Source organism: Vibrio lentus (genome assembly GCF_030409755.1).
In the GTDB taxonomy this organism is placed as follows: domain Bacteria; phylum Pseudomonadota; class Gammaproteobacteria; order Enterobacterales; family Vibrionaceae; genus Vibrio; species Vibrio lentus.
In genome coordinates this window covers 1,211,100-1,326,442 of sequence record NZ_JAUFQE010000001.1, presented here as the reverse complement: position 1 = coordinate 1,326,442, position 115,343 = coordinate 1,211,100, and the positions used below count along the sequence as shown (strand labels likewise).

Annotated in this window: 88 protein-coding genes and 1 pseudogene (2 of these 89 cut by a window edge); 48 read left to right on the top strand and 41 right to left on the bottom strand. The window is 45.1% G+C overall.

Features of this window, described 5'->3' with window-relative positions; genetic code table 11:
* The 5 genes from QWZ07_RS05525 to QWZ07_RS05505 form a co-directional block, all read right to left on the bottom strand.
* Positions 1–456, bottom strand: partial view of an ABC transporter ATP-binding protein gene (locus tag QWZ07_RS05525; RefSeq protein ID WP_004732593.1) — the start only. The gene continues 564 nt to the left of window position 1, outside the view; only the first 456 of its 1,020 coding nucleotides appear in the window; its start codon is at positions 454–456; the stop codon falls past the left edge of the window.
* Positions 456–1,241, bottom strand: coding sequence for an ABC transporter permease (locus tag QWZ07_RS05520; RefSeq protein WP_076667485.1), 786 nt, complete (start codon positions 1,239–1,241; stop codon positions 456–458). Before QWZ07_RS05520 ends, QWZ07_RS05525 begins: the two co-directional genes overlap by 1 nt.
* Positions 1,241–2,134 carry an ABC transporter permease gene (locus QWZ07_RS05515; protein ID WP_192852352.1) on the bottom strand — a complete coding sequence of 298 codons (894 nt, stop codon included), beginning with the start codon at positions 2,132–2,134 and terminating at the stop codon, positions 1,241–1,243. The genes QWZ07_RS05520 and QWZ07_RS05515 overlap by 1 nt, the downstream gene beginning before the upstream one ends.
* Positions 2,131–3,018: an alkaline phosphatase family protein gene (locus QWZ07_RS05510; protein WP_192852351.1), complete on the bottom strand. Its 888-nt coding sequence runs from the start codon at positions 3,016–3,018 to the stop codon at positions 2,131–2,133. Before QWZ07_RS05510 ends, QWZ07_RS05515 begins: the two co-directional genes overlap by 4 nt.
* Before the next feature lie 62 nt (positions 3,019–3,080).
* Positions 3,081–4,205, bottom strand: coding sequence for an ABC transporter substrate-binding protein (locus tag QWZ07_RS05505; protein ID WP_192852350.1), 1,125 nt, complete (start codon positions 4,203–4,205; stop codon positions 3,081–3,083).
* Between the two features lie 211 nt (positions 4,206–4,416).
* Between QWZ07_RS05505 and QWZ07_RS05500 the strand changes: the two genes are divergently transcribed.
* Positions 4,417–5,145, top strand: a complete 729-nt coding sequence (locus QWZ07_RS05500) for a UTRA domain-containing protein (protein ID WP_192852349.1) — start codon at positions 4,417–4,419, stop codon at positions 5,143–5,145.
* A gap of 103 nt (positions 5,146–5,248) precedes the next feature.
* Here the strand turns inward: QWZ07_RS05500 and QWZ07_RS05495 are convergent, their stop codons facing one another.
* Positions 5,249–7,657, bottom strand: a complete 2,409-nt coding sequence (locus QWZ07_RS05495; RefSeq protein WP_192852348.1) for a response regulator — start codon at positions 7,655–7,657, stop codon at positions 5,249–5,251.
* An 88-nt stretch (positions 7,658–7,745) separates the two neighbouring features.
* On the opposite strand from QWZ07_RS05495, the gene QWZ07_RS05490 reads away from it, so the two are divergent.
* On the top strand, positions 7,746–8,504 hold the full coding sequence (locus QWZ07_RS05490; protein WP_192852347.1) for a substrate-binding periplasmic protein: 759 nt from the start codon (positions 7,746–7,748) through the stop codon (positions 8,502–8,504).
* A 199-nt stretch (positions 8,505–8,703) separates the two neighbouring features.
* Here QWZ07_RS05490 and ybiA read toward each other — a convergent pair whose 3' ends face one another.
* Both ybiA and QWZ07_RS05480 read right to left on the bottom strand, forming a co-directional pair.
* Positions 8,704–9,264: a riboflavin biosynthesis intermediates N-glycosidase gene (gene ybiA, locus QWZ07_RS05485; protein WP_076667500.1), complete on the bottom strand. Its 561-nt coding sequence runs from the start codon at positions 9,262–9,264 to the stop codon at positions 8,704–8,706.
* 179 nt (positions 9,265–9,443) lie between these two features.
* Complete coding sequence (locus QWZ07_RS05480; protein ID WP_017111270.1) at positions 9,444–9,638, bottom strand: hypothetical protein; 195 nt, start codon at positions 9,636–9,638, stop codon at positions 9,444–9,446.
* Between the two features lie 356 nt (positions 9,639–9,994).
* Here QWZ07_RS05480 and QWZ07_RS05475 point away from each other — a divergent pair, with 356 nt between their 5' ends.
* Genes QWZ07_RS05475 through QWZ07_RS05465 form a run of 3 tightly spaced genes read left to right on the top strand, consistent with a single transcriptional unit; the run spans position 9,995 to position 12,239 of the window.
* On the top strand, positions 9,995–10,819 hold the full coding sequence (locus QWZ07_RS05475; RefSeq protein WP_102266888.1) for an ABC transporter ATP-binding protein: 825 nt from the start codon (positions 9,995–9,997) through the stop codon (positions 10,817–10,819).
* 8 nt (positions 10,820–10,827) lie between these two features.
* Entirely contained in the window at positions 10,828–11,760 is a 933-nt protein-coding gene (locus QWZ07_RS05470; RefSeq protein ID WP_102351955.1) for an ATP-binding cassette domain-containing protein, read from the top strand.
* Positions 11,757–12,239, top strand: coding sequence for a transcriptional regulator (locus tag QWZ07_RS05465; RefSeq protein ID WP_102351956.1), 483 nt, complete (start codon positions 11,757–11,759; stop codon positions 12,237–12,239). Before QWZ07_RS05470 ends, QWZ07_RS05465 begins: the two co-directional genes overlap by 4 nt.
* Before the next feature lie 365 nt (positions 12,240–12,604).
* Here QWZ07_RS05465 and QWZ07_RS05460 read toward each other — a convergent pair whose 3' ends face one another.
* A complete protein-coding gene (locus QWZ07_RS05460) occupies positions 12,605–14,584 on the bottom strand; it encodes a replication initiator protein RctB domain-containing protein (protein ID WP_017111265.1) in 1,980 nt (659 codons plus the stop codon).
* A gap of 1,249 nt (positions 14,585–15,833) precedes the next feature.
* Between QWZ07_RS05460 and QWZ07_RS05455 the strand changes: the two genes are divergently transcribed.
* The 4 genes from QWZ07_RS05455 to QWZ07_RS05440 all read left to right on the top strand — a co-directional run bounded on the left by QWZ07_RS05455 (position 15,834) and on the right by QWZ07_RS05440 (position 22,567).
* On the top strand, positions 15,834–17,051 hold the full coding sequence (locus QWZ07_RS05455; RefSeq protein ID WP_017075623.1) for a ParA family protein: 1,218 nt from the start codon (positions 15,834–15,836) through the stop codon (positions 17,049–17,051).
* 5 nt (positions 17,052–17,056) lie between these two features.
* Positions 17,057–18,031, top strand: coding sequence for a ParB/RepB/Spo0J family partition protein (locus tag QWZ07_RS05450; RefSeq protein ID WP_192852346.1), 975 nt, complete (start codon positions 17,057–17,059; stop codon positions 18,029–18,031).
* A gap of 92 nt (positions 18,032–18,123) precedes the next feature.
* Positions 18,124–20,295: a tRNA(Met) cytidine acetyltransferase TmcA domain-containing protein gene (locus QWZ07_RS05445; RefSeq protein WP_192852345.1), complete on the top strand. Its 2,172-nt coding sequence runs from the start codon at positions 18,124–18,126 to the stop codon at positions 20,293–20,295.
* 601 nt (positions 20,296–20,896) lie between these two features.
* A complete protein-coding gene (locus QWZ07_RS05440; protein WP_192852344.1) occupies positions 20,897–22,567 on the top strand; it encodes a flagellar assembly protein A in 1,671 nt (556 codons plus the stop codon).
* A 150-nt stretch (positions 22,568–22,717) separates the two neighbouring features.
* Here the strand turns inward: QWZ07_RS05440 and QWZ07_RS05435 are convergent, their stop codons facing one another.
* The 7 genes from QWZ07_RS05435 to QWZ07_RS05405 all read right to left on the bottom strand — a co-directional run bounded on the left by QWZ07_RS05435 (position 22,718) and on the right by QWZ07_RS05405 (position 34,226).
* Positions 22,718–24,466 (bottom strand): SgrR family transcriptional regulator, encoded by a 1,749-nt coding sequence (locus QWZ07_RS05435; RefSeq protein WP_192852343.1) that lies wholly within the window; start codon positions 24,464–24,466, stop codon positions 22,718–22,720.
* A 186-nt stretch (positions 24,467–24,652) separates the two neighbouring features.
* Entirely contained in the window at positions 24,653–26,767 is a 2,115-nt protein-coding gene (locus QWZ07_RS05430) for a type I secretion system permease/ATPase (protein WP_065106001.1), read from the bottom strand.
* A 17-nt stretch (positions 26,768–26,784) separates the two neighbouring features.
* Positions 26,785–28,695 (bottom strand): bifunctional diguanylate cyclase/phosphodiesterase, encoded by a 1,911-nt coding sequence (locus QWZ07_RS05425; RefSeq protein WP_192852342.1) that lies wholly within the window; start codon positions 28,693–28,695, stop codon positions 26,785–26,787.
* 5 nt (positions 28,696–28,700) lie between these two features.
* Positions 28,701–29,369 (bottom strand): transglutaminase-like cysteine peptidase, encoded by a 669-nt coding sequence (locus QWZ07_RS05420; protein WP_029223589.1) that lies wholly within the window; start codon positions 29,367–29,369, stop codon positions 28,701–28,703.
* 59 nt (positions 29,370–29,428) lie between these two features.
* Complete coding sequence (locus tag QWZ07_RS05415) at positions 29,429–30,820, bottom strand: HlyD family type I secretion periplasmic adaptor subunit (protein WP_017106060.1); 1,392 nt, start codon at positions 30,818–30,820, stop codon at positions 29,429–29,431.
* Between the two features lie 112 nt (positions 30,821–30,932).
* Entirely contained in the window at positions 30,933–32,228 is a 1,296-nt protein-coding gene (locus QWZ07_RS05410) for a sigma-54-dependent transcriptional regulator (protein WP_192852508.1), read from the bottom strand.
* 66 nt (positions 32,229–32,294) lie between these two features.
* Positions 32,295–34,226: a sensor histidine kinase gene (locus tag QWZ07_RS05405; protein ID WP_192852341.1), complete on the bottom strand. Its 1,932-nt coding sequence runs from the start codon at positions 34,224–34,226 to the stop codon at positions 32,295–32,297.
* A 166-nt stretch (positions 34,227–34,392) separates the two neighbouring features.
* Between QWZ07_RS05405 and pdxH the strand changes: the two genes are divergently transcribed.
* Entirely contained in the window at positions 34,393–35,028 is a 636-nt protein-coding gene (pdxH, locus tag QWZ07_RS05400; protein WP_004732548.1) for a pyridoxamine 5'-phosphate oxidase, read from the top strand.
* 110 nt (positions 35,029–35,138) lie between these two features.
* Here the strand turns inward: pdxH and QWZ07_RS05395 are convergent, their stop codons facing one another.
* The 3 genes from QWZ07_RS05395 to QWZ07_RS05385 all read right to left on the bottom strand — a co-directional run bounded on the left by QWZ07_RS05395 (position 35,139) and on the right by QWZ07_RS05385 (position 39,413).
* Positions 35,139–35,858: a helix-turn-helix transcriptional regulator gene (locus QWZ07_RS05395; protein WP_192852340.1), complete on the bottom strand. Its 720-nt coding sequence runs from the start codon at positions 35,856–35,858 to the stop codon at positions 35,139–35,141.
* A 439-nt stretch (positions 35,859–36,297) separates the two neighbouring features.
* Entirely contained in the window at positions 36,298–38,127 is a 1,830-nt protein-coding gene (locus QWZ07_RS05390) for a formylglycine-generating enzyme family protein (protein ID WP_192852339.1), read from the bottom strand.
* Positions 38,128–38,309: 182 nt separating this feature from the next.
* Positions 38,310–39,413 carry a PEGA domain-containing protein gene (locus QWZ07_RS05385; protein ID WP_065105994.1) on the bottom strand — a complete coding sequence of 368 codons (1,104 nt, stop codon included), beginning with the start codon at positions 39,411–39,413 and terminating at the stop codon, positions 38,310–38,312.
* 498 nt (positions 39,414–39,911) lie between these two features.
* Here QWZ07_RS05385 and QWZ07_RS05380 point away from each other — a divergent pair, with 498 nt between their 5' ends.
* The 4 genes from QWZ07_RS05380 (at position 39,912) to putP (ending at position 46,448) form a co-directional block, all read left to right on the top strand.
* Positions 39,912–40,736, top strand: coding sequence for an AraC family transcriptional regulator (locus QWZ07_RS05380; protein ID WP_017106066.1), 825 nt, complete (start codon positions 39,912–39,914; stop codon positions 40,734–40,736).
* Between the two features lie 181 nt (positions 40,737–40,917).
* Complete coding sequence (gene putA / locus QWZ07_RS05375; RefSeq protein ID WP_192852338.1) at positions 40,918–44,055, top strand: bifunctional proline dehydrogenase/L-glutamate gamma-semialdehyde dehydrogenase PutA; 3,138 nt, start codon at positions 40,918–40,920, stop codon at positions 44,053–44,055.
* 11 nt (positions 44,056–44,066) lie between these two features.
* On the top strand, positions 44,067–44,771 hold the full coding sequence (locus QWZ07_RS05370) for a 1-pyrroline-5-carboxylate dehydrogenase (RefSeq protein ID WP_192852337.1): 705 nt from the start codon (positions 44,067–44,069) through the stop codon (positions 44,769–44,771).
* 150 nt (positions 44,772–44,921) lie between these two features.
* Positions 44,922–46,448, top strand: coding sequence for a sodium/proline symporter PutP (gene putP, locus QWZ07_RS05365; protein WP_017111250.1), 1,527 nt, complete (start codon positions 44,922–44,924; stop codon positions 46,446–46,448).
* Between the two features lie 70 nt (positions 46,449–46,518).
* Here the strand turns inward: putP and QWZ07_RS05360 are convergent, their stop codons facing one another.
* Positions 46,519–47,040, bottom strand: a complete 522-nt coding sequence (locus QWZ07_RS05360) for a MerR family transcriptional regulator (protein ID WP_102344425.1) — start codon at positions 47,038–47,040, stop codon at positions 46,519–46,521.
* 774 nt (positions 47,041–47,814) lie between these two features.
* On the bottom strand, positions 47,815–47,985 hold the full coding sequence (locus QWZ07_RS05350; protein ID WP_017106072.1) for a hypothetical protein: 171 nt from the start codon (positions 47,983–47,985) through the stop codon (positions 47,815–47,817).
* Positions 47,986–48,264: 279 nt separating this feature from the next.
* On the opposite strand from QWZ07_RS05350, the gene QWZ07_RS05345 reads away from it, so the two are divergent.
* The gene (locus QWZ07_RS05345; protein WP_017106073.1) at positions 48,265–48,753 is read left to right on the top strand and encodes an Lrp/AsnC family transcriptional regulator; all 489 of its coding nucleotides are present in this window, start codon (positions 48,265–48,267) and stop codon (positions 48,751–48,753) included.
* Between the two features lie 110 nt (positions 48,754–48,863).
* Here the strand turns inward: QWZ07_RS05345 and QWZ07_RS05340 are convergent, their stop codons facing one another.
* Positions 48,864–49,568: a DUF445 family protein gene (locus QWZ07_RS05340; RefSeq protein WP_017100472.1), complete on the bottom strand. Its 705-nt coding sequence runs from the start codon at positions 49,566–49,568 to the stop codon at positions 48,864–48,866.
* A gap of 298 nt (positions 49,569–49,866) precedes the next feature.
* Positions 49,867–51,717, bottom strand: a complete 1,851-nt coding sequence (locus QWZ07_RS05335; protein WP_102307878.1) for an ABC transporter ATP-binding protein — start codon at positions 51,715–51,717, stop codon at positions 49,867–49,869.
* A gap of 611 nt (positions 51,718–52,328) precedes the next feature.
* On the opposite strand from QWZ07_RS05335, the gene QWZ07_RS05330 reads away from it, so the two are divergent.
* On the top strand, positions 52,329–53,303 hold the full coding sequence (locus QWZ07_RS05330; RefSeq protein WP_102544221.1) for an arginine deiminase-related protein: 975 nt from the start codon (positions 52,329–52,331) through the stop codon (positions 53,301–53,303).
* 195 nt (positions 53,304–53,498) lie between these two features.
* Here the strand turns inward: QWZ07_RS05330 and QWZ07_RS05325 are convergent, their stop codons facing one another.
* The 5 genes and pseudogenes from QWZ07_RS05325 to QWZ07_RS05305 form a co-directional block, all read right to left on the bottom strand.
* On the bottom strand, positions 53,499–54,131 hold the full coding sequence (locus tag QWZ07_RS05325) for an esterase/lipase family protein (RefSeq protein WP_017106241.1): 633 nt from the start codon (positions 54,129–54,131) through the stop codon (positions 53,499–53,501).
* Between the two features lie 83 nt (positions 54,132–54,214).
* Positions 54,215–55,414, bottom strand: a complete 1,200-nt coding sequence (locus QWZ07_RS05320) for an IS4 family transposase (protein WP_132982278.1) — start codon at positions 55,412–55,414, stop codon at positions 54,215–54,217.
* A 109-nt stretch (positions 55,415–55,523) separates the two neighbouring features.
* Positions 55,524–56,066: pseudogene (locus QWZ07_RS05315) on the bottom strand (phosphoethanolamine transferase domain-containing protein); the annotation flags it as partial.
* 234 nt (positions 56,067–56,300) lie between these two features.
* Entirely contained in the window at positions 56,301–56,870 is a 570-nt protein-coding gene (locus tag QWZ07_RS05310; protein ID WP_192853784.1) for a porin family protein, read from the bottom strand.
* Positions 56,871–57,098: 228 nt separating this feature from the next.
* Positions 57,099–57,674, bottom strand: a complete 576-nt coding sequence (locus tag QWZ07_RS05305; protein ID WP_390227312.1) for a porin family protein — start codon at positions 57,672–57,674, stop codon at positions 57,099–57,101.
* Between the two features lie 351 nt (positions 57,675–58,025).
* Here QWZ07_RS05305 and QWZ07_RS05300 point away from each other — a divergent pair, with 351 nt between their 5' ends.
* The gene (locus QWZ07_RS05300) at positions 58,026–58,565 is read left to right on the top strand and encodes a hydrolase (RefSeq protein WP_192853782.1); all 540 of its coding nucleotides are present in this window, start codon (positions 58,026–58,028) and stop codon (positions 58,563–58,565) included.
* Between the two features lie 53 nt (positions 58,566–58,618).
* Positions 58,619–59,161, top strand: coding sequence for an AAA family ATPase (locus QWZ07_RS05295; RefSeq protein WP_192853781.1), 543 nt, complete (start codon positions 58,619–58,621; stop codon positions 59,159–59,161).
* 126 nt (positions 59,162–59,287) lie between these two features.
* On the opposite strand, the gene QWZ07_RS05290 is transcribed toward QWZ07_RS05295, so the two are convergent.
* Together QWZ07_RS05290 and QWZ07_RS05285 are read right to left on the bottom strand one after the other, a co-directional pair.
* The gene (locus tag QWZ07_RS05290) at positions 59,288–60,151 is read right to left on the bottom strand and encodes a MurR/RpiR family transcriptional regulator (RefSeq protein ID WP_012600047.1); all 864 of its coding nucleotides are present in this window, start codon (positions 60,149–60,151) and stop codon (positions 59,288–59,290) included.
* Positions 60,152–60,268: 117 nt separating this feature from the next.
* Positions 60,269–61,543, bottom strand: coding sequence for an amino acid deaminase (locus QWZ07_RS05285; protein ID WP_192853780.1), 1,275 nt, complete (start codon positions 61,541–61,543; stop codon positions 60,269–60,271).
* A 176-nt stretch (positions 61,544–61,719) separates the two neighbouring features.
* Between QWZ07_RS05285 and QWZ07_RS05280 the strand changes: the two genes are divergently transcribed.
* The 6 genes from QWZ07_RS05280 (at position 61,720) to QWZ07_RS05255 (ending at position 69,759) form a co-directional block, all read left to right on the top strand.
* Complete coding sequence (locus QWZ07_RS05280; protein WP_192853779.1) at positions 61,720–63,153, top strand: N-acyl-D-amino-acid deacylase family protein; 1,434 nt, start codon at positions 61,720–61,722, stop codon at positions 63,151–63,153.
* 139 nt (positions 63,154–63,292) lie between these two features.
* Positions 63,293–63,685 carry a RidA family protein gene (locus tag QWZ07_RS05275; protein WP_004732497.1) on the top strand — a complete coding sequence of 131 codons (393 nt, stop codon included), beginning with the start codon at positions 63,293–63,295 and terminating at the stop codon, positions 63,683–63,685.
* A gap of 205 nt (positions 63,686–63,890) precedes the next feature.
* Positions 63,891–65,405, top strand: a complete 1,515-nt coding sequence (locus QWZ07_RS05270) for a sodium:solute symporter family protein (protein ID WP_065111643.1) — start codon at positions 63,891–63,893, stop codon at positions 65,403–65,405.
* A gap of 130 nt (positions 65,406–65,535) precedes the next feature.
* Positions 65,536–66,483, top strand: coding sequence for a sugar kinase (locus QWZ07_RS05265; protein WP_192853778.1), 948 nt, complete (start codon positions 65,536–65,538; stop codon positions 66,481–66,483).
* A gap of 24 nt (positions 66,484–66,507) precedes the next feature.
* Positions 66,508–67,143, top strand: coding sequence for a bifunctional 4-hydroxy-2-oxoglutarate aldolase/2-dehydro-3-deoxy-phosphogluconate aldolase (locus tag QWZ07_RS05260; RefSeq protein ID WP_192853777.1), 636 nt, complete (start codon positions 66,508–66,510; stop codon positions 67,141–67,143).
* Positions 67,144–67,308: 165 nt separating this feature from the next.
* Positions 67,309–69,759: a family 20 glycosylhydrolase gene (locus QWZ07_RS05255; protein ID WP_192853776.1), complete on the top strand. Its 2,451-nt coding sequence runs from the start codon at positions 67,309–67,311 to the stop codon at positions 69,757–69,759.
* Positions 69,760–69,843: 84 nt separating this feature from the next.
* On the opposite strand, the gene QWZ07_RS05250 is transcribed toward QWZ07_RS05255, so the two are convergent.
* Positions 69,844–71,943: an ATP-binding protein gene (locus tag QWZ07_RS05250; protein WP_192853775.1), complete on the bottom strand. Its 2,100-nt coding sequence runs from the start codon at positions 71,941–71,943 to the stop codon at positions 69,844–69,846.
* Positions 71,944–72,172: 229 nt separating this feature from the next.
* Between QWZ07_RS05250 and QWZ07_RS05245 the strand changes: the two genes are divergently transcribed.
* The 4 genes from QWZ07_RS05245 to lhgO all read left to right on the top strand — a co-directional run bounded on the left by QWZ07_RS05245 (position 72,173) and on the right by lhgO (position 78,421).
* Positions 72,173–73,513 carry a sigma-54-dependent transcriptional regulator gene (locus tag QWZ07_RS05245; protein WP_017111226.1) on the top strand — a complete coding sequence of 447 codons (1,341 nt, stop codon included), beginning with the start codon at positions 72,173–72,175 and terminating at the stop codon, positions 73,511–73,513.
* Between the two features lie 320 nt (positions 73,514–73,833).
* Positions 73,834–74,847, top strand: a complete 1,014-nt coding sequence (locus tag QWZ07_RS05240; protein WP_017107135.1) for a TAXI family TRAP transporter solute-binding subunit — start codon at positions 73,834–73,836, stop codon at positions 74,845–74,847.
* A gap of 152 nt (positions 74,848–74,999) precedes the next feature.
* Positions 75,000–77,177 (top strand): TRAP transporter permease, encoded by a 2,178-nt coding sequence (locus QWZ07_RS05235; RefSeq protein ID WP_102512925.1) that lies wholly within the window; start codon positions 75,000–75,002, stop codon positions 77,175–77,177.
* A gap of 26 nt (positions 77,178–77,203) precedes the next feature.
* On the top strand, positions 77,204–78,421 hold the full coding sequence (gene lhgO, locus QWZ07_RS05230) for an L-2-hydroxyglutarate oxidase (RefSeq protein ID WP_102486893.1): 1,218 nt from the start codon (positions 77,204–77,206) through the stop codon (positions 78,419–78,421).
* Between the two features lie 127 nt (positions 78,422–78,548).
* Here lhgO and QWZ07_RS05225 read toward each other — a convergent pair whose 3' ends face one another.
* The 9 genes from QWZ07_RS05225 to QWZ07_RS05185 form a co-directional block, all read right to left on the bottom strand.
* A complete protein-coding gene (locus tag QWZ07_RS05225) occupies positions 78,549–79,322 on the bottom strand; it encodes an ADP-ribosyltransferase (RefSeq protein ID WP_061021044.1) in 774 nt (257 codons plus the stop codon).
* 15 nt (positions 79,323–79,337) lie between these two features.
* Entirely contained in the window at positions 79,338–80,087 is a 750-nt protein-coding gene (locus tag QWZ07_RS05220) for an ADP-ribosyltransferase (protein WP_102280055.1), read from the bottom strand.
* A 12-nt stretch (positions 80,088–80,099) separates the two neighbouring features.
* Positions 80,100–82,697, bottom strand: a complete 2,598-nt coding sequence (locus QWZ07_RS05215; protein WP_192853774.1) for a hypothetical protein — start codon at positions 82,695–82,697, stop codon at positions 80,100–80,102.
* Positions 82,698–82,990: 293 nt separating this feature from the next.
* Positions 82,991–83,350: a methyl-accepting chemotaxis protein gene (locus tag QWZ07_RS05210; protein WP_225998519.1), complete on the bottom strand. Its 360-nt coding sequence runs from the start codon at positions 83,348–83,350 to the stop codon at positions 82,991–82,993.
* A 696-nt stretch (positions 83,351–84,046) separates the two neighbouring features.
* Complete coding sequence (locus QWZ07_RS05205) at positions 84,047–85,603, bottom strand: M28 family metallopeptidase (RefSeq protein WP_192853773.1); 1,557 nt, start codon at positions 85,601–85,603, stop codon at positions 84,047–84,049.
* A gap of 142 nt (positions 85,604–85,745) precedes the next feature.
* The gene (locus tag QWZ07_RS05200; protein WP_102339123.1) at positions 85,746–88,100 is read right to left on the bottom strand and encodes a M4 family metallopeptidase; all 2,355 of its coding nucleotides are present in this window, start codon (positions 88,098–88,100) and stop codon (positions 85,746–85,748) included.
* A 593-nt stretch (positions 88,101–88,693) separates the two neighbouring features.
* The gene (locus QWZ07_RS05195; RefSeq protein WP_017065177.1) at positions 88,694–88,969 is read right to left on the bottom strand and encodes a hypothetical protein; all 276 of its coding nucleotides are present in this window, start codon (positions 88,967–88,969) and stop codon (positions 88,694–88,696) included.
* 135 nt (positions 88,970–89,104) lie between these two features.
* Complete coding sequence (locus QWZ07_RS05190; RefSeq protein ID WP_102314502.1) at positions 89,105–90,424, bottom strand: sensor histidine kinase; 1,320 nt, start codon at positions 90,422–90,424, stop codon at positions 89,105–89,107.
* Positions 90,425–90,460: 36 nt separating this feature from the next.
* Positions 90,461–91,165, bottom strand: coding sequence for a response regulator (locus tag QWZ07_RS05185; protein WP_017105425.1), 705 nt, complete (start codon positions 91,163–91,165; stop codon positions 90,461–90,463).
* Between the two features lie 279 nt (positions 91,166–91,444).
* Between QWZ07_RS05185 and QWZ07_RS05180 the strand changes: the two genes are divergently transcribed.
* Together QWZ07_RS05180 and QWZ07_RS05175 are read left to right on the top strand one after the other, a co-directional pair.
* The gene (locus tag QWZ07_RS05180) at positions 91,445–92,542 is read left to right on the top strand and encodes an alpha/beta hydrolase (protein WP_192853772.1); all 1,098 of its coding nucleotides are present in this window, start codon (positions 91,445–91,447) and stop codon (positions 92,540–92,542) included.
* Between the two features lie 360 nt (positions 92,543–92,902).
* On the top strand, positions 92,903–94,102 hold the full coding sequence (locus tag QWZ07_RS05175; RefSeq protein ID WP_192853771.1) for a diaminopropionate ammonia-lyase: 1,200 nt from the start codon (positions 92,903–92,905) through the stop codon (positions 94,100–94,102).
* 184 nt (positions 94,103–94,286) lie between these two features.
* Here QWZ07_RS05175 and QWZ07_RS05170 read toward each other — a convergent pair whose 3' ends face one another.
* Positions 94,287–94,778, bottom strand: coding sequence for an Lrp/AsnC family transcriptional regulator (locus QWZ07_RS05170; RefSeq protein WP_192853770.1), 492 nt, complete (start codon positions 94,776–94,778; stop codon positions 94,287–94,289).
* A gap of 310 nt (positions 94,779–95,088) precedes the next feature.
* Here QWZ07_RS05170 and QWZ07_RS05165 point away from each other — a divergent pair, with 310 nt between their 5' ends.
* The 18 genes from QWZ07_RS05165 to QWZ07_RS05080 all read left to right on the top strand — a co-directional run.
* Positions 95,089–95,877 carry a maleate cis-trans isomerase family protein gene (locus tag QWZ07_RS05165; RefSeq protein ID WP_225998518.1) on the top strand — a complete coding sequence of 263 codons (789 nt, stop codon included), beginning with the start codon at positions 95,089–95,091 and terminating at the stop codon, positions 95,875–95,877.
* 154 nt (positions 95,878–96,031) lie between these two features.
* Entirely contained in the window at positions 96,032–97,243 is a 1,212-nt protein-coding gene (locus QWZ07_RS05160; RefSeq protein WP_192853769.1) for a M20 aminoacylase family protein, read from the top strand.
* Positions 97,244–97,442: 199 nt separating this feature from the next.
* Complete coding sequence (locus QWZ07_RS05155; RefSeq protein WP_017105430.1) at positions 97,443–98,486, top strand: TRAP transporter substrate-binding protein; 1,044 nt, start codon at positions 97,443–97,445, stop codon at positions 98,484–98,486.
* A 120-nt stretch (positions 98,487–98,606) separates the two neighbouring features.
* Positions 98,607–99,149: a TRAP transporter small permease gene (locus QWZ07_RS05150; RefSeq protein ID WP_192853768.1), complete on the top strand. Its 543-nt coding sequence runs from the start codon at positions 98,607–98,609 to the stop codon at positions 99,147–99,149.
* Positions 99,146–100,489, top strand: coding sequence for a TRAP transporter large permease (locus QWZ07_RS05145; RefSeq protein WP_192853767.1), 1,344 nt, complete (start codon positions 99,146–99,148; stop codon positions 100,487–100,489). Before QWZ07_RS05150 ends, QWZ07_RS05145 begins: the two co-directional genes overlap by 4 nt.
* Before the next feature lie 37 nt (positions 100,490–100,526).
* Positions 100,527–101,711, top strand: a complete 1,185-nt coding sequence (locus QWZ07_RS05140; RefSeq protein WP_192853766.1) for a M24 family metallopeptidase — start codon at positions 100,527–100,529, stop codon at positions 101,709–101,711.
* Between the two features lie 206 nt (positions 101,712–101,917).
* On the top strand, positions 101,918–103,600 hold the full coding sequence (locus QWZ07_RS05135; protein WP_390227328.1) for an LruC domain-containing protein: 1,683 nt from the start codon (positions 101,918–101,920) through the stop codon (positions 103,598–103,600).
* 9 nt (positions 103,601–103,609) lie between these two features.
* Positions 103,610–104,113, top strand: coding sequence for a hypothetical protein (locus QWZ07_RS05130; protein ID WP_192853765.1), 504 nt, complete (start codon positions 103,610–103,612; stop codon positions 104,111–104,113).
* Between the two features lie 426 nt (positions 104,114–104,539).
* Positions 104,540–105,142 (top strand): transcriptional regulator BetI, encoded by a 603-nt coding sequence (gene betI / locus QWZ07_RS05125; protein WP_012600068.1) that lies wholly within the window; start codon positions 104,540–104,542, stop codon positions 105,140–105,142.
* Positions 105,143–105,258: 116 nt separating this feature from the next.
* A complete protein-coding gene (betB, locus tag QWZ07_RS05120) occupies positions 105,259–106,719 on the top strand; it encodes a betaine-aldehyde dehydrogenase (RefSeq protein WP_192853764.1) in 1,461 nt (486 codons plus the stop codon).
* A 72-nt stretch (positions 106,720–106,791) separates the two neighbouring features.
* A complete protein-coding gene (gene betA / locus QWZ07_RS05115) occupies positions 106,792–108,519 on the top strand; it encodes a choline dehydrogenase (protein ID WP_192853763.1) in 1,728 nt (575 codons plus the stop codon).
* A gap of 157 nt (positions 108,520–108,676) precedes the next feature.
* Complete coding sequence (locus tag QWZ07_RS05110; RefSeq protein WP_192853762.1) at positions 108,677–109,648, top strand: choline ABC transporter substrate-binding protein; 972 nt, start codon at positions 108,677–108,679, stop codon at positions 109,646–109,648.
* Positions 109,649–109,755: 107 nt separating this feature from the next.
* Positions 109,756–110,598, top strand: coding sequence for a choline ABC transporter permease subunit (gene choW, locus QWZ07_RS05105; protein ID WP_009845976.1), 843 nt, complete (start codon positions 109,756–109,758; stop codon positions 110,596–110,598).
* Between the two features lie 2 nt (positions 110,599–110,600).
* The gene (gene choV, locus QWZ07_RS05100) at positions 110,601–111,815 is read left to right on the top strand and encodes a choline ABC transporter ATP-binding protein (protein WP_009845975.1); all 1,215 of its coding nucleotides are present in this window, start codon (positions 110,601–110,603) and stop codon (positions 111,813–111,815) included.
* Positions 111,816–112,177: 362 nt separating this feature from the next.
* A complete protein-coding gene (locus QWZ07_RS05095; protein WP_065105893.1) occupies positions 112,178–112,660 on the top strand; it encodes a MarR family winged helix-turn-helix transcriptional regulator in 483 nt (160 codons plus the stop codon).
* A gap of 288 nt (positions 112,661–112,948) precedes the next feature.
* Positions 112,949–114,364 carry a coniferyl aldehyde dehydrogenase gene (locus tag QWZ07_RS05090; RefSeq protein ID WP_192853761.1) on the top strand — a complete coding sequence of 472 codons (1,416 nt, stop codon included), beginning with the start codon at positions 112,949–112,951 and terminating at the stop codon, positions 114,362–114,364.
* Between the two features lie 56 nt (positions 114,365–114,420).
* On the top strand, positions 114,421–114,864 hold the full coding sequence (locus tag QWZ07_RS05085; protein WP_048660463.1) for a hypothetical protein: 444 nt from the start codon (positions 114,421–114,423) through the stop codon (positions 114,862–114,864).
* Positions 114,865–115,042: 178 nt separating this feature from the next.
* Positions 115,043–115,343, top strand: partial view of an iron-containing alcohol dehydrogenase gene (locus QWZ07_RS05080; RefSeq protein WP_192853760.1) — the 5' end (the start) only. 905 nt of this gene lie beyond the right edge of the window; 301 of the gene's 1,206 nt are visible here — the first part of the coding sequence; the start codon lies at positions 115,043–115,045; its stop codon lies beyond the right edge, outside the window.

The following is a 115,343-nucleotide window of genomic DNA, read 5'->3' as shown; positions in this document are numbered from 1 at the left end:
AGGCTTAACCACCAAGGCTCTTGCCAAAGCCACACGCTGACGCTGACCGCCTGATAGCTGATGCGGGTAGAACTTCTCTTTGCCCGTTAAGTCCACCAGCCCAATCACTTTCGCGACTTCGCGTTTAATCTCGTCAGCAGCAAGCTTTTTCATCTTGAGGCCAAACGCAATGTTGCCCTCAACCGTCATATTCGGGAACAGGGCATAAGATTGAAACACCATGCCGATGCCACGCTGTTGCGGCACTTGATGAGTAATCTCCTCACCATTCACCCAGATCTCGCCACCATCGACCGGATTCAAGCCTGCCAAGCTACGCAGAAGAGTTGATTTGCCGCAACCACTTGGGCCAAGCAGCGTGATGAATTCACCCTTCTCGATGGAAAATTCAATGTCTTCAAACACCGTGTTGTCACCAAAGCGCTTGGTGAGGTTTTTCGCATTTACATAGCTCATTATTTGGTTCCCTGGCTGAAACGACTTGCCAACCAAGTCAGTAAGAAAATAAACAGGAAGTACGTCATCACAAGGGCTGATGTGAAGTGACCACTGGTTTGACGCATGTTGTATAGGTAGATTTGCAGCGTCTCGTAACGTGTACCGACCAAGATGTTGGCGAACACGAACTCGCCCAATAGGAACGAGAACGACAAGAACAGCGACGCCATTAAACCTTTCTTAAGGTTTGGCAAAATAATCAATAAAAACGCCTTGGTAGTGCTTGCGCCGAGCAGGTGAGCAGCGTCCATCAAGTCGTGCAAGTTAATCGCTTCAAAGCTGTTGGCAATCGCGCGGTACATGAATGGCAGCGCGATGGTGAAGTAAGTACCTATCAGAATCCATGGCGTGCCTATCAGTGAGATTTCGCTATCGGCATACAGCTGAAGTAAGCCCACCGACGACACCACTGGCGGTACAGCGAACGGCAATAAGATGAGTATATTCATCACCTTGTCGAGTTTCGGGAAATAGTAAAACACCACGAAAATCGCAGGCAGAACCAACACCACACTCAATGACAGTGCCGCCACACAGATAAACAGTGAACGACCAAAGGCTTGTAAGAAGCGAGGATCCGTCAGCAGGTTGATGTACCAATCCAGAGTAAAACCGTCAGGCAGGATCGTCGCGCCCCAACGTGAAGAGATCGAGTAGATGAAGGTCGCCAAGATCGGGAGCATCATGATTCCAACAATCGAATAGACCACCGTTTTATGAAAGCGAGTATTTACGGTGTTCATTACTTTCTCTTCCCTGCGTAGCTTTTACTGATCAGCCATTGGTTAATCACGGTGATGAAGGCCAGCATCGCCATCAGAATCACAGAAATTGCCGCGGCTAGGTTGGGTTCTAGGAACAAATCGCCCGATACCAAACTCGCGATTCGAATCGTAATCACGTTGTAGTTTCCTGAGGTCAACGCATACACGCTCGCATACGCGCCAATCGCATTGGCAATCAAGATGATAAAGGTGCCAAACAAGGCAGGAGACAGCACTGGCAACGCTATTTTGGTCCAGTATTGCCAAGTTTTCGCACCAAGCAGTGCAGAGGCGGCTTGCCAGTCGTCACTCAAGGCATCGAACGCTGGATACAGCAACAACACCGCTAATGGGATCTGGAAATAGATATAAATCGCCAGCAAGCCCCACTTGCCGTACAGGTCAAAATCACCCAGTAATCCATACTGCTTGAGCAATAAGGTGATCGCACCATTGGTGCCCAAGATGATGATGAATGCGAACGATAGAGGCACACCAGAGAAGTTGCTACTCATGTTGGTAAACGCAATCACCGCATCGCGGATTTTAGAATCAACGCGGCGCAATGAAGAGACCAACAGAGTCGCAATCGCTAAACCAACAATGCTCGACCAAATCGACAACCATAAACTGTTGCCAAAAGCCTGCATCATGAAGGCAGAATTGAAGACTTCAGAATAGTTTTCTAGAGAGAGCTCATCGTCATAGAAGAAGCTGTTGATCAGCACCCAAACCATGGGAGCCAGTTGGAACAGATAGAAAAACAGTGCGAAAGGCGCAAGCCACAAAGCGGGCTTGAAGCGTTTGAACCAAGATTTGGTTTGGGGTTTAAGCGCAGAGCCATCGCTCTGCGTGATTACAGAACTGCTCATAAGGCCAACAATTCCTGAGTGTAAGATTTATCGTGTTCAAGGTTGAGTAGCTGACACACGCTGCCGCAGATATCGGTCTGTTTCACTGAACACTCTTGGTGTGTGAACTTATCGCCAATCACAAAGAAAGGCACTTCACGTTCTTCAGGCAGAATGCCACCGTGAGACAAGTCATTGTTCATGCCATGGTCACTGGTAATGATCACCTGATAACCATCATTTACCCATTTCTCAAGGTAGTTCGACAGGTAAATATCCGCGCCACGTGCACTGTTGCGGTACTGGCGTGAATCCAACCCATGCTTGTGTCCAATATCGTCAATGTTCATTGGGTGAATCAACAAGAAGTCCGGCTGATGAGTGACACGCAGGTGCTCGGCATCCAAGAACAAGGCTTCATCTGGGTAGTGGTCCCAGTGGTAAAAACAGCCGTGTTGAATGTTCAAGGTTTCGTCGTTGGTAAAACGGTCACGCACCGCATCAAATGGCGCTCGGTTATACAACTCGCTCACCCAATGATAGGCCGCGGCAGCCGTCACTTTGCCTTGTGATTTAGCCAAGCTAAAGATCGACTCGTGATTCGATAAACGCACGATTTGGTTGTTAACGATGCCGCTCTCGACAGGGCGAGCTCCCGTTAAAATGCACTCATACAGTGGGCGTGACATGGACGGCAGTTCACACTGCATTGGGTAAAGTGTGGCGCGCAGCTTGTTTTTTTGCGTGCTTATGATTTGCGAAGTGCCCTGTTGGCTCAGAGGAACGCTGTGGTTACTGTTTTTCGAGTCACTAAGTTCTAGAAGACCGTTCAGGTAGCCCATGCAATCACGGGCTACCTGATAATTCAGTCCATCTAGAACAACAAGGATAACCTTATTGCTCATGGTCTATTCTCTATTGCTTGTTTCTATAAGCCACCCGTTACAGGTGGCATGTTAAGCGGGGGTTATTGCTGGTGAATCAATACGCTTTCTTGCCATTGACGCGGCAGGCGGCGTGCTGATTTTTCCCATGCTGAGAAGTCAGTTACTGGGTGAACGTTGCTGTATTGCTCGTTCGAGATCAGCTTGTCTTGCACTGATTTAGGCAGCGTAACGTTGCTACGGATTGGACGTGCGTAACCTTCTGCTAGGTTGATTTGGCCTTGATCGCTGAAGATGTATTCACGAGCCAACTTCGCCGCATTCGGGTTTTGTGCGTATTTGTTGATGATGGTGGTGTAACCAGAGATCACTGAGCCATCTTGTGGAATGCTTACAGTAAAGCGCTCACGGTCGATCTTGTCGCGGTAGTTCAGTGCGTTGAAATCCCACATGATCGCTACTTCCACTTCACCTTTTTCAAGGTTCGCAATGCTTGGATCTGTGTAAGATAGACGACGTTGCTTCGCTAGTTCACCAAAGAATTTAATCGCTGGTTTCAGGTTCGACTCGTCACCGCCATTAGCAAATGCTGCCGCTAATATCGCGTTGTTTGCTTGCGCGGCTACACCTACGTCACCGACTGTTACTTTGTAGTCGCCTTCTAGTAGGTCGCTCCAAGATTTGGGTGCATCTTCAACAAGGTTGTTGTTTGAAATGAACGAGATAGTACCTGTGTAAGCCAGAGCCCAGTGACCATCTTTGTCTTTCGCCCAGTCTGGAATGTCATTCCAAGTCGTTGGCTTGTATGGCTGCGTTACGTCTTTTTTCACAGCGACACGTGCAAATGCGAAACCAACATCACCGATATCTGCGGTTGCGTTTCTTTTCTCTGCTTCAAATTTCGAGATCTCTTGTGCCGAGCTCATGTCCGTATCCTGATGCTTCAAACCGTAGTTTGCTTTCAGGTCAGTCCATGTGCCTTTCCAGTTTGCCCAACTGTCTGGCATACCCACACTGTAAACCGCACCCTCTTTTTGAGCGGCTTCAATCAGTGACTTAAGATCAGCATCCTTCGCCATCGCTGGCATTGAAAGTGTTACCGTTATCAGCGTTGCACCTAACAGTTTTGCAGGTGAACCGATTAATTTTTCAGGTAAACCACTCAGTTTGGCTGGCGATACAGTTGAACGGCTAAGCAAAGTTTTCATTGTCTCTATCCCTCTGGACTAGGTCAGTAAGTTCGTTTTGTATGCTATCGCCAGAGTGTGACGCTTTCGCGCAAGTTATTTGACAGTTAGGATGCATTTTCGTGGCAGTTATATTTCATTAATATGACAGTAAGCCATTGTTTACTGTCACATTCCTGTTAACTCCGTGGTTTACCTTATTGAGCACACGAACTTATGGACTAGATCAGCAATGAGAACATTGGGTACAGGGCAATCAGGGACACAACTAGGCAGAATTAAGACAAGCATTAGAGAACAGCTTCAATCAGGCATCTTCACCGAGGGGCAAAAACTGCCATCCGAAAGAGATCTCAGCGAGCTGTTTTCCACCACACGAATCACGCTCAAAGATGCGCTGGTGTCATTAGAAACCGAAGGCTTGATATACCGAGAAGAACGCCGAGGCTGGTATGTGTCGCCCGAACGGATTCGCTACAACCCATTGTCACGTTCTCACTTTCATCAAATGATTCGCGAACAACATCGTATTGCAGAAACAAGGCTGCTGAGCACCCGCACAGAGATGGCAGCGGGCGATTACGCCAAAGCATTAGAGATAGAACAGATAACGCCGATACACGTCATTGAGCGATTACGCTTTATTGATGGCAGAGCGGTACTCTTCGTTGAAAACGTCTTGAAAGCACCGCTGTTTGAAAAGGTACTATCAGAAAACCTCACCATGTCGTTGACGGGTATCTACCGAGAAAAATACGGTTACGAGACCCAACGCTCGCGCTTTGATGTAATTCCCACTTCAGCTCCTGCGCATGTCGCCAAGGCGCTGAATTTGGCAGAGGGCCAGCCAGTTTTGAAGATCTGCCGAGTGAACTACAAGCAAGACGGCGAGTTAATGGACTGCGAACTGGAATACTGGCGACCAGATTCTGTGGTGATCCATATTGATAGTATTGGGTAGCACGTAAGAAATAGATTAGAAAATAGGAAAACAGCACATACAAAAACTCCGACTGATTAGGTCGGAGTTTCGTTTTTAACGGTTACATTTGATGAGGAACTAACTAAACAATCTTTTGTTCATTTTCTTCTTTAGCCGAATCGGTTTCCTTAGATAAAAAGCTCGCGACAATCTCTCGTAACTTCCCTTGATTAACCGGCTTTGGTAAAAACTCATCCATACCCACATCAAAACACAAATGCTTGTCTCTCTGCACAACGTTAGCCGTCAGCGCGACAATTGGAATATGCTTTGAAGAGCCCTCTTCGATCGCTCTGATCTGCTTAGTCGCTTCGAAGCCATCAAGAACCGGCATCTGACAATCCATAAAGATCATCACATAGTCATTGGCCTTAAACTTCTCTACACCAATTTCCCCGTTGTCAGCGATATCCACCTCAAGACCAAGCTTCTTAAGCATCATCTTAGCCACTTGTTGATTCACTCTCGAATCTTCGACTACCAAGACTTTACCGCTAAAAGACGCAGTGATAACCGCGGGTTTTGGTTCTTCTTTTAAAGCAGTTTTCTCAGGCTCTGCTGGTTTAGCAACAGCTGCCGGTTTGGTTACCGGCACAGGCTCGTTGTCTTTGAACGCCACCTCGCCTCGATTTGGGTAGGTAAAGGTCGAAGTATCCGCCGCTCTCGCTAACACCTCACTGATAGTCCACTTAAGCTGGTTATCTTGATATGGGCGAGCAATGTAGGCGACAAAGCCGACTTGCTTGGCTCGGACTTCATCTTGCTTTCTTGGGTCAGCAGAGATCATCACCAACTTCGGACAATCTTTCTCAAAGCGTTCAAGCAAACTTCTGGCTAACTGGAAACCATCAATCGATGGCATCACCTTATCTATCAGTACTAAATCATAAGGCGTCGATTGAGCAATGGAGTCAGCCACCAGCTCTAATGCTCTAGAACCTGTCTCACAGCATTCAGATGTCACTCCAAAGGACTGCAGTTGCGTCGAAGTAATCCGCATGTTGAGTTGGCTATCATCCACCAACAGCACTGAGATCTTGTTAAAGTCGATACGGCTCTCTTCCACTTCCAAACACGGATCAAAGTCAGCTGTGAAATAGAATGTACTGCCCTGCCCTTGCACACTAGTGAGCTCAAGCTTGCTGCCCATTAAGGTAACGATTTTGTCGCATATCGTTAAACCAAGCCCTGTACCGCCATAGATACGAGTAGTGCTGCCGTCGGCTTGTTGGAACTTATCAAACACCGACTGTTGTTTGTCTTCCGCAATGCCAATGCCGCTATCTTTTACTTCAAATCGAACTCTCAGCTTTTGCTCAGGTTCTGTGATTTCTTCCAAGCGAAGTGAAAGCGTGACATGGCCATGCTCAGTAAACTTGATTGCGTTGCCGACTAGATTATTCAGTACCTGTCTTAATTGGGTGCCATCTCCGATCACCATGGTTGGAATCTTAGGATCAATGGCCAGTTGGAATCTGAGCCCTTTTTGTTCGGCTTTCACTCTGAAGGTCGACTCAACATCGGCTGCAATGCCCATCATTTTCATCGGCTCTTGCTGAAGCTCTAAACGACCAGCTTCAATCTTCGAGTAATCGAGAATGTCATTGATCAGATCTAGCAGCGTGAGCGAAGAGGTATTGAGCATGTCGACATACTCTTTTTGCTCTTTCGGCATGTCCATTTCAGAAAGCAGAGACGACAACCCGATGATGCCGTTCATTGGAGTACGGATCTCGTGACTCATATTGGCAAGGAATTCACTCTTGTTGCGGTTAGCTACTTCTGCGGTGTTTTTGGCTTTTTCCAATTCTTGGTATTGTTGACGAATGCGTTCAATAGACTGGTTATAGCTCGACTCTAGCGTCGAAATCTCATCTTGATACGTACATTCTGGCGGGGTGAGAAAACGTGGCTTGTTGTCTTCTACTTGTTGTTGGTTAATTTGAGAAGACATGATCATCAAGCGTTTAACGACTAAACGATAGACGATCGTCAGACACACCAGAGAGAGCAAGAAGATTTTCACGGCTTCGAAGGCGAGTAACAACAGAACCCGTTCTTCGAAATCATCGAGGATAATACTTAAATCAGCTTGCACCGTTAATGTGGCAAGGGGGTAATCTTTACCTCCCATTTGGTGCACCATTTCCCAAGACTGGGAGTACGACTGACCAGAGGTTGCTTGACCCAGTTCTAGAATTTTTTCATCGGGGCTTTCTATGAGTAGATAGCTCACAGAGGGTAAACGGGAGATGCCTTCAGCTTGCACGAACAGTTGAGTTCGGTCTTCCACCCACAAGCTCGCCGTTAAACCGGAGAGGTATCCCGCTTTAACCTGTTCGATCTGAGAACTGATAAAAGAAACTCGACTTTGGTACTCCACATATAATCCCAGACCTGTCACTATAACTGTGAATAAGGTGCTGATTGCGATTATTGTCCCGATCAACTGTCGAGAGAGTCCAATATAGCGTTTTCCTTTTTTCACCATACACAAATTACCATTATTGTTATCCTAGCAAACTACAATTACTCAACTAGTATAATAGTAGTCATTCATCAAATAACTAGGGAAGGTTATGAAAAAACATCTTATCGTTGCATCCATAGTCAGTTTGTTTTCAAGCAGTTATGCTTCTGCAAGCGAACCTCTTCACTACTACATTATTGAGAGCCAAGCGCAACCTTTTCAGATCGAAACTGACGGGTCATCTCACAGAGGAATGGTTTCAGATATTGTGGAAGCGGTATTCGATGACAGCCAATATGAGATCAACTACCACACCTACCCTTTTAATCGAATGATCGACAAGCTTGATGCAAGAGAGAATCCAAACTGGGTAACCTACGGCAGCCCGAGCTGGGGAAATATCCAGTCGGTTAACCTGTCTAAAGATCCGATTTACAATGTAAAACACGTGTTACTCAGCAGCGGTAAAAAGCCGTTTGAGTTTAATACTATCGACGATTTAGACGGAAAAGCCGTGGTATTGCTGGTCGGGTTTGAATATCCGAACCTAGAGCCATACATCCAACAAGGTAAGCTCAACGAAATTCGAGTGAAAGATTACACGGCTGCGTTTCGTGTCCTCAACCGAGCACCTGGTGATACTGTGTTTGTTGAGATGGAATCACGAATCAAATATAACCTAAACGAGCAAAAGCTGAGTATTGATGACTACCAGATGCAAGAGTTTGGTTCTGTAATCAATAACTACCCTATCCATTTGGCGTTTGACCCTGAGATGGACCCTAAACTGCAAACCTTCATTAACCAACGTCTCGATCAAATGAAAGACGATGGACAGCTCAACGACATCGTACAGAGCTACTTATAGCACCAGCGTAACGTAGAGCTTGGCAACGTATTACTTGATAAAACATAGCTTGGTAACGCTCTTTAGCTATCGTTGATGCCTAACTCTCTAAAACCTAAAAGGCCGCCCTGCTTAGTTTAATACTAAATAGCAGGGCGGCCTTTTAAATGTGAAGAACCTAACGCTGGTAGACCCGTTCGAATAACTGATCTCGAACAAACTAGTGCGAAGCAATCAAATGCCGTTGCTGAGTGCGAAGCTGGTGACGCACTGCCATCAGAATCTTACCCAAATGGTTCTCGCCGGTTCCATCCCCGCCATCGCCCCAGAAGTGGTCTTTATGCGAATGTTCTTTGATCACCGAATCTCCGGTATTGGTAAGAAACAACGCAAACTGTGGATTCTGTCTAAACTTCTCCGTCACAATGAACTGCATCACTTCAACACGAATGTCATACCAATCTTCACGTACTTGATCTTCATAATCACGACTCAACGAAAATGCTTCAGCAGGCGAACAGGCTTCCAAAATAGTATTGCGCAGTTCTTGAGAGGCGAACTTCATCGCTTGATAATAGTGTTCGCTGGTAGCCCATACTTGGTCATCGACCTTAATGGGGCAAGCCGCAAAATTTGAAAGGTATCCGTTTGGATCTTCAGGTTCATAAAACAGCACTTCTTTGGCTTGAGCCACAGAATTAGACATAGCCTTCTCCTTACCAACGACATCGCATATTTTTGCTTTAACTTTAAAATTAGTGGCGTTGCATATTGCTGTCAAACAACTTAGTTCAAGAGTAAGCCATCAGCGTGTTTTTAGCAGAAAAGAGAGGTATGAAGCGAGTTTTTATTAATTAAGAAGTGAATGGAATGTGGTTGTTGAAAAATGCTGTTAAAGAAATAAAATCTATATAAATCAAAGGGTGGTATGTGACCACCCTTGAAATACAGTTGGAAATTTTAGTGAATCAAGCCAAGATCTCTCGCTTCTTCCAGACTAAAACCGCTTTCTCTAATTTCTCTTAGAGTCTCGATACGACGACGAGCTTCAGCAGACTTCATTTTCTTTTCTGGTTTGAAAGATACTTCTTCTTCAGCATCCCACTTGTTTGCAATATTTGTCATTTCGTCATGGTTGATAGAATTAATGGACATGTTTTCCTCCGAAAAGCACCATGTAATGGACAGCTAATCTGTAGCAAAAGCTAAATCACTTGTTAAGAAATTCTGTACTGAAATGTGATGATTCCGACGCTTCACAAAGCTAATTAATAAATGCCTCATTTAAACTTTGCCAAAGCCAAATTCTGCAATTACATTTACAAGATTCCCCACTAGAAATGTGGTTTGATCTAACTCTCATTTTCTCCTTTCTCAATCTTACTTTTCCACTGAAATCTCATGAAATAACCCTAGATTAATTTCGAGGCACTTCATTCTTTTTGTGCTCACTGCTTTCACTAAATTCACTTCATGATAATGGTTATCAATATCATAACTGAGTATTTAATATGTCTAGTGAACATTCAGAGACACCGCTTCTCCAAGTGAAGAATTTATGTGTCGATTACATTACCGATAACGGCGATTTTAATGCCGTCAAATCGGTAAGCTTTAACATCAATCAAGGAGAGATTTTCGGTTTGGCCGGCGAATCAGGGTGCGGAAAAAGTACCATCGCGTTTGCCATTAACCGTCTGCACAAGCCGCCAGCTTTCATCTCGGGTGGAAAGATAATATTCAACGGGCAAGATCTGCTCAGTTTATCCGACGACCACTTGAACACCTTGCGTTGGAGCGAAATCGCCATGGTTTTCCAAAGTGCGATGAACTCACTCAATCCCGTTCTTCCTATTCAAGAGCAATTCGCTGATGTTTTGCGTCACCACAAAGGGATGACAGACGAACAAGCCAAAGACCGCGCAGAGAAGCTCCTCGACCTTGTAAACATCCCTCGCAACCGTCTCACCGAATATCCACATCAGTTTAGCGGAGGGATGCGTCAACGCTTAGTGATAGCCATTGCGCTCGCCCTCAATCCCAAGTTGATCATCATGGACGAGCCGACAACGGCGCTGGATGTGGTTGTACAACGCGAGATTCTGCAGCAAATACACCAACTCAGAGAAGAGTTTGGTTTCTCGATACTCTTCATCACCCACGACCTCGCACTAATGAGCCAATTATGTGATCGCATTGCCATCATGCGTCACGGTCAAATAGTTGAAGTTAATCAATCCTATGAGATCCGTAACAACCCACAGCACTCCTACACCAAAAAACTTTGGAGTTCGTTCCCTAATATTCACCAACACGCTCACGCGACGGCGTGCTAGGAGGCTCCATGACACAACCCATTATCCAAGTAAAAAACTTAGTCAAAGAGTTCACCGTGGGCGGTGGCTTTGGTAAAGAAGAAATATTTAGAGCACTGCATGGCGTGAGTTTCGATATCTATGCCGGAAAAACACTGGCTCTCGTTGGTGAATCTGGCTGCGGCAAAAGCACTTGCGCTCGATTGATGACCAAGGTCTACCCTGCTACCGAAGGGGAAATTCTATTCAACGGCAAAGACATCTCAACGCTCAACAGCCGAAAAGATATCTTAGATTACCGCAGTCGTGTACAGATGGTGTTTCAAGACCCATTCGGTTCGCTTAACCCAACTCACACCATAGAGCACCACTTAACGCGCCCACTTAAGATTCATAAACAAGTCGCCAATAAAGCAGCGCTAGAAGAGCGCCTTAAAGAGTTACTCACGCTGGTGGAGCTACCCGTCGAAACTCTCGCGAAATACCCTCACGAGCTCAGTGGCGGCCAAAGACAGCGGGTTAACCTAGCCAGAGCGCTTGCGGTTGGGGCTGAAGTCATTCTTGCCGATGAACCGACCTCAATGTTGGATGTGTCGATAAGGCTTGGGGTGCTTAACCTCATGCAGAGAATGAAGAAAGAACTTGGCATCGGATTTTTGTACATTACTCATGATCTTGCGACTGCCCATTACATCGCCGAAGAGACGGCTGTGATGTACAAAGGCCAGATCGTCGAATGGGGATCAACCCAGTCGATCTTAACCAATCCGCAGCACCCATATACCAAACTGTTGATCTCAGCGGTACCGGATCCTGATCTGCCATTTGGCGAACTTGTCAAAAATGAACCAAACTATTCAGTAAACGCAGATCGTATTCGAGAGCAGAGCAGTGAAATACAGCATGAGATCAAGCAAGTTGCTGATAATCACTTTGTAAAACAGTGGGATAACGTTGCATGAATGAACTAGACACTTGGTTAGAGCGGATCGGAGATTGGTACAAAGACCGAAAGCATGATCAAGTGGAACGGTTAGAACCTTTGATCTTAACGCCTCCAGATGCACTCTGGGGGCCTTTGATCACGGATGAACAAAGCAAAGGCATCGCATGTTGGTTGGATGGGTGCCTGAGAATCTTTACTTTCTATCGAAACTCAATCGAAAACCCGCACCACCCAGAAAAGGCCTATCAATACCTGATGTTTGCTTACGGTAAGCTTCAGGCAGTGTCTTGTGACCCAAAAGCGGAACCCGGCCTACAAGAGTGGTGTACCAAGCGGGTACAACACTTGTGTGTGCTGGCTTTGGAGTTTGCTAACCAACAACAAGAACCACGCTGGCAACAAGAATCGGAAAAGTTGATCGAATCACATGTGCGTTTTATGGCAAGCCAACCACAGAACGATGATCAAGGAAGAGCTAAACACCAACTTCATTGATCAACCCTATCTCGATCAAACATCAAGTCAGAGTCTCCTCAAAGTTAGATCCGTAGAAAGCATGATCTCACCTTGATCATGCTTCGGAGTTTTATTCTGTAAGCTATTGAATTTTAATGATTCGATGAATTTCAGACAAAAAAAAGCGAGTCCCTTAGGAACTCGCGAAAATCTATTCAGTATGATGTAACAAAATATGAGCCAATCTATTAATCATAAGAAAGGACAAAGGTTGTCTATTCGGGATAAATAATAATCAACTAGGTGCTCTATATTGTCATCACATTGTCAGCATTAGGTGCGGTTATTATCAACACCTAATGATGTTCAGATCATCCATCCAGCGGCGATTATAGGACTCACGGCTAGTGGCCAATCGCCATTTCATCGAGCGCTAAGAACACGTTTTCGTCTAAGTGACCTTCGTGAACTTGCTTGCATACCTTGCGGCGTACAGCCAGGCCAGAAATAAGACGCTCAATTGAAAGGTGTCGATTACTGGTACTATCGCGGTCATTGTAGAGTTCAATCAGCTTACTCAATGTTTCGTAAGGAATCACATCCTCACCGACTCTCAACCAATCAAGCTTCTCAATGAGCTCAGAGCACTCTTCTTTGATTGAGGCATGTGAGTGCCCGGTCATTGCTGATAAAGCCGTTATGCTGCGTTCTAGAGCCTCTGAAGAGGTATATTTAGATAGGGTTATCATAATCTCGTCAGCATTGATCTCAACAGAGTGCTTACGTTGTTTAACTCTGCGCCCTAGCTTGCCTCTTGGTGAAGGAGCTTTACGCTGAATAGGCTCAAATTCGCCATCGATGATTTCAGATAACTCTTCCAGCTTTTGCTTAGACACCATTTCATTGCGCAGTGGGTTCGGCAATGTTGGCGCCATGTTTCGCTTACCTGCGTTGGTAGTGCGCGCCCTTGAGTAACGCAGCACTTCTTCAACGTTACATTTGATATCGACCTGATAATCGGTGGTCTTGCCTTTTTCGATCAATGCCGTGATCGTCAAATGGTAACCCCACAGGTTGACGAGGAAGGTATCTTCTTGCTCCCCTACTTCACCCAACTTTCTCAGTTCGCGGATCAGATCCATCGAAAAACGACGCCAATCAATGTTACGCGCCAGTTTTTGATTCAGTTCGCTCAATAGCATGCAATCAGAATGACGACGCGCCATACGGCTTCTGAAGTACGAATACATTTGGAAGACCAAGGTATGCTGCTTCAGGATCTCTGGTGGGAACAGGAAGAAATAATCGCGCGTTAGGAGCTCTTCATAGAACGATGGCTCCCATACCAAGATGTATAGGTTCGGTTTAATGCGAATTTCGCCGTCAGAGCCCTCTGTAGGCGCTTCTTCCGATGCGGTGATGGTTCTGGCTAAGAATCGGAAACGGTCGCTCTTAAAGCCTTCTGGCATGTTCTCACTTAGCCAACGGCCAGTAAGCTCATGTAACTGAAAATCGGTAAACTCAATGCGGTCAATGCTGTCTCGAATAGAGTCACGAGCCGGGCCGCTGTCTTTCTTGCCACGCAATGAAAGAATATCCGTGATGTAGAGCGGCGTTTTGTTCGGTGTGTGCTTAGCATCTAGGTGGTAATCGTCTTGATGATGATCATGGTATTGAACCGTTAACGTGAATAACGCGAATAACGTCATCAGATCATCAACGGTCATAATGTTTTTTGAAGATCGTGTTTCGATCACCGCTCGAGTTCCCGAGATCGAAACCATCGATTTCTGGTAGCTCTTACGTGTTCTAGGTGGCGCTAACGCTTGATCAATAATCCCAGCCCAATTGGTTGGCGAGACAATAAATTGATCCGCTTCATCTTTCATCGTTGGCGGGGTATTAAGACCGTGTTCATTCAACAAACGTTTGTTTACTTTGGTTTGCGCGAGAGCTTTAGAACGCTTTTGCTTTTCGTTTTGTTTCACACTTTCAGTCACTAAGCTGGTGGCACCTAGCACTGATATCAACTGATTGGGATTAACAAAGCGATGTAGCATCGTTTTGCCCGCAAGGCCTTCTTCAAAGCGAACCGGGATTTGTTTGAAAAGTCCGATATTTACAGCCGCTCTGAGCCTTTGCTGTAAGGCAGCACGAGTGACTTGCCCATCGGTTGATTCGATTATTTCAGTGGTTGAAACGTATCCATCTTTGCTGCTAAACCCGCGAAGTGAAATTAGGTTGAGAAGCTCAACGATGCTTTTCGTGACCCCTTTGAAGTGTTGATATTGTTCTATCCATTCAACGGCTGTTTCAGATACCTCAAATAAATGACCATCTTTGTGGCTTCGTGCCTTAATTAACAATTTCTCTTCTGGTTTCATTTTTGATCCGTATCACACTAACCGTAATTTCACTATAGTTCCTGAATGATAAAGAAAGAATGATCATAAATAAAGAGAATTTATTGGCTTTTAAATAACTGATCTTTTTGATTAATATGATCTTAAATGATTAAGTGATCTAATGATCAGGGCGATCATTAGCTTTTAAGTTACTGAATTTAAAGTGTAAAAAAAATATCGCTTGGAAAGCATGATCATAAAGATAACGAAACGATGATCATAAAAGTTTAGAAAGCATGATCACTAAACATCAGAACGATGATCATTAAGTCATTGTAAGCATGATCATTATTGGTTCGAAAGCATGATCATTATACTTATACAGCTTATCCACAGTCCACAATTGATCGACGAGGTTTAAATCATCAATGTGGATATTTTCGTTGGTTATTTTATCGGAACAATGATCAAGTAATGCGACTTTTACATCGTTCCTCCCCTTTTCTGTTTAAAACTTACTCGGTATTGATTACATAATCGATGGTTGGGGACTTTTGGCTCGATACTCAATAAATTAGGAAGCATGATCATGAAATTGTCATGTTTCTGCATTTCCAATCCGTGTCGATTGAATTTCCCATCAATGAGGCCTTATAGAGCTTGAATCCCCATTGCAAAAGCATTTGTCCGTAAGTTAGCTGTCAATTTACATGCTTCCGGAACGATATGTACTTGATCATTTTTCCGGAAGTTGATCATTTCGAACGGGCACTCATGCGGATCAATATTGGCGAGTTTACACCTTGATCATGCTTCATAAATTAGCCTTATTAATTTTCTTACGAGTTCTGTATCCCATGATCATTCTTCCGGTTGAGGCTTCATTCTCTTTTGTTTAGTGATGTCTCATCTTCGCTTTGTTTTTTATTTGCCAAGCGATTTTCTAGTTTTTACTCTTTGTTGGTTGCAAACCTGTCAATTTCGAATGCAAATCACACGAGCCGTAATCTATGCTTGTGTTTCAATCGTTCCGAAGTTTTTTGACTGAAATTCCATTTACATTGTAAATAAGTGATACTGTAACATTTTAAATGTAAGGTAGAAATAGCACTGTTATACATGACAAAAAAGGTCACTTTTGTGTTTGTCTTAGCCGTTGTTTCATCAAACTGTAAAAATACAGTCTATTTTATGTGATTTTACTCATAAATGTATGTTCATGTTTTTGTTGTGTTTGTTGTTAATCGCTGTACAATTTGTACTTAGTTAATCATTACGGAAACTGGCAATGAAAAGAGAACAAACGATTGATAAGCTCTATCAGCTGGCCGAACAAACTCAACAAGTTCAGGCTGACCGAATTGAGATTATTCTGGAAGAGCGAAGTGATGAGCATTTCCCTCCAATGTCTAAAGCTATGATGGAGACGCGTTCAGGCTTAACTCGTCGTAAATTGGATGAGGCTATCAATAAGCTTGAAGCGGATGGTCATCAGTTTACAAAGAACAACGCCAATCATTACTCGATTTCATTGACCGAAGCTCACATGTTGATGGATGCGGCTGAAGTGCCGAAGTTCCACCAACGTAAGCAGCATGTAGACAATAAGCCATGGGTTATTAACGTACAGAACCAGAAGGGTGGTACGGGTAAATCAATGACAGCGGTTCACCTAGCGGCTTGTTTGTCTCTGAATTTAGACAAGCGCTACCGTATCTGTCTGATTGACTTGGATCCACAAGGTTCTTTGCGTCTGTTCTTAAACCCACAAATTAGTGGGGCAGAGCACGACAGTATCTATTCTGCCGTTGATATCATGTTGGACAATGTGCCTGAAGGCCAAGATGTTGACCTTGAATTCTTGCGTAAGAACGTATTATTACCAACACAGTATCCGAATCTAAAGACGATTTCGGCGTTCCCAGAAGATGCGATGTTTAACGCTGAAGCGTGGCAAAGCCTGTCTCAAGATCAGTCACTTGATATCGTTCGTCTTCTTAAAGAGAAGCTTATCGACAAAATCGCCGATGATTTTGATGTGATTATGATCGATACCGGTCCGCACGTTGACCCGCTTGTGTGGAACGCGATGTACGCATCGAATGCACTTCTTATCCCATGTGCTGCGAAGCGTTTGGACTGGGCTTCAACGGTTAACTTCTTCCAACACTTGCCAACTGTGTATGAGATGTTCCCAGAGGATTGGAAAGGGCTTGAATTTGTTCGTCTTATGCCAACGATGTTTGAAGACGATAACAAGAAGCAGGTATCAGTATTAACTGAGATGAACTACTTGTTGAATGACCAAGTCATGATGGCAACGATTCCAAGAAGCCGTGCCTTCGAAACTTGTGCTGATACTTACAGCACGGTTTTCGATCTGACGGTTAGCGACTTTGAGGGCGGTAAGAAAACTCTAGCCGTTGCTCAAGACGCGGTACAAAAAAGTGCTCTAGAATTAGAGCGAGTATTACATAGCAACTGGCCTTCACTTAATCAGGGATAACAAAAATGGCAATTAAAACATCTGACTTAAATGCAAAGCTATTTGGTAAAGCAAACAAACGCCGTGTAGCAACACCTCAAGAAGCGCAAACAGCCGTAAAAGAGCAAGCTCAAGTGATTGAACTTTCGGTTGCGGGTGAAGAGCTGGTTTCATTTGAATTGGTTCGAATTCCTGCAGCTGACGTTGCGACTCGAACGGTTGTATTTGAAGACAATGCTCGTGAGCAATCTTTCTTAAATGAACACGCTCTTTCTGATGTTCTGACTACGTTAAAAGAACGCGGTCAGCAATATCCAGCAGTTGGTCGCAAGAATAAAGACGGCAAGATTGAAGTTCTTGATGGTAGCCGTCGTCGTATGTCATGTATTTTAGCGGACAAAGAGTTCCTAATTTACGTAGCGGAAAACATTAACGGTGAACACGCTAAGTTCTTATCAGACGTTGCAAACGCTCACAAGCCACTTTCTCTTTACGAGAAAGGTAAAGAGATGCAGGCGAAACTGGATAAAGGCGAAGCTGAAGACCAAAAAGCATTAGCTAAAATGTTCCAGTGTAGTGAGGCTTTGGTTAGTGGCGCATTAAAAGCGGCGGCTTTACCACTTGAATTGCTACAAGCTTACCCTAATGTGAGCGACCTTGGTCGCCCAACGATTGTTAAACTGCACAAACAATTTGGCGGTTTAACGGGTGAACAGCAACAAACATTACTGACTAAGTGTGATGCTTCTGAAGGTTTTGTATGGCAGCGCAGTGAAGCGCAAGGTGTAACGCGTTTAACGAAAGACGTGACCGAAACTTTGGAAGGTTGGATTCTTGAACTGGCACCTGCGCCAGCGAAGAAAGTATCTCCAAAAGTTGAGCTTATCAAAGGTCGTGCGTCTTATAGCCGTAAAGGTTCAAACCTAGCTTTGAATCTTAAAAAAGTGGATGACGCGACGATGCAAGAAATTTTGAACTTCGTTCAATCAAAACTCGATTAAGTTTTCAAACTATCGAATGACTCTAAAGCCGCTTTATGCGGCTTTTTATTTGGCTGTGATAAACTGTGTTTAGATGAATCTGGACGCTAATTATGACGAACCCAACAAACACCTTTCTACATACTCTTTCCCAAACCGCCGAGCATAATCAGCATCGTTACGGTGTTGTCTTTTCTGGTGATAGTGATTGGCAAGACGCTACGATTCAGAGCTTTCTTGATGCCTCTTTAGCACAAACAATTTTCCAGATGGGTGGTTCGCCTTTTCAATCGGTAACACATGTTCCCGTTAAAAAGGGGCAACAACTCCTAGGTCGAGAATGCCAACTTCTTGTTTGTGATTTTAGAGAGCAGTTTGATGCCAATAGTTTTAGTGCGGCACTGGGTGCGTTAGTCGGCGGCGGCTTGTTGTTGGTTATCCCGCCCAACCCCGATGAATCTGAAGACGGTTTGAATGCTACTTTTGGTAAACGTTGGTTAGCGTCCAACTTCGCCAAACTGTTTCCTGTTTCACAAAACGATGAACAGCTAACGCAACTCTATACTCGTAATTCTTTGCCTGAAGAATTAACCCAACCGAATTTGTTCGATAGATTTGAGCAACAACAGACGGCAGTAGAGTTAGTTAAGAAAGTCGCCTCTGGACATCGAAAGCGCCCTTTGATTCTCACTGCAGACAGAGGCCGTGGCAAGAGTTCGACATTAGGTATCGCGGCAGCGGAGCTTTTGGTTGAGCGTCACGGGCTCAATATCATTGTCACCGCACCTTCGGTTAAAGCGGTTGAGCCAGTATTTGCTCACGCAAGCCAACGACTAGACCCTTGTGACGTTATCAATGCTACTCACATTAGCCATCAAGGTGGCAGTCTAAGATTCGTCGCACCAGATGAAATACTTCAATCTAAGCCTGATTGTGATTTGTTATTGGTTGATGAAGCGGCAGCCATTCCAATCCCGATGCTTAAATCTATGGTCGGCAGTTATCACCGTATGGTTTTTTCAACCACGGTTCACGGATACGAGGGAAGTGGGCGAGGGTTTGGCATTAAGTTTGAGTCTTGGCTTTCTGAACATCGTCCTGGATGGAAGAGCTATAAGCTTGAGCAACCAATCCGCTGGAATAACAACGACCCTCTAGAACGTTGGTTGTTTGATTGCTTCCTTCTGAGTAGCGACGTTTTATCGAGTGGTTCTGTTGTTCATGAGGCTGGTGATTTTTCTGACGAGGTGCTCAGCCAACTGAACCTGGTCGAGCTATCTAAAACCGAGTGTCTAGCGAACCCTGAAAAGCTTCAGCAATGTTTCTCTCTTTTGGTCGACGCTCATTATCAGACATCGCCCAATGACTTAATGCAGTTCCTCAGTAATCCGGCTATCCACTTATACGCAGCTTGGCAGCAAGATATCTGTTTGGGTTGTATGTTGGTGACGGAAGAGGGCGGTTTAGATAAAGATCTGATTGCTCAGATTCAAATAGGAAAGCGCAGACCTCAAGGACATCTTGTGCCAGTGTTGTTAGCGAATCAGCTCGGCTCTATTGAAGCGGCAACAAACCGTTGTATGCGTGTGATGAGAATTGCGGTTTCAATTGACCATCAAGGTTTAGGCTTAGGGAGTTGGATGCTTGAGCAGTTATCGAAGCAAGTCTCCGATATAGATTATCTGGCAACGAGTTTTGGTGCTACCAGCGAATTGGTTTCTTTCTGGCGACGTAACCAATTTGCTCCCGTGCATATTGGGCATCAAAGAGATCAAGCGAGTGGCTGTCACTCGCTGTTGATGGTGAAGCCACTTATCATTAGTGCTAACAATTGGGTCGCGCAGGTGCAGTCTCAGTTTGAGCAAAGCTTTTGCTTTCTCGTATCTGGTTCTCTAACTTCTCTTGAGGTTGATATGGTTCGTGCTCTATTACAAAGCCAGTCACTGTCAGTTAGTGAGTTAGAAAAGAAGTTGCTTCGCAACTATGTAGAAGGCGGAAACAGTTACGATAGTATTGGCTTTATCACGTTGAAATTAATTCTAGCGAGAAACACTCAACTGTCGAGCGAGCCTTCACCGTCATCAACAGAGCAGCTCACTAATTCTGAACGACAACATCGTGATGCTGATTATTCGGCTATCTCTGATTTGTTGATCGCTAAAGTAGTGCAACAAAAAGGGTGGGGGACTTGTGTTGAACAGTTCAATCTTACCGGGCGTAAGCAAGCAGAAGTTCAGCTTCGACAAGATATCTCTATATTGTTGTCCAATTTACAGTGTAAATAGGCGAGGCGATTTTCCAAATTAATTTACAGTGTAAATCCGAAATGGCGATTTACACTGTAAACTGAAATCTATCTTTTGCTTCTTCTTCTTCGATTACTTGTTTCTAAAGCTTCCCCTAATCTTACTCTTTTTTCCTAAATCCTCATATTGACCTAGTAACCCTAGAATTGGAAAGAACCGTCTCAGCATTTTAATTTGAACGTTGAGCTCATCAACTCAGGCAACCCGAATCTCGTTGACTCAATCGAATACCTGTTTACTGATGTGTGTTTCAATAAAGACTTTCATCATCGCTTTTATCGAGTGTTTACTTGGTGTCTTCATCTGAAGCTTTCCCGCCATCGAATAATTCTAATCGTATTCATGCTCTATTTTCCATTGTCAGGTTCTAGAGCTCTATTCCAAAATTGCTTTAAAAAATCGCGGATTATGATTGTAAAGGTGAGCCCGCTCATAAAATGCGTGTGTCTTATTTCTGAGTCATGTTTGCACAATCGAAAGTAAGTGATGTGACGCTGATTATTCTAATGTGGTGATTCTAAGCTCAGAACGAATTATATAGACTGAATAACAACTGAGTCATTAGGGATACTCGATTCGAATGTGGGACAACATTGTTACTTTGTCAGAAGATAAGCTGCAGGTGGTTGCTCGTTTGCCATCTGGATTTGTGGTCGACGCAAGCTTTGATAACAAGACATTGCCACCAGCCTTGGAAGTTTTGAACGCATCTAACTATTTTCTTTTCGAAGAAGAGGTACTGCGCTTTGTCACTCTTTCTAAAGAAGGTAAGGGTGAAGCTTATGAGGGAATCTTGATTGCCGAAGTTCGTCATGCCAGTGTTGCGGTCGAATTGTCAGATGATGAGATGCTCGCGAGCCTTGTCGTTACGGGACCCTATAATGGACATCCACTGCGTGGTAGCGACATCATTCACTGTTTGGCTCAGGCCCACATAACCAAAGGCATTAATAAGTTAGCGCTTAGAAAAGTTTTGATGATGAGTAGTAAGCTAAAGCCTGGAGAAAAATTTACTCAGCCAGTCGCTCAAGGCACACAACCCGTAAAGGGTAAGGATGCGAAGTTTGCCGCCTTGGTTGAAGACATTACTCGCCAAGTCTTAAAGCCACGCAGCAAAGACGCTGGCAAGATTGATATGCGAGATTTAGGTGAGACCATTACCGTTGGTCAAAATGATCACTTGATGAAGCGCACTCCTGCGACTAAAGGTATTGCTGGCTTTACCGTTCAAGGTCGAATCATCCCACCACTTCCTGGACAAGACAGTTTAATCAAACCTGGCAAAGGCACCTACATTTCTCCCGACGACCCTAATTTACTTCTCGCCTCATGCCCCGGTTTACCAATCATTAAAGAACGCAGTATTGAAGTTGATGATGCGCTATGTGTCAGCAATGTTGATGTGTCTACCGGCCACGTTAAATTTAAAGGTAACGTTTTTGTCTCTGGAAACATTGAACCGGGAATGATTGTTAAGGCGACAGGTTGCATTACGGTCGGTGGTTTTATTGAATCGGCCGAGGTTCAAGCGCAAGGGGACATTAAAGTCGCGAAGGGGATTATTGGTCACACTACAAAAGAAGGTGAGCCCAAGTCTTGCAAAGTATTTACCAAAGGCTCCATTACTGCCAGCTACGCTCAAAATGCAGAGTTACAAACGGGTACCGATCTTCGTCTTGGTGTACACAGCATGGGTAACGAGATTCGATGTGGGCATGACCTTATCGTGATGGACACGATGAAGAAGCATGGCACGCTCAGTGGCGGAGAAGCTAAGGTGGGTGGCAAAGTGGAATGTGTCTTCTTGGGCGTAGAAGGGGATACCGCAACTAAGGTTCATGGTTTTGCGCGCTACGATGGTTACCGACAGAAGATTGCAGAACTCAAAGAAGTGTATAAACACGCGCAAGAACAAACCATGGGCGTAATTCGCCAAGAGCTCGAATTTAAGAAGCGGCCAAAAGCGGAAAGAAGCGAAGAGCAAGCGCAGGAGATTGAGCAGCAACGAGAAAAGAACAATCTCGCGATTGAAAATACCAAGTCGCAGTTGGATACACTCGAAGCGGAGTTTGAAACCAACCTTGCCGAGTGTACCGTAGAGGCACACGAAAAGGTGTATACCCGAGTCACTATTCAGTTTGGCGATGAAACAGTCACAACCAAACGAACTCATGGCGGCAGTGTTTTCTCGTTCAACCAGTATGAGATTCAATGTTCGTTCAAGATGGAACAAGAAGATATCTCGTTGTAATTGGTGCCCACTTACGGCACCGACTCAGCGGTTATCAAGAATATCTTCATCGCAATACGACATCATGTTAGAAGAAAGATATCTGTGAATGACATTGCCCTTGATGTTCATTAGATAAAACAAAGACCAACTGCTATTCAATATTCTTCATTAATCAGAAGACCACACAGAGCGAATATCTGGCCACCCCCAATTAGTGAGCGATACATCTTCTAAGACGCCGTGAAAACGTAATGTTTGAGTGTGATGGAACATAGGAGCAATCCAATATTCACTGATGAGTGTTGAAGCGATGGGTTCTAGTGCTGTTAGATAATCTTCAAGTGGAGTGAACGCTCGTACGTTTTCCAATTGCTCATCAAGCCACCTTGCATTTACCTCTCCCAGTGTGTGGTACAAAACGTTATTGCTGTAGAAATTAGAAAACGCTGAAGCATGACGGTTATCATCTAAATTGGTATTCGTTAAGATCAGTGTTTCATTGAGCGTGCCGTTCTCTGCTTTTTCACTCAACTCTCGATAGGAATACATTACTATTTCAACCTTACAGCCGTGATCGGTCAGTACAGAAGAAATAGCGCGAGCGCATCGACGCAATGCTGTGTAGTTGTAACCTGCGATGGTGATGGTTTTTGGTAACGCGCTGACTTCACCAAACTGGCGTAATACGGGGCTCCAAATGGGTAATAAGTTGTTGGCTAGTACGCTGCCATAATGCGTTTTCTCTTTACGAAACAGTTCGAGTAGTCGCTGGGGGTGCATTAGCTCCGTAATGTAACGACGTTGGGCGCGTGTTAATGGATGTTTCGTATGCTGGTTGAATAGAGCGAATAAGCAGCCGTCTTCAGTTCGACTGTGTTGACTCGAGTGAGAGGCATTCGGTGTTTGTATTGAAACTTCAATACCGCTTGTGGTTTCAGATACTTGGATAGGAGCATTACTTGATAGCGATGGGTTCTCCATTTTTTCATCGTTAACAATCCAAATCGTGACTAAATCGACTAACACACGACACGCATAGTAGCCATCGAACGCTTGCAGCTTTAGCTTATTTTTATCGTGCTCGACCACAGAGAATGGGCCACTTCCAATCACCGAATTGTTGTTTGCGACATTCACTTGGCTCGCTGGCTGAATGCCGTATTTGACGCCTGAAATAAGCCCAGCGAACCCACGATCCGGTTTGTTCAATGTAAATACAACTTTCAGAGGATGCGGTGCAGTGATATCAGTGACGTGCGCTAGCTCTTTTTGGTAATACGGAAGAGAGCTAAGCTTGGTAAACAGGCTCACAACAGTATCCGCATCGATTGGTGTATCGTTATGGAACGTTAACCCAGGACGAAGATAAAACGTCCATTGATAATTATCCTCATCATAACGCCAATGGTGAGCAAGCTCAGGCCTCACGACGCCATTGTCATGACTGGATACCAAGCAGCAATAAACCTGACGCAAAAAGAAACGCTCACTACAACGGTGTAATTGGTGGGGGACAATGCGCTCAAACATTCGCTTGTATGTCAGCTGGATGTTCACTCGGCCTTCTTGAACAGAAGTCCCAGAGGTTGTTTTTAGGAGGCGGCCAAACATCGCCTCATCTTCATCGAGAATCGCTAGTGCTCTCTCATACTTGCCTTGTTGGATTCGTTCTAGCGCAAGGCTCTCTTTTAGGGCGCTTAGCTCAATGTTTAAAAGTAGCGTTGATCGTTGATTTCGACCCGCTTTGGGCTGCCAGGTTAACCAGTCCAACTCCTGCATTTGAGACAATAAGTTGCGAGCATGCCGAGGAGAAGTACACAGTAAATCAGCAACTTCCTGTACTGTGGTTTTTATTTCGCTACCGACACCAATTGTTATGATTCGCTGGTAGTATCGAAGCAGGTTGAGATTAGACACTAAAAGCCCTTAGTTAATGAATAGCTTTGCATTTTACTCAACTTAGCTTTTAAAAAATAAGAAAATGTTCGGCTACTTTGTTCCTCTTTTGTTGTTATTTCAGATAAAAAAAAGGGGGAGCTGATGCTCCCCCTTTGCTTTTTAGTGATATCGATTTAGTTAGATTCTTTAAGTCACATGATCGCTTTAACTTGCAGCTCTTACCTTACCTTGCTTCAAGTCTGACAGAACTTGCGCTTTTGGACCGTCGGCAATAATGCTGCCTTTCTCCATCACAATCACTCGATCAACAATGTCTAACATCGAAGTCTTGTGCGTGATTAGAATTAAAGTCTCGCTTGGCAACAGTTGGCTAAGCTGATGCTTGATGTGCATTTCTGAACGGTTGTCCATGGCACTGGTTGGTTCATCCATCAATAGCACTGGCGGACGACCTAGGAAGGCTCTAGCTATCGCGATAGCCTGACGTTGACCACCCGATAGTAAACCACCACCTTCACCCACTTGGCGCTCTAAGCCCGCAGGATCTTGTTGAGTGAAAGCAGTAACGCCTGCGCGGTTAGCTGCATCCATAACATCGCGGTCATCAACCAATGGACGACCTAATGTGATGTTGTCTCTCACTGAACCATAGAACAAGTTACTGTCTTGCGGTACACAGCCTATATTGCGTCGTACGTCGACATGATGAAGTTGCTCCATGTCAGTGTCGTCTATACGAACATGGCCTTCTGTGGGCTTGTAGAGGCCCATAATCAAGCGTTCTAATGTCGTTTTACCTGAACCAATACGGCCGATTATCGCCACTTTCTCACCAGGTGTAATGGTTAGGCTCAAATCTCTCACTGACGCGACTGGAGAATCTGGGTAATGGAAGGTTACTTTATCCAGTGCAATACGGCCTTGAATGATAGGGCGGTGGATATAACGCTTTCCTTCTTCCTGCTCATCAGGCATCGACATCACTTGTTCGATTAAGGTCATTGAAGATTTCGCCTGATTGTAACGCGTCGAAAGCAATGAAAGTTGAACAAGAGGCCCAATGGCACGGCCACTCAACATGGTCGCAGCAATCAAGCCACCCATCGTAAGTTCGCCTTCTGCAATTAGATACACGCCAAAAATGATCATACCGACGTTGGTACTTTGCTGAACAAAGCCTGCAGTGTTTTGGATGCTGTCAGTAATGCGGCGACTTTTGATGTTCCAGTTCGCCATGTGCGCGACAGCTTCTTCCCAACGGAATTGGAATTGGCTTTGAGCGCTGAAAAGTTTAACGGTTTCTAACCCCGCCAGACTCTCGATTAAGTTCGCGTATTTCTGAGAAGCAAGGCGTGAACCTTCTTCAATGGTTCGACGCAGCGGGCCTTGGATTAACAATGCATAGATGATCAGAACGACAACACCGACCACAGGAACAAATACTAGGTTCCCTGCCATTAACCAAATTAAAGCCAGGAACATCAGAGCGAATGGTAAATCGATTAACGAGCCAATCGTCGCAGAGGTAAAGAACTCACGAATCGATTCGAACTCTTGCAGGTTTTTCGCAAAAGCACCGACCGACGCTGGTTTTGCTTCCATGCGAATACCGAGTACTTTGCTGAATAGCTTGGATGAAATCAGAATGTCCGACTTCTTACCCGCGACATCAATAAAGTAACTTCTCATCAATTTCAAAAGCAGATCGAAAAGGAAGACAACGAAGATCCCGCTCGCCAACACCCACAAGGTTTCAAAGGCGAGGTTGGGAACTACTTTGTCGTACACCAATCGAGTAAACATCGGGGCTGCGATGGCGAAGACATTAATCAATATGGATGCGATCAGCACGTCTCGATAGATGTTCTTCGATTCCCAAATGGTGCTCCAGAACCAGTGACCTTGACGTGTTTTTAGAATCTCTGGTGAGCGTTCATCGTAACGAAACTGCTTTTTGACTAAGAAATAGCGGCCAATAAACTGTTCTTTCAATTCCTCAACTGGAATGACGATCGGTACCATTCCACTTTCTGCGGTGATGATCTCTGCTTCTTGTTTTTCTAAATCGATACTATTAAGAACACATGCCTCGCCCTGCTTGAGAAGTAAAACAGCAGGCAAAATAAGGTGAGGGATGCTTTCTAGGTCGGAACGGTTTTCTTTCGCCACTAATCCCGCACGCTCGGCAGAGCGAGGGAATAGGAAAGGGGTGAGCTTTCCGTCTGATAGTGGCAGTCCATTGATCAACGCTTCGGGCGAGTTAGCTAACCCGTAATATCGGCTAACGTAGATCAATGAGTTCAATAGTGGATCTTGCATGCGATATAACCTTACTACTATTTATCAACAATGAAGCCTTGGAACACTTCTACGTAGTTATCAGACAAAATATCAAGCTGAGTCTGAGTTTCAATTCGTGACGCAATGGTCGTCACGCCAAGGTTATGAGCCGTTCTTGAGATCGACGTTAATGTGAATTTCTGTTTTTCATCATCAAGGTTATGCGTGAACAAGTAATCGAGCTTCACATAGCTCGGACGGTATTCGTTAATGTAATCCAATGATTGGAAGTTACGTCCGTAGTTATCGACACCAAACACTGCGTCAGCGTTGCGAATGGTGTTACACAGTAGCGCGGTGTAGTGCGGAACGTTGATGAAACAGTTTTCTGGAATCTCAAAGTGGAGTAGGTGAGCGATTGAGGCATTTTGCTCAAGGGTTTTACCAATCCAACGGATGAAGCTTGGTTGAGAAATACTGCTTGGTGAGATATTGATGGCAACAGGGCTTGTTACTTCTTTTGCATTCAGCTTTTCAATCATCTTCTCGATAACGTATTGGTCGAGAATATGGCTCATTTCAAGCTGCTCTAGTGCGTAAAGGTATTGGTTAGCACCGTAACGAACACCGTCTTTCTCAATCGCAGAGAACACCTCTTGGTGATAGGTTTTGCCAAAGGCATTGTTTGCAGCTTGAAGACGGAAGGTGATTAGGTCGTTGATGATCGCGTCTTCAACCAACATACGCCATTGCTGTTTACCCATCACAGCGCCATGATCGTCTGCTGTGACGTAGCCATAATTAAGTTCACGGTTCGCTTTCGCACTTGAGAGCGCGTTATCCACCAGCGACATGATTTCGGTACTGGTTTTACGTTTGTTACTGTATGTCACACCAAGCGCAATGTGTGGATTCGCCATACCGGTTGGATCTGAACCTAGGTTTTGAATGCAGTTTACGATGCTGCTCGCGACGAGTTTCAGTTCGCTCTCGTCGATGTTTGGCATAATGAAGCCAAACTCGTCACTCGAAATACGAGCGATGGTGATATCTGGTGATGAAATTGACGCTTGTAACTGTTCAGCCAGTTGGTGAACTAAGGCATCGCCTTCTTGGTAGCCCTTTTCATCGTATTCTTCACTAATGAATTCGGCTTTTAGTACCGCTAAACCACCTAAGCTCGACTCTTCTAACCATTGTGTTAACTGAGACATGTAGTAAGCGCGGTTACCTAGTTGAGATACAGGGTCGATATAAGCACGTTCACGTAGCTTCTGAGCTTCTTTCGCTTGGTTTTTAAAGGCTTGTTCAACTTGAGTAGACATGTGGTTAATACCATCAACCACTAAGATCAAATCTTTGGTTTTCGGACGAACCAGTGGTTCACCAAACTGGTTTTTGGCGATCTGATCCATTTTGGTAATGATCAATGAGAGAGGGCGCAGTGCTCGCTTGAGGATCCATGAGATCGAGATCAAACCGAGTAAAAAGATCGCACCAAAAATAGTCAGTAAGCGGGTAAATGCTTGCCAGAGTTGATCATAAGCAGGGCCTGGGTGACTCACGATCTCGACTTCTGCCAGTTGCATCCAACCACTGGTGATCACGCGGCGGTCATGAACGGGTTCAAATAGATTTAAACTCGTAAACCATTCCGGTACTCCCGTTGATTTTACCGGGTAAGAGCGAAGAATATCGTCTCCGGTGTCTAGAAAAATCAATCGAACGACGGAGTAAGAACTGCCATCAAACAGGGCGTTGATAACAGACTCCACTGCCACCTTGTCCTTTTCTTCTAGGTAAGGGGCGAGAGCCAGTCCAACAGTATTAATGGTATTACTTACCTCAGAGCGTTGCTGCTCCTCTAAGTATCCACGGGTGGTATTGAATTCGATCATAAAAACTGACGTCATCAGCAGTATGAACACCGCAACCATCCCGACCACAAGCTGTTTATATAAAGTCATTGTACCTACTCATCGTAATTGATAATGGGTTTGTTTAATTTTAGAGAGCGCTCACGAGAACGTAAGTCGTTCCATAAGCTCAATCTTGAAGATTTCCCTGCTAGCTTACCGCTGCCTGCTGCCGACTTGATTAACCAAAGGTTTTTACCATTGAAACTGTAAATTGGTCGTAGGTCGCCGCGCTTAGAGCCGCGTTTTATCTCAGGGTTTAAGTTGTCCAAAATGAGTGGCTCTGCACTTGGTTTCGAGTAGTAAGCCAAAACCATATGGAATTGGTTTAACTCGAGTGCTTTTACGTACACCAATCTTAATTTTTTATCTGGGACGCCCAGTTCGAGCAAAGAGAAGTATTTCGCGATGGTGAAATCTTCACAGTCACCCGCGTTACTGCCTAGAAACTCCAGTGGCGTTGCCCAGTAATCGTTCTTTCCCCAAAGTATGCTGTCATCGACAAAGTACATTTGGTTGAAGAATTGATTAATGGATTCGAGCTTTTCTCTTTCGCTTAATCCACCATAGGCCGCGATATTTGAGCGCCATGTGGTGACTCGCTTAGCGGCTCTCTCTCCATAGGTTTCGGAAACAGCATCAATCCAACGTTGGTCACTCTTATTGAGGGCCGCAGAGGTAAAAGAGGTGAGGACCAACAGCAAAAGCGAGAGCCGAGACTTCATAGCCTTCGCTCTTGGGGTTGGGTTGCGCATTGAATAGCAGTGTTAAGCATCAAGCGTCCTTACTCTTTTAGTGCATTGTTCTGAGCGCTAAGTATTGGTTTCAACATGTACTCAAGAACGGTTCTCTTACCTGTGATGATATCGACTGAAGCTGTCATACCTGGAATGATCGGCAGCTCTTCGTTTTGTCCAAAATTGTGCTTTTCGGTGCGTACACGTACGATATAGAAGCTGTTGCCTTCTTCATCTTGCGTAGTATCGGCACTGATGTGCTCTAACACGCCTTCTAGACCACCGTATTTAGTGAAGTCATAGGCACTGAATTTAACGATGGCAGTCAATTCTGGACGTAGGAAAGCGATGTCTTGCGGGGCGATTTTCGCTTCAACCAATAGAGAGTCTTCAGTCGGTACAATCTCAACGATGTCCATACCCGGTTGGATAACACCACCAACGGTGTTAATGCCAAGGGTTTTGACTGTGCCTGTTACCGGAGAAACCACGACAGTACGGTTTACTCGGTCTTCAAGGCCAACAGCAGACTCTGTTAATGCAGAGAGTTTGTCTTGTGCTTGGTTAAGCTTTTCTTGCTGCTCTGAACGGAAATTCAGTGCGGCATCGATACGGCTGAGCATCGCTTCTTTAATGGCAGAACGTAGGAGGGGGACTTTGAGCTCGCTTGAAGTCATTTCTCGGCGAGTGTCGTTCACTTGTCTTTGCAGCTTAAGCAATTCAATTCTTGGTACCACGCCTTCGTCCGCAAGCGGTTTGGTGATATCCAGTTCTTGGCGCGCAAATTGGTAACTCTGTTTGAGGTTACGAACACGCGCTTTAATCTCAATTAGGTCTTGTTGTTTCTGTTCAACTTGTTGATCAAAAACAGAAAGTTGGTTTTTTAAGTTATTCAGATCTTGACGGTATTCTGCTTTCTGGCGATTCACCAGTTTTGGTTGAACCTCGTAAAATTTTGGTGGGAAGGCCAATTTACCGTAGTCGAGTAAGACACTTTTTTTCCACTCTGCTACAGAGAAATCTTCGTCGATAACAACACTGGTTAATGAGGCTGAAAGCATCAATACGTTGGCGGTTAAGTTGGCAACTTGCTGTTCGCGTTCACGGAAGTCTGAGCGAAAGCGAGTGTCATCGATCAACAGCAGTTGTTGACCTTTTTGAACTCGTTGGCCTTCTCTAACCAATATCTCTTTGACTAAACCACCCTCAAGGTTTTGAACCACTTGGATTTGAGAGGAAGGGATGACCTTGCCTTGGCCAACGGTGACTTTGTCTATTTCAGCCCAATTCGCCCACGCAATAGCAGCAACAAAAAACAGAATGATTACCCACAACATTATACGCGCGCTGGTTGGCGTATTGAGTAGCAGTGCCGCTGTTTTATCATCGACGTACTCAAGTTCGGTATCGTTCAATTTGCTGAAATTTTTCTGACTCATAACAGTCCTTGTGTGCTGAATAAAGGTGCAAGCCTATTGAGTGTATTCTTAGTTCTAAGAAATGTTAAGAATTTGTTCGCTTAAATCTTTGAATTTATATATTTTTTAAGAGTTATCGATTTTTGAAATCCGTTTTGTCGAGTTGGTGTTTCCTAAGCTTGTCATACAGCGTTTTTCGAGAGACTTGGAGCTCTTGTTGTACCTCTTTCAGTCGTCCTTGATGGCGATGTAGTGCCTCGATTAAAATTATTTGTTCAAAGCTATCAGTACGTTGGCTTAATGACTGTTGTTGCTCTTCAATTTTGACATCAAACTGGTTTTCTTCGTTTTGCTCATTTTCATCATTGTCGAGAGACGGTTGCTTTACTTGTGTCAAAACTCTGAGCTCGGCATGTTGGCGAAGCTGTCGTATGTTTTCGCTCCAATGAGTAGCGATTAACCGTAGAATCTCTTTTTCTGTGATAACGGGCGGTGGTAACTGATATCGACTTGCTGCACCGCGAGCAAAATGTTTAAACAAAGAGCCGATATCTTCCGTTCTTTGCGCCAAGGGTAGTAAATTAAATCGGCGCAGTTCACCTGTAATTGTAGTAGGAACTACTGTAGTTGCGATAATGATACAAGTTGCATTGGTCTTGCATGAGTTTTCACGAAGTAGAGTGGGTTTTAGAGCCAATAACCATAGCCATTGATCTGAAGTTAATGCTTCTGTTTCATGGATATAAAGTGTTCCACCCTGATGTTTTCGGAATAATTGCAGAACAAACTGATCAAACGTAGCTTGGTCACTACGCGGTAAATTGAACGCGGCGATCGGGCAAAGCTCAGCGGTATGATGGCTGTGCAAATCGTGTGTGTACTGCGCTGTGATTCTTTTTCCTGTCCCTAGATCCCCAACAAACAGCAATAGCGGGTTTGCTTTGGTATTTAAGGTGATTAACTCCCGACGTAGGGTTTGCATCGAAGGAGATTGTCCGATCAGTTTCGGCCCAACCTGATTTTGCATCGCTAGTTCTTTTCTTAGCAGATTGTTTTCTTCTACTAATGCCAGCTTGTCAGCCGCTTTTTTTACCGCGGTAAGTAAAGCATCGACCACAAACGGTTTCTCTAGAAAGTCATAAGCGCCAGCTTTCATCGCTGATACAGCGGTCTGCACGTCGCCATGTCCAGTGAGCACAATCACTTGGAAATGGGGATTATGACTGAGCAATTGCTGTGTCAATTGAATGCCATCCATCACTGGCATGTGAATATCGGTGATCACGATTCCGGCTTGAGTCACGTTGATCTTCTTCAGTGCCTCAATGGCATTGGGAAAGCAGACAACATCGATGCCTTCTATAAGCATGGCTTGTTCTACTGAGTCTCGAATTGCTGGCTCATCGTCAACAAAATAGAGTTTGGGCATAGATTGCAAAAGCGGTGTCCTTAGCATTTACAGATAAATAAAGTGATTTATAACAGGGTATTAGCTTTAATTTCGATAGAGCGGAATATCGAGTGAAAATACCATCCCCGATGGTTCGCGCGGGTTTGCGTTAATGGTGCCGTTATACGCTTCAATGATGCGTTTTGATATCGAAAGTCCCAATCCTAAGCCTTCTGGTTTAGTAGTGAAAAATGGGTCGAACAGTTGATTCAGCTTGTCGTCAGCCATACCTATCCCGTTATCCCAAACCATAAGCTTGCAGATGTCGCCCTGCAATTGCCATTCGATTCCAATCTGCGGGCTCGCTTGTTGGGTTAAGTCTTTGTGATCTAAAGACTGCTGCTCTATCGCTTGTTGTAACAGGTCTTGTTGCTGGAATGCTTGCTGTTGGATTGCCAGCTGCTGAAGCGCTTGAGTGGCGTTGTGGATCAGGTTCACCAGCACTTGCTCTAGCTCGGTTGGGTGAATGGCGATATTGAGATCATCCGGTATGGTGCTTAATCGAAGCGTGATGCCTTGCTTGATCATCACTGCGCTCAGAATACTGGTCGAGTTATTGACGGCTTGATGTAGGTTCGCCACGTGATGTTCTTGTTTGGTGACCTTGCGAGTAAAGACTTTGAGCCGAGCGATGATGTCGGTAATAGTGCTGTTGAGGCCAATCATTTTTTTAAGGTTACTTTTAACCAGATCTGAGCGATCCATCTCAAGCAGTTTTAGGCTGTTTTCACTGTAGGTTCTTAATGCCGCAAGCGGTTGGTTGATTTCGTGATTGATGCTAGCTGACAATTCTCCAAGCACGGCTAACTTAGCGGTTTGTGTAAGCTCTTGCTCTGTTTGCTTAAGCTTTAACTGAGATTCTTGATATTGGTAAATCGTCTGCTGAAGTTGGTCGTTAGATTGCTTTAAATAGTGGGTTCGTTTATCAACGGTGTGCTCTAAATTTTGATTCAATTGAGTTAACGCGATCTTAGCTAAGTAAGTTTGACGCCAAGACCAAGCAATGAGCACGACTAAGCTGTAGATAACCAGAAAGATGGCATCTATCTGCAAGACTTTACGTACTTCGGCTTTGGTTTCTTTTAAGGCAACCACTTGATACTGATTATTATTGGTGGAGGCAGGATAAAGCTTAAAGTTACCTAGCTTGTTTAATTGATTCGTTGTCAGCTGTGTTTGATTGTTTGTCGACGGGCTACTGTTGTTGCTGCTGGTCACTGATGAAGCTTGAAAGGCGTCAATGATCGATATTTGGCTTTGACCGTATTGGCGGTTGCGAGCAATTTCTTGTTGTTGTGCTTGAGTTAAAGGCAACAATGATTGGTAAAGCCAATTGGGTTGGCTAGAAAGAAACACCACTTGATTCGAATCGAGTACAACGATCTCAAAGTCATCGCTGGTGAGGATATTTTCAAGGTTCTCTAAACTGACTTTAACGGTAATGACCCCAACGATGTTGCCAGCGATATACAGAGGTGACGATAAAAAGTAGCCCCTAACATTTGAGCGTGCACCAAGGGCAACATAATGGGTTTTATCGCCTTTAATGGCGGAAGCAAAGTAGGGACGAAAAGAGAAGTTTTCACCAACAAAGGTACGCGGCTTTTGGTAGTTGCTCGACGCGACGACTGTGCCACTTTGGTCATGAATGTAGATTGTGTCTGCTTGGCTTTGATTCGACCATTCAAACAGCAATTTATTGAGACCTGTGGCAGTCATTTTGTTTGCTTGATCGTCGTGAGTAAAATAAGAGAGCAAGCGAGGATCGTGGCTAAGCAAATCAGGAATTTGTTTGAATTTTTCGAGCTCAGAATCGATTTGCAGATTGGCTTTGTTGGCGGCTTCATGAAGCTGTTGTGCGACGATTTTTTCTTGATACTGCACGGCCATAAAGTGTGTCGCACTCAGTCCTGCAATGCCTAACAACAATGAGAATAAAACAAAGGGTGTTAGAAGGTTAGGCCGTTTTTTAGTCACTGGTATCTCAGCTTATGATCCGTTTATATATAGACTATCAATATGATGGTTTGAGTACCGAGATCTTGTTAACACCGAACGCTTTCTGTAAGACAAAACCACGGCTTAGACTTGTGTTTCAAAGGATTACAGCGCAAAATCACAAAAAATTAAAAGGAGCAACGAAATGGAACTGACAGATATTCGTCGTGAATACGCTAAGGGTGGGTTGAGACGTAAAGACTTAGCCGCAGACCCTATTGAGCAATTCAATCTATGGTTAGAGCAAGCCATCGAAGCTAAGATGACTGACCCTACTGCCATGACCGTTGCCACGGTTGATGAAAATGGTCAGCCATTTCAACGAATTGTTCTGCTAAAGAATGTTGATAAAGACGGTTTCGTTTTTTACACCAACTTAGGTAGCCGTAAAGCGCACCAACTGGAGCACAACAGTAAGATAAGCCTGCATTTCCCTTGGCATCCTCTAGAGCGACAAGTTCACATTACTGGCACCGCTGAAAAGCTGACAGCAATGGAAAACATGAAGTACTTCTCATCTCGCCCGAAAGAGAGCCAGTTGGCTGCCATCGCAAGTAAGCAAAGCAGTCGTATTTCTGCTCGTGGTATCTTGGAAGGTAAGTATTTGGAGCTTAAACAGAAGTTCGCGAAGGGAGAGATTCCAGTGCCTTCTTTCTGGGGCGGCTTCCGAGTGCGTGTTGATAGCATTGAGTTCTGGCAAGGTGGCGAACACCGCTTGCATGACCGCTTCTTGTTCTCACGCCAAGACAACAGCTGGGATATCGATCGCCTAGCGCCTTAGTTTGAACCTGTTGTACCAATCAAAAGATACCGTTGATTTTGTGTTTATTCACATCAACGGTATTTTTTCGTCTGTACTTTCATCTGAGTACGAGTGTACAGAGCCATCAATCAGTCGCTGTGTAGAACAACCGAGATCTGTTTTTTGAGCAGAGTTTCTGGAATCACTGAACCTAGCCCTGAATCTAACGCAAACTCTATTAACTGGCTTTTACTGCGAGCATCGAACTTCTGCTTCAACCTAGCGACATGGCCTTCGACGGTCTTGATTGAGATATTCAACGTCAGCGCGATGTATTGGGGTTTCTTACCGAACAGCAATAAGAACAGCACTTCTGATTCTCGTGCCGTCAGCTTCTTTTGCAGCTTTGACACTCGCGGTTTTGAGCCCGCTATTGATGCCTGATTTCCTTTCTCACACGTCGCCTGACACACCCAATGACCAACCTCTAAGATGGCCGTATCAGTGAGCTCTTGACCATAGAAAATCGTACCTTGGACATTGTCATTTTCATCAAGCCAAGGAGTCTTGGTAAAGATATGTGCGTGCCAACGACCGTCGGGATAAGGATGAATATCGAGGATCTTGAGTGTGCAGCGCGTGTCCATCACATGCTTGTCTTGAGCCCTGAAGTCTTGCGCACATTCGGTTGTTTGGCTCGGCATATCGAAATCGGTTAAGCCAGTACAGCTTTCCCCCGGCTTCAACCCTATCAATTGGTTGTAAGCGAGATTGGCGTAGACGAAGACAGAGTCAGTATCTTTACAACCCCAACAGCCTGGGAGTTGTTCAAATAAAGAGCGATGTATGGAGTTTAAAGGTTCTGACAAGGTTTTATCTCGTTAGGTGCGACACATTGATAATATCAGTTTCTAATTGAGCTGCAATGGCAATTCGGGGCTCAACGACGAGCACGCCGGAGACGCTGAACAGCCATTAAACGGATCGTTGATTAAGTGTCTACCTTGAGGAGAATCGCTGAACGGAAGGGTGGATAAACAGGCAAAAAAAAGCCAGCCTGAAGATGGGCTGGCTAAAGACAAGATATGCCTTGTCGACATGTAGAAGATTTCCAGGTTAATTCGCGAGGGTCGTGCAAATTAACCTGAGGCATCAGTTAGATACCCAGAGTGACTTACTACTCTATCGATGAATCTACTCCTAGGAGTGCTTATGCATAAGGGGGGAATTCCCCTATAAACGCCTCTCAATGTGAGAATTGAGAACCTAGAGTAAATATTTCAAAATCTTGAACAAGTAATCGAGCGCTTATAGCTCTCGCACTACTCGGAATCCTAGATAATTGGCTGCGGTTGAAGGCGCGACATACAGTTCATTAAAGACCTTAGCTTCTTCAGGTGAGAAGCTCCACGCGCCGCCTTTTGCTAGACCTTTCTGAGTTGTTGTCCATTCCCACACGTTGCCAACCATATCGTAGAAGCCCGTTGGCGTTGGTAAGAACGACTTAACTGGTGAAGTGCTGACGTTTGACCAAGGTGTGCCAGCCCAGCCTGTATTCGCTTTGCCAGACTTGAATTCGTTGCCCCACCAGAAGTTGGTATCTTGGCCAGCTCTTGCTGCCGCTTCCCACTCTTGTGGTGTTGGTAGACGATAAGTGAAGCCAGTGTTTTTAGACAACCAACGCGTATAAGCTTTGGCATCATTCTGGCTAACACAAACAACGGGAGAGTCGTCCTGTTGTTTAAAGCCTGGGTTTTGCCAATGCTTGTCTGATACTGAGGTTATTTCCGCATTTGTAAAGGTGTCGCAGGTATTCATTAACTCTGCGTCTGTCTCGTAGCCTGTGCTCTCTGCAAACGCTTTAAAGTCGCGGACTCGTGTTGGTGTCGCTGCAAGGGCGAAAGGCTTCTTAATGGTGACTTGCTGTGCGTTGTTTTCACCTAACAAGTAACGACCTGAACCTACCACAATCATTTCTGGGCTTTGAACGTTGGCTTTCATTGGGTCTGCGAACTTGGTACCCACATTCAATGAATTTTGCTTAGCTTGTAGCACCGCTCTGAGATTGTGATCGCGAGCGATTTTCAATTCTTGATGGAAAGAAAGGTAACCTTCTTTCTCGATGGTGATCATGTGCTGACCAGTAGGTAACATCACCTCAACGGGTGTGCTGCCATATTTCACGCCGTTGATCGAAACTTTGTCGTTGTACTGGTTTGAACGAACCACCAAGTTAACCCAAGCGACTTCTTTTTGCTGATCGTTGGCTTGTTGCTCGCTTTGGGTGAAACAGTTTGATGATTGAATACCCAGCAGACGGCAAGGTGTGTTCTTGTCTGGGCGAGTCTCGAGATTCGCTGCAATTACTGCTCGGTAACGGTTATCTTCAGAGAAGCCAGAGGATTTCACTTTGTGTTGCAGGACGTGAATATTCAATGAAGCCGACGCTAGGTGCTCTTTTACAGCTTTCGATTCAGTCGCGTTGTCTACGAGGCTATGCTGGAATTGCTTTACGGCTTTTTGAAGTGCCAAGGTCACGGTTTGGTCTGAGCACTGTGCCAGTGTCATGTCGCTGCTACAACGATTGGTAAAGCTGACCGTTTGCTCTTGTGTTTGAGTGATCTCGTTTCTTAGTCGCTCGGCTCTTGCTCTTAGCTTGTCTTGATTGAGGTTTGCGATTGAAGCTTCTGCTGCCGCTTTCTCTGCTTGAATAGCCTCAAGTTCCATCACTAAGCCTTGCTGTGTCTGTTCAGAGTCTGACATCGCAAGCTTGTTCTCTTTTACGGTTTTCCAAGCCCCTTGGAAAGCGTTTTGAGCGAGTGAGATATCAAAGTCAGGTTCATCAATCATACGAGCGTAATCTTGCTCTAGGTTCGCTTTTGCTTTTGCTAGGTCTTGTTCTGCTTTAGCGGTCAGCTTTGCTACACGCGCAGATTGCTGTGCATGGTTATCGACTTGATTTTGTTTGTCTGCGAGCTTTTTCTCGACAGCCGTTAAGTCGGCATGCTTTTCGAAAAGCGAGCTTTCAATGTCGGTGACAGATGACGTGATTGCTGGTGGTGTTGCTTCAGCGAAAACAGCCGGTGTCATTAAGCAGGGAGCAAGTGCAAATAGTAGAGCTGGAAAACCTTGGCGCATGATGGGCTACTTCAATCGTAATTTAGGTTAATCAAATATTCTAAACGAAAACGCCATTTCGTCTGCAGCTACTTTCTATAACTATCAACAAAATGGCGAGTATTCATTCAGCTTTGTGAAACAGGCACGGCTATTTCAATCGGGCTTAACGGTTTATATCGGATTTAATTTCTATACCCGACTTAGCTTTCTTTGCTAGGAAGAAGCTTAACCCAGATGGTATCGCTGCCATTGATGGTTACAGAGCGGTTGTAAGATTCGTAACCCTGCTTTGAAATGGTCACCTGGTGACGTCCGCTTGGTAGTGCAACCTCAATTGGTGTGCTGCCATACTTGATGCCGTTAATGGTGACTGAATCATTGTACTGATCAGAACGAACGGTCACATTTGCCCACTGCTTGTCATTTTTCTTAACGACAGCGGCTTGACTGCCTGTTAGACAGTAGCGAGTAGACACGTTCAACAAGTTACAAGCGGCAATGGCTTCAGGTTTCGCTTGAAGCTGAGCTTGTATCTGCATGAAGTATGCGTTGTTGCCAGAGAAACCACTCTTGATTGCTTGGCTGTCTTGAACATGGATGTTCAGTTGAACACCTTGCAAGTTTTGCTTCGCTAGTGTGCTTTCTGTGAGCTGTTCAAGTAATTGGGTCTTGAACGTTTGAACGGCTTTTTGGTTCGTTAGGTGTTTACCTTGAGATGTACATTCACCGAGTGTCATTGTTGACGCACATGTGGTGGTGTAGCTGGTTTCAAGAACGGCACTTTCACGAAGTTCTGTTGCAATACGTTTAACACGAGCTTCAACTTTTGACTCTCTCAAGTTAGCTAGCTCATTATTAAGACGCGCTTGCTTTTGCTTGATTTGAGAAAGGTGAATTTCCCCCTCGTTCATCGCTTGTTGGTTATCTAACTGAGACGATTGATTCTCTTTAACGGCCGCCCAAGCATCTTGGTAGCTTTTCTGGAAAGAGACCAAATCAGTTTCTGGATCTTCAAGTAAGCGACTGTACTGTTTGTCGAGTACAGACTTAGCTCGGTTACGTTTTGCCTTAAGTTCTTCACCTTCGCGCAACAACTTACTATTTTTGTTTTGTAGTTGTTTTAGGTTTTCAGTCGCCGATACTTTGGTTGCTGAAATACGCTCAATATCTGAGTTTTTCTCTGTTAGCTTTGCATCGATAGCTGAAACGGGATCGACTTGATTCAGTTCTTCAGCTGATACCGATGCAGATACCCAAAGTGGGGATAGCGCAAGTAAAAGCGCTGAAATTCGAAAGTTAGTCATAGGTCCCTGCAACTTGTAGATTGAAATTGGCTCGTTAATAAAGTGTCTACTTCCTAGTTGTGAGTCACTAGTTATTAGCAATTAACACAGTACCCGTCTTTATACCGTTTTATTGCTATCCAATCTACTCAAAAGCCAAGTTTCGGTACTTCGGATACACTTTTTACAGGTTTATCGCCAATTATTTGAGCTATATAAGAAAATTTATTCATTATGTTAGGGCGCTGAAGTATTTATTGATGACATGGTTTTTCGTGCGGGTGTGCTTGCTTGCTTGTATGAGTGCTTGTGAAGCCCCTAAACTCACCGGAACGATTGGTTTTACAATGGCCGTAGTTTATACACTCTTGATCATCTTTCCGGAGGCATGATCAAGACGATCGCGATAATGATCTTTTGCTAAAGGTGAGGAAATGACTCTCATGATCATTTACAAATTCATCTTATGCAGATTTCAGAGTATTATTCTTACTATGTCGACCTGAATATTTTGCTGTTATGCCAAAACCGTTACCTTTTCCAAACCTAGACCTGTCCCCGCTAGGCCTTACTGGCCCTCGTCCTGCAGAGATCATTACTTTGCCATCGCATATGGATTGCCACGAGCATCACTATTCGCAGGTGGTTATTGGGCTAAAAGGTCAGGCGGAATTTGAAGTGAGCGGTAAAGGTAATCTTGTCGGTCCAGGGCAAGGCTGCGTAGTCACGGCTCGCTCTGATCATGCTTTCGGCGGAGTGGTTGGTCAGTCGGATATTCTCGTGCTCAACATGCCTATGCCAACCGATGATGACCCTCTGATGCTAGAGAAGATTAACCAGTTAGAATCATCGAACGTCTACTTCCAATTAGATGCGCAAATTCAAAAGCTTATCCATATGTTGGTGCAAGAGATGCAGGCCAGTCCTGATGATCTGTTATTAAGCCGTGCGTGCAATGATACGGTGATTGCATTGATGCAAAGGCACATCTCGGCATTTGAAACCTCAATCAAAGATTCACGCTTTGATCTTGAAGCGTTGGATCGCTACATAGAACAGCATTTAGCAAACAAGATCTCCGTCGCGCAGCTTGCGGGTAGTGTGTTCTTGGGTGAAAGCCAGTTCCATATGTTATTCAAAGAGCAAATGGGCATTACCCCTCACCAGTACGTTCTTGGCAAGCGCATCGACCGTTCTCGCCGTTTAATTGAACAAGGTAATCTAAGCCTTGGTCAGGTCGCTGAACTGGCTGGTTTCTCCGGTCAATCTTCCTTTACTCACACCTTTTCACGCCTTCAAGGCATGTCACCATCCCAATACAAAAAGAAAATTTCTGTTAAATAGTGAAACAAAACGGCATATTATTTTAAAGTTTCATATGTGACCTTGTGTTTGTTTTGTTAATAAAGCGAGTTTTTAGCAAAAAACTCGGAGTTTTTGACAAGTAATCCTTATATACTCTAAATACACTGCAGCCATTGTAGAGATCCCGAACTCTTTTCGGGTGTGAGATTAAGGAAAACGCATGTTTACAGCTACTGATGTGTTAAAGCCAGAATTCAACGAGCAGTCGCTTGCTGATCTTTGGACGCTTATCTCACCATTATATATGGTGGATGAAACCCAATGGCTAGAGCAACTTCTGCCGCTAGCTACCCCTTCTGAGTCTGAAAAGCAGCAAATTACAGACAAAACGACGTCGTTGATTGAGTCTATCCGTGCGGATAAAACATCTATTCAGATGATCGACGCCTTGTTGCTTGAATACAGTTTAGATACTCAAGAAGGCATCTTGCTAATGTGTCTGGCGGAAGCCTTGATGCGTATTCCTGATTCGGCAACCGCTGATGCACTGATTCGCGACAAACTTAGCGTTGCGGATTGGAAATCTCACCTGAAGAATTCTGACTCGGTTTTTGTTAACGCATCAACTTGGGGCCTAATGCTAACAGGCAAAGTGGTTGGGCTTTCATCTAAAGAGCAGAGTGCAGGTCAAGCGGTTAACCGTTTAGTGAACAAGCTTTCTGAGCCGGTGATTCGTAAAGCGATGCACCAAGCGATGAAGGTGATGGGTCACCAATTCGTTCTTGGTCGCAGCATTGCTGAAGCGCAAAAGAACGGTAAGTCTATGCGTGACAAAGGTTTTACCTACTCATACGATATGCTAGGTGAAGCGGCACTGACCACAGCTGACGCAAACAAATACTTCAAAGATTACCTAATGGCGATTGAAGCCGTAGGTCGAGACACGTATGTCTCTTCAAAATCGAGCCCTGCGCCATCGGTATCTATCAAGCTTTCTGCGCTTCACCCACGTTATGAAGTGGCGAACGAAGACCGCGTACTGACTGAACTTTGCGACACGCTAGAGCAGTTATTGCGCCGAGCAGTAGAGCTCGATGTTGCCATTACGATTGATGCGGAAGAAGCGGATCGCTTAGAGCTTTCTCTTAAATTATTCGAAAAACTGTACCGCACTGACCTTGTAAAAGGTTGGGGTAAATTTGGTCTGGTTATTCAAGCTTACTCAAAGCGTGCACTTCCGGTTCTAGTATGGCTAAACCGCCTAGCGAAAGAGCAGGGTGATTTGATCCCGCTTCGCTTAGTTAAAGGCGCTTACTGGGACAGCGAAATCAAATGGTCGCAACAAGCTGGCTTTACTGATTACCCAGTTTACACACGTAAAGAAGCGACAGACGTAGCTTACCTTGCATGTGCGCGTTACCTATTGAGCCCAAGCGTTCGTGGCAATATCTTCCCGCAGTTTGCGAGCCACAATGCTCATACGGTTTCTGCTATTGCCGTTATGACCGACCATAAAGACTTTGAATTCCAACGCTTACACGGCATGGGTGATTCTCTGTACAACCATGCAATGGAAGCTTACCAACAGTCGGTACGTATCTATGCACCGGTTGGCAGCCATAAAGATCTACTGCCATACCTAGTACGTCGCTTGCTAGAAAACGGCGCAAACAGCTCGTTTGTTCACCGTCTAGTTGATGCGCGTTGCCCTGTGGCTGAGCTGACTCAACATCCTGTCGATATGCTTCTGGCATTCGATACATTGCACAACACTAAGATTCCTCTGCCTCCAGCGGTATTCCCTGAGCGTAAGAACTCTTACGGTGTGAACATTGATATTGAAAGCGAAGCGCATCAGTTTGAAGAGCAAGTAAAAGGCTTCTTAAACAATCAATGGACAGCGGGCCCTGTGATCAACGGTGAATCTCTTGCCGAAAGCATGATCAAGGTTGATCAGAACGTTGAGCAAGTGACTGCACCTTATGATCGCCGTATTCATGTGGGTCAGGTGGCTTTCGCTAACCTTGATCATGTTTCCGCAGCGATCACTGGCGCAGACGCAGCATTCGCTGATTGGAACGCAACTTCGGTTGAAACCAAAGCAGCGGCACTTGATAAGTTGGCTGACCTGATGGAAGACAACCTCGCTGAGCTGGTGGCGATTTGTCATCAAGAAGCGGGTAAGACAATTCACGACAGTGTTGATGAAGTACGTGAAGCGGTCGACTTCTGCCGTTACTACGCAAAACAAGCGGACAACCTACAAGGTTTCGAACTAAAAGGTTTTGATGGCCAAACACGAATCGCTTCTCGACAAGGTCGTGGTGTGTTCGTTTGTATCAGCCCTTGGAACTTCCCTCTAGCGATCTTCCTTGGCCAAATTACTGCAGCTTTGGTTGCGGGTAACACGGTTGTAGCGAAGCCTGCCGAGCAAACAAGCTTGATTGCAGCTCGCGCGGTTGAACTGATGAATGAAGCGGGCTTCCCTGCTGGCACCATTCAGTTACTTCCGGGTCGCGGTGCTGAGATCGGCAGTGCACTAACAAGCCATGATGCGATTGCGGGCGTTGCCTTTACTGGTTCTACGCCAACGGCACAGCGTATTAATGTGTCATTAGCTACTCGTAACGCTAAGCCAGTTCCGTTTATTGCGGAAACAGGCGGCCAAAACGCGATGATCGTCGACAGTACTGCACTGCCTGAACAGGTAGTTCGTGATGTGATTCGTTCAGCATTCGCTTCAGCAGGTCAGCGTTGTTCTGCACTACGTGTGCTTTACATCCAAGAAGACATTGCAGACCGCGTGGTTGGATTGATTCACGGTGCAATGGACGAGCTGAGTGTTGGCATTCCACACCTTCATAAAACCGATGTTGGCCCTGTTATCGACCAAAACGCGAAACAGAAGCTAATGGCGCACTTAGAAAACATGACTAATACCCAGAAGAAGGTGGCTCAACTTTCTCTAGGTAGTGATTGTGAACATGGTGATTTTGTTCCACCAAGTGCTTTTGAAATTGATGACATCAGCTGCTTGAAAGAAGAACAGTTTGGCCCAGTGCTACACATTGTTCGCTTCAAAGCGAGTGAGCTAGCGCAAGTGGTAGACCAAATCAACCAAACGGGCTTTGGCTTAACCATGGGTATCCACAGCCGTAACGAGACAACTTACCGTTGGATCGAAAAACACGTTCGTGTGGGTAACTGCTACATCAACCGTGACCAAGTGGGCGCCGTTGTTGGTGTTCAACCATTTGGTGGTCAAGGCTTGTCAGGTACTGGCCCTAAAGCGGGTGGTCCTCACTACCTATACCGCTTTACTGATGTTCATTTCTCTCAATCACAAGACAAGGCATAAGGAGCATTATCATGGTTCATCAAGTGACAGGTTTTTCTGATGCTTTGCTAGCGTGGGAACAATGGAATCTTACCGATTTTGATTACAAGAGTGCTCAGGTACTTGCGCTGAAATCAGAGATCGAAAGTCAATCTACGCCTTTGGCGACGGTGGTTACTTATCATCTAGAGCAAGCGTCTGCGCTGCTTTCTGAACATCACCTAATGGCAGGTCCTACGGGCGAAACCAATGAGTTGTATGCCGCTGGTCGCGGTGTGGCTTTGGTGATTGTTGATGATTGCGAAGAGAAAGTGCCAGCGCTGCAAACTGCAATGGCTTTGATTACTACTGCGCTATTGGCAGGTAACAGCGTCCAATTGTGCAGTGATGATGTGCAGTTCAATACTTTAGTTGCAGATGCAGCTAAGTCGGCGAACTTGCCAACTAACTTGGTGCAAGTTGCCTCGTATGACGCTGCTCAACAGTTGTTGTCTTGCGATGTACGTAGCGTGGGTTACGTAGGTAACTCGCAAACGGCACAAGCTATCAATTTACAGCTTGCTAAGCGTGACGGTGCAATCGTCGGTTTAGTAGCTGAAACGGATCTGGCGACAATGAATGTTGCCAATGATCCACACCTATCGCTGCGCTTCATTACCGAGCGTACGCGAACTATAAATATAACAGCCGTGGGCGGTAACGCGACCTTGCTCGAACTTGGAAGCGAAGCTCACTAACCTTCAGTAAAATTGGCTCTAAGCACTTTTGGTTCTTTCCAACTTTGGTTTTCACCATCTTTGGATTTAACTGATAGTGCTTTGGAGCCTGAATACCTAACTCAATGCACTTGCTTGCCTTTACGGTGAGTGCCTTGCATTGAATTAGGCATGGAAGGCTTTCTACAAAATGAGGACTATCAAATGATAGAAAACAGTTTTGCAATAACGACGACGTTCATTGCGTATCTAATTATGATGCTAGCGATCGGTGTTATTGCTTACAAACGTACATCTAACTCAACTGACTACTTCCTAGGTGGTCGTTCGTTAGGCCCATGGCCTGCTGCACTTTCTGCTGGTGCATCAGACATGAGTGGTTGGTTGCTACTTGGCCTGCCTGGTTACGCTTACGCTGCTGGCTTTGAAGCATTTTGGCTTGCTGGTGGTCTACTTGTTGGTACTTGGGCAAACTGGTTAATCAGTGCAAAACGTCTACGTACTTACAGCATTACGACTGAATCACTGACGCTGCCTGAGTTCCTATCTCGTCGTTTCAATGATAATTCTAAGCTGATCCAAACAATTTCTGCTTTCTTTATCCTTTTATTCTTCCTTTTCTACACAAGTTCAGGCTTGGTAGCAGGTGGTAAATTGTTTGAAACGGTATTCGGCCTAGATTACACAACTGCGGTAATTATCGGTACGGTATGTGTGGTTTCGTACACCCTATTTGGTGGTTTCCTAGCGGTATCTTGGACTGACTTAGTTCAAGGCTTGCTAATGTCTGCTGCGCTATTGATTGTACCAATCGCAGCAATGAACGGTGGCCTAGGTCAGCTGTCTAGCGACCTACACAACATCAACCCAGAGCTACTTACGCTATGGAATGATGCTAAGGGTGAGCCGCTTTCTGCTATTGCGATCATCTCGCTAGCGGCATGGGGTTTGGGTTACTTCGGTCAACCACACATCTTGGCTCGTTTCAAAGCAACTCGTTCAAACAAAGATCTTGTGACAGCACGCCGCATTGCGGTTATCTGGACTGCACTGTCTATGGTTGGTGCAATGCTAGTGGGTCTTGTTGGTCTAATTTACGTGACTAACTCTGGCGCACCTAAGCTAGACGATGGCGAGAAGATCTTCATGCTTCTTGTTAACGCGATGTTCCACCCAGTAATCGCAGGTATCCTACTTGCTGCAATCCTAGCGGCAATCATGAGTACTGCGGATTCACAACTTCTTGTTTCTTCATCTGCAATGGCAGAAGACTTGTACAAGCAAGTTCTGAAGAAAGACGCAACGTCAGAAGAGATTGTTCGTGTAGGCCGTTTCGCGGTTATCTTAATCTCTCTAATTGCACTTGTTCTAGCGATGACGCCAGACAGTTCAGTACTAGGCCTTGTATCTTACGCATGGGCTGGTTTTGGTGCTGCGTTTGGTCCAGCTATCGTATTGAGCCTGTACTGGTCTCGTATGAACCGTAACGGCGCTCTAGCGGGTATCGTGGTTGGTGGTGTTACGATTGTACTTTGGAAACAGTTCACGGGCGGTTGGTTCGATGTTTACGAAATCGTACCGGGAATCATCCTATCGACTATCTCTATCGTTGTGGTTAGCTTGATTACTGGCGAGCCTGAAGATGAAGTTAAGAAGCAACATGCTGAGTTCGAGAAGAACCTAGTTGAGCTAGACTAATTTACATTGTAAAAATACAGATGAATTAGCAAAAACAATTGCAACAAATAATAGAGTCACTTCGGTGGCTCTATTTTTTTGACCAGTCCCTAATGCTTTCGACTTCTTTTTGATCGATATTCAATGACTCCAAGAACTCTTGGTGAGCACTCGGTTCCATCTTCTCAAACTGTTTGTGCCAGTTCTTCATGTCCTCTTCGCTGAATCCAGCATTCTCCATTACTTTAACCCAGCGATCCTTAGTCAGCGATTTCTGCTCAAGCAATTCAGGTTGTTCTAATAACATGACAATCGCCTTTTGCTGTTGGCGAAGATTCTGAATCTCTTTGTCTAGAGCATTGAACTGGTTCACTAAGGTTTGCTCTTGTTTCACGTCGTCTTTGCGATCAAGTAGCGCGGTAATTTCTTGGATGGATAATCCAAAGGAGCGGTAAGAGATAATGCTTTCTAAACGAGTCTGTTCCTTTTCACCATACCAACGGTAGCCATTGTCTGAACGACAGTTAGGTAGTAACAGCCCCGCACGTTCGTAATAAAGAATGGTGGTGCGTGAGATGTTATAGGCTTTGGCTAGTTGAGTAACAGTGAGCATTGGCTGCCTCTTTATGATCCAGAAGAAGTTGAGAAGTAAAAACATCAGAGAGTCGCATATTCTAATCACGGCTTATTGAAGTGTATCGTTAGCAACCTTACTAAAGTCGTGAACTCGCAATGCTTAAATCATACTTCTAGGTCTGTGATATTTCAGTTTTCGTTTGGATACATTACAGTGACTTATGGTGACGCAGTCAATGGAAGGAAGATGGAAGTGCTGCTTTTTTATGTGTGAATTTGACAGCAGATTCGGGCTAGGTACTGTCCTTAAGGGGTTTTACAATGTAAATCGAAACCGATTGATGGAGGGAAATAAAGAAAAATCGTGTGAGATTGATGACGTTTGATGTCAAAAAATGGAAGAGAAAAATGGCTATTTTTTGAACTTAGCGCCCACTTTTGTTATTAGCTCGGTGAATTGTGGAACCGAATTGGACATGATGTGTCAATTGTCAGTAACCACTAAAGACCTATAGGACAAAGGTATGCCTGATCTCTATTGCAAAGGATGTAAAAAAACAACACTACATAAGTCTATAATGAAACGTTGTGAATCAGAGCCTGAGACGACTTCTGGCCGCATGTTGCAATGGACATCTAAGCTTTTTAGTGGCAATCAGTACTACGATATGGAAACACAACATTTTTGCCGAACGTGTAATTGCCGTTGCGAATCTGGAAGTATCGTTCCACAAGTTGGCTTAGCTTAGCCAATAGTAAGTACTTACTCATTTAGATCAAAAAAACCTCCGCCTTGGAGGTTTTTTCGTTTCTAAGCGGCTTGTAACGCTAGCTCTGCTTCAATGGAGTTGCCATCAATTTTCACGTCCCATCCATAGTTGGAGTACTCACTTGCGAGTGCTTGAGCGACGTCTTTTGATACGGTTACGTGTGTCCATGAGCCAATGCCATAAGGCTTATATGCCAGTTCCTGCGTTTTCATAATAGAGTTATCCTTTCTCTTTGATAATTATATTATTCACTTTGGCCTATATCCTTTCTTTCGTTTCTGGCTCAACTTATTTGTTATTGAGGTCATTTTTATAATAATTTGTTAATGACCAGAAGATGATTTATAAGGGTTGTTATCAGTTTGTATTGATTTATATTCTCCATGAATGCTGAGGGTGTATTTAGTTTTTTAAATGTGTGAGCGGGGTTTTGCTCCATTTTGATCACTATGGAATATACTGAGCCGAATTTAGAATGTTTAAGGAATGTTATGTCTCAGCATCAACTCGATCGTATCGATAAAGAGATACTAAGAATTCTGCATATGAAAGGGCGTTTGCCGGTTGTGGAGTTGGCAAAACAAGTCAACTTAACCACTTCCCCATGTTCCGATAGGCTCAAACGATTGGAAAAAGATGGCTATATCACGGGTTATCATGCTGAGTTGTGTTCAGAGAAGTTGGGGCTCGATGTTCAAGTCTTTATTCATATTCGACTCGATCAAACCAGCTTCTCTATCTTTGATAAGTTTGCACAGGCGGTTGAGTTGATGCCTGAAGTGGAGGAGTGTTATTCCCTCTCGGGTGACTTTGACACCATGATTAAGGTTCGAGTGAAAGACATGAAGGCATACCAAGCGTTTATGGCAACCAAGCTGGGTACACTGCCGGGCGTGATCCAGACTCGCAGCGAAGTGGTGATCGAAGAGCACAAAAAGGGCTTTGGTGTGAACCCTGAGCTTTTAGCAACCCTAAAATAGCGGCCTGCTTTCGTTTTACCAAGGTTATTTAGATATAAAAAATGGAAGCCAATAAGCTTCCATTTTTTGTTGAATGTCAGATAAAGAGCAATCCGATAAACTTTTCCGGCTTACAGCGTAATTGCCGCAGAGATTAAGCCAATCACACCACCGAATACACCGCCCCAAACCACTAGCCAACCAAGGTGCTTCTTGATCATGGTCTGAACCATCTCTTTCACGAGTTTTGGTGTTAGTTCATTCAAACGTTGATCGATGATCGCTTCAATGTTCTCTTTGATTTCATCCATCATTGCAGGCGATTCAAGTTCATCCTTGATGGCATTTTTTACCGAATCACTCTTGCTGATTTCAATCACAGACTCTTGCATCTTCTCTACAAATGGCGCTTTCATCGGCTGTAGGGCTTCTGTGCCACCAACCATCGCTAACATGCCGCCAAACTGTGAGTTCTCGATAACATGAACCAGTGAATCGAATGCCGGGTTAAAGTCGATCTTCTTAATTACGGGCTCTAGATTGAGCGATTTTCCAGTCATCTCACTGCTGAGGAAGCGGTCGATGTTACTTTCAGTAAAGAACTGTTCCATCATGAGTTGCTTAATAGCGGCCTTGAACTCTTCAAAACGAGCTGGAATAACACCAGAACCGTATAAGCCGGGTACTTTTTCGAACAACATGTGAATCGCAAGCCAGTTGGTGATGGCACCAGAAAAGGCGAATAGGCCTGCATAAAGCAAGTATTGGTTTGCTGTCGCATAGCCGCCAGCAAGCAGTGCTAACGCAATAACGTTAGTTAAGACACTTTTGTTCATGGTTGATCTCTAGAAAGAATACTGCGCGCATTTTAAGAAAAAAACGCCAAGAAAAAAACAAAAGGATCGATGAAGTTTATGGGACAGAGGAAAACAGATGAGAAAGGGGCGAAGATCAACAGGCATAAAAAAGGCTAGCCTCCCCCCGAAGTCTAGCCTTATTCCAGAACGCGCAAGCGAAGCGTCTTGATCTGTTATCGCTATTATATAATTACGACATAACATTCTGCTACGTGTAATTTACCAGCAGTTAACAATTTGGTGTGAATTACGCCGCACTTTTAAAATAGCACATAAATTAAGCACTCGTTTTGTGTTCAAGGTCGTCAGCGATGAAGCCACCGGTTTGATGATTCCACAATTGAGCGTAGATACCGTTTTGGCTAATAAGCTCTTGGTGCGTGCCTTCTTCGACGATATTACCTTGGTCGAGTACGATCAAACGGTCCATTGCTGCAATGGTCGATAGGCGGTGTGCAATTGCAATCACTGTCTTTCCTTCCATCAACTCAATCAAACTCTCTTGAATCGCAGCTTCAACCTCTGAATCGAGCGCTGATGTGGCTTCATCAAGCACCAAAAGCGGCGCATTCTTCAGAAGTACGCGCGAGATAGCCACACGTTGACGTTGACCACCCGAAAGCTTAACGCCTCGCTCACCCACTTGAGCATCGTAACCAATGTTGCCAAACGGGTCGGTTAGCGTTTCGATAAACTCATGAGCATGTGCCTGTTTGGTTGCGGCATACACTTCTTCATCTGATGCGTCAGGACGACCGTAAAGAATGTTGTCTTTGATTGAACGGTGCAGCAGTGAGGTATCTTGAGTCACCATGCCGATATTGCTGCGCAGTGAGTCCTGTGTAACCGATGAGATTTCTTGGCCATCAATCAAAATTCGACCATTTTCTACATCGTGGAAGCGCAAGAGCAAGTTAACTAACGTCGATTTACCTGCCCCTGAACGGCCAACCAAGCCCACTTTTTCACCCGGTTTAATGTTGAGGTTCAGGTTGTTAATTACACCCTTGTTCTCACCGTAGTTGAAGCTCACGTTATCGAAGTTGATGCCGCCTTGTGGTACATCTAAAGGCTTCGCATCTTTTTTGTCTTCGATAGCGATAGGCTTAGACAGTGTTTTAATGCCATCAATTACAGTACCTAAGTTTTCAAATAGGCCGCCAATTTCCCACATGATCCACTTCGACATACCGTTAATACGCAGAGCCAAGCTGACTGCAATGGCAATCGCACCCACTGTGATTGCGTTATCTAACCATAGGTAGATAGAGATACCGGCAATGCTGAATACCAACAAGTAGTTCGCAAATTCAACGCAGATGTTAAAACCAGTAACCAAGCGCATTTGACGGTGCACAGTATCAAGGAAGCCTTCCATGCCTTCTTCGGCATATTCGGTTTCTCTTTTACTGTGTGAGAATAGTTTGACCGTCGCGATGTTGGTGTAGCTATCAACAATGCGTCCTGTCATCAGTGAGCGTGCATCCGCCTGTTCTGAAGACACGTCTTTCAGCTTTGGCACGAAGTGTAGTTGAATGCCGACGTAAATAAACAACCAAATCAACATTGGAGCCATTAAGCGCCAATCCGATTCAGCGAGCATGAACAGCATTGCTGTAAAGTAAACCGTCACATAGACAAATACATCGACCATTTTGGTCACGGTTTCACGTACCGCGAGCGATGTTTGCATGACTTTGGTAGCAACACGCCCAGCAAAGTCATCTTGATAAAACGATAAGCTTTGCTTCAAAAGGTAGCGGTGCGCTAACCAACGAATCGACATTGGATAGTTGCCCAGCAAAGTTTGGTGAAGCAATAGCGAATAAACACTGATCAGGATTGGCATCACGACCAGTAACAGGATACCAAGCCCCATCAGAGTGGATTGGTTGTCTGCTAAGAAGGTGTCTGGGTTGCTTGTTGATAGCCAGTCAACCAGTTGTCCCATGTAACCGAACAGCGCGACTTCGATGATCGCGATGGTCATGCTCATCAAGCCGAGCAAGATCAACGGCTTTTCAAAACCTCGTGTGTAATGGCGGCAGAATGCCAGTATTCCAGTAGGAGGTTGTATCGGCTCTCCTTTTGGAAAGGCTTCAGTAAAGCCTTCAAATTTCTTGTACATAGTTTTCCCTTTATAAGCTACTGCATCTTTGAGCTAGAGCCTCTTGATGTGCAGCTTTGTTTTTATAGTCTTGATTTGAATTTTTCAGTCTTAGTTTGAAATTATATAAGTGCCAATGCGTTCTTATAAGCATCAAGTCATTCGATGGATTTTTTCTAGCTCTTATCTAAGTACTTGATTTAAGCACTTAGCTTTAATCACTTGGTTCTAGCGTTAAATGCTTTGTTTAAGCGACGAAGGAAAGGTCTAAAGAGTGTCTTTCATGACGCTTATTTTAGATTGAAGTAGACAGGAAAAGTTAAGCTTATTTCAAACGTAATTGATGGTTATGCAACGATGATAATCCTAACGTTAAATGGATTAAATTGTAACCTAAACTCGCGGCAAGCTAGAGAATGAGTTTCGGATATTTATTCAGCAAATTCTTAAACTGATATGCAAACCGTTGGTTCTTTCTGATGTGCTGTTATCTTGCAGTAAAAATTACCGAATAAACTGAGTTTTGCAGTAATTGTTTGGGATAAATATTCAAATCATTATTATTTTCAGTGAATATTGTCGTAACAACTTGTTTACAATTCTGAGGTAAATAAAAGATAGGGACGGTTGAGATGTTAAACCTACACAAAAAATCACTTCACATTACTAATGTTCAAAACGCCAATTGCGTTGTTATGGTGCCGCCAAAAGAATTTAAATTTAACGAAGAAACTGCACGTGATAACGAGTTTCAAAACAGAGTCAATCTGACTGAAGCTGAGGTTAAGTTAGAAACGATGGTCGAGTTTAAGACTATGGTCGCTTCGTTACGTAAAGAAGGTGTGCAAGTTGTAGAGTTTGATTATCCAGAATTAGGCGTAGAAACGCCCGATGCCGTATTCCCAAACAACTGGTTCAGTACTTGTGGTGATGGCAGTTTATTCACTTTCCCTATGGCCTGTGAAAACCGTCAACATGAAGTTAAGCCACATGCTCTAATTGAAGCACTAGAGGCGTCTGGTCGTATTGTTAACCATAGTGAGTCTATGGAGTCGTACGTTGCTCAAGGTTCTTATCTAGAGAGCACGGGCGTGATGGTTATCGATCATATTAATAAGACGATTTATGCGGCGCTTTCTCAGCGTTGTGATCGTGAAGTGTTAGAAGACTATGCGAAGCGTATTGGTTATTCACGCGTCGTTTCGTTCCAAACAGCATTACCGTCTGGTCAGCCGATTTACCACACCAATGTGATGATGGCGATTGGTGATAACTTCTGCGTGATCTGTGATGAAGTGATTCCAGAATTTGAGCGCCGCTTTGTGGTGAAGTCTCTTGCGAAAGATAAGCAGGTTATCTCGATCTCAATCGATCAGATGAACCGATTCTGTGGCAATATCCTACAACTGGAAACCGTTAATGGCGATAAGGTAATCGCGATGTCTCAATCGGCTTACGATGCATTCTCTCCAGCGCAATTAGCTCAGCTTTCAACACACGGTAAGCTGCTACCGTTTAACGTGAAAACGATAGAAGATATAGGTGGTGGTTCGGTGCGATGCATGTTGGGTGAGGTGTTCTTGCCAACGCGAGTTAATCTCCTGTAGCAAGTATAGAAAGTATAACAAGCGACTGACTTCAGTCATGAATCTATGAATACCACTCTCATCGCAGAGTGGTATTTTTGTATTGGCCTATCTTTGTATCGGTTTGCCAGAAGTAAGAAGACAGCAATAAGAGAGCCAGATCTAGATACAGGAGCTAACGTACAAAAGTTAACGAAAAACAGCTACTGAAAAAAGCTATGAAGCGCTCTTGAATGCCCTGTGTTCGATGAACTGAGTTGAGAGTGCGACCACTTCCTTAGAGTATACAAGTGCGGTGTGATTGAGCTTGAGGGCGCAGGTATCTGTCGCGCCTTGCAGGTTGGCGTCTTCGAGTGTGACCGTGCCATCCCCTGGGTTTCTTCCCAGAACAATACGCCCGACACCAGCGTCGTAAGTGCCCGTAATCACGCCAATTGGCACATCAATATCGTAGTCACCCAAGCCATCACTTAAGATCATTTTGCTCGAACCAAATATAAAGCCAAGACCGTGATTCGACAGTGTTTTAGCGATAGTCGCGCCATTGTGCGGCGTGCCAGCGGTAATAATGCAGGTGTCTGCAAAGTCGGGTTGGTAAAACTTAAAGTAGTGACGAATGAGCAAACCACCCAGTGAGTGACCAAAGAAGTAGACTTCATCGTATTCATCAAAACGTGCATTAATAAAGCAATTGAGGCGTTTAGCGGCCGAAGGGAAACGCAGAGAGTTGTAAGCAAACTTGTGCGTTGTAAAGCCGCGTTTTTTGAAATTTCTATCCAGATATTGCATGATCAACGAAGGCATATATAGACCATGAATTAAAACTATATGTTTGTTTTTATTGTTCATTTTTGTCCTCCGTCTGATGGTGCCCCCAGTATATTTAGTCATAAATCTAAACTCAATAAAACTTGCGGCTCTGACGGATCCCCTCATAATTTCCCTAGTCCTGCGTTGTGTGTGAGCCTTTGATATTCGAACATTCCCCATTGATATTGGGATTCATTAATTTGATATCGCCGATGATTTCGTACCTCTCTCCCTAGACGAGGTATGGATAGAACTCGGCGGTGTTTAATGCTGTTGGCTTGGAAGTCAAAATGCCATTTGGCTTGTACTGCAATTAGGCCATTCCACCACATCAAGATTTCAGCGAGCAACGCAATAAGAAGCAGGATATCTAATCGCTTAGTACAGCGAGTTCTGTTGTGACGAAGTGCGATCCCATAGGCGGTACTCTTTAGATCGCGGAAGGCTTCTTCTATCTGCATACGCTTGGCGTACAGATTGGTAATTTGTACTTCATTTAAGATATGTCGAGGGACATTAGTCGCGAGTAGCCACGGCTCCTTTGCACTGCGTTGATAGAGATGTGTAGCGGAGTGTTTTTGGCTGGTTCTACTATGGCGCTGGGCTTTTCGGCCTTTTTCTAATCCCTTATAAACATAGGCTTCACAAGATATCGGTGATCTCTTTGCTAATAAGCAGTTGCCAAGATATTTGGGTTTATGGACAGCGTTTGGATAAAAGGTTTTATTTGAGACCCAAGGTTTTTGAGGTTGTTTGATTGATACTTCACCTCGGACACGACCTAACCAAAACCAACCTTTCTCCTGAACTTGGCGGAACCAAGTATTTCTAAAACCCGCATCAGAAACGATGATCGGACTGATTTTATTCGGCAAAATACTCTGCAATTTATCGAGGAATGTTTGGTGACTTTTCGGTGAATTGTATTGGCCATACTCAAAAACTTGTTCAAAGATTGTGACGGCTCGACCATCAAGTGCAACGGATGCTCTTAACGTCATATAACGAAGTTGTTCACGAACATCAGACCAATCCACAAGGATCACAGGGCATGGGTTAGCGCCCGTTATTAAGTAGGCATGCCATTTATAAATAAGGTCTTTTTCACGATGTAGTTGGCGATTTCCAAGCAGTCTATCAACGCGTTTGATCGCATGTTTTACCGTGGTATTAGTTTCTAGTTTGCGACCTAGTTTAGTCAGCGTTAAGTCTGAGCCGTCAAGTACACTTTTTGTAGCAAGTATCAGAGAACTAACGCGTTTTTTGTGAATGGAGGGGCATTGGTTTTGTATGGTTTGTTGTAGAATCTGAATGTCGCGCATTATTAACCCACTTGTTCGAAATGTGTGTTCAGCGATATTCATTAGATCAAAGACGGCGATGCACGTCTACCTCATTGTTTTTAAGCCTGATTATGAGGGGATTCGCAAGATTGCGGCCAATCGAAACGTAATCTTTGTAAAACAGCCCTGCAATAATCGCGATGACGATCAAAGAAGAGAGCAGCCCAATCGACTTCCAGACAAAGAAATCTTTCCAAGACTCTCTCTTAAGTTTGGTTAACAAGAGGATGAGTGACGGAATACCGCCCATCACGAGTAACCATAAGATGGAGTGGGTACTTACATAGCTTGCTGCTTCACCACTATTGGTCTCGAATACATTTTCTATCATCCCGTAGTCTACATAGATGCCGTAATTGAACATGCTGTAGCTGACGAGTGTCGAGGTGATCAGCAACAAAATAAAAAACGGCTTGGAGAATATCGGCCAATTAAAGACTTGGAAGATAAAATTGAAGGCAGCAAGGAAGAAGATCGGGATGGATATAAGAAACGCGACACTTTCAGACTTTGATGCCTGAACAATACTAAACAGTTCTAGGGAGAGAGGGATGTTGATGACAAGCAGATAATACACAGCCAACACAAAGGGCAGCTTGTTTATCGACATGTTTAAGCTTGGAAGGTTCATAGGTTTTGTTTTCCTGCGTCTCTTATTCCTTTATTTTAGTCTCGCTACCAAGAAAGCTCTAATATCAACGCATAAAGCTCAAATAAGTAATGGTGAGCGATAAACTGGCTAAAGTGACATGACGCGATAGGTTGTGTAGATACAAAAAATTCACTTTACTGAGTGACCTTCATGACAAGGTGGAACAGCAAAGTGAATTAGTATGTTCAGCTTATTCTATGTGGTTCAATCACATTAGAAGTTGTATGAACCACCGAAGCTAATGCTGCTGAATGCTAGTGTTTTATCGTTTTTGTACGTACCGTAGTCGTTTTCAACACTCACTGCGTCTGCTTGTGAAATTAGACGTAGTGTTAGATGTTCGATTGGCGTGTATTCAACACCAACACCAAAGTGGAAACCGGTACCGCTATCATCATCGTAACCAGCGCTCTTGTTTGCGTTTAGGTCAACAGAGCTTAAACCAGCCAATACGAATGGGCGGATTGTGTTGTCGAATGTGTAACCAAGATTTGCTGACAAAGAAACAGACGTCGGAGACAGTTTTGCGATCCCCTTTTTGTAGTCTGCGTAATCGTTGTAGCCAAGTTCAACACCTACGATACGGTTGAATTGGTAGCCGCCGTATAGATTGTAGCCCATGCCATCTGAATCTAAATTACCTTGACCATCTGTATCAGAATCTTGGTATACGCCAAGGCCGCCACCAATGTACGCACCGCCGTCAGTACCTGCTGCTAAAGCAGGAAGAGAAACTGCGCTGATTAAACCCAGTGCTAATGCTGATTTTGTTATCTTGTTCATCTTCGTTACTCACTCTTTAATGTCATGCCAGTATCAATAATTTTTGTTTTGCGACCTTTCGACCGTTGGTGAGCATTATTCCGTAGTCTTGTACCTATTACTGTATGGCTTTGTAAGTTGAATCGTTACATAGATACAAAAATTCACTTTACTGTGCTGCCTTATCACAGGGCAGAGTAGCAAAGTGAATTTGAGTTATTTACTTACTATGTCGTCACTGGAAAAACATTAGAAGTCGTATGAGCCACCGAAGCTAACACTGTTGAATGCAAGCGTGTGGTCGCCGGTTGAGATCGTTGAGTTACTGATTTTGACTGTATCATCTACGCTTACCGCATCTGCTTGCGAAATTAGGCGAAGTGTTAGGTGTTCAACTGGCGTGTATTCAACACCAACACCAAAGTGGAAGCCTGTGCCGCTATCATCATCGTAGCCTGCAGCGCTATTCGCATTGAGGTCAACAGAGCTTAAACCTGCTAGTACAAATGGGCGAATGGTGTTGTCGAACGTATAACCTAGGTTTGCAGATACAGAAATAGACGTAGGTGAAAGCTTGTCTGTGCTGTTCTTGTAGTCTGCATAATCGTTGTAGCCAAGTTCCACGCCAACGATACGGTTGAATTGATAACCGCCGTATAGGTTGTAGCCCATGCCGCTAGAATCTAGACTTGGAGCTCCGTCAGTATCTGAACCTTGATAGACACTAAGCCCGCCACCCACGTATGCGCCGCCGTCGGTGCCTGCTGCTAAAGTTGGTAGTGAAACTAAGCCGATTAAGCCAAGTGCTAATGCTGATTTTTTCATGATAATACCTTGTTTACTCATCCTGTGATGTAAATTACGGTATCGCTGATTAATGATTTATAAAACCTTCACAAATGAAACCTATCTTTTCATTCATTGTACGATTGTCTGTATGTCTAGAGTTTTCAAGTGTTAACGGAATTTTTGTTGGTTATATTGCTTATAAATAAAATCCATATATTGACAAACGGTTAAATTTGCTAAATAAAACGATGTTTTTTAAGGTGTCGATAGGGGTTCTTGGTTTTAACTTGTTGAAAAATATAGACTAGTTAATTTGTTTTATGTCGTATTATATTATTTATTGGTTTACTGCGGAGTGTTGATTGCAGTGATAACAAGGAGAGTTAGATGTTAAACAGATCAAACACAGGGTTGGTGGTTGTGGACGTACAAGGCAAGCTCGCACGCCTTGTTGATGACAGCGATGCACTGATCTCTAACTGTGGAAAGTTGATTAAGGGTGCGCAGGTTTTGGGGCTGCCAATTGTTAGCTTGGAGCAGAATCCAGAAAAGTTAGGTGCTACGGTCGACGAACTGAATGACCTATTGAGTGATGCTAAGCCGATACCAAAATTCACATTCAACGCGTGTGAGGAGCACAAGTTTGTTGAGGCTGTGCAAGCCAAGGATGTCGATACATGGTTGGTGTGTGGCATTGAGGCTCATATTTGTGTTTATCAAACCGCAATGGGATTGTTAGATCTTGGGCACAAGGTTCAGGTAGTTGGCGACTGTATTAGTTCACGAACAGCATTGAATAAGAAGTTGGCTATCAGCCGATTACAGGATGCTGGTATCCAAATTACGGGATTGGAAATGAGCTTATACGAGCTAGTGAAAGATTGCCGCGCACCAGAATTTGAGTCCATTCTTTCCTTGATTCGTTAACTTGGGTTTCGTTAAGGTCCGATTCGTTATTTTCCCCCTTTGAAGAGGTTCATTTGAATAACCTAATTGTATTTACTGGTGGGCCGGGAGCTGGCAAAACCTCAGTCATCGATGCGTTGAAAAGTCAGGGCTATCGCTGCGCACCAGAAGTTGGACGTAAAGTGATTCAGCTGCAAGTCGATCAACAAGGGGATGCCTTGCCGTGGCGAGACAAAGTAGCCTTTCGCGATGAAATGGTGCGAGAAGAATTAGCCAATTATCAAGCGTTCGAATCGAGTGAACAGCCTGTTTTCTTTGATAGAAGCATCGTGGATTCATACGGTTACAGCTTGTTAGAAACGCTGCCTATTCCTCAATCTTTGCTGAATAGCTGTAATGAACTCGAATACAACAGCAAGGTATTTATCTTCCCGCCTTGGGATTCGATTTTCATCAATGATCAAGAACGTAAACAAGACTTCGATGAAGCGATCGCCACTTACCATAAGATGGTGGCAGCCTATACTCAGTTTGGTTATCAGCTGGTGGAAGTGCCTAAGCTATCTGTTGAAGAACGAGTCGAGTTCATTTTAACTGTCATTAACTCAGACGAGTGACTTCCGACAAAACCACAATTACAAAAGCCCCGCAGTATCGACTCGAACGAGTGAATACTGCGGGGCTTTTTAATTCAGATTTAGTTTGTGGTGTACTAGCGGCGAGAAGCTTGGTTTTGGTAACGTTTAATCGCCGAGAGGTTGTCGGTCGCCACCGCCTCGATAAGAATCGAGCGCTACCTTCAAGCGACGTAGTTTGTCGCGCGAACGGTTTTTGTGATTGACTGCCATACCCATTGAAAGCACATCCACCAACGCCAGCATTGCGTAGCGAGATGCTGATGGCTTGTAGATGAAGTCGGTTTCCATATGTTTGATTGGTAACAAGATATCCGCAATTTTTGCTAGCGGTGTGTCTTGTGGGGTAATCGCGATGATCTTAAGGCCATACTGCTTAGCTAACTCGGCAGTTTCAGTGATCACGGGCGTAAAGCCTGTCGCTGAAATCATCACCATCACGTCATTGGCATCGGCCGTGGCAGCAACCATGCGTGACATTAAGCCATCGTTGTACGACACCACTGGGTAGCCTAAACGAAACAGTCTATGTTGCAGCTCTTGAGAAGCAATGGTCGAACCGCCACCCATGCCGATAGCAATGATCTGTCTGGCGTTATGCAGCCAGCTCACCGCAGTTTCAACGTCTTGCTCTTTGAACAGAGTTCGGTTGATATCTAGGCTCTGCTTGATCGATTCGTAGATACCTTGATAACCCGTTTGGTCAACAGGTTCGAGGATAAAGCGCTGGCCAACGGTTAGCGTCTGAGCCAACTTAATCTTCATATCACGTACGTTGCTGCAACCGATCGCTTTAGCAAAGCGTGTGATGGTGGCTTCACTCACTTGAGCACCTTCGGCTAGCTCTGTGATGCTGGCATTAGCAGCAAAATCAATGTCATCCATGATCAGCTTGGCGACTTTCTTTTCTGCATCACGAAGAGCAGGAAAACGCTCTGTTATCTGTGAAATGATATCTACTTCTAAACTCAAGAATCCTGATCCTTTGTTGATGGGGCTATTTGCTAATACCTAGTCATTGGTCGCTAAAGCTTAGCCCCGTTAGTATATCTTATTGTTTCGTTGATTCTAGCTTATTGAAAAATCGAACTAGAAACAGGTTTCCACCCAGTTTGTTACCTGATGGTCGTCATCGCTGATGGCAATGTAGCGCCATTTGTCGAAGGTTAAACACGGGTGTGAGGTCGAGAAAGCAATCATGTCGCCCACTTCAATCTCAGAAGAACCATCGGTTTCAACAAAGGTATGTTGATCCATCACCGCAGTAGAGGTTAAGCCTTTCACTGAGATTGCTTCGCCGTTGCGATAGCCGCGCTCGGCAATCGGTAAACCTGCATCAAAGGCCACATCACGCTTGCCTAGCCCAACCACTAACTTTGTTGGTTCCGGACGAGAGATTACATACGCCCATACCTCAAGTGCCGATTCTAAATCGCCACCCAATTCGCAAGCGTAACCTTGGTTTACTTGGGCGCGTTGCAACACCTTGCTTTGCGCGTCTAGGTAAATGCCTGTGTCGTGAATCGCGTAACAGCCCGGGCGGATGATCGCCAAGTAATCGGTTAGGTTCGCTAAACATTCTGCAACCACGTCATACCAAGCAGAGCCGGCACCCGTGATGATAGGTTGCCCTGCAATTAGGCCATCTGATGCGAGGATTTCGACCGAAGTCAGTGCCTGTTTCAAGAAGGTACGAATGTCTTGTTCTGCATTGTCACCGTGAATCACACCCTCGTAAACCTCAATACCCGCGAGCGAAAGGGTAGGTGTGTCTTGGATGAATTGAGCCAGTTCTAGAACATCTTGCGGTGAACGACAGCCACAGCGACCGCCCGGTACACCAAACTCGATCAGTACTTTTAGCGTCTGCTGTGTATTAGCGAAATACTGGCTAAGTTGCTGCACGTTTACCGAAGAATCCACACAACAGTAAAAGTCGACATCAAACTCACTGATCAGCTGTTCAACGATCGCCATGTTGGTTTTACCCACCAATTGGTTGGCCATGATGATGCGTTTTGCACCTGCCATAGCGGCAACTTCTGCTTGTGCAGGCGTTGCTACCGTGATACCCCAAGCGTCATTTTCTAGCTGTTGACGGAAGAAATCAGGTGTCATTGAAGTTTTGCCATGTGGCGACAATTTAACCTGATGGTGATCGGCGAATGATTGCATCCAATTTAGGTTATTGGTTAAAGCTGATTGCTTGATAACCGCAACCGGGAGCGAAACATCTTCATCAATCAGTCGATAAACACCGTTCTCAGATTGTGATACCGCTCTCCCTTTTTGGCCTTTTTCAGTCAAGATAAAACCTTCTTTTTGATACTTTCTAACATTTTCGAGTGCAGGGTTATTTTTCATTTCTGATTCCTAACATGATGTAAGTTGTTGTTTTATTATGTCTAAATCTATCATTCTTATCGTTTGTGATAGAAACTATCACACAATTTAAAATATTATGTGTGTTTTGTCACTGAAAACAATCGACCAAATTTTTAAGATAGCTCCATCAACACAGTGGATTGAGAGAGTGAAAAATGTTGTTCGATACGATAATTAAAAATGTAGAGGTGTTTGATGGCACCGGCGAACAATCGTTTTGTGCCGATGTAGCAATCCGAGATGGAAAAATCGCCGAAATTGGTCAAATCGATCATGAAGATTGTGGCCAATTGGTTGAGGGAGCAGGCTTAGCATTGGCTCCTGGTTTTATCGATGTACACACACATGACGATACCAATGTAATTCGTTACCCAGACTGCCTGCCTAAGATCAGCCAAGGTGTCACAACCGTGATTGTTGGTAACTGTGGTATCAGCGCATCACCAACCGTTTTGGCTGGTGATCCACCTGACCCAATGAATCTTTTAGGCGCACAAGCTGACTTTAAATACCCAACTTTTGCCGCGTATGCACAAGCGGTAGAGCAAGCTCAACCGGCGGTAAACGTCGCAGCGTTAGTTGGCCATACGACATTACGTAACCAAGTGATGGACGACTTGCAACGCACTGCAAGCGAAGACGAAATCGCAGCGATGCAAACCAACCTTGATTTGGCGATGGAACAAGGCGCATTAGGTTTGAGCTCGGGTTTGGCTTACTCAAGCGCTAAACAAGCGAATGCCAACGAAGTGATGCAGTTAGCGAAAGTGCTTTCTGGTCACGGCGGCATCTATACCACGCATATGCGTACCGAATTTGAAGAGATCTTAAGCGCGATGGAAGAGGCGTTTGAGACAGGACAATACGCGAAAGTGCCTGTTGTTATCTCCCACCTTAAATGTGCAGGTGCGGGGAACTGGGGTAGAACCGTTGAAGTACTCGACTTAATGGACAAGGTTTCTGAGCACCAAGATGTGTCTTGCGACTGCTACCCATACTCAGCGAGCTCTTCAACATTAGATTTGAAACAAGTGACTGACGATTTCGACATCTTCATCACTTGGTCTGAAGCAAAACCAGAACATGCAGGCAAAACGCTTAAGCAGATTGCTGATGAAATGAATCTCCCCCTGATGGACGCAGCAAAAGCGCTTCAACCAGCGGGCGCGGTTTATCACTGCATGGATGAGAACGACGTAAAGCGCGTATTGAAATACAAACTGACCATGGTCGGTTCAGACGGTTTACCTAATGACCCGCATCCACACCCAAGATTGTGGGGCACCTTCCCGAAAGTGCTAGGTCACTATTGCCGAGACGAAAAACTGTTCTCGTTGCCAGAAGCGATTCACAAGATGACTGGAATGTCGGCTCAGCGTTACAACTTAGCGGGCCGAGGCGAAGTTCGCTGTGGTGCCTTTGCCGATTTAGTTTTATTTGATCCAAAGAATATTAAAGACACAGCAACATTTGAAAATCCTATTTCAGTTGCTCAAGGAATAGAAAGTGTATTTGTAAATGGTGAGTTAACTTACCAGCAAGGAAAAGTAAGAAATAATCGTTCAGGCGTTTTTATTTACCGAAACTAGAATTTAAATTATTTATTAAATTCAGATGATTATAAAAACGGCGAATTAATTTAAATATATTGGAATAGAAACTGTTTTATCTATAAAGCCAATGTTATCTATAAACCCAATATTATCTATAAATAAGTGGAGTTAAAAAATGACTATTAAACGTTACGGTGTTGAAGGCGGTACAGGTACAGGCGGACAACATTTACCATTTGCACGTGCAACTGAAGCAGGTGGTTTCCTATACGTTTCTGGCCAGACACCGATGACAGATGGTGAAGTGGTTGAGGGTGGCATTGTTGACCAGTCTCGCCTAGCGATCCAAAACTGTGTCGATATCATGACTGAAGCGGGTTACGGCCTAGAAGACGTAATGCACGTAAAGGTTGTGCTAACGGATTCTCGTTACTTCCAATCTTTTAATAAGGTATTCAAAGAGTTCTTCGGTGCTAACCCACCGGCTCGTATCTGCATGGTTTGCGACTTAGTTGTAGACGTGAAGGTTGAAGTAGATGTGACTTGCTACCGCGCCGATCGCGGATAGTAATAACCTAATCACAATTACCTACTTAGAGAGTATTAGGGGTTAGTCATCCCTGTTATTATCCTTTAATACTCTCCCCCTACATTTATAAAAATTACTTTAATTAAAAAAGATAAAATCAATAAAGTAATTATATGAAATATAAAATGAATGAATCATAAATAAAGTTCAAGAATGAACTCAATATTTCACTGAGAGGTGTCAAATGAACAGCACACTTTTTCTTACAGGCTTCGGCGTGTACGTATGTTTTTTAATTTGGTTAGGCTGGTTTGTCTCGCGTAATCAAAAATCTGGCGAAGATTTCTTATTAGGTGGCCGTGGCCTACCTATGTTCTTAGTACTTGGTACAACAGTAGCGACGATGGTCGGTACGGGTTCAAGTATGGGTGCGGTTGGCTTCGGCTACGCAAATGGCTGGGCAGGTGCTCTGTACGGCATTGGTGGTGCGATAGGCATCCTATTACTTGCACTTTGGTTTGCTCCGGTTCGTAAACTGAACTTCATGACCATGAGTGAAGAGCTGGCTTACTATGTTGGCGCTAACCGCATCGTGAAAAACGTTGTAGGTGTACTGATCTTTGTCGCTTCAATTGGTTGGTTAGGCGCTCACATTCTGGGGGGTGGCATGTACTTAGCGTGGATTGCAGACATCGATCTCAACCTAGCGAAAATCATTATTGCTGCGGCATTCACTATTTACGTGGTGATCGGTGGTTACACGGCGGTTGTGTGGACCGATACCATTCAAGCTATCATCCTTTTTGCTGGCTTCATTTTGATGGCGGTAATGTCAGTTGATTACATCGGCGGCATGGATAACCTTTACGCTGCGATGGACCCTGCTGCTACAAGCTTTTTAGCAATCGATAAACTGGGCCTTCTGCCTGCTGTGTCTCTGGCTGTGGTTATCGGCGTGGGTGTACTGGCGACGCCTTCATTCCGTCAACGTATCTACTCGGGTAAAGACGTATCAACCGTTCGTCGCTCATTTGTTGCATCGGGTGTGTTGTACCTTTTCTTCTCAATCATCCCTGCAATCATCGGTATGGCAGCACATGCCATTGACCCATCATTGGATAACGCGAACTACTCGTTCCCTTATGTTGCTGCAACGGTTCTTCCGGTTGGCGTTGGCATGATTGTTCTTATCGCGGGTCTTTCTGCAACCATGTCGAGCGCAAGTTCAGATGCGATAGCAGGTGTTTCTATCCTACTTCGTGATGTTTACGTGATGTTCACTGGCCGCGTACCGAACAAAGAGTCAATGGTGAACTATTCTCGCTTGGCATTGATTGTGGTGATTGGTTTTGCACTGTTGTTCGCACTAACGTCAAACGACATCATTGGCTACATCACGAAAATGATTTCAACCGTAATGTCGGGCATGTTTGTGTGCGGTATGTTGGGTCGATTCTGGAAACGTTACAACTGGCAGGGTGCTCTTGCTACGCTAGCGGGTGCATCTGTGGCTTCATTTGTCGTAATGCTAAACGCAGACTACACGGCTTTCTGGGGCAACCCTGTGATTCCTTCTTGTCTAGTGGCTCTAACTGCTGGTGTGCTGGTAAGCCTATGTACTCCGGCTAATCAAGTAACACCAGAAATGGCGAAAGCAATTCTTGATGACGAGCGCGCTCTGATGGAAATGGAATTATCAGACTCAGGTGTGCTTGAAGAAGACGCGTCTTCTCAACGTCCTGCAAATCAAACAAGCTAATCTAAAACGCTCCACAGCGAGTTAGTACAACAAATTCAGTACAACAAGTTGTGGAGTGGTTTAGCTAGCTCAGGCTCTGCTTCTCGGTAGGGCCTTCTTCCCCATTTATTTCTCTATTTTAGGATCTGCTATGCCTGCATCTTCTAACTTCAATATTGCTTTCTTTGGCGAGTGCATGGTCGAAATCAGCGGCTCTCCATTAACCAAAAAATTCGGCGGTGACACACTCAATACCGCACTTTACCTTTCTCGCTTAACCCAACATCAAAACCTCTCTGTTCATTACGCGACAGGTCTTGGCAGCGATGAGCTGTCTCAAAATATGATTGATAGCTGGCAGCTCGAAGGTATTCAAACCAATTTCGTTGAACGCATTGCGAACAAGCTGCCTGGACTCTACATGGTCGAAACCGATGAAACGGGTGAGCGACATTTTCATTACTGGCGCAACGATGCGGCAGTAAAATCTTACTTCTATGTTAATGACTTGAATAAGCTTGAAATCGCTCTGACCGAGAAACAAGTCGATGCGATTTACATCAGCGGTATCAGTATCGCGATCTTGGATGACGCCTCTCGCGAGCGTTTATTCAAAGCCATTAGCGTGTTCTCAAACCAAGGCGGCAAGGTGATTTTTGATAATAACTATCGCCCGCAACTTTGGAGCACCGAGCAAGCTCGACATTGGTATGCCAAGTTACTGCCGCTGGTGGACATCGCCTTGATTACCGAAGACGACGATCTACTTGTCTGGGGGAACTCAGAGAGCGTTCAACAACGCTGCCTTCGTTTGGGTTGCCAAGAGATCGTCATCAAACGTGGCTGCGAGCCATGCAAGATTGTTCAAGTTGAACAGGGCAACATTGTTGAGAATTATGTCTCAGCGACTCGTGTTTCTAACGTGGTCGACACCTGCGCGGCGGGCGATTCATTCGCCGCGGGTTATTTAGCTGCGCGTCTTACTGGCGAGAGCGCCACCGACGCAGCCGAACTTGGCCACCAACTGGCTTCAATCGTTATTCAATACTCTGGCGCAATCATCCCCGTGAGCGCTACGAGCCAACTGATTAAAAAATAAAATAAAATAAAAAGCGGAATTATTATGTCTCAAGAAATGATCAACAAACTTAAGCAATTCAAAGTTATCCCAGTTATCCAAATCAACAAGGTTGAACACGCGATTCCACTGGCAAAAGTGTTGGTAGAAAACGGCCTGCCAGTGGCTGAAGTCACATTCCGTACTGAAGCGGCAGCAGACGCGATTCGTGCGATGCGCGATGCGTATCCAGAAATGTGTATCGGTGCTGGCACAGTATTAACGCCAGCGCAGATCGACCTTGCGAAAGAGTCGGGCAGTGAATTCATCGTGGCTCCGGGCCTGAATCCAAACACCGTAAAACGTTGCCAAGAAATCGGCATGCCAATTGTTCCGGGCGTAAACAACCCAAGCCAAGTTGAGCAAGCGCTAGAGCTTGGTCTTAACTTCTTGAAGTTCTTCCCTGCAGAAGCGTCTGGTGGCATCAACATGGTGAAGTCTCTACTAGCGCCATACGTTGATGTGTCTTTAATGCCAACGGGCGGTATCGGTAAACACAACGTCAATGACTACCTAGCTGTGGAGCGTGTGGTGTGCTGTGGTGGTACTTGGATGGTGTCGCCAAAAATGATCGAGAACGAGCAATGGGATGAGATTGCAGTATTGGTTCGTGAAGCGGTCGCTCTTGTTAACGAGCAATAAGTTTTTGACCTAACGATAAGCTTGAAGCTCGCAACAATTTTTTTTAACTAGTGAGAACAAGCTTTCGAATCAGAGATAACGAGCAACAGCAGTGGCTGATGGTTCTGTTTTGTGAATCGCCTCCGATAAACAAAACAGAACCGTATTTATATAGGAAATCTAATAATGAAAAAAACTATATTATCCCTATTGATTTCAGGTTCAGTAGTGTCCCCAATGGCGTTAGCCATGGCTCCAAATACCGATCTAAATTTAATGCCGTACCCACAAACGGTCGAGCTGCAAGCTGGGCAAGTTAAGGTCGACGGTAACTTCAAGGTTTACATCAAAGGCTTTAACTCTGACCGTGTTGAATACACGGCGAAACGCTTTATTGATCGCCTTGAGCGTCAGACGGGTGTGCCGATTCTAAATTGGCAGGCGGATAGTGCAGACGAAGCGAGCCTGATCATAGATATCGATGCGGCGCCAAAGTCTGAAGTACAGAACATCGACTCTGTAGAGTCCTACAAAATTACCACTCAGGGTGAACAAATCACGCTGAGCTCTCCAAGCCCATACGGCACTATTCACGGCATCGAAACCCTTTTACAGCTCGTTGAAACCACGGCGGCTGGCTACCATATTCCTGCCGTTATGATAATCGATGAGCCTCGCTTCCGCTGGCGTGGTGTTTCTTACGATACTTCACGTCACTTCATTGAATTCGATGTGCTGATTCGTCAGTTAGATGCGATGGCGTCGGCGAAGATGAATGTGTTCCATTGGCACTTCTGGGACGACCAAGGCATTCGCATTCAAACGGAATCTTGGCCGCGTCTGTGGTCTGAAACCGCTGATGGTAATTACTACACCAAAGACCAAGTTCGCTACCTAGTTGAATACGCGCGTAATCTTGGTATTCGTGTGATTCCTGAGGTCTCTCTTCCGGGTCACTCTTCTGCCGTGGCTCACGCTTACCCGCGTTTGATGTCGGGCGGTGAAGGGCAAAACTACGAGCAAGAAAGAGGCTGGGGCGTGTTTGAACCTCTCATGGATCCACTGAACCCAGAAGTCTACGAGATGCTAGGTGACGTGTTTGACGAAGTGACCGAGCTGTTCCCTGATGAGTACTTTCATATCGGTGGCGATGAGCCGAACTATGCGCAATGGAAAAACAGCGAAAAGCACCAACAGTTCATTGAAGAGAACAATATCGATGGCGAGCGTGGTCTGCAGTCTTACCTCAATGTAAAAGTTGAGAAGATGCTCGAAGAGCGCGGTAAGAAGATGACCGGTTGGGATGAGATTTGGCATAAAGATCTGCCGACTTCCATTGTGATTCAAAGCTGGCAAGGGCACGACAGCATTGGTCGTGCGGCGAAAGAGGGCTACCCAGGTATTCTTTCTACGGGTTACTACCTAGACCAGCCTCAGCCGACTAGCTACCACTATCGCAATGACCCAATGCCAACTGGCATCACGGTTGACGATAAGCTGCACAGCGGCGAAAAGTTCGTGACGTATCAATGGCAGAAGCCACGTTCAAAAGGCGGCCCACGTAAGGGAACACTGACCATCATTGAAGCGAAAGATGGTACTTTCCGCGCATTCAGTGATTATAACGGCAAGTCTCGTGAAGAGATTTACATCCTTGATTATGTGCCGGGTAAAACCTTCGTTGGCCACTTCGATAACTTCATGTCGTACACCGAATTCAACCTAAACCTGAATCCAAAGGGTTTTGCAGAAGGCAGTTATCAGTTAATTGGTAACGTGCGTTGGCCAACCACAGGTGAAGTGATTGCGAGCAGTGATGTTGAAGGCAGCGTGATTCCTGAACCAAATGGTGGTTACCCAGCAGAATTAACGGATAAAGAAAAAGAGCTTATCTTGGGCGGCGAGATCACCATGTGGCTAGAAAATAAAGATAGCCTCACAGTCGAAAACTACCTATGGCCACGCAGCTATGCGATTGCAGAGCGGTTCTGGTCAGATGCGGAGTTGACCGACGAGCGCAGCATGTACAAGCGTATGAAAGCGATGGATACATGGTCTGAAGTGTCGGTTGGACTTCGTCATCATGCGGATGCTGATATGTTGTTAAAACGTATTGCCAAAGGCCAAGATATTCACGACCTGCGCGTGCTTGCGAAATACACTGAACCAGCACAGTACTATGCACGTAACTGGGAGAAGTGGAACTCTACTGAACCTAAGGGCACTTTATACAGCCAATACGAGCGCTTAAATCGCTTTGTTGATGCGCTGCCAGTAGAAAGCTACGCCGTGTATGAGATGCAAGATTTGGTCAACGAAGTCGCGACGGGTAATCAACAAGCGCTTGAGCAACTTGCTCAGCATTATCAACAAGCAAAAGCGGCTGCACTCGCCGCTGAGACGGTCTTCGCAGGTAATGTGTCTTCGGTAGAGACTGTGATTGTCGCAGAGAAAACGGCGGAAGTCGCAGACTTGGCGTTAACCTTGATTGCTAAAGCACAAGCGAGTGAAAAAGTTAGAGCATCAGATGCGAATGCCTACCAAGCGATACTGTCGGATTCAGCGAAGATCTACGACGAATCGATCATCGCGATTGTTCGCCCGACAGAGCTCTTGTTGAAGCAGTTGGCGGAGTAAGCCGTTAACGGATTAGCGAATAAGTCACACGCCAATAAGTGAATCAAAACCGCCCTCTGTGGGCGGTTTTTTAGTTTTAGCTTCTCAATAGAGTGTGAATTCTAAACTCTGTGTAAGCGACCACTTACTATCAATATTCTGTAGCGTTAACGTAAATGTCATGCCTTGGTCTGGGTTGTTCTTCGCTATCAAGGTACCTTGCATATCCCGCACATTGTTTGCTGTGATAGCTAGTCCGAGTCCTAAGCCTTCGCCCATCTTTTTGTTGGTGTGGAAGGGTTCGAAAATGGTTTCGAGTTGGTCTTCTGACACGCCACAGCCATTATCTTGCACCTTGATGATCACACGTTGTTGCTCGGTATGTGCGCTGATAACAATGGTCGCGGGTGTTTGATTCTGCGTAGCGTCCACAGCATTTCTAAGTAAGTTGCCAAGCACTTGGCGAAGTCGTGCCTCTTCTCCCATCACCATCGAAATATTAGAGGCGACACGCACGCGAATATCGACGTTGTCTAATTCGGCTTGGTGAATTCGTAGGGTTTCTTGCAGTGCTTCGGTGAGTGAAACTGGATAGGGCTTCTCAAGTCTTTTAAAGGCGAACGACTTCAATTGACTGGTCATGTTGGCCATTCTGTCGATCAGGCTCATGACTAAGTCCATGTTCGCTTTCAACATCTTGGTCTCACCTCTTTCCATCAGCAATTGATTACTTGAAAGCAGGGTTTTTAGCCCCGTAAGTGGTTGATTAAGCTCGTGAGTGATCGCGCTCGACATCCGCCCTAATGCGGCAAGTTTGCTTGATTCCACCAGTTCTTGTTGCGCATCTTTGAGATCTTGGGTTCGCTCTTCTACTCGCAGTTGAAGCGTCTTATTGGCGTTTTGAACCGCAATTTCCGCTTTCTTACGCTTGCTGATGTCGATTACGGTACACAGGTAATAAGGCGTTGAATGCCAAGGGAATGAGCTAATAGAGAACAGCACAGGGAAGTAGCTGCCATCACTGCGCCTTGCCATGGTTTCGACGCTGGTGATCTCAGCCAGTTCTTGGTGCTGTTCCAGGTTCTTGAGTAACTGTAACGTGGTTGAATTTGGGTTGCCTGCTTCAAATAACTGCCACGCCTTGATGTTGCTGATCATTGAATCAGAAAGGCAAAAGTAGTTCTTCGCCATCAGGTTAATATCGTGGATATGACCATGTTTATCGATCAGCACCAGCCCAACGTGGGTTTTATTGATCATTCCAGACAGTCGTTTTTCTGACTCTTCGATGAGCTTTTGGATTCGCAGATTACTGAGCTTTTTCTGACGTCTTTGATAAAGAATAACCAGCAACAGCAGAATGAAAAGACAGCCAACCGCAACACTCCAGCTGATCCAGTTCGTGGTCTGATTGAGGCTGGTTAATGGTGTTAGGTAGGTCAAACGCCAATTGAGGTCGTCTAACTTGATGGATTGGATAAGGTAGTCTTTATCTTGCAGTCGCCACACGCGAATATGGGTTTGGTCATACAGCTCACGTTTTGTCGCTGTGGGCTGAGAATTGAACGTGTCATTGAACCAGTCAGCGCTCAGTCGTTTATCACTCGACAGAAAGAACTGATCGCGAGGGTTCTGGAACAGGATCGCTTCACCATCAGCAAACCATTGATCGGTTAATAATGACAAATCGATTTGCACCGCGACAATACCGACCACATCGGAGGCCCGATAAACCGGCGCAGCAATAAAGTAATCGGGTGTCACGCCTTTATTTTTGGTTACTACAGAGATAGCACCACCTTGCTGGTGGATTTTAGACACAATCGTGCTGGCGTTCTTTTTGCTCAGCTTGCTTCTTTCAACACTCGATACCAACAAATGACCTTCGCCAGAAAGCAGATACCAGCCCTTGGTGTTGGCCGCTTTATCCAGTTGAATCAGCTGCTTCTTAATGCGTTTTTCGAGGCGGGCTTCACCATCAATGAAACGCACACTGGTTTCATCGTTCGTCACTAGGTAGGGCAGATAATAGAAGCGTTTCAGGGTACGTCTGGCTTCGGCAATGTATCCGAGGAAGCGCTGTTCTGCATAGCGTTGGGCTTGTTCGAGCTTCCATTGGCTTATGCCACTTTTGGTGGTTACCTGAACCAAACCAATTAATAAACAGGCACATAGGAACAACCAATATCGATTGTTATTCATCATTGCTGATCAAATCCTTTTAAAATTAGTGACTTGTCCCTTTAAACTAGTGACTTGAGAAGGTTTTCTGTTTGCTTTTTAAGCGGATGGAGAGTGAAACAAGTTGAAGCTAACAAACATTATAAAACTGTTAAAGGAGTGTTATTCAAAGTGGGAGCTAGCTCCTTTTCGTCTGCGGATTTTTTACATACCGTGGGCGACATTATTCAGAGGTAAGTGGCGGAACCAAACCATGCAGCGTATAGCTTTGATTGAAGATGATGCAATTGTGCGTCAAGCAACCAGCCAATGGTTACAATTAGCGGGATTCGATGTCACCGCATTTGAGGTTGGGCAAGATGCGTTAAACGCGGTAGAGCAGGGTGATTTCCAAACCATCATCACCGACGTTCGTTTACCTGATATAGACGGCGTTGAGTTGCTTGCGCGATTTAAGCAGTTAGTACCTGAGGTGCCTGTCATCTTGATTACGGGGCATGGCGATGTCGATATGGCCGTGAAAGCGTTACAGCAAGGCGCGTATGATTTCATTGAAAAGCCATTCGACCCTGAGCGTCTGTCTCAAACGGTTTCGGAAGCGGTCGACAAACATCAAAGTGGCCAAGACAGAAACAGTCGTCAGAACTATCTGGATAACCTGAAGGGTATTGAACAGGTGCTGATTGGTCGCAGCAAAGTGATGTGTGAATTGCGAGAGCAAATACAAAAAGTCGCCTCGATTGATACTAATGTGATCATTTATGGTGAAACCGGCTGTGGTAAAGAGCTGGTCGCCTCTTGTCTGCATGAGTTTAGCCAGCGAAAACCTCATCCGTTTGTGCCGTTAAACTGTGGCGCGATTCCAGAAAACCTCTTTGAAAGCGAACTGTTTGGACACGAAGCTGGTGCGTTTACTGGTGCAGCCAGACGACGCATTGGTAAGCTTGAATTTGCCGACAAAGGCACGGTGTTTCTCGATGAAATAGAGAGTATGCCGCTGTCGATGCAGGTTAAAGTGCTGCGCACCTTGCAAGATAATGTTGTCGAACGCGTGGGGGGTAATCAGCAACAACATGTTGATCTACGAGTGGTCTCTGCTTCGAAAAGCGATCTACTGAATCACCCCGATTTTCGCCAAGACCTTTTCTATCGTTTGAACGTTGCCCAACTGCATTTACCTCCCCTTAGTGAACGAGAAGACGATGCTTTGATCCTTTTCGAGCACTTCACTCAAGAAGCGAACAGTGAAACCCGAGTTGCCAGTGAGGCCGATCGTTATGCCTTGTTGTCGTATGCATGGCCGGGCAATGTGCGTGAACTGCGTAATGTCGCGATTCGTTTTGCGTTGGATGAAAGCCTGACAGTGGGCGATATATTGGCGTGTCGCCCCAATTCTGTCACAGAGTCCACAACGGCAGGCATCCCGTTGGCGGTTCAAGTGCAGAGCTTTGAACGGAAAGTGATTCATGATGCGCTAGTGCGTTATCAGGGGCGCATCAATGATGTGATGCAAGATTTGGATTTACCCCGTCGAACATTGAACCAAAAGATGGTGCGTTATGCGTTGAACCGAAGCGATTATGTCGATTCGTAAGTGATGATGAGATTAGAGAGGCTGTCTGAATCAATGAGCAAAAAATGGCTCATCATAAATTTATCATTTTATAAACATTGATCACGCAAATGTAACACAGTGTGACTTGGCTACCTTTAATCCGATGTTATTCGCTGCTTGGGATAAGCAAAAAATAGCTCATTGATTCGTCGTCAAATAAGCAAAAAATGGCTTACTTTAGGTGAGTTTTTAAATAAAAATCAATAAAAACAGATGGTTAAAAATTGGCATTGTGCTTGCTATCTAGCAATTGTTGTTAACAAAAATATAACGTGAATAACTCTACATGGAGAGTAATAATGAAATACAACAAGCTAGTTAAAACTTTAGCAATCGCAATGGCCTCTATTGGCCTTATCAGCAATGCCTCAGCTCAAGAAGATCGCAGTTACATTTTAGCGACGGCCTCAACGGGTGGTACTTACTATCCAGTGGGTGTGGCTTTAGCGACATTGAGTAAAGTTAAGCTTGCGCCAAAGCAGCACTTTTCTTTGGCGGCTATCAGCTCAGCAGGATCGGGCGAGAACGTGAAACTTCTCAATGAGAACGAAGCACAGTTTGCCATTCTGCAAGGTTTGTATGGCGCGTGGGCGTGGCAAGGGCTTGGTCCATATGAGAAGTCAGGCAGTCAAAAACAACTGCGTTCAGTCTCTATGTTATGGCAAAACGTTGAACACTTTATTGTGCGCTCTGATCTGACAGAAACGGGCACCATGAGTGATTTAGAAAATCTAAATGGCAAGAAATTCTCTATCGGTAAGAAGAACTCAGGTACAGAGAATTCAGGACGCCAGATCATGCAAGGCCTGTCGGTTAACCCAGAACAATTTAAACTCGCCTTTATGGGTTACGGCGGCAGTGCCAGCGCACTACAAAATGGCACCATCGATGGCATGAATACGCCCGCTGGCGTGCCTGTTGGTGCGGTAACTCAAGCGTTTGCAGCCTTGGGTGAAGACATTCAAATCCTGTCATTTACTGATGCGCAAATCAAACAAGCGAACGGCGATTACAATATCTGGACCAAGTACGAGATCCCGGCAAACACTTACCCAGGTGTTGATAAGCCGATTACCACTATTGCTCAACCCAATTTCCTAGCGGTTCGTGAAGACATTTCTGAAGAAGACGTGTACCAGCTGACCAAAGCTATCTATGAAAACCTACCTTTCCTACAAGGTATCCACAAAGCAACCAAAGCAATGGCACTCGAGAAAGGGATCGCAGGTCTGCCTGTTCCACTTCACCCGGGCGCTGCACGTTACTACCAAGAAGTGGGCATCGATATCCCTTCTGAGTTGATCGTTAACTAACGGCCTTCGCCGAATGACGGTTTACGTTAGTTAAACAAAGACACCCTTCGTGACTTAATTGCTTGGTGCACGTTCGCTCAAGAATGTGTGCGTGCACCTGCTTACTTTATGGATTTTCTCTTCGTGTTTGCTGCGGAGAGCAGGAGTTTTCTATGAGCGATTCGCTGCAGCAGGAACTGAAAAAATTTGAACTGCCGACCCGAACGGATTTTCCGTGGGTAGGCAAAGCGATAACGACAATGGGAGTGATACTCTCGCTGTTACACATTTGGTTTAACACCTTATCTACCTTGCCTGAGCTTTGGATCTCGGCGACCCACTTTGCTGGTTTTGCGATCATTTGCGCGCTTTGGTATCCCGCCCATATCTCATTGAAAAAAAGCAAAATCGCTTTGGCTGTGGATATCGGAATCGCCTTGGCAGCTCTAGCTTGTCTTATCTACATTCCCTTTGCAGAAGATGCCCTTTATGAGCGAGGCGTTAAGTTTATCGCTAGTGATTGGTTCTTCTCTATCTTGGCGATTGCCATCGTTATTGAGCTGATTCGCCGTACCATGGGCTGGTTTATTCCGGTGCTTATCTTAGTGTGTTTGAGCTATGTGGTGCTGTGGGGGCAATGGACTAGTGGCATCTTCCACTTCCCGGGTCTGAGCCTTGAAACACTTCTTTATCGAAGCTTTTACTCATCAGAAGGGATGTTCGGTTCTATCTCAAGAATCAGCTGGACCTTCGTGTTTATGTTTATCCTGTTTGGTGCATTCTTAGTGCGTTCGGGTGTCGGTGATTACATCATTGATGTGTCTCGCGCAGCGGCTGGCAAGGTGATTGGTGGCCCCGGCTTCATCGCGGTAATTGGCTCAGGCTTAATGGGCTCGGTGTCCGGTTCGAGCGTAGCAAACACCGTATCGACAGGTGTGATCAGTATTCCTTTGATGCAAAAGGCAGGCTTCCCTTCGCGTTTCGCGGCCGGTGTTGAAGCGGCTGCATCGACGGGCGGGCAGTTGATGCCACCAGTGATGGGTGCGGGTGCGTTTATCATGGCGTCTTACACCCAGATCCCTTATGTTGACATCATTGCGGTTTCCTTCTTACCTGCGCTTATCTACTTTTTGTCTGTGGCATTTTTCGTGCGTATTGAAGCAAAACGCAGTGGCGTGCAAAAAGTCACTTCTGGCTGTGAACCTCTATTGAAGGTATTGCTGTCGGGCTGGCATAACCTGATCCCATTAGCGGTGTTGGTGACTCTGTTGGTGAAGGGCTTCACGCCGACTTACGCAGCGGGTATCTCGATTCTGTCTGTCGTCGTGGCTTCATGGTTCTCTAAAAATCACAAAATGGGTCCAAAGGCGATCATCGAAGCGCTTTCTCAAGGCGCAAAAAACATGGCGACCACGGCGGTGTTGTTGGTGGGTATTGGCCTCGTTATCAACGTGATCAGTACGACGGGTATTGGTAACACCTTCTCGTTGATGATCAACAGCTGGGCGAACGGCGACTTGTTGGTGATGATTGCCTTGATCGCATTGGCATCTTTGATTCTGGGGATGGGCTTACCAGTGACGGCGGCTTATATCGTGTTGGGCACTCTGTCGGCTCCAGCTTTGTACAAACTGATTGCTGAAAGCCAGTTGCTCGACTTGCTGGTTTCGGGTCAGTTACCTGAACAGGCGAAAGCTATCTTCATGTTAGCGGCACCAGACAAGTTAGATTTACTGAATGCGCCAATGGCTCTCGAAACAGCCAAAGAGATGATTGCGTTAGTCCCTGCTGACTTTGTCGAAACCCTACTTGAGCAAAGCTTGGGCTTAGAAGCGATCAGCCTTGCACTGCTTTCTGCACACTTGATCATTTTCTGGTTGTCGCAAGACAGTAACGTAACCCCGCCAGTTTGCTTAACTGCGTTTGCCGCCGCGACCATTGCTAAAACACCACCAATGAGAACCGGTTTAATGGCATGGAAGATCGCCAAAGGCCTGTACTTAGTGCCATTGTTGATTGCTTACACCAACTTAGTAAGTTGGGATGTGACCTCGGTTTTGGTCACAGGAGGCTTTGCTATTATTGGTACTTACGCGTTTGTTGCTGCGATTGAAGGTTATCTAGAAAGTAAAATTAATCTGCTGACTCGTGTTGTATTAATCGCGCTGGGTGTGGCATTGGTTTGGCCTGATATTTCCGTCGTGATTCGTCTAGTGTGCGTAGCACTTTTCATTGGTCTCTTTATTCACACGGCTCGTCAATACGATGCTAATCAAGTGAAAAAGGAATCGGAAGATGAGCAAGAATCTTTGCCTCAAACCGAACCTGACACTGTCGCGTCTTCCCTATAATTAAAAGGATTGAATGTAGGAATATTATGAACTCAACATACGACTATATTATCGTTGGTGGTGGCATTGTTGGCGTGTCGACGGCATGGCAATTACAGCAAGCTCATCCGGATAAAAGTATCCTTTTAGTCGAAAAGGAGCGTGGCTTCGCGCAGCACCAAACGGGTCATAACAGTGGTGTGATTCACGCTGGCGTTTACTACGCTCCGGGCAGTTTAAAGGCGGATTTTTGTAAGCGTGGTGTAGAGCGCACCATCGCCTTTTGCAGTCAGCACGATATCCCTGTCGAAAACTGTGGCAAGCTGTTGGTCGCGACCAATGAGCAGGAAGTGGAGCGCATGAACGCGCTCTATCAACGTTGTCATGATAACGACATTGATGTCGACCTCTTGGATCAAGCGCAGCTGAAACTTGCAGAGCCGAACATCACGGGCTTGGGCGCGATTTATGTCAAAACCACCAGTATCGTCGACTACAAAAAAGTCACCGAAGTGATGGCTCAAGAGTTTGTTGAAGCGGGTGGTAAGCTCAGTCTAGGCACGGAAGTGATCTTGGCCGATGAGCAAGAAGATGAGGTGCAGTTAACGTGCAAAGTCGATGGTCAAACTCTACAACTGAACAGCCGATTCTTGATCACTTGCTCTGGTTTGATGGCCGACAGAATGACCAGCATGCTTGGCATTGAAACCGACTTCCAAATTGTCCCTTATCGCGGTGAATATTATCAGTTGGACGCCAAACACAACCAAGTGGTGAATCACCTTATCTATCCTATCCCTGACCCAGAACTGCCTTTCTTGGGCGTGCATTTAACACGCATGATTGATGGCTCCGTAACAGTAGGGCCAAATGCAGTTCAAGGCTGGAAGCGAGAAGGTTATGGCAAGCTTAACTTTAGTTTCAAGGACACTTGGCAGATGCTGAGCTTTGCGGGCTTTTGGAAAGTGACTGCGAATAATCTAAAAACCGGTTTGGTCGAGTTTAAAAACTCGTGGTGGAAGCCGGGCTATCTAAAGTTAGTGAATAAATATTGCCCGAGTATTACGGTGTCAGATTTCAAACCTTACCCAGCAGGCATTCGTGCCCAAGCGGTACTCAAAGATGGCACCTTGGTTCATGATTTTCTGTTTGCCGAAAGCCCAAGAAGCTTGCATGTATGTAACGCGCCATCGCCGGCAGCGACTTCGGCAATGCCGATTGGGGAGTATATTTGTGGCAAGGTGATGCGTAAAACCGCAAGCTAATAGCGCTAGATTAGCGAATATCAGTAATAAAAAAGACCATCATAATGATGGTCTTTTTGTATTTAATCGTTCATTAAGAACATAATCTAAGAAGACGGTGCATTACGTTATAGACTGGTGCATCAGGCTACAGGCAGTAGAGGGAACTGCGATTTCGAAGGGAGACTTCTTCACCATTAAAGCTGTCGTATATATGGATATCGGGTTCAGCTTTAAGATAACGACTAGGGTTCTTTACCTCTCTCATCTTGATGTAGTTTCTGTGTGGCGATATCTTTTCAATCGCTTCTACTCGATAGTAAGTGTTGGGTTTAGCGAGTATTTCAGCTTCATCCGGTTTGAATGTGTAAGCATTGATCGCCCGACCTGCTGACTTTAACTCAATTTTGAATTGAGCTGCAGAGGCGCCTTCGTAAACGCCAGCCGACGAAAAGTTCTTGGCAACACTCGGTAATGTCGAAGTCGATAAAAACGCTTTCTCGTGCAGAATGTCACCGATGTTGAGCTTTTCCAGTAGCGAGTTCTTGATTGATGAACCTCGATAAACGGTACCCTTGTAGTTGGGTAATTTATTCATCACATTCCGCATATGAAAGACTCGCGACTTTAATGTACGACCAAACATTTCTGACAAATACCCTTCAGGTTCTCCCGCCCTCATGTATTCATTGACCACGTCGTGATCCACTCGGCCATAGTTTTTGATTGCGGAATACTCTTCTGGCACCATCTTTTTTTCTGCTTTTACATGGTGCGTCGTTGCCCAATCCATCAAGTCATCCGCAATTTGTTGTTGCGCCTGATAGGAGAGTGAACGCCCTTTAAACTCAGGAAACTCCTCACTTTGTGCCGAAAAACTTGTCATTAAAGAGAGACAAAGCACTCCAATAAATTTTTTCATTGCTTGATCCTTAGTTTATGTGCAAACGAGAGAGTGCCAAAATGATGCTTCTACTTCTTCGCCTGAATAGAGGTTATATTTCTGAGTATTTTTGACGGCAGACGCCTTCACTGTCTCAACGCCGATGTAGGTATGGTTAGAAGTTCGCTCTATCTGGGTGATTCGAAAGTGTGCATTTGGCGCAAATAGAACCTCTGCTTCTTTGCTGTATTCCGAAAGCCCTGCAATGGTGTGACCCCCTTGATTGATCTTTACTTCAAACAGCACTCGCTTGAGCCTTTGTGGGGAGTTGGGATGCACTACCGAAAAGCGCTTAGCGACTTCTGGGAGAGTAGAGGTTGAAGTAAATGCTGGCTCGACCAACACGTCCCCCTCTTCGAGCTTGTTAAGCAGAGATAGTTTTACCCAAGTCCCTCGATAGGCGGTCCCTTTGTATTTTGGCAGCTTGTTGAGAGCCGATTTAACCGTGCGAATGTACTGCCTCGCATCCGCCCCCGCGACACCCCATGTTGAGGTGTCAGTTGCTCTTAGGTAGTCATTAGCGGTCTGATAGCCGGAAATTGAAAAGTCTTCCACAGCTTCCTTTTCATTGGCAGTTATGAAGGAGTAGCGCCAACCATTGGAAGCCTTTGACCAGTCGTTGAAGTCTTCTGCTAGTTGGATGATTTCTTCCTCAGAACGGTTTGGCTGTTTGAGCGTATCAAACGGCTGAGAGAAGCCAGCAAAACTCAAACAACAGAGAAGTAATAAAAAACGAGTATTCATAGTGTCCGCCCTTTATTGGTATTGGTAGCTGTTAGGGCTTAAATCACATGGAATGCCGAAATTGTTCTGATTGATGACGGCAAACTTCAACGCCCCAAACATATTGAGCTGTTGGCGAGTGACGGCGTCGTACCATTCTGAGATAGGTGAAATCCAATACAGGTCATCATCAGCCGCAACATCAAGCAGTGCGCTCTTAAGGTGCGGATAGTAGATCATGCAGCTACGGCCGGGTTGATTGGTAAAGTTTTCGTTGGTGTTACTTAATTTATCGAGCTGTTGATTGAGTTCAGACGTTGGGTTAAAGATGGCGTCAATAGAGCGCTCGATACGGGCATCGTAGCTATCAGGGATGATGTCTGAAATCAGGTAGCGCATCAGGTGCGCAGGCAGCATCTCTGAAAACAGAGCGGTGACTTCACCTTCCCCAGAGGCGTAGTGCCCAGTAGAGATATGTTGAGAGTGGATGATCGACGTATAGCGCTGGAATTGGCCCACTTGTGAATGTAGCCACTCAACACCGTTGCTGTCTGAGACACTGATCGCTTCAGCAAGACGAGTTTTTACGATCCCTTTCGCGAGTTGCAGCGTGTTGCCTTCCAGATGAGCAAGATCCAGTGAGGATGATTTCAGTGCGGAATAAATCAGTGGTGCATTTTTTTGAAGATCAATGCTACCTGGGTAAGTGAAGCTATAAAATTCGACAGCTCTCTTAGCTTGCCATTCGCTTTCTAGTGCAGCGGTAATCAAGCCACCAAGCTTTTGATAGCGCTTTGAGTGCACATAGGCGCCTTTGCCTGAGTAGTTTGCGTGCCAATTGTTGATGTAATGCAGCGACGCTTGTCGTGAAAGATTCTCTTTTTGAAGGTAAGACAAGCTCCACCCAGCACATGCGCTACCGCCACCACATTCACCTTCAAGCATTGCGCTTGAGTCTAGTAACCAGTGATAAACCTGTTGTTTATCGAATTCGGCTTGTTGTTTTAGGCGCTGCTGCGCAGAAAAGTTCAAGATCTGTTGCTCTAACCAATGCTCCTCGTCTTCTGAGTTCCAGCCATCGGCAATTAAGGTGCTTAACGTATCGAAAAGAACTCGCTTCACCGCTTCTTTATTCGGCGGGTAGATTTGCGCAATAACCGTATCTTCAGACGGATTAAACGGGCGAGTTTCCGCTGGTATCCAAGCATATTCGACACAGCCACGAAAATTCGGGTCTCCTCCGAGAATACCAATACGAACGCACTTTCTGTAGCCGCTTTGGAGAATAATCTCTTTGTTGCGTATTTCTTGTGTGGTCGCAGGACGGCCAAGAATACTGCGTGTCATTTCGTCAATGGCATTGCGCTCGGCTTGTCCCTTGAAGAAATTATGCATGGTCTCTACAGAGCCTGAGCGGAATAGTCGTTCAACGGCGATTTCACCTTGTGTGAACATCTCTTTTTGCAACTTACTCTTGAGCAAATTGACATGGTTGTCCGCGGTTTCAATGATCTGGGTTTTGGCTGCAAGTGTGCGTGTATAAAGCTGTTGAACTGCAGCTTGGTCAAGTCCTTCAATTTGACCTGTTCGTAACTCATTCAGTTTGGCAATTGCTTGATCTAGAAGATTCTGCTGACAATGCTGAAGTTTGGCCAGTGCGCGGTTCGCTTGGCGTTTTGAAGGTAATGCTGGTGGTAGGGAATTACTCTCTTCAGCATCATGCTCAGGATAAAGGTCTGCCAGCACTCGAGTTTCCTCGTTACAGCTAGCGGCAATATCTGATGCAAACAGACGAGAGTCTTTATGGTCGAGAGCCAGTTGGCTAAACATGGCTTTGCGTAGCTCGTGGTCGACCGCGGTGATGAGCTCTTCCGCCATAATAGTCTGAGCCTTTACCACTTCTTGATAATGCTGCTGGTATTTGAGGGCAAGATCGGTGGCAAAGCCGCGTGCTACGGCGTTCCACATCGCTTGCTGGTCTGAGGCGAGTTCGGCCCAATAAATTTTGTCTCTTAAATCTTGCTGGGTAACGAGATCCTCATGAACGTGATAACTGTAATGGTTATCCGCTGCAATTCTATCCCAGCGACTACTCAAAATTTGGCGGTCGATCTCCCTCGCGGGAAGTTTTAAAACGCCAAACCAATCGACGAGCCCCATTACTGTGGCAAATCGATCGTAAGAGGTACGTGATTCATCTTGGAAGCTAGTTGCGACCTCATTTGCCCAAAGTCCAACGGCTACCGCGTCGCCAATCGGTCCCAGAGCTTCTAATGCACCTTGCGCTAGCCCTGTCGTTGAACGGCCCAAAGTGTCCATCAGTCTTGCTGCTTCCTCAGGTGCTAGCGTAACGGCTGAGGCGGGTCCTGTTTCTAGCAAGGTGGCAGTTTCAGGGAAAACATCACTGGCTTCAGAGAGAGAGGGTTTTAAGTCGACAATGTGCTCTGGCGATGATGGAAACAGGTTTTCAGGAGTAATGCCATCACTAAATGCATCGTAATTTTTTTGGCGGATTTGGTGGAAGCTTTCACTATCTAAGACGTTATATTCGTCCCCGATCTTACAGATTTCAAAAGCGCCGGCGCTAGATGAAATTATGGCCGAAATGAGCGCTAATCTATTTAATTTCATAGAGTTATCCTTATTGTTTGTGGAGTTGTTTGCTTATTTTAGAAAGCAAAAAGCCTCTCCTTGCCAATATGGCAAAGAGAACGCTAGGGATTTAGTTTGTTGGTTGATGCGAAAATTCGTTGAATCAAGCCTCCTTAGAGTTGGCTTGATTGTTTAACTTCGATGTTGTCAGTAGGGGGAACTACTTCTCCTACTTAGTGTTAAATGAACACAGGTTTTAACCGTTTATCTTGAACGTGCTAACCGCTTACGGGAGCCTTGTGATGGATGTCCGCAAGACTCTGATTAATTTCTCAAGCGACAAGCGTTTGCTCTACCGTCGCGGTGGTAATTTGAGACTTCATATCTTCAACAGTGGTGATTGAGTTGCTGGTCTCGTGTTGAAGTGAGGTGATAACGTCTTTAACTCTGGTGGTACTTTGTTGAGTACGGTTAGCGAGGTGACGAACCTCATCGGCTAAGATGGCAAAGCCAAGTCCTTGAACACCAGCGAGTGCAGCTTCTTTGGGGGCATTAAATTTGTACCCCAACGGTTTTCTGTTACTTACGGTTGACGATTTTTTGAAATTCTTCCAATTCAATAAGCTCGTCGTTATGATTAAAATGACAGTTAATCCCGTAAAAGAAATAATGTTTTTTAGTTTATTACTCATAACTAATCCCAATATAAGTAGTGTTTGGTTTTTATAATTCAGGGTTGTCCCTGTTGAATGAAAAACAAAACTTATAAAATGCACATATAAACTCAAATAATTTATAGATAATATACATCCGTTTGATATATGCAATATTTATTATATGTATTGGTTGTCTGTTTTTATGATTATGTGGAGTGCTGGATTTAATTGAACCAGTTCTTCCTTATGCCGCTGATCTGGTCTTACTTGTTGTTTTTGTTGGCTATCCCTTCGTTGTCGCTTACTCCATTTTTAGTGTTTATCCTCTTTTATTACATGGGTATGATGTTGAGCCTCGTTAAATAAGTAATTAAATGAGCGTTTGCGAAATTATATTTTAATTGGCATTTTTATTTGGGTGCTAGGTATTTTTTAACAGGTTAGAGAGCAATAGAATAAGCATTAACTAATTAAGTGATCGCTTTATTATTCGTGTTGGTTATTTATAGAATTGAATGTAAGGTAGGCGTGTTGGGATTAAGGGATTAAAATCACTTAATTAAAATATAACTTTTGATTTATATTTAGAGATGCTTAGTTAGCTTTTGGTGAAGTAACTATTTTCATCTACATCTATGTTGCCACTGACAAAAAAACGCAGCCAGTTCAGCTGCGTTATGTTCTTGCCTAAGTGGTTAGCCAATTTGTTGGCCGAGTAAACCTAGTGATTAGTTACAGCCAATCCGGCACAAAGTTAGCGACGATGGTGACATCGTTAAAGTTACGGTAGCCGCGCACCATGATGTTGAATTCCCCCGCAGGCATGTCTAATACACACTGTTCGTTGCTGCTGTTCTGGTATGGACGACAATCGTAGCTTGCTTTCGATACGGTGCCATTGTGTTTCACGTAAAGGTCGGCATCGCCACTACGAGGGCCTGTCATGGTTACGGTTAACTGACCAGAGTACTCCGTTGTTACGGTAAAGAATTGCTCTTCACCGTAACCAGCGGATAGCCCTTCTACAGGGATGTCATATTGAAGTTCTGTTGGCCCTGCAACGGGCGAATCAAGGCTGGTTTCGACAAGGTAAGCAATGGTCAGTTTGGCGAACTTGGTCGCGTGTGTCGCCGTAGGATCGGAGTTCTCAAGCGTGTCGTGCTGGGTATGAATACTTGGGTTGTAATCATTGAACATGCTCTCGAATGGCATGGCGGCTGGGTAGCCAACATTGTGCCAAGAAGCGTGGTCAGAACAGGCATAGCCACAATCATCGAAACCGTAACTGATGTCACTAGCATAAGTGTCGATCAGCTCGCTCAGGTAGGCGGTTAAGTTACTATCGGTATAGTCTGTAATGAAGGTAATATCGTGCGCTGAACCGTTGTAGTTGGTCATGTCTAATTGCAATACTGACACAACGTTTGCTTGCTCGTCTCTTAATGCATTGGCGACATCTTGTGAACCGCGCAGTCCCACCTCTTCTGCGGCATAACCATAGAACTTAATGGTTTTGTCTGGCTGAATGCCACTGGCGATCATCAGGCGAAGCGACTCTGTTACCGTTGCAATACCAGACGCATCATCATCGGCTCCCGGAGAGATGGTGCCTTCGCTTGTCCAAGCTCCAACTGTCGAATCAAGGTGTCCACCAACCACGACGATCTCTTCAGGATATTTAGCGCCAAGCAGTGTCACTTCAACGGATTTTTGTGGATATTCGGCATGCGTGATCTGGCGTGCAGATGCGTACGGTACATCCTTAATTTCTGTTTCCCAACGCTCTAAAATCCAATCTGAAGCAGCGACACCAGTAGAAGTAGTATAAAAACGGTTGGTGAAGTTGGTTAGATTTTCAATGGTCGTGACCATGTTGTTCGGCTCGACCTGAGCGAGTAGATCGTTCACCGTGTCTTGATGGCTGATCACCGGCTTTTCGAAGGTGCTCATTGTCAGTGGCATCGCTGCGGCTTTGAGTGCGCTTGCTTTGTCTTCGTGCACCATGTAGCCACCACAACGGTGGGTTTCTTCGTGCATGTGGCTAGATAGTTTCGCCAGCTCTTTCTGGTTGATTTTCGCGACGATGGAATGCTTGTTCCCCGTCACGCTTGGGTAAACCGTTGCGCCATGCTGAGTCATTATATGCTGTGCGTCAGCATCGGTGGTGATCCAAACTTCTTCGTTCGCTGGTGGTGTGATGCCAAGGGATGCGTAAGCCGAAGTACTGGTGGTTAAGGCTAAAGAGCCTCCGAGCACAGCCAAAGCTAGCATGCTTTTTTGAATAGCCATTTGTCGTCCTTTTTATGGTGAGTATTGTTGTGTTGATTGGTGTGAATTTTGTTTAGTGCGTGGATGCTTTTGTGTAGGTGTTTCATTTTCTAAACAGATAACCGCGAAAGGGCCCCTTTCGGAGCCCTGAATTTACTATCGATTATTGTGTTTTAATGAAACGGTAGTGCTTGGTTTCTGAACAGATATCGCTTGAGGTACACACTTGGTACTCAACATCCACTGTGCCGTTGTGACGGAACTTATCGACGTATGAGTTGAAGTCTGTAGCACCAACATTCTTGCCATTACGCTTAATCACGAAGTAGTCGTTGGTGTCGTAATCCCATGCCAGCTTAACGCGAGCTTTGCCGTTCGGGTTTTTGTTACCAAACTTCAGTTTTAGTGGGAAGCCTTCCGCTGAGTCACCTTCAATCGTAATAGATTTGCTTGTTGATGTTGCAACGCCTGCATCGTCTGTCACGGTTAGAGTCACCACGTAGTCGCCAGCTTCAGCGTAGGTATAGCGAGTCACTTCACCTGTTTGTGTGTTGCCATCGCCTAGGTTCCATTGGTAAGAGACGATCTGACCATCGCTGTCTGAACTTGTGCTGCGTAGTTCTACTTCTTTGCCGACAATGGTGTGTTCGAAAGAAGAGACTGGCGGTACGTTAGCGTTGCCTGATTCGTATGATGCTTTTAGGTTCGCACCTGCGTAATCTGAGTAACCTAGAATGTTCACCGTGTAACGACCAGCTGTTGGGTTTTCAATTACACATACTTCATCGGTTACGCTTTCACTCTTACAGATATTCTCTTGAGAGCTTGGCGCATAATCTAGACCAACATACATATCCGGATCACCAGTAGACACAGCAAGATCAATCGTTAGCTTGTCTTGGCCTTCTGGTACTTCGATATCGAAGTAAGTTTTTGAGCCGGTTTCACCAGCAACCGCAGCTTCAACACCGTTTTCAAGGCGTTGATATTCCGGTTCTGGCGGCAGTGGTGGCTCTGCACATGGGGTAACACCCACCAGACCGAACGCAGAAACAACATCATCGGCATTGTAGCCAAGGTCGGTTGCTGAGTTTTTCACGCCACAAGCACCTTGCCAGAAGTCACTGTTTTCCGACCAGTAGATTTGGTTGGATAACACGAAAAGCTCGAACGCTTTTTTGGTATCCCAACCTTGCGTGGTTGCAAGATGGTAGAAGGCTTTGTTAAACACACCAGAGCTGTAGTGAACATTCAAGCCATCGTAGTACTCGGATGCATTATTGATTGAAGAACCATCGCGTGATGGATCGTCCATGTAACGCAGAGCCCCGTCGCCTTTAAATATATTACGGCCGACCATCCAGTCGTTGGTACCTTTCATGTAGTATTCTGCCGCTTCACCTGCCATATCAGAGAAAGCTTCGTTCATACCACCGGATTGGTTTGCGTAAACCAAACCTGAGTTTTGCTCAGTGAAACCGTGGCTCACTTCGTGCGCTGACACATCTAGACTTACAAGTGGGTAGAAGAAGCTTTCACCATCTCCGAATGTCATTGCCTTGCCATCCCAGAATGCGTTCTCGTAGTTGTTACCGTAGTGAACACGCATCATGAGTTTGAAAGAGAGCGGTGCTGTGTCGAACCAGTTCTTATACATGTCGAACACGATGTTACCGAAGTAGTGCGCATCGTTGAGTGGAGAGAAGGCTCCGTTCACTTCTTTATGTTCGTTACGAGGACATTCGTAGCTATAAGTGGTGTCGCCGTCTGTCGCGCCATTTAGGTCAACGGTAACGACATTTTCCGATTCCATCACACACTCTGTGCCGTTTTCTACCACATCAAGGTAGTGGTAGTCGGTACCGTACTCGTACATGCCTGTTTTCTCGTTACCACCTGGGCCTGTACCGATCTGCGCGTGAGCAATACCTTCCCAACGGTCGATAACTTCGCCGGTGTGCGCGTCTAGCATGGTGAATGGTCGAGTTGGCTGTTCGCTGCCTTCGACAAGATAAGAGACAACGTAGACTAGGCGTGTTTTGTCATGTCCTTGTTTTCCTGAACCTTGATAAATAAACAGTTCATGCTGGACGTTGTCTAAAGATTTGCTGGTTAAGCCCTGAACCTTGAGATCTTTACTCGCAAGCTCAACGGCTTGAGAGCTGTTGATCGATGGTTTAACAAACGATCGCTCTAGGGTCGTCGTTTTAAGGTAGTTGCCTTGAACAGACTTAAGTGCGCCACCTTGTACACTTTGGGTGGCATTTAGGTAATGTCCCCATACTGGCGTTCCCCAGATGTTTTGTTGGATCTTAACTTTGTAGATGCCACGCTTTTTGAGGTTAACTTCCTTTACCATCTTAAAGCTAGAGGCGTTACTGACACCTAACTGAGTGTTCAACCCAGAAAAGCTAGTAAAGTTGATCGGTTGATCGATGCTAACTGATTCACTTGCATGTACTGATAAAGACATCGCACTCGCTATAGCAACGGCAACTAAACGCTTTTTCATTTTCATTGTTATTTTCTCTTTCCATGTAAAATCCATGAAAACGTAACAAAATTTTCACAACGAATTTACATCATTCGATCTGATTAATTAGTAGCATGGCAATGATCTCTTTTATTCATGAAACTTATATCTTGCACATTTACAGCTAGTAATCATTTCTGTTTATTTTTGAACCAATTTACCTTTTTTGTTTATAAAATGATGACACTTTTATTAAGTGTTAATTTTTCAAGAGAATTAAGTTTTTTGCGTAAATTGAACTGTGCCGCAATTTACGTGCGATGGGTTGATAGAAGGATCAACGATTTGGGGAGCTCAGTTTTAGCGAAAGACTCTTAAGCGAATTTAAAGGCCATTTTGATAAGGAATTGACGACTTTTGGGCTTATTTTCTGAATTGTTAGTTACAAGAGAGTTAGCAAAATAGGGCTTTATTTGGCACAGAGCACAAAAACGGCTGGATGAAAAAAGCCAGTGACGAGGTCACTGGCTTAGATGAACTTAGTTTGTACTAGCTAGCGTTTAAAGGTACGCAAGCTTTAGCAAATTACTGCTTTTTAACGAGCTATTGCTTTCTAACGAACTATTGTTTTTTACGAATTATTGCTTCTTACCGCCAACCTGAACGTAGTCGATACCGATAATACGGTTGATGATACCTAGCACAGAGCTTGTATCAGAGTTTGTTGAACGAATAGTATCAACCGTTGCACCTTCAGGTACTAATTCCATTGCACGATCTTGTGTGTTACCAGGAACTTGGAAACCAACAATGTTGAAGCTCTCAGCGTGCGCTGTGTAAACTTCTTCGTTGTGGCTGATACCTGAACAACCTGCTAGAGAAACAATGCCTAAAACAACTAATAACTTTTTCATAAAAATACCCTAAGAATGATTGGAATCGAGATGACAAGCCACAAAGGCAGTGTCGTGATTATCTAGATTCAATAAGTTCATGGGAGACAGCATCTCCCGACCGATGTTGAACATTATTCCAGAGGTGTTTTGTAGTTACTGTATGGGTTTGTCAGCTGAAACATTACATAGCTGAATGGTTATGGTGAATACCGCACCCTTTAAGGCTTGGCTCTGACCAACTTCCACGGTTGCGTTGTGTTGAGCACAGATCTTCTCGACGATAGAAAGCCCTAAACCATGGCCGCTCTTGGCTTTGTTACGTGCTTTGTCGCCAACGTAAAACGGTTCAAACAGGCGAGCTTGATGCTCTTGAGCCACACCATCACCATCATCATGTACCGCAATCTGCAGTTGTTCTTGATGCACGCTGGCTTCAATCAACACTTGAGAGCGTGCGAATTTCATGGCGTTACGTACAAGATTATCTAGGGCGCGGTTCAGTAGTATTTCATCCGCCAGTATTGAGCTAGGCTGCTCTGGCACTGATAGGTCGATGTTAAGTTGAGTATCCTTGTTCCAACGCGTCATTGCGTGGTCGAGAAGGTCTCTTATGTCCAATGGTTGTTGTAGATTTTCGAGGTCACAGCTATCCAGTTTGGCGTAACACAATAGCTCATCAACCATCTTCTCCATCTCTTCCGTATCTTCGACAATGCTTTCTACGGTGTCTTGCTGAGATTCGTTGAGTGGCGTGTCTTTGAGCATTTCAGCTTGCCACTGAATACGAAATATTGGCGTGCGCAGTTCATGAGCGACCGCATTGGTGAGTGAGCGATTGCTCTCAATCAAGCGGTGAATGCGGTCGGCCATTAGATTAAAGGATTTGTTGAGTGATCCAATTGCGATGCCACTAGAGGTTTCGGCTCGCGCAGAAAGGTCGCCTTCTGCAAAGGCGAGAGTCGCAGCTTCAAGTTTCTTAACTCGGCGGAAGATAATAAATAGGTGACATAAACCGTACAAGATAAAGCTTGCTAAAAAGAACAACCAAATGAGGTCATCCTCCAATTCTATCTTTTGCCTAACGAACGCTTCACTGTTGGGTAGATAATGATAGGTATTGTCGCTGCTTGCTAAGCGAAACCAAAGGTCACGCTCATCATCGTGAAAGATAAAGGTATTTGGGTTGGTAGAGAAGAACTCTGAAACTGGGCTTGGTATTTCATCTTTTGGGTTGAACGTCACCAGTTTATTGCGAGTGGTCTCGACAAACTGGTTCATTGCTTGTTGAGCCGCTTCAAGGCCTTGATTCTTAGCGATGTTCTCTATCAGTTGCTGGTGGGCTGTTGCTTCGTAATCTTGCAGTACATATTCGTAGTCGGTATTGAGCTGATAGACACAGATCTCGTAGGCGACAAGGCCGGTCATAAAGCAAACTAACAGCCCTAACAAGGACTCCAAATAGATACGTCGCATAATCGATCTCTTTCATTACGCTCGTTTAGAGCGAAGTTAATGCCAGGCGGTTGAAACAAATAAATAGCCTTTACCGCGAATGGTCTGAATTTTTTCTGCTGGTGTGTGGTCGTCGCCCAGTATTTTTCTTAGACGTACGACTTTGTTGTCTATCGTCCGATCGATCCCGTCGTACTCAATGCCACGTAGTGTTTGCGTCAAATAGTCACGTGATAACGGCGTATCAGGGTTGCTCGCTAACAACCAAAGTAGGTCAAATTCACTGTCGGTGAGTGACAAAACTGCACCTGAAAGTTCACACTTCTTATAGGTGTTTTTCAGAACGAGTTGATCGAACTGAAGGTTTTCTGAGTCATCGACTGAAGCTGTGTTGGCGTCTTGGCGGCGTAATAGCGAACGAACTCTGGCCAGCAGAACTCTTGGTTTGATTGGCTTGGTGACATAGTCATCAGCCCCTGTCTCTAAACCAGCGACGTGATCAAAGTCGTCATCGCTAGCAGTGAGCATCAAGATTTTACCTTTATAGTGCGTACGCGTCTGTCGGCAGATTGTAAGCCCATCAGTTACAGGAAGCATCAAATCCAGTAGCACGATGTCAGGTTGCTCAGCGAGGATGGTCTGTGCGGCATCGCTGCCATCGTCCAATACGGTGACATCAAAATCTTGCGCGACAAAGTAGTCTTGCAGCATTTTCTGAAGTTTCAAATCGTCTTCCACGATGATCATTTTAGGTTTTGTCATTCCATTATCAGCCTTGTCGTGCGTTTCATTTATTGAGATTACGTGAGGAAGCCTTACCTAGTGGTTAGCTATTGTGGCATCTCCAATTTGCATGCTTTACGTAAAATACCTGACATGAATGATTAAACACTTTCCACGCCAGTTCAATGATGATTTTGAATTTGTGCGAAAATAAAAAACAATGTTCAAAAAGACATACATTCTCATACATTCGCACGACAGATGTTTTCTTCTTTAAATAATAGAATTTTCCCATCAAACATTTTTGGGAATCACCATATGAATAGCTATAGAAAAACGTTATTGGCATTACCTTTGATTCTTTTAGCTGGCTGTAACTCAAGCTCTAACTCGGGTAAAGCGGCGACTAAAGCGCAAGTGAAACCTAAGGCGGATTATGTATTCTCATCAGTGAAATTAGGCCAGTTGTATCAAGAGCGAGAAGAACTTCAAGAGTCAATGAAGCTTGATTACGATGGTGTGCAGTATGAAACAATTCAGTTTGCTGAAGAGATCAGTGAGAAGCAAAAAGTGGTTAGGCTAGCAAGCCGCTTAGGTCAGAGCATTGACCTGTATTTTCCTGATGCGGGGTTTGATAGCTGCGGTATCTACACAGAGAGCAAGGGCTTGGACGTGTTTGATTGTAGCGCCGCACTACGCTCTGTTTCTAACGAGACCACGTTAATACAAACAACAGCGAATAGTGCAAAAAAGGTTAAGCTTGAGTACCAAAATGAGTTGTCGCAATACGTGACGAGCCTAGGTTCGACGATTCTGAGTAAATCCAAAAATGGTAATAAAGTCACCATCACCACATCGTTTGCCTTCAACGCTTTTTACCGCGATGTGCTCAACGAGACTGGCGCTGTTGAGCGCATTACTTCCACTCTAGGCGCATCAACCTATTCTCAGCTTTTTGATATCGTGAAGTTATACCGAGGCAGTGAGATGACGTTGAAGTTCACTAACCATATCGGTGGCAGTGCTGATGACGAAATCAACATGTACACCGGGCGCATGATCAATAACAATAAGATGACGACGGTTGTGACTCCAACGGGTTCGGTTTTCTCGGGAGGAACGGATCTATTTGCAGCGGGTAACCCACGCATATTGCAACGCGCTGATACTACCAAGGCCATTGAGCTGAATAAGCAGGTGGGTGTGCATAGTTGGGCTGAAGGGGATAAAACGGCCAAAGAATTCCCATACACCGACGTGGGTCATCGTAGACAAGCGACCTATTTTCAAAAGGTGATGGGAGAGAAAGGGATCGATTTCTATATCTTCACTTTAGATTCTGCACCTGCTGCTGGTGAGCTCTGGATGACTAAAGCAGACTCTGATAAGTACGGTTTCATTACACGTATTGAGTAGTCAAAGAAAGTAGCAATACCGACTCCGCAAAGGTTGGTGATGGCTCTGTCATTACCGGCCTTTTTTTGTGCCTGTTGTTTCTGCATTGGTTCCGGGTTGTTAGGCTAGTGGTTCCATCGCTCGAATTGGACTTTTTTCTATCGGTAGAATTCATTGGTTAGGTTGTCACATCTGAATGGTGCACAAATTCTTCATTTAACACTCATGTAACAATTAATTCCCGCAGATCGCGTGATAAGAATGTGTAATCACGGCACTTTTTTGTCGATAGAATTTATTATCCGCAGCCTTACTCGCCGATAGGTTTCTATAATCTAACGATGTAAGGAGCATGTGAATGACTAATAAGGACGATCATTTATGCAGTTACTGGCAGGCACTCTGACACACTACGCTAACCCTCAAGCACGCCCTGAATTGGAATACTCGAGTGAGCAGCGTGACATTTTAAGTGTTGCGAACTCTCAACAAGCGATTAAAGATATTTCTCAATGGCCAGGCTACTCTGTTACTCCTTTGCATGAACTGAATGCAATCTCTGCTGAGATCGGCGTAAACAAGTTTTGGTACAAAGATGAATCGCAGCGTTTTGGCCTAAAGAGTTTTAAAGCACTGGGCGGCGCGTATGCCGTTGCTCGTCAGCTTCAGATTGAAATCGCCAATCGCTATGGGAAGAACCCGACCATCAGTGAACTGCTCAACGGGGAGTGGAAATCAGAAGTTGCTGAAATCGTTGTCAGCTGTGCGACAGACGGAAACCATGGTCGCTCCGTCGCATGGGGCGCACAAATGTTTGGTTGTGGTTGTGTTATCTACATTCACCGTGACGTCTCAGAAGGCCGCAAGCAAGCGATGGAAGCGTTCGGTGCAGAAGTGGTACGCATTACCGGTAACTACGATGAATCTGTTCGTTTGGCCGACTCAGAAGCTAAAGCGCAAAATCGCGTGATTGTTTCGGACACTTCTTACGAAGGCTACATGGAAATCCCTAAAGACGTTGCTTTGGGCTACACCGTGATGTTGGCTGAAATTGTCGAGCAACTTGATGGTGAAATCCCAACCCATGTCTTTGTACAAGGGGGAGTGGGTGGTCTAGCTTCAGCAGTTTGCGGCTACTTCTGGGATCTGTGGGGCGGCGATCGCCCACGCTTTGTAATTGTCGAACCTGAGCAGGCTAACTGCTTACAGAAGAGTGCTCAAGCGGGTAAACCTATCGTGGTTACGGGCGACCTAGAGACGCTGATGGCAGGACTCGCATGTGGTGAGGTTTCAAGCTTGGCGTGGACGATTATACAAAACGGCGCTGATGACTTTATGACGTTGAGTGAAGAAGCTATTCCGCAAGCGATGCGTATGTTGGCGAGTGGCGAGCAAACGGAAGTGGCGATTGAAGGCGGGGAATCTGCCGTTCCTGGATTTGCTGCGGCGATCATCGCTAAGCAAGATTCCCAATACGCTGAAAAACTGAATTTGACTCAAGATAGCCGAGTGCTAGTGATTGGTACTGAAGGAGCAACCGATCCCGATCTCTATCAACAGATCATCGACAATAAAGTCTAATAACTAGAAGTACATAGTTAGCAGTTAGCTGTTAAGAGCTAATCGCGAACAACGAATAATAAAGTAAGCCCCAAAGTTGGCGGTATGTAAGGTTTCTTCATACCGTCTTTTTTCCTCTCTTTTTGACTTCATCGCACGACACGCCTTGTTTGCTAATCGATCCGGTCATCAATCGAGCTAGTCATCAATCACGCTGCTCATCAATTGGAATTGTCAGCCCTACCTTAACGTTATCCATCACCACATTGGTTTGAAAGCTCTTGATATTGGCATTATCAAAGAAGGCTTCACGAGTAAAGTTGTCGTAACCCTCCATATCCGCTGCCGTGACAATCATGATGAAATCTGAACTGCCTGTGACGTAATAACATTGCTGTACTGAGCGGTTTGAACTCATCTCTTTTTTGAAGTTGTGCATCAAATCCACACGCTCACGCTCTAGCGTTACCTGAACGATAAACGTCATTCCGTGACCGACTGCTTTTGGGTTGACCACAGAGACATCAGCTTGAATGACACCTTGCGCTCTCATGCGTTTTAAACGGCGCTGAACAGCAGCAGGAGAGAGCCCGACCTTTTCTGCAATCTTGTCAGAGGTAGCTCTGTTTGAGTCTTGTACGATGTTGAGGATCTTCTTGTCGAAACTGTCGACCACCAATGCAGGTTGCTGTGTCATACCCATACTTCCCAATATCTGTTTGTAAATTAATTGTTTCTTTTGAACCAGTGTGTGATCGAGTTAAAGGTATTTAGCCTTAACATTTAGACCTCGATGAGCGAGAACAAAAAACCACTATAACGCAGAAAAAATGCGGAATTTCTGCACAACAAGGTCATCATTTAATGATAATCCTTAAAGTTATCGGTGCATTATTAATCTTGTGAACGAAATGTAAAGATCAAATCGACAGAGTTTGAAAATTATATGAAACATGTTGTTAACATCCTTTGGGCTATGTTAACTCTCGCTCAAGGAGTTGGAAAGTATGAAATCTGCAACCGCTACTTTACAGTTTGAATTAGAAAAATTGGCACCAGCAGGACGCGTCGGTGTGATTACGTTAGCGACAGATTTCAATATTGAGCGTGATTTAAACGCGCTGTATCCAAACGATGTGCAATCGTTCACCAGCCGCTTAAGAAATTACAACCCGTTGACGATAGAAAACCTGCGTAAGATGGAGCCGGGAATCGCTGCTTGTGCCGATACCATCCTACCGGGTACTGAATTGGATGTGGTGATCTACGCTTGTACCTCTGGCACTGTGGCGATTGGCAGCGAACGCATTACGCAGCTTATTCATCAGTCTCGCCCAAACGCTGCGGTAACGAATCCGGTGACCGCTGCCTTAGCGGCTTTCGACAGCTTTAAAGCGAAGCGTATCTCGGTATTAACGCCTTATACCGAAGCCGTGAATCAAGACGTGGCCGCATTTTTTGAGTCGCAAGGCATTGAGGTGTTGAGCATCGCAGGCTTTGGTTTTGAAGATGACACCGCGATGACGTTCATTTCTCCAATGGACATCAAACAAGCCGCGATACAAGTCTGTGACCCTGAAGCGGATCTTCTGTTTATCTCTTGCACGGCATTGCGCGCAGCATCGGTGATTGAATCCATTGAAGTGCAATTAGATAAACCTGTTGTCAGCAGTAATCAGGTATTGGCTTGGCACTCGCTTCAGTTGATGAATTACCCCATACCCATTAAAGGCTTCGGTGCACTACTAGCGCACCATCTTAAGCCATACCCATTAAAGGCTTCGGTGCACTACTAGCGCACCATCTTAAGCCATCCTCAGATAATTGCCGAAGGTCGCAGTCGTTGTAACGACCTTTGATTAAGGCTGCACGCTTCGTGTTTACATTCAGCAGCCAAGCTAACTCTACATTTAACGTTAATACAAAGAATGACACTTTGGGATCACTACTATGCCGTCTACTTTTTCGATAAAACCAAACCAACTGTCTTCGCAGCTTATCCAGAGCATGACGGAGTGGCGTCAACACTTACACCGCTTTCCTGAGTGTGGCTTTGACGTGAATCTGACCTCTGATTTCATCGCCAGTAAGCTTGAGAGCTTTGGTATTGAAGTGGTGCGTAACATCGGTAAAACAGGATTAGTAGGGATACTTCGTTCCGGATCAAGTGAGGCAAGTATTGGCTTAAGAGCTGACATGGATGCTTTGCACATTCATGAACAAAACAGCTTTGCGCATTGCTCACAAAACGATGGAAAGATGCACGCCTGTGGTCACGATGGACACTCTGCAATGTTGCTTGGCGCAGCAAGCTATTTAGCCGAAAACTTATTGTCAGGGAACTCAACCTTCGATGGCACGGTGTATTTCATTTTTCAACCTGATGAAGAGCATGGTTGTGGCGCGCAAGCGATGATTGATGATGGCTTGTTTGAGCGATTCTCGATTGATGAAGTATACGGCGTTCACAACTTCCCCGGCTTAGCGGAAGGTGAATTGATGGTTCGCCCCGGTTCGTTAATGGCCAGTGAAAGCAGTTTTGAAATCACCATCAATGGTGTGGGGGGGCACGCTGCTTTGCCGCATCAAGGAGTCGACCCTTTAGTCGTTGGCTCGCAAGTCATTCTTGGTTTGCAAACCATCGTATCTCGTAATCTCAGTGCGATTCACGACACCGCTGTGGTCTCTGCCACCGAATTTATTACCGATGGCACGGTTAACGTCATCCCGAGTCAAGTGGTCATTAAAGGCGATTGCCGCTGCTTTACTGAAGCCTCTCTCGATCGAATCAAACAAAGTATGGAGCGAATCGTGGCGGGTATTTGTCAGGCAGCTGGCGCGACTTACGACTTCGAGTTTATCAATACCTTCTACCCAACCATCAACAGCGAGCAACAAACCCAGTATTCGGTTACCGCCGCGCAGAAGGTACTTGGTGTTGAGAACGTTAATGACGCCTGCGACCCACTGACAATTTCGGAAGATTTCTCAAGCATGTTACGCGTTAAACCGGGCTGTTATGTGCTGCTGGGTAATGGCACGGAATCGGTCGGTGGCTGCGCATTGCATAACCCGAAATACGACTTTAATGACGGCATCTTAAAGCTCGGTGCGAGTTACTGGATTCAGTTGGTGAACGATCGTTTGGCAAGATCAATTTAGAAACACTTATTTAGAAAAATGAATTAGAAGCAACTCAATGAGAAGCAATAAGTACAGAAACAGATTCAGCAGTGACGGATTTGGCACTGCAAGATGGCTGACTTTAAACGGAGTTTATTGTCGACACAGCCAAAACTGAAGCACGTGAAGTGACCAAGGTCATCAGCGTGTAATTAGGATAATAAAAAGGAAAGACAGGATGAAACGATTAGGCGTAGCACTGCTAAGTTTGAGCATGGTTTTTGGCGTTCATGCCGAAACATGGAAGTTTGCTTCAGAAGAGGACAAAACAGACGTTCAAGATATCTATGCGCAAAAATTTGCGGAAGTGATTAAGAAGGAATCTGATGGCGACATCCGTGTTCGCATCTATTACTACGGTCAGCTGGGTACAGAAAACGACATTGTAGAACTGGCTGCTAAAGGCACGATTCAATTTGTGTCGGTAGGCGCGGGTCACTTAGGGTCTTACGTACCTGAAGTTCAAGCGGTGAGCTTACCGTATGTTCTGGGTACTAACGAAGCGATCACGCATAAGGTCTTAACGGAAAGCCCAACCATCTACAACAAGCTGGCACCCAAGTTTGAGAGCGTAAACCTCAAACTGTTGTCGATGATGTCTGAAGGCGAAATGGTATGGGGTGGTAACAAACCTATCCGTACACCTGAAGATTTTGCGAACCAGAAAATCCGTACTTTCACCTCAACCATCCCTGTTGAAACCTACAAAGCGTTTGGTGCAACACCGACTCCTCTTTCTTGGGGTGAAGTGTACGGTTCACTGCAACTTAAGACCATCGATAGCATGGTTAACCCGATCTACTTCATCTACAACGCGAAGTGGCATGAGGTTCAAGATTACCTAATGTTCCCAGGTCAGCAACCTTATGTCAGCACCGTTTCGACCAACAGCAAGTGGTACAACGGCCTGTCGGAAGAGAAGCAAGCGATGGTCGACAAAGCGATCACAGCAGCAGACCAAGCGGCTTACGACTACCAAATCCGCATCAACAAAGAAAACATGGACAAGATCTTGAAAGAGCGTCCAAACATGCAAGTGGTCGTCTTAACCGAGGAAGAGCGTGAACGCTTCAAGGTCCTTAGTCAAAAGCTGCACACGACTTACTATGACGTAGTCGCAAATGCTTATCCTTCTGGTGAGCAAAGTGAAGCGCGTGAGGGTGCGAAAACCATTCTCGAAGAAATCCTAGATGAAGTGAAGGCTGCTTCAGCGACGCAATAGAAAGCGTTGTTAGGATGAATACTATCCGCTGTTTATTGGCAGCGGGTAGCTTATCCCCACCTTCTCCAAATTGTGGCAATGGACCCCTGTCACTGAACGAAGTATGGAGCACTGCCTGTTATGAAAGAACTGCTACATAAAATAAGCGTCGCGACAGAAAAGCTAGAACGCTTTTTAATCATGACCGCCATTCTCGCGATGATGATCAATTCCACGGCCAATGCGATTGGTCGCTATGCCTTTAACAAAAGCCTGTTTTTCTCAGAAGAACTTAATCAGTTTTTGATCGTTTCAGTCACCTTTATCGGTTTCGCTTATGCGGTGCGCCAAGGTAGAAACATTCGTATGACCGCAGTCTACGATTCATTGAGCACTAAAACTCAGAAAGTTCTCACAACCATCATTGCGTTATTAACCGCAATGCTGATGTTTTATCTCACCTACCATGCGTTCTTTTACGTTAAAGAGCTCAAAGACATCAATCGATTAAGTCCAGCTCTACAGTTCCCGGTTTATTGGGTATACGCGATCATTCCGATTGGATTTTTCATCGCAGGATTGCAATACAGCATGAGTTTCTTGATGAACTTGCTGCACAAAGAGATCTACGTGTCATTTGACGTGATTGAAAACAGAAACACAAAAGTAGGTGAGTTCGAATGAACGATGTTGCACAGTTTTTCTCGGACATTATTGCCGGCGAATTAGATATTTATGTCATCACATTTACTCTTGTTTCTGTGATGGTGATTTTGCTGTTTTTGAGCTTCCCGATGATAGTACCGCTAGCGGTTGGAGCTTTAATTGGCTTGATTCATTTCTCTCAGGTAGAGCCGGGAGTACTGATCCAACAGATGGTCACGGGCATCTCGCCGAACGCATTGATTGCGGTACCCATGTTTATCTTGGCGGCGGACATCATGACGCGTGGACACACGGCCTATAACCTACTTGGTTTAATCCAAGCGTTTGTAGGACACTTGCGTGGCGGGTTGCCGATTACGACGTGTATCAGCTGTACTTTATTTGGTTCTGTTTCCGGTTCGACCCAAGCGACCGTGGTGTCGGTTGGCCAGATCATGCGTCCGAAGTTACTTCAGGCAGGCTATAAAGACAGCTTCGTGATGGCGCTGATCATCAATGCCAGTGACATCGCGTTTCTTATCCCACCGAGTATTGGCTTGATTCTTTACGGCACCTTAGCCAACGCCAGTGTGGGTGAATTATTCATTGCCGGTATTGGCCCAGGTTTAGTGCTCGCGAGCCTGTTCTCTTTATACAGCTACGCCTACAGCGTAAAACACAGCGACACCATCACTTTGGTTGAAAAAGCCAACACCGCAGAGCGTATTGAAGCGATCAAGAAAGCGATTCTTCCTCTTGGTTTCCCTGCTTTGATTATCGGTGGTATTTATTCGGGCATTGTCACGCCAACCGAAGCGGCCTCATTCGCTGTGTTGTATGCGATCATCGTTGAGTGCATTTTCTATCGCAAACTTGGCGTAAAAGACATCTGCGATGCGGCGTTAAATACTGGCTTGATTACGGCGGTGGTATTTGTGCTGGTGGGTGTTGGTCAGGCGTTCTCTTGGTACATCTCGTTTGAACAAATCCCTCAAGAGTTGTTGGCTCCTCTCAATCTAGAAGATGCTTCTCCCGAGTTCATCCTGTTTGTTATCGCACTGACTTTCTTTGTCGGTTGCATGTTCGTAGATTCATTGGTGGTGCTGCTTATCTTGACGCCGATCTTCATGCCGATTGTTGATGCAGCAGGCATCGACCCAATCTTGGTCGGAGTGATGGTCACGCTACAAATGGCGATTGGGTCGGCAACGCCTCCATTCGGTTGTGACATCTTTACCGCAATTGCGATTTTCGAGCGTCCTTATATGGAAGTGATCCGCGGAACATTGCCGTTTTTCCTTATCTTGATATTGATGTCTGCGTTGCTGATTTTCTTCCCAAGTATCGCTCTGTTACCAAGAGACATTTTATTCAATTAATCCGTCGAGTTACCCTTATTCAATCAAGGATAGAGATATGAGTATATTGCCATTAACACCTCCGCAGAGAGGGTTTGAATCAGCAGAACTAGAGCAACGTACTGTCGAGTTGCAACAACGTCTTCGCGCGCAAAACATCGATGCTGCGTTTTTCACGACCGAGCCTGAATTCCGCTATTTCAGCGGCTTTAAATCGCAGTTCTGGGAAAGCCCAACTCGACCTTGGTTTTTGGTGGTGCCAGCGGTTGGTAAGCCGATAGTGGTAGTACCAGAGATCGGTGTGGCTGGCTTTGACGATACATGGATTGAAGATGTGCGCAGTTGGCCATCACCAAGGCCAGAAGACGACGGTATCTCTTTGTTAGCGGCTACGTTGTCTGAAGTCTCCAAGGGTTCTCGCCAAATCGGTTCGATGATTGGGCCGGAAACACATTTGCGTATGCCAGCCACTAACTATGCATTGTTACAGCAAAAGCTGAGCCAACACAGTGTGGTTGATGTGTCACTGATGGTTCGCGATCTTCGCAGTGTTAAATCTCAAGCGGAGATCGATAAAGTACGCTTTGCTTGCCAAGTCACGGCTGCGGGCTTTGAGTATCTTCGTCATCATCTCGCGATAGGGATGACAGAACGACAGGCGTGTAAAGCCATGCATTTGGAGATGCTGCGTTTAGGTGCCGATGCTTGCCCTTATCTGATTTCGGCATCCGGCCAAGGTGGCTATGACAACATCATTATGGGGCCAACCGACCGTGTGCTCTCTGAAGGGGATGTTTTGATCATCGATACGGGAGCTAACTTTGATGGCTACTTCAGCGACTTTGACCGTAACTATGCGTTTGGGCATGCGCAGTCAGATACCATAGCGGCTTATGACGCGGTATATCAGTCGACAGAAGCGGGGCTCGTGATTGCAGAGCCGGGACGAACCACCGGAGACGTGTGGCAAGCGATGTGGTCGGTACTCGAAAAGAACGGTGCACTCGGCAACGATGTGGGTCGAATGGGGCACGGCTTGGGCATGCAGCTAACCGAGTGGCCATCACATGTGCCTAACGGTGATGTGATTTTAAAACCCGGTATGGTGTTAACCCTTGAGCCGGGCATGGCATTTGAGAAAAACCGCATGATGGTGCACGAGGAAAATATCGTTATCACAGAGTCTGGCTGCGAGATGCTTCATCAAAGAGCATGGCAATCTATGCCGATTATTACTCAATAATCTGGTACTCGTTACTTTCTAGTCATATCCCCCACTCAAATAAAGGTCGCGAATAAATCTGCGGCCTTTTTCAAATCAACTTCATTCTCAAAATGAGAAAAATAGAAGATTTAACTCTAACATACTGTTAAATAATAGATTAATTTCCGGCATCATCTTTGCTCCATATCTCTTTACACGTTTAAGGCTAGTGAAGAGGGAACATAATGAGAAATTGGAATTCAATCATACTGCCTAGTTGCTTGATGCCATGTGTTGCGTTGGCGTTGACCACTGCGGACTTAACGTTTGAGTCTGGAGCGGATGCGTCCAACTATTCGGCAAAAGGTAAACCCAATAATACTTACTCGATCGCGGAGTCACTTCCTCAAGATGTTTTAACCAATGTCTATTCGATGTTGCCAGAAGGCACTGCCGTGAACAGTGCTTTTATTTCACCGGAGCGTTATTCGAGTATTGATATTGACGATGAGCTCAACGGCGCAGAGTACGCAACCGCCAAAATAACATTTCTCAACGAAGGAGCAGGTTATCGCAACACTCTTGGTTACTTCGTTTTTGATACCAATAACCCTCCAACGACCAAAGACGATATCAATGCGCACGTTATTGTGTTCCCCAATACATCAGTCGCTAGTGTTGGTGAGATGGAAGAGGGGGATACCATAGATCTCAGTGTTCAACTCACTGCTGGCCAAACACTGGCCTTTTTTATCATTTCTAATGGTTGGGGTTGGGAGGGGTCTTACAACAACATCCCGTGGCTTGGTGGTTGGGGAGTTCCCTTCTACAGCTATCCTTCGATTAACCCAGAGGCAACCGCTGAAAACAGAAGACACAATGTCGCTTTCCTTGATACAGAAAATGAATTCTTGGTACTGGGCTTTGAGGATATCTATCGACCAACTGGGGACAACGACTTTAATGATCTGATTTTCACGGTCGAAGTGACGCCATTTACCGCCGTTGATGGGGTTAATGAAGATGGCACGACAGATTCCAAATACGAAGTGCTTGTTCAAGAGAATAATGATGACGTGACAGTAACGTCGGTTTATCCAAGTTCGAACAGCTATGCAACGATCGCATTTGAAGATAACTGGCCCTTAAAAGGGGATTACGACTTTAATGATGTGGTGTGGCGCTACAAAGTGACAGAACAACTCAACGGACAACGAGCGCTAGAAAACCTGACGATAGACTATACACTCCAAGCCATGGGAGCAGGCTACTCTAATGGCTATGCCGTTAAGCTACCGAACGTCCTGCCTGCCAATGTGGCATCTACAACCCTGACTCGAAATGGTGTGGCGGTTGCTCATACTATTCTCAAGGAAGGGGACAGTGAGACGATTCTGATGGTATCTGAGGATCTAAGGGTCGACCTCGATAACCTAGGAGAACTTTCGGAAAGTTGCGTTTTCTACCGAACCCAAAGTGCGTGTTCTGATCAGCAAAATGCTGATGTTCTCAACTATCAGCTGTATGTGGAGTTTACGACTCCTGTGTCTCGTGATGACATCGGTTATCCGCCTTATGATTCATTCATTTTTGCCGCTGACGGAATTTATCACGGTGATTTTGTTGGAACGCCACCGGGCATGACTTGGCAAACACACCTTAAAGCATTTTCTGGTACCAGTGACATGAACAACACCTTGTTCAACAGCCACGATGATAGCTCTTCAGGTTCTGAGTCCTTCAAAACCAGCAACAACATGCCATGGGTGATTAATATTCGTGATGAGTGGGATCACCCAGTGGAATTGGTTGATATCAGTGAAGCTTACACATTGTTTCCAACCTGGGTAACCAGTAACGGCGAAACAGACAGAGAATGGTACAAGGCATCAATCACCAATAAAGTTATTTCAGCGACCGATGAATAGGAGAGAACCATGAACAATACGAGCAAATTAATCGCTATGACATCTCTCTCGTTGTTGGTTAGCGCCTGTGGCGGTGGAGGAGGCGGCAACTCAAGTGCATCACCAGCGCAGACGCCAGCAGTTACCCCAACGCCAGTTCAATTGCCTGCAACGCCCTCTCAACCTGTTGCGGCTGCGGTAATCAACACCTCGGATATTGTGGCACCCGTCGGCTTCTCGTTTGATATCGGTGAGAAAATCAGTTTGTCGATGGATTACACCGGTGTGACGCCCGGTGCCTTGCACTTGTACTCTGAATCAGCATTCGTCATGAGTAATGGCGATGTAGTGGCAGAACCCACTTCCAGAATTACTACGGTTTACCCAACTCATACCGATGTCGTGGAGTTGGAGGTCAATGGTAATTGGGAGCAAATCTATGCCCGTTGGGTACCGATGAGCAGCAAAGTACAAGAGCAGAGTTGGGTAATTAAACTGGACCAAGCGAGCAACAGTTACCACCTAGCGTTTTAGATGTCTTGAGTCAGTCAATCATGCCTATTGATGGCGCCCTTAGAGCTATTGCATCCGAATAAGTGAGGGTGCTCTAGTTCTTTTTATTCTACTTCTCCTATCTGTTCTCATTCTTGTTGTTTGGCCTTCAATTCCTACCCTAAAAGCCAGTTGTACATCACTCTCCCCAATTTTTTCGGGAGTAGGTGTGGTTGAATTTTGTGCTTATTGAGCAAAAACATTTGACCAATAACTATCACACCTCAAATCTTTAATTGATTTCATTAGTGCTCTAAATGATATTTAACTGATTGTTTTAAAATGATTTATTGTGATTTGAATGCTGTGTTGTTAAGGGTTTGTTTTAAATAATCATTTGAACCCTAACTACTTTTCTGGCATTTTATAATTAATTGAACGTTCAATGAAAAATAAAAGGACTAAGAAATGCCCAAGGTAGGGATGCCTGATATACGTAAACCACAACTCGTCCAAGCTACGATGACCGTGATTGATCGAGTGGGTTTACATGCTGCGAGTATTGCGCTGATCAGCAAAGAGGCGGGTGTGTCGACAGGGATCATTAATCACTATTTTGGTGGGAAACATGGCCTGCTCGAAGAGACCATGCGAGAAATACTGCGTCAACTTTCGAATACCGTAACAACAGAATTAAAAGCGCTCCCTGCTGATGCTCACCAGCAAAGGATCAACGCTATCATCAACGGTAATTTCGAAGGCTATCAAGCGGAAAATAAAGTGTCGAAAACATGGCTCGCATTCTGGTCTTATTCGATGCATGACGCTCAACTCAAGCGTCTTCAGCGCGTGAATGAAAAGCGTTTGATTTCTCACTTACTTATTGAATTAAAATCGATTTTTCAACCTGATCAAGCGGAATTGATCGCACACGGAATTGCATCATTAATTGATGGCATCTGGCTGAGAGGGACGCTCAATCCTGAAGGCATTAATGCCGATAAAGCTCGTGCAATCATCAATGACTACTTAGACAAGCAGCTTACGTTTTACTCGTGTCAGCGCGATTAATGATTCATCAAAAATTCTAGTGAGTGAGCTCAAAAGGCTCGCTCTCAACAACGATATGCATTCACAAATACATAGACCGATAGAGTCTAACAACAATAATTAAGTCAGAAGATCAAATGGAAATGAACTCGTTATACATCGATGGTAAAGCGGTTGACGCTACCTCAGGCGAAACTTTCGTCAGCATTAACCCTGCAAACGGTGAACCTATCGCAACGCTTGGCCAAGCTTCTTCAGCTGACGTTGAAAATGCGATTGAATCGGCGAAGCGCGGATTTGCGGTATGGTCAGCAATGACAGCCGTAGAACGCAGCCGCATTCTTTTAAAGGCGGTAGAGATACTTAGAGCTCGAAATAATGACCTTGCGAACCTTGAGGTTGTCGATACGGGCAAGCCGTTACAAGAAGCGATCGAAGTCGATGTGGCTTCTGGCGCCGACGTTATTGAGTATTTCGCAGGGCTAGCACCTACGCTGCAAGGCGATCAACAATCTCTTAGTGAATCTCAATTTTTCTACACACGCCGTGAACCGCTAGGTATCTGTGCGGGCATTGGCGCGTGGAATTACCCTATCCAAATCGCAATGTGGAAATCGGCTCCGGCACTCGCTGCGGGTAACGCGATGATTTTCAAGCCTTCAGAAGAAACGCCGCTAACAGCACTGAAACTTGCTGAGATCTTTACTGAAGCTGGTCTTCCTGATGGCGTGTTTAACGTAGTTCAGGGCGATTACCGTGTCGGCCAAATGCTAACGGCTCACCCCGACATCGCTAAAGTGTCGTTCACAGGCGAAACGGGTACGGGCAAAGCGGTAATGTCAGACAGTGCTAAAACACTCAAGTCTGTAACGATGGAGCTCGGTGGTAAATCACCAATGATCATCTTTGATGATGCGAAATTAGACGACGCGGTATCGGCTTCAATGGTCGCTAATTTCTACACCCAAGGCGAAGTGTGTACTAACGGTACTCGTGTTTATGTACACGAAAACATCTACGACGCATTTATCGACCAACTTAAAACACGTACTGAGAAGCTCATCATTGGTAACCCGATGGATATGGAGACTCAGATCGGCGCGTTGATTTCTAAAGAACACCTTTCAAAAGTCCTTGAAGCAATTGAGCTGGCTAAACAGTCGGGTGCAACTCTGCTGACTGGCGGCTATCAAGTGACGGACAACGGCTTAGCAAACGGCAACTTTGTTATTCCTACGGTATTCACAGATTGCCATGACGACATGCCTCACGTTCAACAAGAGATCTTCGGCCCTGTAATGTCAGTGTTGAAGTTTACGGACGAAGACGATGTGATTCGTCGTGCTAACGATACTCAATACGGCCTCGCTGCTGGTGTGTTCACACAAAACCTTTCTCGCGCTCACCGTGTCATTCATCAAATGCAGGCGGGTATTTGTTGGGTTAATACATGGGGTGACTCACCTGCAGAAATGCCTGTTGGTGGCTACAAACTTTCAGGGGTTGGCCGCGAAAACGGGCCAGAGACTCTACTCCACTATACGCAGACTAAGAGCATTCTTATTGAACTTGGCGACTACGCCAGCCCTTATGCCTAACGCGTAACACTCAATTTTATGGGTTAGCTTAACAGAGCTAGCCCTACTGACTCATCTCAGGGAAATCAAAACATGGAACAACGCTACGATTATATTATCGTCGGCGCGGGTTCGGCCGGCTGTGTGTTAGCGGATAGGCTAACGGAAAGCGGTGAACATAGCGTTTTATTATTGGAAGCGGGTGGTACGGATAAGAGTATTTTTATCCAAATGCCGACTGCGCTTTCTTACCCGATGAATACTGAAAAGTACGCTTGGCAATTTGAGACCCAACAAGAACCGGGCCTTGATGGACGTGAACTGCATTGTCCACGCGGCAAGGTGTTGGGTGGCAGCTCATCGATCAACGGCATGGTTTACGTTCGTGGCCACGCTTGTGACTTTGACCAATGGGAAGAAGAGGGCGCAGCCGGTTGGAATTACCAAGCTTGCTTGCCTTACTTCCGCCGTGCTGAATCATGGAATAAAGGTGGTGACGAATATCGTGGCGACAATGGCCCAGTCGGCACTTGTAACGGCAACGATATGGCGCTTAACCCCCTTTACCAAGCATTCATTGATGCAGGTAAAGACGCCGGTTACCCAGAAACACAAGATTACAACGGCTACCAGCAAGAAGGCTTCGGCACCATGCACATGACTGTAGACAAGGGTGTTAGAGCCTCAACCTCTAACGCTTATCTACGTCGTGCATTGAAGCGTTCAAACCTCACCTTGAAAAAAGGCATCGTGGCGCGTCGTTTCTTACTTGAAGCTCTCGTTGTAAAAGACCAGTCATCAGAAGGCCAATCAGGCTTGAAAGCGGTTGGTGTTGAGTTTGAAAAGTCAGGTAATACTCAAGTTGCCGTGGCGAACAAAGAAGTGATCTCTTCTGCGGGTTCTATTGGCTCGGTTCAACTGCTGCAACTTTCTGGTATCGGCCCGAAAGCGGTGCTTGAAAAGGCGGGTGTTGAGCTTAAACACGAACTGAGCGGTGTCGGTGAAAACCTACAAGACCATCTAGAAGTGTACTTCCAATATCACTGCAACGAACCCATCACGCTCAACAGCAAGCTTGGTTTAGTCAGCAAGGGCATGATTGGCGCAGAGTGGATTTTGACTCGCAAAGGTTTGGGGGCCACTAACCACTTTGAATCGTGCGCGTTCATTCGCTCTCGCAAAGGATTGAAGTGGCCGAATATTCAATATCACTTTCTGCCAGCAGCGATGCGTTACGACGGACAAGCGGCCTTTGATGGTCACGGTTTCCAAGTTCATGTTGGGCCTAACAAGCCAGAAAGTCGCGGTACGGTAGCGATCACTTCGGCTGACCCACATGCCAAGCCAGAGATCATTTTCAACTACATCTCAACCGAACAAGATCGCCAAGATTGGCGCGATTGTATTCGCTTAACCCGTGAGATTTTGTCGCAACCTGCGATGGATGTTTACCGTGGCGAAGAGATTCAGCCAGGTCTGAGCGTAACTTCAGATGAAGCGATCGACGAATGGGTTAAGCAGAACGTTGAAAGTGCTTATCACCCTTCTTGTGGCTGCAAAATGGGCGCTGATGATGACCCAATGGCAGTGCTTGATGAAGAGTGTCGTGTTCGCGGTATTGATAGCCTACGTGTTGTCGACTCGTCTGTTTTCCCTGTTATTCCAAACGGTAATTTGAACGCACCGACCATTATGGTTGCTGAGCGTGCTTCCGATTTGATTTTAGGTAAGCCCGTTCTAAAAGAGCAAAACGTTCCGGTATGGATAGCACCGGAATGGGAAGAAACCCAAAGAATCAATAAGCCAGTAAGAGAAGCGTAAGCGTCAGTTATTAGTTAAAAAATAGCAAAAGCAGCAAAGAATAAAAACAACAAGTAACAAGCAAAAAATAACAAAACTAATTAGTCAAAAGTCAGAAGAACTGCTCTCTATCGGTGTTGATATCGAGCAGCAAAAGGAAAGATAAAAAGGAACCATTATGACGACTCTAAATATTCAGAACGTGACGACAAAAACGTTAACAGCACTCGCGATCAGCTCGTTTGCATTTGGTGCTAACGCTTCTGTTGAACCACAACAATGTGAAAACGTACGCTTCGCTGATGTTGGTTGGACAGACATTACCGCAACAACGGCTGTCACTTCTGAGCTACTTAAAGGCCTAGGCTACAAAACCAAAACTGACCTACTTTCAGTACCGGTTACTTACTCTTCAATGGCGAACGGCGATATTGATGTATTCCTAGGTAACTGGATGCCAACTATGGAAGGCGACATCGCTAAGTACCGCGAAGCGGGAACGGTTGAGACAGTGCGTGCCAACCTTGAAGGCGCAAAATACACGCTTGCTGTTCCTAAATACGTGTATGACTCTGGCGTGAAAAGCTTCGCCGACCTAGCAAAACATGCCGACAAATTTAAAGATCGCATCTACGGTATTGAACCGGGTAACGATGGTAACCGCTTAATCCAATCAATGATTGATGCTGACGCGTTTGGCTTAAAAGATTTCAGCCTAGTGGAATCAAGTGAAGCGGGCATGGTATCGCAAGTATCTCGCGCTGCTCGTCGTAGCCAGTGGATCGTTTATCTTGGTTGGGCACCGCACCCAATGAACAGCAATGTTGAGATGGAATACCTTTCAGGTGGTGACGACTTCTTTGGCCCGAACTACGGCGGAGCAAATGTTTACACCAATGTTCGTTCAAACTACCTGTCTGAATGTGCAAACGTCGGTCAACTTCTACAAAACCTAGAGTTCACTCTAGAGATGGAAAACCAGTTGATGGAAGAGATTCTTAACCAAAAAGTGAAGCCAGAAAAAGCGGCTCAACAATGGTTGAACAATAACCCTCAACAAGTTGAAGCTTGGTTAGACAACGTAAAAACGCATAAAGGTGAATCAGCGACTCAAGCGGTTACTGAATACCTAAAACAAGTTAAAGCTTAGTTTTACCTAGCTATCGATCTATTTATCAAAGCTCTATAAATAAAAAAGGTGGGCTTGCCAATTGTCTATTGGTTTGAAGTAGCCCACCCATAATAAAAGGCAATATTGTGAATTTTATTACGGAAAACAAAATCCCTGTTGGTCAATGGATGGAAGCGGGTGTTGATTGGCTAACAATCAATGCAGCAGGTTTCTTTGACGCTATTTCGATTTTTCTAGAAACCGTCATTATGTTTTTAGTCGATGTATTTAAGTGGATGCCACCGGCTTTACCAATCGTGATGACTGCGGCGATTGCATGGTATTTACACCGTAAACCCTCGCTTGTGATTTTCGTGGTTGCAGCTTTGCTGACTATTTTAAACCTTGGCTACTGGCAAGAAATGCTGGAAACCTTTGTCCTCGTGTTTGCAGCGACAACGATTTCCGTATTAATTGGCGTTCCAGTTGGCATTATGGCCGCGCATCGCCCTTGGTTGTATACGGTGCTTAGACCCATTCTTGATTTAATGCAGACGGTTCCAACGTTTGTGTATCTGATTCCGACTTTGGTTTTATTCGGCTTGGGCATCGTTCCTGGCTTAATCTCGACCATCATCTTTGCTATTGCCGCGCCAATTCGTTTGACCTACTTAGGCGTCACCAAAGTGCCTGAAGAGTTGATTGAAGCGGGTAAAGCGTTTGGTGCAAGCCGCATGAAATTGCTGATGAAAGTGGAATTACCTGCTGCCTTACCAAGCATTATGGCGGGTGTAACTCAATGTATTATGTTGTCGCTTTCGATGGTGGTTATCGCCGCTCTTGTCGGTGCTGACGGGCTTGGTAAACCTGTTGTTCGCGCATTGAACACAGTGAACATCTCACAAGGTTTTGAAGCCGGGTTGGCGATTGTATTAGTCGCTATCATTCTTGATCGCTTGTGCAAAACACCAAACCAGAAGGAAGCTTAATCATGTCTAACTCTCAGGAAAAAAAGACAATGGACGCGATTACCATTAAGAACCTCGATGTTGTGTTTGGTGATAAGCCGAAGCAAGCGCTTGAGCTGCTCGACCAAGGTAAAACTCGCCAAGAGATCATTGATGAGACTGGCCAAGTGGTTGGCGTAGATAATGTGTCGCTGACCGTTGAAGAAGGCGAGATTTGTGTGCTGATGGGTTTGTCTGGTTCTGGTAAATCATCTTTGCTTCGCGCAGTTAATGGCTTGAATGAGATCAGCCGTGGCTCATTGGCGATCAAAGATGGAGACAAGCTGGTTGATTTAGGTGAACAGTGCGACGAAGCGACCTTGCGTCACCTTCGTACTCACCGCGTTTCGATGGTGTTCCAAAAATTTGCCCTAATGCCTTGGTTAAACGTATTAGATAACGTGGCGTTTGGTCTAGAAATGCAAGGCGTAGCCAAAGATGTTCGTCGTGCTAAAGCGCGTGAACAGCTTGAAATGGTGGGTTTGGCAGAGTGGGAAACCAAGTATCCGCATGAGCTTTCTGGCGGTATGCAGCAACGTGTTGGCCTAGCGCGTGCCTTTGCGATGGATACCGACATTCTTCTTATGGATGAACCGTTTTCAGCGCTGGATCCGCTGATTCGTGCGCAGTTGCAAGATGAGCTAATTCTATTGCAAAACAAGCTTAACAAAACGATTCTGTTCGTGAGTCATGATTTAGACGAAGCGCTGAAGATTGGTAATAACATTGCGATCATGGAGTCAGGCAAGTTGATTCAACATGGTAAGCCTGAAGAGATCGTACTCACACCAAAAACGGAATATGTGAAAGATTTTGTCGCACACACTAACCCGTTGAACGTATTGAAAGGTCGTTCGTTGATGCAGCCTTTGGATTCTTTGAAACAAGAAGATGAAAGTTGGAAGATCTGTGACTCTAAAGACTTATGGATTGAGCAGAGTGAAGGTACTTTATCTGTAAAAGGTGAATCGACTTTAGCGCTTGTTGAGTGGAACGAATCCGACGATTTAACGGCAATCAGCGCGTCGAGTGTTGTAGTGGCAAGTCCAGAGATTGGCATGCGCGATGCGATTAAACTGAAACAGCTAAGTAATCACCCGATTTTGCTGGTGGAAGACAATAAACTGGTCGGTATTTTGGATAACAGTGAATTTTATAATGCGCTTACTGGTAACTTTCAGATGAATACCGCTGCGTAAAATTTCGTTTTTCAGCTTAGCTATTGAGGCTGGTTTTTTATTGGGTGGAGAGGGTTAAATCTCTCTACCTCTATGATTATTAAAATATATTATTCTTTGAGCTTGTATTCTCTGACTCATTATTTTTGCCTTCATTGAAGCTTTGATTCCCCCTTCATTAAGCAAAAGTGCCGTACCACGCAAGTTTAGTGGTATAGAAAAGATTGAGAATAGTATTAACATCAGTACAATGCGGAAAAATCAATGAAGTAAATTATCAATTTACAGTGTAATTCGAGCGATCCTAAGCTGTTCAGTTTGGAAATCTCATCGCCCCGGCACTGTAAAGTCACTCACAGTATATTAGTACAAAGGTCTGCATCTTGGATAAACATGACGAAATCTTGGTCGCTATTCGCCAAATTATTCGCGCTATCGATTTACACTCGAAAAAGCTGAGTAAAGAGTATGGTTTGACGGGCCCTCAATTGATTTTAATGCGCGCAATCCAAGAGATGGGTAATGTGACGATCAAAGAATTGTCTAATCAAACTAATGTGAGTCAAGCGACGACAACGACGATCATCGATCGTCTGGAGCTTAATGGTTATGTGCAGCGTATCCGTAGTGTTGCTGATCGACGTAAAGTTCATGCGAATTTGACGGAAAAAGGCCAAGAGCTACTTAACAATGCACCACCACCGCTACAAGATAACTTCGTTAAAAAATTCCAAAACCTAGAAGCGTGGGAGCAAAGCCTACTGCTTTCTTCGATGCAACGTGTGTCTTCAATGATGAACGCAGAAGACATCGACGCTGCCCCAGTGCTACAGCTTGAAGGCATTGCCAACGTTGCCAAGAGCTAGTTAGGAAGATGATTTAATTGTTTTAAAACAATGAATTAGAATAACATTTAGTGGTCGCTTTAAGCGGCCGTTTTTGATCTTATAGCCTCTATCCCTTTGACTATTTCAGTCCAAATTGTCTTCCAATTATCCCTTTCGATTTTGAATTCCTAAGCTTTCTGATTTTTAAGTTGTTTAACGTTTATTCACTTATTTCATAAACGCATTGACGATTCTCTGACAAAATAACACTAGACCGACCGGTTTGTTGTGTATTATTGTGTGCCTCTCCTAACCATGAGGTGATGTATGAAACATGAATTGACGGCGACACAAATGACAGCGACGTTGAAGACTATGCAGGAAGCTTTTGCAGATGATCCGATGCCCACTGTGACGGTGAGAATAGAACAGTTGCTTGCGCTGAAATCTGCTCTGATCGATTACACAGACCGTTTGTGTGCCGCGGTAAGTGAGGACTATGGTCACCGCAGCCGACAAGATACTTTGATGGCTGACATACTTCCTTGTTTAGGAAATATCGATCACACCATCGAGTGTTTGTCACATTGGTCGACATCTTCAATTCGCCACTCCGGTCCTTTGCTTTCCACTTCTCGCGTTGAAGTGGTTTATCAGCCTAAAGGCGTAGTGGGGATCATTGCCCCGTGGAATTTCCCTATCATGTTATCCGTAGGCCCGCTCATTTCAGCCTTGGCAGCGGGCAATCGCGCCATGATCAAGATGAGTGAATTTACGCCAGCAACCAATGACGTTTTAAGACAACTATTGGATGAAGTCTTCAATGCCAACGAGGTATGTCTTGTTGAGGGCGAGAGCGAAATAGCCGCTGCGTTTTCTGCATTGCCGTTTGATCATCTTCTGTTTACAGGGTCAACCCAAGTGGGTCGTCAAGTGATGAAGTCAGCGGCTGACACGCAAACTCCCGTCACTCTTGAGCTTGGTGGCAAGTCTCCAGTTATCGTGGCAGAAGACATGTCGATTGATATTGCTGTCGAGCGAATCATTTACGGTAAGAGCCTCAATAACGGCCAAGTGTGTGTCGCGCCTGATTACGTATTGTTGCCCGAAGATAAACTCGACGCTTTTATTGAGGAATATAAAAAACAATACCAACTGCTGTTTGACGAAGGGGTCTATTCCGAGAATTTGACGTCCCTAATCAACCCTCGCCAATGCGACCGCATAGTGAGTTTGTTGAATCAAGAACAACAAGCGGGAACTCGAACCGTGGCCTGCCATGATGACGCGATGGACTTAGATTGCCAACGACTGGTGACGCATCTGATTGTAGAACCAAACCTGTCATCCAAGGTGATGAATGAAGAGATTTTCGGCCCACTATTACCGTTGATTACGTATCGTAATATCGAAGAGGCGTTCCAAATCATTAATAACAAACCAAGGCCTTTAGCGCTGTATCTGATGAGCTTTGATTTGAGTTTACAGTATCAGGTTAAGCACCAAGTACATTCCGGTGGAATGTGTATCAATGACTGTGTCTTCCATTTAGCGGTGGATGATGCGCCGTTTGGTGGCATTGGTGAATCAGGGCAGGGCAATTATCACGGTAAAGAAGGTTTTCTCACTTTCTCCCATGCCAAAACAGTTTTGGAAACGGGCTTAGATCATCGAGTTAAGCATCTGTTTTCAAAAGAAGACAACGAACTAAAAACAGCAGTGATGAGCATGCTTGGTAAGTAAATCATTTCTGTCATTACGCTATTCATTATTAAGAAGTTATTTTTAGAGGTTATTTTATGTTGGAACGCTTTTTTGAACGAACCATGAAATCGTATTTGATGATTACTGGATTCTTAACCGCCACTGCTTTTTCTACCTTCTTGGCACCGGATTGGAGTATGCAGACACTGTTTTCTTACAACGATACGATGATGGAAAATAAAGAGTATCTGTTGGGTACTTATCAGCACTGGGGTGTGATGGTTGGCTGTATTGGTGTGTTGCTGATGTTCTCAGCCAAGTACAAATCGCTGCGTACTTCGACCATGATTTACAGCGCATTTGAGAAGTCGATGTTTGTTGGCATCTTCTTATACAACGTCTGTATCAATGACTATGAATGGTTTTATGGTTGGAGTGGCGTGTTTGCGCTCGATGGATTTGTGACCGTCTACTCTTTGGTTTATCTCTACTACTATCTCAACCGAGACAAAACAAAGGTACCCGCTCACTTGCGTTAACCTCTGTCGTTCAGCATGTTGATTCTAATACTCCTAAGCCCGCATTTGCGGGCTTTTTTTCGTTTCCGACAAATGATCCTCAACGATCTTAATTGACATATCTTTGACATTAACACTCTAGACCGACCGGTTTGTATTGGTTATTGTTTAGTCATCAAACATAAACGAGGTAAACACCATGACTACCAATAACTTTAACTTTCAACTGAAAACCATTGTTCATGCTCAAGAGAACGGCATTGAAAATATCCCTTCTTTATTTGCTCGCTTAGGCGCGAAAAGAGTCGTGCTTTTTTCTGACAAAGGTTTGGAATCTCTGGGCTTTGTTGAGCAATTCTCAGCGTTGTTTGCAAACCAGACGATGAATCAAGAAGCAAACCAACAAACGACTCAGCTCGTTGGTGTGTACACCGATATTGCGCCAGACGCGACTTGCGACAACATCAACGCTGCGATTGAGTTTGCTAATAGCTTAAATG

Excerpts from the sequence above, each read along its gene's own strand:
- QWZ07_RS05330 (WP_102544221.1), top strand. The coding sequence starts at position 52,329 with ATGTTAAACCTACACAAAAAATCACTTCACATTACTAATGTTCAAAAC.
- putP (WP_017111250.1), top strand. The coding sequence starts at position 44,922 with ATGGAAGGCTTTCTACAAAATGAGGACTATCAAATGATAGAAAACAGT.
- QWZ07_RS05260 (WP_192853777.1), top strand. The coding sequence starts at position 66,508 with ATGTCTCAAGAAATGATCAACAAACTTAAGCAATTCAAAGTTATCCCA.
- QWZ07_RS05240 (WP_017107135.1), top strand. The coding sequence starts at position 73,834 with ATGAAATACAACAAGCTAGTTAAAACTTTAGCAATCGCAATGGCCTCT.
- QWZ07_RS05310 (WP_192853784.1), bottom strand. The coding sequence starts at position 56,870 with ATGAACAAGATAACAAAATCAGCATTAGCACTGGGTTTAATCAGCGCA.
- QWZ07_RS05205 (WP_192853773.1), bottom strand. The coding sequence starts at position 85,603 with ATGGCTATTCAAAAAAGCATGCTAGCTTTGGCTGTGCTCGGAGGCTCT.
- QWZ07_RS05135 (WP_390227328.1), top strand. The coding sequence starts at position 101,918 with ATGAGAAATTGGAATTCAATCATACTGCCTAGTTGCTTGATGCCATGT.
- betI (WP_012600068.1), top strand. The coding sequence starts at position 104,540 with ATGCCCAAGGTAGGGATGCCTGATATACGTAAACCACAACTCGTCCAA.
- QWZ07_RS05440 (WP_192852344.1), top strand. The coding sequence starts at position 20,897 with ATGTGGGACAACATTGTTACTTTGTCAGAAGATAAGCTGCAGGTGGTT.
- choV (WP_009845975.1), top strand. The coding sequence starts at position 110,601 with ATGTCTAACTCTCAGGAAAAAAAGACAATGGACGCGATTACCATTAAG.
- QWZ07_RS05350 (WP_017106072.1), bottom strand. The coding sequence starts at position 47,985 with ATGAAAACGCAGGAACTGGCATATAAGCCTTATGGCATTGGCTCATGG.
- QWZ07_RS05175 (WP_192853771.1), top strand. The coding sequence starts at position 92,903 with ATGCAGTTACTGGCAGGCACTCTGACACACTACGCTAACCCTCAAGCA.
- QWZ07_RS05110 (WP_192853762.1), top strand. The coding sequence starts at position 108,677 with ATGACGACTCTAAATATTCAGAACGTGACGACAAAAACGTTAACAGCA.
- QWZ07_RS05285 (WP_192853780.1), bottom strand. The coding sequence starts at position 61,543 with ATGAAAAATAACCCTGCACTCGAAAATGTTAGAAAGTATCAAAAAGAA.
- QWZ07_RS05170 (WP_192853770.1), bottom strand. The coding sequence starts at position 94,778 with ATGACACAGCAACCTGCATTGGTGGTCGACAGTTTCGACAAGAAGATC.
- QWZ07_RS05245 (WP_017111226.1), top strand. The coding sequence starts at position 72,173 with ATGCAGCGTATAGCTTTGATTGAAGATGATGCAATTGTGCGTCAAGCA.
- QWZ07_RS05235 (WP_102512925.1), top strand. The coding sequence starts at position 75,000 with ATGAGCGATTCGCTGCAGCAGGAACTGAAAAAATTTGAACTGCCGACC.
- QWZ07_RS05165 (WP_225998518.1), top strand. The coding sequence starts at position 95,089 with ATGAAATCTGCAACCGCTACTTTACAGTTTGAATTAGAAAAATTGGCA.
- QWZ07_RS05155 (WP_017105430.1), top strand. The coding sequence starts at position 97,443 with ATGAAACGATTAGGCGTAGCACTGCTAAGTTTGAGCATGGTTTTTGGC.
- QWZ07_RS05335 (WP_102307878.1), bottom strand. The coding sequence starts at position 51,717 with ATGTACAAGAAATTTGAAGGCTTTACTGAAGCCTTTCCAAAAGGAGAG.
- QWZ07_RS05085 (WP_048660463.1), top strand. The coding sequence starts at position 114,421 with ATGTTGGAACGCTTTTTTGAACGAACCATGAAATCGTATTTGATGATT.
- QWZ07_RS05380 (WP_017106066.1), top strand. The coding sequence starts at position 39,912 with ATGCCAAAACCGTTACCTTTTCCAAACCTAGACCTGTCCCCGCTAGGC.
- QWZ07_RS05410 (WP_192852508.1), bottom strand. The coding sequence starts at position 32,228 with ATGCCCAAACTCTATTTTGTTGACGATGAGCCAGCAATTCGAGACTCA.
- QWZ07_RS05490 (WP_192852347.1), top strand. The coding sequence starts at position 7,746 with ATGAAAAAACATCTTATCGTTGCATCCATAGTCAGTTTGTTTTCAAGC.
- QWZ07_RS05430 (WP_065106001.1), bottom strand. The coding sequence starts at position 26,767 with ATGCAAGATCCACTATTGAACTCATTGATCTACGTTAGCCGATATTAC.
- QWZ07_RS05265 (WP_192853778.1), top strand. The coding sequence starts at position 65,536 with ATGCCTGCATCTTCTAACTTCAATATTGCTTTCTTTGGCGAGTGCATG.
- QWZ07_RS05320 (WP_132982278.1), bottom strand. The coding sequence starts at position 55,414 with ATGCGCGACATTCAGATTCTACAACAAACCATACAAAACCAATGCCCC.
- QWZ07_RS05215 (WP_192853774.1), bottom strand. The coding sequence starts at position 82,697 with ATGAAATTAAATAGATTAGCGCTCATTTCGGCCATAATTTCATCTAGC.
- QWZ07_RS05360 (WP_102344425.1), bottom strand. The coding sequence starts at position 47,040 with ATGCTCACTGTTACTCAACTAGCCAAAGCCTATAACATCTCACGCACC.
- QWZ07_RS05505 (WP_192852350.1), bottom strand. The coding sequence starts at position 4,205 with ATGAAAACTTTGCTTAGCCGTTCAACTGTATCGCCAGCCAAACTGAGT.
- QWZ07_RS05270 (WP_065111643.1), top strand. The coding sequence starts at position 63,891 with ATGAACAGCACACTTTTTCTTACAGGCTTCGGCGTGTACGTATGTTTT.
- QWZ07_RS05510 (WP_192852351.1), bottom strand. The coding sequence starts at position 3,018 with ATGAGCAATAAGGTTATCCTTGTTGTTCTAGATGGACTGAATTATCAG.
- QWZ07_RS05500 (WP_192852349.1), top strand. The coding sequence starts at position 4,417 with ATGAGAACATTGGGTACAGGGCAATCAGGGACACAACTAGGCAGAATT.
- QWZ07_RS05220 (WP_102280055.1), bottom strand. The coding sequence starts at position 80,087 with ATGAATACTCGTTTTTTATTACTTCTCTGTTGTTTGAGTTTTGCTGGC.
- QWZ07_RS05385 (WP_065105994.1), bottom strand. The coding sequence starts at position 39,413 with ATGACTAACTTTCGAATTTCAGCGCTTTTACTTGCGCTATCCCCACTT.
- QWZ07_RS05390 (WP_192852339.1), bottom strand. The coding sequence starts at position 38,127 with ATGCGCCAAGGTTTTCCAGCTCTACTATTTGCACTTGCTCCCTGCTTA.
- pdxH (WP_004732548.1), top strand. The coding sequence starts at position 34,393 with ATGGAACTGACAGATATTCGTCGTGAATACGCTAAGGGTGGGTTGAGA.
- QWZ07_RS05325 (WP_017106241.1), bottom strand. The coding sequence starts at position 54,131 with ATGAACAATAAAAACAAACATATAGTTTTAATTCATGGTCTATATATG.
- QWZ07_RS05450 (WP_192852346.1), top strand. The coding sequence starts at position 17,057 with ATGGCAATTAAAACATCTGACTTAAATGCAAAGCTATTTGGTAAAGCA.
- QWZ07_RS05300 (WP_192853782.1), top strand. The coding sequence starts at position 58,026 with ATGTTAAACAGATCAAACACAGGGTTGGTGGTTGTGGACGTACAAGGC.
- QWZ07_RS05145 (WP_192853767.1), top strand. The coding sequence starts at position 99,146 with ATGAACGATGTTGCACAGTTTTTCTCGGACATTATTGCCGGCGAATTA.
- QWZ07_RS05480 (WP_017111270.1), bottom strand. The coding sequence starts at position 9,638 with ATGTCCATTAATTCTATCAACCATGACGAAATGACAAATATTGCAAAC.
- QWZ07_RS05190 (WP_102314502.1), bottom strand. The coding sequence starts at position 90,424 with ATGCGACGTATCTATTTGGAGTCCTTGTTAGGGCTGTTAGTTTGCTTT.
- QWZ07_RS05345 (WP_017106073.1), top strand. The coding sequence starts at position 48,265 with ATGTCTCAGCATCAACTCGATCGTATCGATAAAGAGATACTAAGAATT.
- QWZ07_RS05470 (WP_102351955.1), top strand. The coding sequence starts at position 10,828 with ATGACACAACCCATTATCCAAGTAAAAAACTTAGTCAAAGAGTTCACC.
- QWZ07_RS05280 (WP_192853779.1), top strand. The coding sequence starts at position 61,720 with ATGTTGTTCGATACGATAATTAAAAATGTAGAGGTGTTTGATGGCACC.
- QWZ07_RS05180 (WP_192853772.1), top strand. The coding sequence starts at position 91,445 with ATGAATAGCTATAGAAAAACGTTATTGGCATTACCTTTGATTCTTTTA.
- QWZ07_RS05255 (WP_192853776.1), top strand. The coding sequence starts at position 67,309 with ATGAAAAAAACTATATTATCCCTATTGATTTCAGGTTCAGTAGTGTCC.
- betB (WP_192853764.1), top strand. The coding sequence starts at position 105,259 with ATGGAAATGAACTCGTTATACATCGATGGTAAAGCGGTTGACGCTACC.
- QWZ07_RS05210 (WP_225998519.1), bottom strand. The coding sequence starts at position 83,350 with ATGAGTAATAAACTAAAAAACATTATTTCTTTTACGGGATTAACTGTC.
- QWZ07_RS05160 (WP_192853769.1), top strand. The coding sequence starts at position 96,032 with ATGCCGTCTACTTTTTCGATAAAACCAAACCAACTGTCTTCGCAGCTT.
- QWZ07_RS05250 (WP_192853775.1), bottom strand. The coding sequence starts at position 71,943 with ATGATGAATAACAATCGATATTGGTTGTTCCTATGTGCCTGTTTATTA.
- QWZ07_RS05185 (WP_017105425.1), bottom strand. The coding sequence starts at position 91,165 with ATGACAAAACCTAAAATGATCATCGTGGAAGACGATTTGAAACTTCAG.
- QWZ07_RS05520 (WP_076667485.1), bottom strand. The coding sequence starts at position 1,241 with ATGAACACCGTAAATACTCGCTTTCATAAAACGGTGGTCTATTCGATT.
- betA (WP_192853763.1), top strand. The coding sequence starts at position 106,792 with ATGGAACAACGCTACGATTATATTATCGTCGGCGCGGGTTCGGCCGGC.
- lhgO (WP_102486893.1), top strand. The coding sequence starts at position 77,204 with ATGAACTCAACATACGACTATATTATCGTTGGTGGTGGCATTGTTGGC.
- QWZ07_RS05455 (WP_017075623.1), top strand. The coding sequence starts at position 15,834 with ATGAAAAGAGAACAAACGATTGATAAGCTCTATCAGCTGGCCGAACAA.
- QWZ07_RS05130 (WP_192853765.1), top strand. The coding sequence starts at position 103,610 with ATGAACAATACGAGCAAATTAATCGCTATGACATCTCTCTCGTTGTTG.
- QWZ07_RS05420 (WP_029223589.1), bottom strand. The coding sequence starts at position 29,369 with ATGAAGTCTCGGCTCTCGCTTTTGCTGTTGGTCCTCACCTCTTTTACC.
- QWZ07_RS05090 (WP_192853761.1), top strand. The coding sequence starts at position 112,949 with ATGAAACATGAATTGACGGCGACACAAATGACAGCGACGTTGAAGACT.
- QWZ07_RS05225 (WP_061021044.1), bottom strand. The coding sequence starts at position 79,322 with ATGAAAAAATTTATTGGAGTGCTTTGTCTCTCTTTAATGACAAGTTTT.
- QWZ07_RS05275 (WP_004732497.1), top strand. The coding sequence starts at position 63,293 with ATGACTATTAAACGTTACGGTGTTGAAGGCGGTACAGGTACAGGCGGA.
- QWZ07_RS05200 (WP_102339123.1), bottom strand. The coding sequence starts at position 88,100 with ATGAAAATGAAAAAGCGTTTAGTTGCCGTTGCTATAGCGAGTGCGATG.
- QWZ07_RS05495 (WP_192852348.1), bottom strand. The coding sequence starts at position 7,657 with ATGGTGAAAAAAGGAAAACGCTATATTGGACTCTCTCGACAGTTGATC.
- QWZ07_RS05415 (WP_017106060.1), bottom strand. The coding sequence starts at position 30,820 with ATGAGTCAGAAAAATTTCAGCAAATTGAACGATACCGAACTTGAGTAC.
- QWZ07_RS05460 (WP_017111265.1), bottom strand. The coding sequence starts at position 14,584 with ATGAAACCAGAAGAGAAATTGTTAATTAAGGCACGAAGCCACAAAGAT.
- QWZ07_RS05465 (WP_102351956.1), top strand. The coding sequence starts at position 11,757 with ATGAATGAACTAGACACTTGGTTAGAGCGGATCGGAGATTGGTACAAA.
- QWZ07_RS05340 (WP_017100472.1), bottom strand. The coding sequence starts at position 49,568 with ATGAACAAAAGTGTCTTAACTAACGTTATTGCGTTAGCACTGCTTGCT.
- QWZ07_RS05445 (WP_192852345.1), top strand. The coding sequence starts at position 18,124 with ATGACGAACCCAACAAACACCTTTCTACATACTCTTTCCCAAACCGCC.
- QWZ07_RS05195 (WP_017065177.1), bottom strand. The coding sequence starts at position 88,969 with ATGAAAAAGTTATTAGTTGTTTTAGGCATTGTTTCTCTAGCAGGTTGT.
- QWZ07_RS05515 (WP_192852352.1), bottom strand. The coding sequence starts at position 2,134 with ATGAGCAGTTCTGTAATCACGCAGAGCGATGGCTCTGCGCTTAAACCC.
- QWZ07_RS05425 (WP_192852342.1), bottom strand. The coding sequence starts at position 28,695 with ATGACTTTATATAAACAGCTTGTGGTCGGGATGGTTGCGGTGTTCATA.
- QWZ07_RS05140 (WP_192853766.1), top strand. The coding sequence starts at position 100,527 with ATGAGTATATTGCCATTAACACCTCCGCAGAGAGGGTTTGAATCAGCA.
- QWZ07_RS05150 (WP_192853768.1), top strand. The coding sequence starts at position 98,607 with ATGAAAGAACTGCTACATAAAATAAGCGTCGCGACAGAAAAGCTAGAA.
- QWZ07_RS05370 (WP_192852337.1), top strand. The coding sequence starts at position 44,067 with ATGGTTCATCAAGTGACAGGTTTTTCTGATGCTTTGCTAGCGTGGGAA.
- QWZ07_RS05305 (WP_390227312.1), bottom strand. The coding sequence starts at position 57,674 with ATGAAAAAATCAGCATTAGCACTTGGCTTAATCGGCTTAGTTTCACTA.
- putA (WP_192852338.1), top strand. The coding sequence starts at position 40,918 with ATGTTTACAGCTACTGATGTGTTAAAGCCAGAATTCAACGAGCAGTCG.
- QWZ07_RS05475 (WP_102266888.1), top strand. The coding sequence starts at position 9,995 with ATGTCTAGTGAACATTCAGAGACACCGCTTCTCCAAGTGAAGAATTTA.